Genomic DNA, 96942 nt, shown 5'->3' on the forward strand with positions numbered 1-96942 from the left:
AGGCGGCGGCAATGCGTGACGGCGTTTCGTCCGGCAGCCGGATGGCACGTTGCGCCGGAAGCAACCTCGTGGCGGCATAGGCGCCGACGGGTGCGCCGGCATAGGCAATGCGATCGCCTGGTTTCAGGGCGGCAACGTCAGGACCGACCGCTTCGACGACGCCTGCGCCTTCCACGCCCAGCACGGCTGGATAGGCGGGCAAGGGGTAGAGGCCCTTGCGGTGGTAAATGTCGAGGAAGTTCATACCGATCGCGTCGTGGCGTATCCGGATCTCATCCGTGCCCGGTTGCTGGGGCGCGCGTTGCGACACCCGTAGCTGATCGATGCCGCCCGGTGCCTGGAGTGTTACCACCGTGTCCATGTTCAAGCTCCATTTGCTGTTGGGATGATCATGGCCGATGGCGCTTTGATCGAAAATTCCCTATTGCTTGCCATCCAATGGGAAAAAACGATCAATGCTGGATTGGGAAAACCTTCGCCATTTTGCTGCGCTGGCGCGGAGCGGGACGCTGCTTGGCGCTGCCCGTTCGCTCGGCGTGGAGCATGCCACGGTCGCCCGCCGAATTGCGGGGCTGGAAGCCCAGATGGGCGTGAAGCTGATCGACCGGCGCGGGCGCCGCATCCTGTTGACGGCAGAGGGCGAGCGCGTCGCCGGTATGGCCGAGCGCATGGGGGAGGAGGCGCTTGCGATCGAGCGGGTCAGGCTCGCAGCCGGCGCGATGCTGGCCGGCGATATCAGGATCAGCGCACCACCTGCCTTTGCGGCAGCCCTGCTGGTGGAGCCGCTTGTCGCTCTCAGGCGGAAGCATCCCGATATCAACGTCGTCATCGTTGGCGAGACGCGCTACGCTTCGCTCGATCGGCGGGAGGCCGATATCGCTGTGCGCATGACTATGCCGGAGCAGGGCGACCTGACGGTGACGAAGCTCTGCGAAGTTGCGTTCGGCTTTTACGCCGCTCCTGCCTATCTGGCGACTGTGCCCGAGCCGGACTGGAGCTTCATAGCCTACGACGAAACGATGATGACTTCGCMGCAATACCAGCGGCTGCTTGCGGTCGCGAATGGACGACGCGTGTCAATGCGGGCGTCCACCCTGGAATTCCAGGTCGCAGCCGCACGCGCCGGCGGAGGCGTTGCAATATTGCCGAATTTCCTGATTTCTGGCGTCGATGACCTCGTCGAAGCTATCCCGCAGCCGGCGCCGCTGACACGTGAGGTCTGGCTGGTCGTTCACTCCGATATCAGGAACGTGCCGATTGTCCGCGCGGTTATGGAGGCTCTGAAGGCGTTCGAACGACAAAGCTAGAATGCTGGTCTTCCCGGATGGCTCGCATCTTGGGGTTGCCGGAATGGCCGGAAGATTGCGGGCCGCCACGCGCAATTCACGCAACGTATATTAGGTGATTGTGATAGATTGCGCTTTTGGTCGGGAAGGCTCCCTGACAGATCCACCCCGTATCGTTCGACGCGGAAGCGTCGGGCCTTTTTTGACTTGCTTCAGGGACACTGCCGTCGGTTGCCTGTCCCGAACGATCGCGAATGTGGTGCAAAGACGTAACCCAACAAGGAGCGCGACATGACGACTTTGTTCGTGAGACATGCAGTTTCCGATTACCCGGCCTGGCGGAAGATCTACGATGCCTTTTCGCCGGTCCAGAAGGCAAACGGTGTTTTGTCGGAGGCTGTCTATCAATCGACCGACGACCCCAACGACGTGACCGTGACGCACGAATTCGCCACGCTGGAAGCGGCCCAAGCCTTTACCAGGATTGAGGAGCTGCGAAAGGCCATGCAGAGCGGAGGCGTTGTCGGGGCACCGACGGTCTGGTTCACGCAGAAGGCGTGATCCTGCGACTGCGAACAGGCGCGGACATCAGTCAGGCAGCCCGGCCATCGAAGGCCCTGCGAGAACGCGGCCAGGTCTTCCGGTCGGTGGATCGCAAGCCAGTCTTTGAGGGTCGACAGGCGCAAGGACGGATCGAGTTCGCGCAGCCGCCGCATCGCTGCCCGAGCCTCGTCCATGCGCCCTGCGAGCACATGGCTTGCCGCCACGATGGCGACCGCAATCAGGACGCTCGGCAAATTCCCAACGGCTTTCTCTGCCCATATCACCGCTGTATCGAAGCGACCTGCGACTAACGCCGTCGTCGACGTGGCCAATGCAACCGTGTGGGAAGACAAGGCCGTCCTCGAGTTCTTCGAGACGTCCGGGCGTAACCTGCTGGCCGCGTAAGCTGCCGCCGGTGTCCGCCATCACGTTGCCCTCTCGGTGGTCGGCAAGGAACGGCTTCTCGAAAGCGGCTACTTGCGGGCAAAATTGGCTCAGGAGAAGCTCATCGTGGCATCCGGCATTCCGGACACCATCCTTCGTACCACTCAGTTCTTCGAATTTGTCGGCGGCATTGCGCAAGAGGCCACAAAAGGCGACGAAATTCGCCTGTCGCCCGCGCTTATACAGCCGGTGTGGTCCGATGACGTGGCTGCAGCGGTTGCCGAACTCGCTGTTGCCAAACCGATCAACGGAACGGTCGAAGGCGCCGGTCCCGAAGCACTACCGCTCGACGAGCTTGCCAGGCGCTTTGTACGGATCACCAAGGATCCGAGAAGCGTCGTTCCCGACGTTCATGCGCGCTATTTCGGCATTTCCCTGAACGATCGGTCGCTCACGCCCGGCAAGACCCCACCCCTAGGCACGGCACATTTCGAGGCCTGGCTCGACGAAACGACGGCAGCGCAGGTCAGCCGGCAAGCAACTCGACGGGGCAAGCGCTTCAGCGGGAGACGATCCCGCCAAGCGACGCAGCCAAGCTGATGGCGTTGCCCGGCGGCTATCGCCGGATGCGGCGCACGTCTGAAACGCGGCCACTGCGCCTGTCCAGTGCGATCTCAAACCGTTGGCTGCCGCGCCATGCGCGGTAGAGGAAAATACGTCCCCGGCAGTCGACGCGCCGGACGTCGCGGAAGCCGCGGTTGCGCAGCTGCCATTCGCCCTGGCGGCAGGTGATCGGCCTGCCATTGTTGAGGTTGGTTCCGATGTTGATGTTGATGGTGACGGCCTGTGCCGGTGCGGGAAGCGCCAGCGGCGTTGCGAGCAGGCAGAAGACAAGTCCAAGAGTTGTGAGGATGTTGTTGCGCAATGCTTACTCCATGAGGCCGATTGAAGCGTTGTGTGGAGACTGAGGGTTTTGAAGGCCGCAATCAGTGAGACCTTGAAACAGATCGTCGTCAAAATCGTCGAGCGGTGCAAGGCTCTCCTCATTGACCGGGTGACGGTGCCGATCGCGGATGCCTAGATGCTGCTCTTCGCTGCCACGCCCGCCACATAGGTTTCGGCGATGGCCCGGTCGTCGCCCATCGTCTGCAGCAGGAAGAGTTCTTCGGCAAGCGTCTTCACCACTTCCATCTTCAGCGCCATGGCGGGGGTCGCGGCGGCGTCCAGCACGACGATGTCGGCGTCGGTGCCGGCTTCCAGCGTGCCGATCCTGTCGGCCAGCGACAGTGATTGGGCATTACCCAGCGTCATGTGGTAGTAGCTTTCCAGCGGGTTCAGCCGCTCGCCGAGAAGCTGCTGGATCTTGTAGGCCTCGTCCATGGTACGCAGCATGGAATAGCTCGAGCCGCCGCCGATATCGGTGGCGACGCCTACTCGCACCGGCCTTTCGCGCCGCGCCAATGCCTTCAGCGGAAACAGGCCGGATCCAAGGAAGAGGTTCGATGTCGGGCAGTGTACGGCGACCGCGCCTGCCTCGCTCATCGCGTCCGCCTCACGCTCAGAGAGGTGGATGCAGTGCCCGAAGAGCGTCCTGTCGCCAAGCAGGCCGTAGCGGGCGTAGATATCGGTGTAATCGATCGCTTCCGGATAGAGCTCGCAGGTGTATCTGATCTCGTCGTGATTTTCCGAGAGGTGCGTCTGGATGTGCAGTTCGGGAAATTCACGGGCGAGCGCCTGCGTCGCTTCCATCTGCGCCGGCGTCGAGGTGATGGCGAAGCGCGGCGTAATGGCGACATGGTTGCGGCCCTTGCCGTGCCAGTCAGATATCACCTGCCGCGTTTCGTCGTAGCCCATCTGAGGCGTGTCGAGCAGGCCTTGCGGGGCGTTGCGGTCCATCATCACCTTGCCGCCGACCATGCGCATGTTGCGTCTCATCGCCTCGGCGAAGAAGGCGTCGGCGGAGGTCTTGTGGACGGAGCAATAGGCGACGGCCGTCGTCGTGCCATGGCGGACGAGCTCGTCGTAAAAATGCGTGGCGATCCTCTGCGCGTGCGCGGTTTCGACGAAGCGGCACTCCTCGGGGAAGGTGTAGGTATTCAGCCATTCCAGGAGGTTTGCGGCATAGGAGGCGATGACCTGCATCTGCGGGAAATGCAGGTGCATGTCGATGAATCCGGGCATGATGAGATGCGGGTGGTGGTCGATCGTTACTGCCTCGGCCGGTGCTTCGGCGCTGACCTGGTCATACGGGCCGGACGCGACGATCAGGCCGTTTGCGATGAGCAGCCCGCCATCGCTTTCATAGAGGTAGCTCTCGGTGTCCGTCAGGCTCTGCGGGGAGCGCAGGAAAGACAGCAGTCGGCCGCGGAGAAGGGTGTGTGTCATGGGCTCTGCCTTTTCTTGCGGTTGCATGCTGCAGTTCCTGCACCGGCTCGCTGCCGCGCGCTGCGTTGCTATGTTGAACCGACATGGGATCTCCAACTCGATCCCGATCTTCGGGTCGGCTTGATCTTCGGGTTGCCCTCAGGGCGCCGGTTGGGCGGCAATCGCCGCTGGCGTGTCGGCGCAGCCGTATAGGGTCTTGTCCTGAAATGCCAGGACCGCCTTGGATGCGTAGTGGCGATCGGACATTCCGTCGGAGCAGGCCCCTTTCGTCAGCGTCAGCGTGAGGGGAGCCGATCCGCCTGCGATCGTCCAGGTGGCCGTATCCTGCGCGATGACAGCTCCCGGGTTCGCATTCCTGACGTCGTCCTCCCCCAGACGGCTGAAGGTCAGGCTGTCCGCGCGGATCGTCACGGCCCAGAAGGGTTCCGTCCCGAGCGCATTGAGGTCGCCGGAAAACTCGCCTGCCGCCGCAGGAGCATCGGCCCCCACCGCATCGGCAATGCACGGGCCCGATATGGCCAGAGCAGATGCCAGGAGCGTGATACGGAGGGCTGACATGATCGGTGTTTGCCTTATTCCTGTTTGCCTTCGACGGCGCTTTCGAACCAGGCGACCAGCAACTTGCGTTCGTCCGGCGTGATGTCGGTCACATTGCCGGGCGGCATGGCGTGGCTGCGTCCTGCCTGTATATAGATCTCGCGCGCATGAGCGGCAATTTCCGCGTCGGTTTCGAGGACGACGTCCTTCGGCGGCCGCGCCAGCCCCTCATATACAGGCTCGGCTGCGTGGCACATGGAACAGCGCGTCGAGACGAGCTGCTTGACGGCGGGGAAATGTGCATCGCCGGCGAACTGCTGGAAGGCAGGAGCCACGGTTTCTGCCGCGGCATCCTTCTCCCCTGTCAGCACCTTCGGCACGGTCGAAAGCCACATGATCAGGATGAAGATGATGACGGTGGCGATCCACGTCCACGTCGGGCGACCCTTGCGGGCATGCGTGGTGTTGAACCAGTGGCGGATGGTGACGCCCATCAGGAAGACCAGTGCTGCAATCACCCAGTTGTAGGCGGTGCCGAAGGCCAGCGGATAATGGTTCGACAGCATGAAGAAGATGACGGGCAGCGTCAGGTAGTTGTTGTGGAGCGAGCGCTGCTTGGCAATCGCGCCGTACTTCGCATCCGGTGTGCGGCCGGCGATCAAATCGGCGACGACGATCTTCTGGTTGGGGATGATGATCATGAAGACGTTGGCCGACATGATCGTCGCCGTAAACGCGCCGAGATGCAGGAAGGCGGCGCGGCCGGTGAAGAGCTGGGTATAGCCCCATGCCATGAAGACGAGCACTGCATAGAGCACGATCATCAGGCCCCAGGTGTTCCGGCCGATCGGCGACTTGCAGAGCAGGTCGTAGACGATCCAGCCGACGGCGAGCGAGGCCAGCGAAATCAGGATGGCGACGGGAGCACTGACGTCGAGCACGTGGCGATCGATGAGGAAGAGGTCGGCGCCGCCGTAATAGACGATACAGAGCATCAGGAAGCCGGAAAGCCAGGTGAAATAGCTCTCGTACTTGAACCAGGTCAGATGCTCCGGCATCTGAGCCGGGGCCACCAGGTACTTCTGGATGTGGTAGAAGCCGCCGCCGTGGACCTGCCATTCCTCGCCATAGGCGCCCGGCGGAAGATGCGGGCGCTTCACCAGGCCGAGATCGAGCGCGATGAAATAGAACGACGAGCCGATCCAGGCGACCGCGGTGATGACGTGGAACCAACGGGCGGCAAAAGCCAGCCAATCCCACGCTATGGCGTATTCATACATTCAGGTCCCCTATTCTTCCTCCGATTCAGCACCATGCAAAAAGTTGGGCCCGGAGGAAAGGGGGAACGCCTCATTCGGCGCTCTTCCCCAGGCTGATATAGGTGCGACCGTCCTTCTGCGTTTTCGCAAACCTTGCCGCGTTGCCATCGACGCACGATGCCGGCATGAAGTGCTCGGGCAGTTCGCCGATAGGCGGCGGTTGCGTCTCCGAAGGCAACAAGAGATCAAGCGTCGCGGAACGCGTAAAGCGCAGCACCTCTATATCGGCGCTTCGCACGAGAACGAGTGCCCAGTCGCTTTCGTCGCCGACGTATGCGATGTCAGAGAGATGCGCATTGATCCTGTCGCGCACGGGAACGTTTTGGTACAACTTGTCCTGATAGGGTCCCAAGACGCACAGGCTGTCGAAGCGCTGTTCCAAGAGTGCATGAGCCGGCATCGTCTCTCCCACCTTAAGCCTCTTGAAGTCAACGGGGTTCGAATGAAAATAGCTTAGGGCCGTAGCGTTCGCCGATGCTGCGAACAGAATGGAAACGGCAAATAAGATAGCTCGCATGAACACTCCACATCGCGTTGCAGCGCACGATCACATCATAGCGATGTATATTAGCGGTTGCATTTCGTCCATGCATTTGCCGCTTCCATTTCCTATGCATGCTTCACTTTGAATTTTAGCAGTCCTTGAAATGTTAAGACTCGGTTACACTTTCGTTTGAGGCCGCCGGGTTGAGGTGGAGATCGCTTTGCTCACGACGGCGCATTCATCGACGGAGAAGATGCCGATGCGCAGCATTCTTGTGTTTTTGATGATTGCCTTTGCGACATGTGTCGAAGCACACGACGCTCCTTCCGGCTGGAGTTACGAACCCTTCTGTTGCAATGGCGACAACGAGACCGGTGATTGCCAGATGATCCCTTCCAAGAGCGTGGCGGTTACGCCGCGGGGCTACCGCGTGACGCTGCTGCCGGGCGATCATCGTCTCGTCACCCATGCCCATGTCTTTCTGCTGCCGATGACCAAGGCGATGAAATCAGGGGACGGCGACTACCACCTCTGCCTGTTTCCGAACGAGGACACGCCTCGTTGCTTCTATGCGCCGGAGATGGGGTATTAGGCAGACGGAGCTATGAGGCCTGATCCGGCGTGACGTTCATGTGCTCAACAATCCAGTTTCGGAAGGCCTTGATCTTCGGGACGTTGCGGCGGCTTTCGGGATAGGCGAGCCAGTAATCCACGCCATCGTTGCAGACGAGCGGAAAGGGCTGCAGAAGCCGTCCGGCGGCAAGATCGTCTCGGTAGAATTCCGGCGTCAGGATTGCGGCGCCTTGCCCGGCAATCGCGGCGCTCGCCTCGAAGGACTGCGCACCAAGCCGGCTGCGCGGGCGGCCGGCGAGGTCTGGATCAGACACGCCCGCGGCTTCGAACCATACCGCCCACCAGGGATCGCCGGCATCGATGATCCTGAGCTTCAGCAGGTCGGCAGGATCTTTGACCCCGCCGATGCTCTCTGCAAGCCCAGGGCTCAGCATCGGCGTGAAATCGACCTTCATCAACCGATGGGCGGCCAGACCCAACCAATCGCCCTTGCCGCTTCTGATCGCGACGTCCGCCGGCTCACGCGTGAAGTCGATCAACGTATCCGAGGTCATCAAGCGTACGGCGATGTTTGGATGCCGCAGTTGGAACGAGCCCAAATTCCGCGCCAGCCACTGCGAGGCGAATGTCGGTGTGGAGTGGATGATCAGCGTTTCCTCGACGGCTTCGCGCACCGATGCCATCGCATCGCTCAGCATGGCGAAGGCTTCCGTCACCTTCGGTGCCAGCCTTATGCCAGTGTCCGTCAGGCTGATCTGACGCGGGCGGCGCAGGAAAAGCGGTTCGCCGATATTCTCTTCCAGCAGCTTCACCTGATAGCTGACGGCGGTCTGGGTCATGCCGAGCTCCTCGCCGGCTTTTGTGAAACTGCCGAGCCGGGCGACTGCCTCGAATACGCGCAAGGCGTTGAGCGGGAACTGCTTCGACAGTTTCATGGATAAGTTCTCTTTATGCATGCAGACGGATGTTCGATTGGAATTGCAGCATTTTATTCCGCAGACTGCAAGCCAAGACAAAGATTATCGAGGGGATGTCATGGACTGCGCTGCTATTGAACAGGCTGAGAAGACAACAGCGACCAGGCCCTCTCTATGGCTTTGTGATCTCGCCAGGACCGTTGTACGTCGCATCATACGACGGGAGAGGCTGTATCTGGAAGGCATGCCGGATCGCGTCAAGCGTGACCTCGGCTTCATGGACGGCCGCGAGCCACGCTACGAGGCGGAGCCCTGGAGGTAGGCCCCAAGCGCGGTGAGGATTTCGGCGGCGGTCATGGCGGCGATCACCTCCGGCCGCTTGTCCCTGACCGCGGTGCCGCCGATCGGCAGCGTCAGCCGGTCGAGCCATGACTTCTCGCCGCCACCCTCGCGCGCAAGCCAGCTGGCGAATGTGGCGCGCTTGGTGGCTGAGCCGATCATGCCGGCGTAGGCGAGATCGGTGCGCGACAGGGCCTCGCGAGCGATCAGGAAATCCAGCGCATGGTCGTGGGTCAAGATCACCACCGCGGCGCCGGCGGGCATGTCCTTGACCAGCGCTTCCGGCATCGGCACCAGACGCGTCGCGGTATCGGCCGGCAGATTGGCAAGCTCGCCCTCACGGGTTTCGACGACGGTGACGGAAACGGGCAAGGGCGCAAGTGCCGCAGCCAGAGCCCTGCCGACATGGCCGGCGCCGAAGAGGTAGACCTCCGGCAGGTGTTCGGCTTCGCCGCTTCGTCTTCTCTCCAGTGCCGAAACGATCGCATCCGTGACGCGGCGGAAGCGCAGCTGCGTCCGCCCACCGCAGCACTGGCCGATCTCCGGGCCGAGCGGAATGTCCATCGTCTGCGTACCGCCGCTTCCATCGAGCAATTGTCGCGCATTGCGGATCGCCATGTACTCGAACTGCCCGCCGCCGATCGTGCCGCAGATGGCGTGGTCGCAGACCAGCATGAAGGTCCCGGCCTCCCGCGGCGTCGAACCTTGGGTGGCGGTGATCTCGACGATGATGGATAACGGGTTGGCGGCGAGGAATGCGCGGAAGTCAGTCATGGAAGCGTGCCGAGGTTGCTTGGTTTCGGCCGCACAGGCGGCGCGCCCTCATCTGCCTGCGGGCATCTTCTCCCCCGTGGGGAGAAGAGACTTGTGGCGAGCGCCGCATTCTCTTGTCTCCCTTTGAACGGAAAAAGAGGTAAGTTACGGATATCGGACGATCTTTCTTCGGGAGGAGAAAGCCGGGGGACGTGCCGCGGTCTCCCTCTTCTCCCCAACAGGAAGAAGATTGCCCGAAGGGTCGGATGAGGGGCCGTGGTTTGGCGGCACCATCAATGCTTTGCCCGTGAGGAACGATCGCAGGATAGAATCTCACGATCTCATCCCGCACGAACATCCGGAGCGGTTGAGGTCGCTTCACCCCGGCAGCCATCGCTCACACCTTCTTCATCCGCTCGACGGCCATAAGCACGCGCTCCGGTGTTGCAGGGGCGTCGAGTTGCGGGCAGACCTTGTAGTCGGCGACGCTGGCGACGGCCATGGAGAGGGCTTCCAGCACCGAGATCGCCAGCATGAGGGGCGGCTCGCCGACTGCCTTGGAGCGGCCGATGGTGGCCTCGGCATTGGTGGACCATTCGGCCAGCTGGACGTTGAAGATCTTCGGCCGGTCGGAGGCAAGCGGGATCTTGTAGGTGGACGGAGCATGCGTGCGCAGCCGCCCCTCGTCATCCCACCAGAGCTCTTCCGTCGTCAGCCACCCCATGCCCTGCACGAAGGCGCCCTCGACCTGGCCGATGTCGATGGCCGGGTTCAGGGAGCGGCCGACATCGTGGAGGATGTCGGTGCGGTCGATCAGGTATTCGCCGGTCAGCGTGTCGATGGAGACTTCGGTGCAGGAGGCGCCGTAGGAATAGTAGTAAAACGGCGTGCCGCGGCCGGCGGCGCGATCCCAGTGGATCTTCGGCGTCTTGTAGAAGCCGGCTGCCGAGAGCTGGACACGTGCAAAATAGGCCTGCTTGATGAAGTCGGGGAAGGGGATTTCCGTGTCGCCGACGCGCACACGGTTCGGCAGGAAGATCACGTTCGATGCGGGGACGCTCCATTTCTCGGCAGCAAATGCGACGAGCCGTTCCTTGATCTGGCGAGCGGCGTCGAAGGCTGCCATGCCGTTGAGGTCGGAGCCCGAGGATGCGGCTGTGGCCGACGTGTTCGGCACCTTGGCCGTCGTCGTCGCGGTGATCTTCACGCGCTCGATATCGACCTGGAAACTGTCGGCGAGAACCTGGGCGACCTTGGTGTAGAGGCCCTGGCCCATTTCGGTGCCGCCGTGGTTCAGGTGGATCGAGCCATCCTGATAGACGTGGACGAGAGCGCCTGCCTGGTTGAAGGCGGTCATGGTAAAGGAGATGCCGAATTTGACCGGCGTCAGCGCGATGCCCTTGCGGATATAGCGGCTGTCCCTGTTGAACGCCATGATCGCGTTGCGGCGTGCCTGGTAGTCCGACGACGCCTCAAGTTCCCCGACGATGCGCTCGAGGATGCTGTCCTCGACCTCCTGGTGATAGGGGGTCAACGTGCGGCCTGAGCCCGGCTCCCCATAGAAGTTCAGCTTGCGGACCTCGAGCGGATCCTTGCCGACGGCGTAGGCGATTTCCTCGATGAACCGCTCGGCGCCGAGCATCCCTTGCGGACCGCCGAAACCGCGGAAGGCGGTGTTCGATACGGTGTGGGTTTTCAGCGGCTTCGATGTGAGGTGCACATGCGGATAGAAATAGCTGGAATCGGCATGAAACAGCGCGCGGTCGGTGACCGGGCCGGAGAGATCGGAAGAAAAGCCGCAGCGGGCGGCGTAGGTCGCGTCAACTGCGTGGATCAGGCCTTCCTCGTCGAAGCCGAGTTCGTAGTCGACCAGGAAGTCGTGGCGCTTGCCGGTTGCCGTCATGTCCTCGTCGCGGTCGGGGCGGAACTTGACGGCGCGCTTCAGCCTCTTGGCGGCGATGGCGGCAAGTGCCGCAAACTGGTTGCCCTGCGTTTCCTTGCCGCCGAAGCCGCCGCCCATGCGGCGCACGTTCACGGTCACTGCGTTCGAGGGGATGTTGAGAACGTGGCCGACGATGTGCTGGATCTCGCTCGGGTGCTGGGTGGAAGACCAGACGGTCACGTCGTCATCCTCGCCGGGGATCGCCATGGCGATGTGGCCCTCGAGGTAGAAATGCTCCTGGCCGCCGATGCGCATCTGGCCTTTCAGCCGGCGCGGCGCATTGCCCATTTCCTCCTTCGCCTCGCCACGCTTCAGCGTCATCGGCGTGATGACGAGCGGGCTGCCGTTGGCAAGCGCGCCGTCGATGTCGCTCCAATGCGGCAGGTCGCGATACTCGATTTTCGCCTTGCGGGCCGCCCGACGGGCAATGTCGCGGGTTTCGGCGATGACGGCAAAGACCGGCTGGTTGTGGAATTCGACCTTGCCGACGGCGAGCAGCGGCTCGTCATGGCTGCCATTCGAGCTGACGTCGTTGACGCCCGGAACATCCTTGCCCGTAAAGACCCAGACGACGCCGGGTGTTGCCGCGACCTCCGACAGATCCATGCCTGTTATTTCGGCGTGTGCCCGGTCGGAGAGGCCGAGCGCACCGTGTAGCAGGCCCGCGGGTTCCGGCAGGTCGTCGATGTAGTCGGCCGTACCGGTGACGTGCTTATGAGCGGAATCGTGTCGGACAGATCCGTGCATCGGGCCTGAGATGACGACTTTCGGATCCGCGAAGGTGGATTTATCCATGGGATGGACCTCCGATCACTGCCGCACTGAGAGCCGCTCCCTTTGCCATTCCGGTGCTTGTCACGGGAATCCAGCCACGGCGCGCCTGCGCCGCGAGGGAGCAAGGCTTTCCCCACCAAGAGGCTTTCATGCCCAAAGACCTGGGCATGCTGGATTCCTGTGACGAGCACAGGAATGGGGGAGGTGTACGGGGCAGGCGACAGCTTGCACTGAGGGTCATGTCAGCCATCACGCCACCTCCTCGAAACGCTTCAGTTCCGCTGGTGTGCCCGAGGTTTCGAGGTAGAAGCGCATCAGCAGGTTCTTCGCCGTCAACCGGCGGTATTCAGCCGACGCGCGCCAGTCGCTGAGCGGCTGGTAGTCGGCCTCGAATGCGTCGCGGGCGGCTTCGATCGTCGCCTCGTTCCAGGGCCTGCCCATCAGCGCCGTCTCGACGGCGCGGGCGCGCTTCGGCGTCCCGGCCATGCCTCCGAAGGCGATGCGGATGTCATTGACATCGCCTTCGGTGTCCAGCGTCAGATAGAAGGCGCCGAGCACGGCGGTGATGTCTTCGTCACGGCGCTTGGTGATCTTGTAGACGGCGAATTGCGTGTCTTCGGCAGGGTAGGGCACGAAGACGCTCTCGACGAATTCGCCGGGGCGCCGGTCCTGCTTGCCGTAGTCGATGAAGAAGTCCTCGAGCCGTAGCATACGGGTGCCGGAAACGGAGCGTAGCTTGACGGTGGCGCCGAGCGCGATCAGCGGCGGCGGGCTGTCGCCGATCGGCGAGCCGTTGGCGACGTTGCCGCCGATCGTGCCCATGTTGCGGACCTGTTCGCCGCCGATCCGGTCGATCAGGCGGCCGAGCGTCGGCACCTTGCGGGCGATGGCGTCAAAGGCACGGCTGTAGGTGACGCCGGCGCCGATGGTGAGGCCGCCTTCGCCGGCGGTGATCGACTGCAATTCCGGCAAATGATTGATGAAGACGACCGGGTCCAGCGCGCGCATCTGCTTGGTGACCCAGAGGCCGACGTCGGTGGATCCGGCGACGATAGTGGCGTCCGGCTCCTCGGCGAGGACCCTTGCCAGCGCCTCTTCCGAGTTTGGCACGATCAGCCGGCCTTCGCCCGAGGCGATCGATATGGTGTCGCCACCCTTCATCGCCCAAAGGCGGGCAACAATGTCGGAGCGGGTCCGTTCCAGCGGATCGAAAATGGCGCTCGGGCGGGCGCGGCTCACCTGCTCGGCAGCCTTGACGATCGGCTCATAGCCGGTGCAACGACAGAGATTGCCTTGCAGCGCCTTTTCGATGTCGGCCCGGCTCGGCGTCTCGTTGGAGAGCCAGAGACCGTACAACGACATGACAAAGCCCGGCGTGCAGAAGCCGCATTGCGAACCGTGGCAATCGACAATGGCCTGCTGCACCGGATGCAACGTGCCGTCCCTGGCCGCCAGGTGTTCGATGGTCACGACATGGGTGGCGTTCAGCGAGCCCACGAAACGGATGCACGCGTTCACCGATTCATAGGCGAGCTTGCCGTCGATCAACCGACCGACGAGGACGGTGCAGGCGCCGCAGTCGCCTTCCGCGCATCCCTCCTTCGTGCCCGTCAGCCGGCGCTTCAACCGGAGAAAGTCGAGAAGCGTCTCGGTGGGTCGGACGTCTCGCAGCGAAATGTCCTCGCCATTCAGGATGAAGCGGATGCTGTCGTTCATGATGTTCCTTGTTTTTTATCGTTTTTTTGAAGGTTATGCCGCCGTCCAGCCACCGTCAATCGAGATGTGAGTGCCGGTGACCTGACGGGCGTCGTCGCCGGCGAGATAGAGAGCCAGTGCACCAATCTCTTCCGCCTTGACGAATTCGTGCGTCGGCTGGGCCTTGAGGATCACCTCGGTCTTGACCTGTTCCTCGGTCATGCCGCGCGCCCTGGCCGTATCCGGTATCTGTTTTTCGACCAACGGGGTCAGCACATAGCCCGGGCAGATGGCGTTTACCGTGACGCCGAATTCCGCAAGCTCCAAGGCTGCCGTCTTCGTTAGGCCTAATATACCATGTTTTGCCGCAACATAGGCCGATTTGAACGGCGAAGCCACAAGTCCATGGGCAGACGCGATGTTGATGATGCGGCCCTGCTTCTTCGCCTTCATCAGCGGTATGGCGGCCCGCATCGTATGAAACGAGCTGGACAGGTTGATGGCGATGATCTGGTCCCACTTGTCGATCGGGAAGTCCTCGATCTTCTCGACATGCTGGATGCCGGCATTGTTGACGAGCACATCGACCGAACCGAAAGTCCCGGCCGCCGTGCCGATCAGGTCGGCGATCTCGGCCGGCCTGCTCATGTCGGCAGGATGGTAGATCGCCTTTACTTTCGACGCTGATTCAAGACGCTCGATTATCGCCTTGATTTCCTCGGGTTTTCCGAAGCCGTTGATGACGACGTTGTCGCCCTTGCCGGCAAAGGCTGCGGCGATCGCAAGCCCGATGCCGCTGGTGGATCCGGTGACGACAACTGTTCTGGCCATGCTCTTCTCCCGATGCGCAATCTGCGGTGCACCCGCATCTGAGGTTATGCGCAAAGCGGCTGCACTGGCAATTGTGTTCCCGCGCAAATCTCTTGTGTCGAAACGAGCACGGGGCGCTTTCCTCGCCTGCGCCGCTGTCCTATTGATTTGATGCAATAATCACGATGCGGGGAGGACTGGTATGAGCGGATATGTTCTGGCGATCGATCAGGGAACGACGTCGACGCGGGCAATCGTGTTCGATGGCGAGATGAAGATCGCAGGTGCGGGACAGAAGGAGTTCACGCAGTTCTATCCGCGCTCCGGCTGGGTCGAGCATGATCCCGAGGAAATCTGGGATTCGGTCGTTTCCACGATCAAGATGGCGATCCGCGAGGCGAGGATCGAGGCAAAGGACATCGCGGCACTCGGCATCACCAACCAGCGCGAGACGGTAGTCGTCTGGGAGCGCGACAGCGGCAGGCCGATCCACAACGCCATCGTCTGGCAGGACCGCCGCACGGCGGGCTATTGCGACAAGCTGAAGAAGCAGGATCTCGAAAAGACGTTCACCAAGAAGACCGGACTGCTTCTCGATCCGTATTTCTCCGGAACCAAGCTTTCATGGATGCTCGCCAATGTGAAGGGTGCGAGGGCGCGCGCCGCCAAGGGCGAGCTTTGCTTCGGCACCATCGATACCTTCCTCATCTGGCGCCTGACGGGCGGCAAGAGCTTCGCGACCGATGCGACCAATGCATCGCGCACGCTGATGTACAACATTGCCGACAACAGGTGGGACAAGGACCTGCTGGACATTCTGCGTGTTCCCGCAGCGATGCTGCCGGAGGTGAAGGACTGCGCCGACGATTTCGGCGTCACCGATCCCAATATCCTCGGTGCCGCGATCCCGATTCTCGGCGTTGCCGGCGACCAGCATGCGGCGACGATCGGGCAGGCCTGCTTCGAGCCCGGGATGATGAAATCCACATACGGCACCGGCTGTTTTGCGCTGCTGAATACCGGCGGCGATATCGTCCGCTCCAGGAACCGGCTTCTGACGACCATCGCCTACCGGCTGAACGGCGAGACCACCTATGCGCTCGAAGGTTCGATCTTTATTGCCGGCGCCGCCGTGCAGTGGCTGCGCGACGGTCTGGGCATCATCGACAGCGCCTCGCGAACCGGGGAGCTCGCCGACCAGGCGGATCCGACGCAGGAGGTTTATCTGGTGCCCGCCTTCACCGGTCTGGGTGCACCGCACTGGGATGCGAACGCCCGCGGCGCGATCTTCGGACTGACGCGCAACAGCGGTCCGCGGGAGTTTGCCCGCGCGGCACTGGAGGCGGTCTGCTACCAGTCCCGCGACCTGCTCGATGCCATGCACAAGGACTGGAAGGGCGGCGTGGACAGCACGGTCCTGCGCGTCGACGGCGGCATGGTGGCTTCCGACTGGACGATGCAGCGGCTTGCCGACATTCTCGATGCGCCCGTCGACCGGCCGGTGATCCTGGAGACCACCGCTCTCGGCGCAGCGTGGCTCGCCGGCAGCAAGGCGGGTGTGTGGCCGGATCGCGCAGGCTTTGCCAAGAGCTGGAAGCGAAACCGCCGCTTCGAACCCGACATGGACGAGAAGACGCGTGCGGCGAAGCTCAAGGGCTGGCGGAGTGCGGTGAAGCGCACGCTTGCAGATGGATGATGCTGTGTTTGATGTTGAGTCTTGCGCCCCGATTTCCAAGGGCCCCAAGCAGAGGGGACTGCCATGGTTGCGATAACGGTCGAGTTGCGAAATGTGGAAGGCACGCAGGCGGCGATGGGATGGGCGGGCGCCCACACGATTGTCGTCGATCGGCCGGAGGGTAAGGCCGGCGGACAGGGGCTCGGTTTTAACGGTGCACAGCTTCTGGCGCTGGCGCTTGGCGGATGCTTCTGCAACGACCTGCGTTACGTGGCCGACGAGATGGGGATCGCGCTGGGAAAGATATCGGTCTCTGTGACCGTTGAGCTCGAAGGCAGTCCGCTGATCACCAAGTCGGCCATCATGCGAGTTGCCTGCGAGACGCAGGATGGTTCCAGTGCCGATGCCGTCGTCGGGCGGGCAAAAGCGGTCTCGATGGTCAGCAACTCGCTGCGACGCGGCGTTGCGGTTTCTGTCGAGCATGCAGTCTAGCTGCCCGCGCGCGGGGGCCTTGGCAGGGAACGGCGACTTTACCGAAGCAGCCAGGGGGTCGCGGTGCTCCAGAAGATCGCGTCGGCGCCGAGATAGTCGCCGGCAAAGGTGGTGAACTCGGCCCTGGTGAAGGGCTTTCCGGTTTTAGGGTTCTTGTAGGTCAAGGTCGGCTCCTGCACGGCGAGGCCGACGAAGGCGAGCTTGCCCTTGTATTTGTTGAAGAACGGGTAGGAATTCTTCATCTGGCCCTTGCGGTAGGGCACGATATCGGGGCCGCCGAGGCCGATGTCGTTGTTTGCGGCGAAATCGAAGAGCCTGCCCATATAGTTGTGGTCGTTGTCCCATTCGCAGGGCCAGAAGTTGACGTACTGGACGACCTTGCTCTTGCGGAAGGCCTTGCGGGCGAAGGCGAGGTTTTCCATTTCGCCCTGGAAATAGGCGTCGCAGCTATAGCCTACCGGCTCGTGCTTCGGATCGAGGTCGATTGCCGTTTCCGGCAGGTTGACACCATAGATATCTCCGTCGAATTTCTCGGCCAGCGCCTTCAGCAGGGCCTGATAGCGCTCTCTCACGGGCGGGTTCCATTGCTGCGCCACCCAGCCGGAGCCGACGGGCTTGTTTTCGCCGGGATTGTCGAACTGGGCAGTGAGGCCGCCGCCGTATTCCGGATCGGTCATGAGGTAGCCGGGCACGTACCTCGCCTCGGGCTCGAAGAAGCGGTCCTGGATCTGGATGAAGAGCTTCTTGTTCAGGCCCTTGACGATGGCAAGGTCGGCCTCAATGGCGGAAAAGTCGTACTGCCCCTTGCCGGTTTCGAGCTTGCGCCAGTTGTAGACGATCTGCACGCCGCCGATATCGGGGCGGCCGACAAAGGCGCCGGCCGCCTGGAGATCGCCCGAACTCGTGTAGATGAAATTCTCCGGAGCATTGCCGGCAATCGCGGTGCCGTGCATGCCAACCATCAGGGCGCAGGCGGCAATCAGGCGGGGTAGCGTCTTCATTTCTTGCCTCGACATTTGACACTGCGGTTTGGCGCCGACGGCGATCGGCCGCAGAGCAATCCGGGGCAAAGTGGGCGGCTTGATGGCGAGCCGGGTGGCCCGAAACTAGAACCTGGCAATTATCGCATGAACCGCGACGATCGCGAGAAAGGCAACAACGACAAGTGCTGCGGCCCTGGCGACGAGACGGTTGGCTCTTGCCAGAACCTGGGGCCTGACGTCACGCTTGGGATTGATTTTGTGCCGTCGCTTGTGGGTAGCAGGGGTTTGGGAGGATTTCTTGCCTTCAGCCATCGTCGCCTCTTTGGCAGCAGTTGCTGGATCCAATCTAGCATGAAAGCGGGGTGGTGCGCGCCACGGCCAGTTGATCCAAGTCGCCGGGGTCCCGCGTCGAACGCCGCAGTGCGAGGCCGCCTAATTTACTTCCATAAAAAATCGATCCCGTGTCGGATTGGCAAAACATGCTTCGTCATTAGGATAGTCCACACCGTCAATTCAAAAGGATGATGATCATGGCGAATACCGTACACTTGCACCGCGTTCTGGCAACCAGTCCAGACAAGGTCTACCGCGCTTTCCTCGAGCCGGATGCCCTCGCCAAGTGGCTCCCGCCCAACGGCTTTGCCTGCACAGTGCATGGCCTGGAAGCAAGGGTCGGCGGCAAGTTCAAAATGTCCTTCCGGAACTTTACAACGGGCAAAAGCCACGCGTTTGGCGGCGAATATACCGAGCTCGTCGCAGGCGAACGGCTGCGCTACACAGACAGGTTCGACGACCCCAACCTGCCCGGTGAAATGGAGGTCACCGTGACGTTGAAAAAGGTGTCGGTCGGGACCGAGGTTGATATAACGCAGGCAGGCGTACCCGACGTCATTCCCCTGGAGGCTTGCTATCTCGGCTGGCAGGAGTCGCTTCGAAACCTGGCAAGGCTCGTCGAGCCGAAGATTGAGGAATAGCGCAGCAGGATCGAGCAAAGGCTGTCTGGGCGCGACACCGTCGGCGAGATGCGAAGTCGGCAGCGAACAGCGCGCATGTCCTTCAGGTCGTTCGCAAATTTTTGCTGCGCCGTGTCCGTTGTCGCGCTACTCCTTCGTCATTCAGGAAGAGGAGTAGGACATGCTTTATGCGATTCTTTGCTATGCCAATGAAGAGACGGTGTTCTCCTGGACCAAGGAGGAGGAGGACGCCGTGATGGCGAAGCTTTACGCCGTCCAGGAGCCCATCGCCAAGGCGGGCAAGCTCGGGCCGGTTGGCCGGCTGATGCCGACGACGGCGGCGACGACCGTGCGCAAGGGCAGGGAGGAGCCTCTGGTTCTCGACGGTCCGTTTGCCGAAACGAAGGAAGCGCTTCTTGGCTTCTATGTCGTCGATTTCGATACGCTGGAGGAGGCAGTCGCCTTTTCGAAGGAGCTTTCCGGCGTCAATCCCGGTTCCACCTCCTACGAAATTCGGCCGTTCTACGTCTTCAGGCCTGGAGAAACTTCGACATGACAGACATTGCCTGGATCGACGTGACGCTTTCCTCGGCCCGGCCGAAGGCGCTTGGCGCGCTGCTCAGGTACTTCCGCGACCTCGACATCGCGGAAGAGGCCTTTCAGGAGGCCTGCCTGCGCGCCATCCGCACATGGCCCGAAAAGGGGCCGCCGCGCGATCCTACGGCATGGCTGATCTTCGTCGGCCGCAACAGTGGCATCGATGCGGTGCGCAAGCGGTCGAAGACCCAGGCGCTGCCCGACGAAGACTTGATCTCCGATACGGGAGACGCAGAAAGCGATATCGCCGAGCGGCTGGACGATTCCAACTATCGAGACGATATCCTGCGGCTGCTGTTCATCTGCTGCCATCCGGACCTGCCTGCCACGCAGCAGATCGCGCTGGCGCTGCGCATCGTCTCCGGCCTTTCTGTGCAGCAGATCGCCCGCGCCTTTCTCGTCGGCGACAGCGCCATGGAGCAGCGCATCACGCGCGCCAAGGCCCGCGTCGCCAAGGCGGGCGTACCGTTCGAGACGCCCGATGCAGCCGAGCGCGCGGAACGGCTCTCGATCGTCAGCACGATGATCTATCTCGTCTTCAACGAGGGCTACAGCCAGGCGGATCCGAAGCACGAGGCCTGTGCCTTCAGTGGCGAGGCGATCCGTCTTGGCCGTCTGCTGCTGCGGATCTTTCCCGGCGAGCCCGAGATCATGGGGCTGCTTGCGCTGATGCTGCTACAGATCTCCCGCCGCGAGGCTCGCTTCGACGGCGAGAACGACATCGTCCTGCTCGAAGATCAGGACCGTTCGCTGTGGAACCTGGAACTCATCAACGAGGCCCTGGCGCTGCTCGACAAGGCGATCCGCCATCGCCAGCCTGGCCCCTATCAGTTTCAGGCGGCGATCGCGGCTCTGCATTCGCGTGCCAAGCGCGCCGAAGACACCGACTGGGAGGAGATCGAACTCCTCTACCGCGCTCTTGAACGCCTCCAGCCGTCGCCTGTGATCACGCTCAACCGCGCCGTCGCGGTGTCGAAGCTGCGGGGACCGGAGGAGGCCTTGAAGCTCGTCGAAACGCTTGCCGAGAAGCTCGACGGCTATTTCTACTATCACGGCCTGCGCGGCGGCCTGCTGAAGCAGATCGGCCGCGCCCGCGAGGCGCACGAAGCCTTCGACCGCGCCATTGCCCTTGCCCATTCGGCGGCGGAGGCGGCCCATATCCGCGGGCAGATCGACAGCCTGCAGAACGTGCCGGCGCTGCCTGCGGTGAAATAAATCGCGGAAAAACCCTGCGCCCCTGTCGGAACGGCAAGCCGTCCGACGTCCTTGCAACAACCTGACGCAAAACGGGTTTCGCTCAACAGAAGGAATGCTGAAATGACCGCCGACGCCGAACATGAGCTGGTCCTCGTCCGCGAATTCGATGCGCCGCGCGAGAAGATCTACAAGGCCTGGACCGATCCTGCCCTGATGAAGGAGTGGTTCGTGCCGCGCCCCTGGAGCGTCGCCGAGGCCACGCTCGACGTTCGGCCCGGCGGCGCCAATGTGATCGTCATGCGCAGCCCGGAGGGCCAGGAGTTTCCCAACCGCGGCGTCTATCTCGAAATCGTCGAGAACGAGAAGATCGTCTTCACAGACGCCTTCACCAGCGCCTGGATACCATCCGAAAAGCCCTTCATGACGGGCATCATTCTTCTGGAAGATCTCGGCAACGGCCGGACGCGGTACACCGCCAGGGCTGTGCATTGGACGGCCGAAGACAAGAAGACGCATGAGGAGATGGGCTTCCACGAGGGGTGGGGCAAATGCGCCGATCAGCTCGGCGAACTCCTCGCCAGGATTTGAATTTCAAGGTTCGAAACAGGGGGATGGATCCATGTCTGCAGTTGTTGATTCAAGCGTAGGTCTGCCGCGCTGGCAGACCGTCACCGGGACCGTCATGAGCGGCCTGGTCGTGGCGTTCCTCGTCTTCGACGGGGCAATCAAGATGGTGCCGATCGCACCTGTCACCGAAACGCTGACGGCGCTCGGCTATTCCGGCGACCCCACGCTTGCGCGCGGCCTCGGTGTCGTCACGCTCGTCTGCGCGCTGCTCTACGCCACGCCCCGGACGTCCGTGCTCGGGGCGATCCTGCTCACCGGCCTGCTCGGTGGAGCGATGGCCACGCACCTGCGAGTGGGGAGCCCGGTTTTCTCGCACCTGCTGTTTGGCCTCTACATGGGCCTCATCGCCTGGGGCGGACTTTATCTCCGGTATGAGGCCGTTCGCAGAATGATTCCGTTCAAGCGCCGAAGTGATTGATTCTGGATTCAAAAATTGCAGCCCTATCGCCGCGCGGGACACGCGGCGATAGACACCACACGTTTGATTGGTGAACGCGGCGCTGGGCACGATGGACCTAAGCCATCAACATTCTCGAACAATTCCTTCTAGAATTTGTATTTGCTCGCGCTCTGCTCCATCCTTATCTGAGGGAAGAATTGAACGGGATGCGAGCCATGGAACTGGGCCTTTATACTTTCGCGGACGTGAACCCCGATCCGAGCCGGAGCAGGGGCGCGGAAGGGGCCGAGCGGCTGAGGCATCTGATTGAGGAGATCGAACTGGCCGATCAGGTCGGGCTCKATGTCTTTGGGCTCGGCGAGCATCACCGGCCGGACTATGCGGCATCGGCGCCGGCTGTGGCACTTGCCGCCGCGGCAGTGAAGACGACGAACATCCGGTTGACGAGCGCAGTCACAGTGCTCAGCTCCGACGATCCGGTGCGGGTGTTCCAGCAGTTTTCGACGCTCGATCTTCTCTCCAATGGCCGCGCCGAGATCATGGCCGGCCGTGGCTCCTTCATCGAGTCTTTCCCATTGTTCGGCTTCAATCTCGAAGATTACGACCAGCTGTTCGAAGAAAAACTCGATCTGCTGATGGCGCTGCGGGATGGCGAGATGGTGACATGGTCCGGTGAGATGCGCCCGCCAATCAACAGCCGCGGTGTCTATCCGCGGCCGCTGCAGGATCCACTGCCGATCTGGATCGCTGTTGGCGGCACGCCGCAGTCGGTGGCGCGCGCCGGGGCGCTGGGGCTGCCGGTGGCGCTGGCGATCATCGGCGGTGAGCCGCGACGATTTGCGCCGCTCTTCGATCTCTACCGCGAGGCTGCTCGCCGGGCAGGGCAGGATGCGGCGAAGCTCAAGACCAGCATCAACGTCCACGGCTTCATCGCCGATACGACCGATGCGGCGGCCGATCAGTTCTACGGCCCGCAGGCCGAGGTGATGAACCGCATCGGCCGCGAGCGCGGCTGGGGTCCGACGAGCCGCGAGCATTTCGATATCTCCCGCGGCCCGAACGGCGCGCTCTTCATCGGCGACCCGGAACTCGTCGCCGAGAAGATCATCGCCCACCATCGCCTGTTCAAGAACGATCGCTTCCTGCTGCAGATGGCAATCGGGCTGATGCCTCACGACCAGATCATGCGCGGCATCGAGCTTTACGGCACGAAAGTCGCGCCTATTGTCAGAAAGGCATTGACTGACAGCGACGAAGGGGCGAAAGCCACCGCCTAAAGAAAGAGCATGATGCCGTAAAGGATGAGTTGGATTTCAACCGACGTCGTGCTCTCATTTTGACCGAGAGCCGGCCGACCGGCCCCGCGGAGGCCGGGAACCGATTCATGATCATCGAAAACGAAGACGAACTTCTCAAGCTGAAGGAAATCGGCCGAATCTGCGCCAATGCCCTGCAGATCATGGCGGATGCCCTTGAGCCCGGCATCTCGACGCTGGAACTCGACCAGATCGGCCGCAAGGTGTTGGAAGAGGCAGGCGCGCGTTCCGCGCCCGAGTTCTGCTACCAGTTTCCGGGTGCAACCTGCATCAGCGTGAACGAGGAGATCGCCCACGGCATCCCCGGGCCCCGCGTCATTCGGCCGGGCGATCTCGTCAATATTGATGTGTCAGCTGAAAAGGACGGTTTCTTTTCCGATACCGGAGCATCATTCAGTGTGCCCCCATCCAAGGCGAAGATCGAGAAGCTTTGCCGCGACGGCAAGCGCGCTCTCTGGGTCGGCCTCAACCAGGTGAAATCCGGCGAGCCGCTGGCCAAGATTGGCCAGGCGGTCGGCGCCTTTGCCGCCAGCAACCGTTATACGCTGGTCGCAAACCTTGCGAGCCACGGTGTCGGACGGTCGCTGCACGAGGAACCAGGCGAGTTGTCGACTTGGCCGGATCCCTCCGAAAAGCGGATCATGACCGATGGTCTCGTGTTCACCGTCGAGCCGTTCCTGTCGCTCGGCGCCACCTGGGCCGAGGGCGGAGACGACGCCTGGACGCTCTATGCCGATCCGCAGGCGCCGACTGTTCAGTACGAGCATACCGTGGTCGCCACGCGAAACGGACCGTTGATCCTGACGCTGCCGGACGCCGCGGCGTAGCGATCTGCTGCCAACGCGCGGTACGCAAACGCCGCCTTGCTCGCTCCGGTGGCCAGCACAGGAGCGAGATTTGCTGTTGGCGCCGCCGTCAGGCGTAGACGCCTGCATCAGTCGCGTTGCTTTGCCTGTAGAATCTCTGCGGCTGCGCGTTCCAGGATGCCGGCGATGCGCTTGGCTTCCTCCTTCGACCAGGGATAGCGCAGGCGCAGCGCCGATTTCAGCAGCATGCGGGCGGCTGCGACCTCGCTCTTGTCTTCCGGAAAGGCTTCCTCCTCACGCTCGCCGCCGCGGCTCTCGGGGTCGAATATGCGGCGCACATGCGCCATCTTGGCGCCAATGCCTTCCAGCTTTCCAAGCGTCATCTGGATCATGGAATTGTTTTCCTCGACCAGTTTGCGGCCGCTCTCGGTGATGCGGTAGAGCTTCTTCGTTCCTTCGCTTTCGACATCGGCCAGGCCTGTCTCTTCCAAATACGTCAATGCGGGATAGATGACGCCCGGGCTCGGCACATAGAAGCCGCCCGAACGCTCTTCCAGCAGCTTGATCAATTCGTAGCCGTGGCGCGGCTGCTCGCAAAGCAGGGCCAGGATCACCAGCTGCAGGTCACCGGCCGCGAACTTCCGCCCCATGCGAAAACCGCCGCCGCCCATCATTCCACCTCTAAAACCTCTCATAGGTCACTCCTTAGATGTATCGTTCACTATGTCGTAAAACATATGTCGTAAGATAATATGATTCAAGAGGGGGTGGAGGTTTTTCGAAATTGATCGATCGATCAGAAAATCTTGATTGTCGCCGTCATTGTGCAGCGCGATAAGCAGAGGATGTTGGCACGCAATGAGACCTTCCCGACACATCTGTTGCGCACTGCCCTTGCCGGCGCGATCGCCATGGCCGCCGCCATGGGCTTCGGGCGGTTTTCCTACACGCCGATTCTGCCCGGCATGATGAGCGGCGTCCCGCTTTCTGCAGCCGATGCGGGCTTCATCGCCTCGGCGAACTTCGTCGGCTATCTCGTCGGTGCGGTCCTTGCCGCCTATGGCTGGGCAGCCGGGCGTGAACGCAAGGTGGCACTCCTGGCGCTGGCGGCAACGGCGCTGCTGCTGGCGGCCATGGCAATGACGAGTTCCGTCATGACCTTTGCCGCGATTCGCTTCCTTGCCGGCGTCGCCAGCGCGTTTGCGCTGGTCTTCACCTCGTCGATCGTCCTCGGCCATGGGGCGGCCGCGGGCAACGATCATGTGCAGGCGGCGCATTTTGGCGGCCCCGGCGCCGGAATTGCCCTGTCGTCCGTCATGGTGATGCTGATCGGGCTTGCCCATCATGGTAGCCCCGATGCCTGGCGGGCGAACTGGATCGGCGGCGCGATCTATTCGGCCGTCAGTCTCGTGGCGGTCTGGTTCCTCCTTCCATCCGGGCCGGCTGCCTCGGCGCGAACCGGCAAGGAGCCGGCGATCGTCTGGAACCGGCCGATCCAATTGTTGACGGCGTCCTACGGTCTTTTCGGCTTCGGCTACGTCATCACGGGCACCTTCCTGGTGACGATCGCGCGCATGGACGCGGCGGGGCAGACGGTGGAATTTCTCTGCTGGTTCATCGCGGGTCTCACGGCGTCGATCGCTCTTTTTGCGTGGAAGCCTCTCGTCCGTCTGCTTGGGCTGGGGAACGTCTATGTGGCAGCCTTGCTGGTCGAAACGGTGGGCGTGCTGGCAACCGTGCTCTTGCCGCGCTCCATAGCGCCGCTGTTCGGCGGCGCGCTGTTCGGCGCTACCTTCCTGGCAATCACCGCCTACGGGCTGCAGATCGGCCGCAAGCTTTCGCCCGCAAGCCCGCGCCGGACGCTTGCCATGATGACGGCGGCGTTCGGCGTCGGCCAGATCGTCGGCCCCATCGTCGCAGGCTGGATCGCGGAGCGGACAGGCAGCTTCACGACGCCGACCTACATGGCGGCGATGGCGCTCGTGGTGTGCGCGCTGCTGGTCCTGCCCATCGTCAAGAAGGTCTCTTAAGGCGTTACAATTGCGTAACAATGAGACGGAGCCATTGCCGCTTTCGGCGAACTGCCGTAGTTTTCGCCGCAATTGGTCTGTTAGAGACCGCGAAGATTCCCGTTCAGGAAAGCAACGTCTCCCGTGTTCGTATCGTATTTCCCCAAGCCCAAACTCTTCTTCATCTCCGCCGTGGCATGGGCGCTTCTTGCCGTTCTCGTCTGGTATTTCGGAGGCTCCAGCCTCGGTTCCGTCGTCGGCCTGGCGCCACTCACCGACGGGCAGGAGGCTCCGATCGGCGCCTCGGTCTTCTGGTCGACGCCGTTCCTGTGGTTCTACATCTACTATGCCATCGCCGTCGCGCTGTTTGCCGGCTTCTGGTTCAGCTACAGCCCGCACCGGTGGCAGATGTGGTCCGTGCTGGGCTCCGCACTGATCATCTTCAACACCTATTTTTCTGTTCAGGTCAGCGTCGCCATCAACGCGTGGTACGGGCCGTTCTACGATCTCATCCAGCAGGCATTGGCAAAGACCGCGCCAGTGACCGCAGAACAGCTCTATCTCGGAATGCTGGGCTTTGCCGGCATCGCCTTCATTGCGATCACCGTCGGCGTGCTCAACCTGTTCTTCGTCAGCCACTGGATCTTCCGCTGGCGAACGGCGATGAACGAATACTACATGGCGCATTGGCCGCAGCTTCGCCATATCGAAGGCGCCTCGCAGCGCGTTCAGGAAGACACGATGCGCTTCTCGTCGACGGTGGAGAGCCTGGGCGTCAGCCTCGTCAGCTCCGTCATGACGCTGATCGCGTTCCTGCCTGTGCTCTTCAAGATCGGCGCCAGCATCACCGAGCTGCCGCTGATCGGCGAAGTGCCGCATGCGCTCGTCTGGGCAGCGCTCTTCTGGTCGATCTTCGGCACGGTGTTTCTGGGTCTTGTCGGCATCAAGCTGCCGGGTTTGGAATTCCGCAACCAGCGCGTCGAAGCGTCGTACCGCAAGGAGCTCGTATACGGCGAAGACCATGCGGACCGCGCCACGCCGCCAACGGTCGCCGAACTCTTCGCCAATGTGCGCCGGAATTACTTCCGCCTCTATTTCAACTACATGTACTTCAACGTCGCCCGCATTTTCTACCTGCAGGCCGACAACCTCTTCAGCCTGATCGTTCTGGTGCCGTCGATCGTTGCCGGCAAGCTGACGCTCGGTTTGCTGACGCAGATCAACAACGTCTTCGACCAGGTCCGTGGCTCGTTCCAGTATCTCGTCAATTCGTGGACGACGATCGTCGAGTTGCTGTCGATCTACAAGCGCCTGCGGACGTTCGAATCGGCGATCGGCGGCGAGCCGCTGCCTGAGATCGACCAACGCTATCTCGAGCGCGAGGCCGGCATCGTCCACGCCGACGGCTAGGCGGGTTGCGACCTCATCCGGCTGCCGCCACCTTCTCCCCGAGGGGAGAAGGGATATGCCACGAGGGCCGAACTCGTTGTTGAGGTAAGCGACGTGGGTGCCACTATCGCCTTCTCCCCGTCGGGGAGAAGGTGCCCAAAGGGCGGACGAGGGGCCGCTTGCGCAGACCTACAAGGCTTCAAGAGCTCAGAGCCCCGAAGCGTCCTGCGCTTTGAGCTTACCGCGCGCCTTGATGACAGGGATCGCCTCGGAATAGCTGACGCAGGCGACGTCCTGGCGATGACAGACGTCGCTCACCAGCCTGTCGAGCGCCCGCCAATAGGCGCCACCGTTCATCTCCACGAAATGAAAGCCGAGCTGCAGCGGAATGCGGTTGCCGGAATACTGCTTGTCGAACGCCTCCTTGAAGGCAACGTAGGCGCGGTCTTCGAACTCCCGTGTGTCGGCCTTGTCCTCCTCGCCCTTGGAGTGACGGACGAAGAGATTGTAGTCCATGCCGATGACGGGCTTTTCGCGCGGGCCTTCCGGGATCAGCGGCAGGCCGAAGCGGATGATGCCGTTTTCTTCGATGGGCATGGCCGGACCCTTGGTCACGAGGCTTGCATCATAGCTGAAGCCTGCCTTCGTCTCCGCCGAGATCATGTCGGTACCTGCAGTGGCCGAAAGGTAGGGAGCGCGAAAGCCGTGGATGCCGTGGTCGACCAGATCCTGCCAGCCTTTCGGCTCCTCGAGATCGACGCCCTTCCAGGCGTTCTTCAGCGCCGCATGGAAGGTCGCGTATTCCGCGGACCAATCGGCCTCGCTCCACTGCCGGCCATCGAAGTGGCCGCAGGCGTGGCTGGAGATGTCGTGGCCTTCCAGATGGGCGTGCCAGATGTTGCCGAGGCGCTCGCGGATTTCATCGTCGCTCTGGGCAAAACCGACATTCGACTTGCCCTGCTTCTGGTGCGGCGCCTGGTAGGCCCTCTTGGCCGTCTGGTTCATCAGGAAGGTGCATGAGAGAAAGTAAGTGAAGTGCGCACCGTTCTTCGCCGCCATCTCGCGGCTCTTTTGCCACAATGCGTTGTCATGCGCGCCGTCGAACGAGATGATGACCAACTGCTTCGGTTGGTCGTTGGCACCCGCGGCCGCAGGGATCAGCAGGGAAACGGCAAGGGAGGCTTGGAAAAGGGAACGAAACATGGGCACCGCGACAATTTGTTTGCGGCTTTCCTGTTACAGAATTGCGGCGAAGCTGCGGTGGCGCTGGCGTTTTTCTGCGCCTGCCGCTAAGTCAGGTTACGCACAGGAGGCGCATTCATGACATTGCTTGTAGTCGGCATCGTACTTTTCCTCGGGCTTCATCTGGTGCGGGTCGTGGCACCCGGCTTTCGTCAATCCATGATCGCGAGCGTTGGGGAGAGAGGCTGGAAGGTCGGCTATTCGGTCGGCAGCATCCTGACGCTCGTGCTTTTGATCTATGGCTTCGGTCAGGCGCGGCAGGTGACGGGCATGCTTTACAATCCTCCCGTCTGGATGGCGCATATCACGATTACGCTGATGCTGATCGCGGTCATCTGTCTGGTCGCCTCGCTGTTGCCGGCGGGGCATATTGCGGTCAAGACAAAGCACCCGATGGTGCTGTCGGTGAAGATCTGGGCGCTCTCGCACCTGCTCGCCAATGGCGAAACCTCCTCGGTGCTGCTGTTCGGCGCTTTCCTTGCCTGGGGGGTCATCCTGCGGATTTCGCTGAAGCGGCGCCAGCGGGCAGGCGACATCACGCTGCGGCCCTTCGTCTCGGCCAAGTACGATCTTTATGCAGTCGTCATCGGCGTGGTCGCCTGGGCGCTGATCACCTTCAAGCTGCACGAGCTCCTGATCGGCGTTTCCCCGCTCGCCATGTAACGAATCTTTCACATCCCCCTTACAACTGCCGCAAAATGGGGTAGAAGGCCCAACAATGTGCGTGCAACCCGCATGATTAGGCATATCCGCGGCCGGAGATGAGAATGGCATTCAACGACGACAGCTTCATTCGTGAAGTCAATGAGGAACTGCGTTCCGATCAGATGAAGGGCGCGTGGCGCCGGTTCGGCCGCTACCTGATTACGATCGCCGTTCTGATCGTGCTCGGCACCGTCGGTTACAAGGTCTACGAATACTGGGACGACAACCAGTCTTCCGGCACCGGCGACCAGTTCATTGCCGCCATGAAGCTTGCCGACGCCAACAAGAACGACGAGGCGATTGCTGCGCTCGACAAGCTGGAAAAGGACGGCCATGGCGCCTATCCGATCCTGGCCCGCCTGCGCGCCGCCACGGTGCTTTCGCAGAAGGGTGATACGGCAGGCGCCGTTGCTGCCCTTGATGTGATCGGCAAGGACGCCGCCGCTCCGCCGGCCATTCGCGATGCCGCCAAGATCCGGGCCGGCTGGCTGCTGATCGAGACCGGCACCTACGAGCAGGTCTCGGCCCACGTCGAGGAATTGGCCGTTCCGACCAATGCATTCCGCCACTCCGCTCGCGAAGCGCTCGGTCTTGCCGCCTACAAGGCCGGCAACATGACCCAGGCGCGCCAGTGGTTCCAGGCGATCGCCGACGATGCGCAAAGCCCGCGCAATGTTGCCAATCGCGCCCAGATGATGCTTGATAACATTACCGCATCCGGCAAGGCGCCCGCCGCACAGGGCTGAGTTTAAGGAATTTCAATGAGCTTTACGGTTGCGATCGTTGGTCGCCCGAATGTCGGCAAGTCGACCCTTTTCAACCGCCTCGTTGGAAAGAAGCTGGCCCTTGTCGACGACACGCCCGGCGTCACCCGCGACCGCCGCCCCGGCGATGCGCGGCTCATGGGACTGAACTTCACCATCATCGATACCGCGGGTCTCGAAGAGGCGGACGAGGAAAGCCTGCTGGGCCGCATGCGTGCCCAGACGGAAGCGGCGATCGACGAGGCGGACCTGTCGCTGTTCGTCGTCGATGCCAAGTTTGGCCTGACCCCGGTCGACAAGGATCTGGCGGAGATGCTGCGTCGCCGCGGCAAGCCCGTCATCCTCGTTGCCAACAAGGCGGAAGCCAAAGGTTCCGACGGCGGTTTTTATGACGCTTATACGCTCGGCCTCGGGGAGCCGACGCCGATCTCGGCCGAACACGGGCAGGGGATGCTCGATCTGCGCGACGCCATCGTCGCGGCGATCGGTGAGGACCGCGCCTACCCGAAGGAAAAGGAAGACGTCGCCGTCACCAATGTCGACATTCCGGAGAACCTGGAAGAAGACGAGGATTTCGAGCCGACCTATGACGACACCAAGCCTTTGCGCGTGGCGATCATTGGTCGCCCCAATGCCGGCAAGTCGACACTCATCAACCGTTTCCTCGGTGAAGACCGTCTGCTGACCGGTCCGGAAGCCGGTATCACCCGCGACAGTATCTCGGTCGAATGGGACTGGCGCGGCCGCATCATCAAGATGTTCGATACCGCAGGCATGCGCCGCAAGGCGCGCGTGACGGAAAAGCTGGAAAAGCTGTCCGTCGCAGATGCTTTGCGCTCCATCCGCTTTGCCGAAACCGTGGTCATCGTGTTCGATTCGACCATTCCGTTCGAGAAGCAGGACCTTCAGTTGGTGGATCTTGTGATCCGCGAAGGCCGCGCCGCCGTTCTCGCCTTCAACAAGTGGGACATGATCGAGGATCAGCAGGCCGTGCTTGCCGACCTGCGCGAAAAGACCGAGCGCTTGTTGCCGCAGGCGCGCGGCATCCGCGCCGTGCCGATCTCGGGCCAGACCGGCCGCGGCCTCGACAAGCTGATGCAGGCGATCATCGACACGGACATGGTCTGGAACAAGCGCATCTCGACCGCCAAGCTCAACCGCTGGCTCGAGCAGCAGCAGGTACAGCATCCACCACCGGCCGTTTCCGGCCGCCGCCTCAAGCTCAAATACATGACGCAGGTGAAGGCTCGCCCGCCGGCGTTCATGATCTCCTGCACGCGCTCCGACGCGCTGCCTGAATCCTATACGCGCTACCTGATCAACAGCCTGCGCGTGGATTTCGACATGCCGAGCGTGCCGATCCGCATCCACTATCGCTCACCGGAAAATCCGTACGAGTCGAAGAAGCGGCGGACGTAGGTCGGCGATGAGACTGGCTCGGCCGCGTTCTGCGGCCGGACATCCGCCGTTGCCTCAGGCGACGGATGCAAGGGATTTGCCGTCCGCTCTCCGGCACGGGACGGGGGCATCAAGCACCAAAGTAATAGATCGGTTCACGGGTCAATTCCCCGCTACCGAGGTGGCCGTAGACGTCATTTCCGAGAATCCAGAACGAGATTTTTTGCGTTCTCAAGCAGAAAATGTAGTCCCCTGACACCCAATGCTCGGCTTTATTACCAGCGATGGGGTATAGATGGTCGCCGGCCTGATACATGACGGCCTTATGCGATTTGGAGTCGAATAAATAACGTTCTTCGGACATGTACCTTCCGATTCTATTGTTGTTACAATCTCATGACACTCACGGTTTGTCTAATTTTACTGCTTTAGGCTGTGGATTTATTCTGATCCGTTGGTCGCGGCCTGCGACTGCGGGCCTCTTGCAACCGGAGGCCTGCGCCTGGAAAATTGTCGGCGGATGTCGAATATGTGGACGATCAAACGTCTTAGGGTCGTAAGGGCCGAGGACGGCAGGTCCAGCGCCCGGGAGTGGATCGGATAACGTCGACACGGAGGTTGCKAGCTATGAGTAATTCCTATCGCTGGGTTATCGTCGGCGCGGGTGCGATGATGACCTGCGTTGCGCTTGGTGCGATGTTTTCGCTGGCCATTTTCCAGGGGCCGATCGCAGCGGACACCGGCTGGTCACATGTCGGCATAGCGAGTGCGATGACGCTCAACTTCATCGTCATGGGCATCGGCGGATTCATGTGGGGCGCAGCAAGCGACCGTTTCGGTCCGCGTGTCGTCGTGCTGATCGGATCGGCGTTGCTCGGCTTTGCACTGGTGCTGGCGAGCCGGGCGGGGACCCTCCTGCAATTTCAGCTGACATACGGCATTCTGGTCGGTCTCGCCGCCAGTACGTTCTTCGCTCCGATGATCGCCGCGACGACCGCATGGTTCGACACGAACCGCAGCCTTGCGGTCTCCCTTGTTTCAGCCGGCATGGGCGTTGCACCGATGACCATCTCGCCCATGGCCCGCTGGCTCATCTCGGCCTCCGACTGGCGCACGGCGATGCTCATAATCGGCGTTTCGGCCTGGGCCCTCCTGGTGCCGGCAGCGCTGCTGGTTCGCAAGCCACCAGCCGTGGTCACCGATGAAGGAGAGGCCGGCATCGCGACCAAGGGCGGGCGACCTGCGCTGTCGCAGGTGTTCCGTTCGCCGCAGTTTCTCGTCCTTGGCCTGACCTTCTTCGCCTGCTGTGCAGCCCATTCGGGGCCGATCTTCCATATGGTGAGTTACGCGACGATCTGCGGCGTCGCACCTATGGCTGCGGTCAGTATCTACAGCGTCGAGGGACTGGCAGGGCTTGGCGGGCGTCTCCTTTACGGCGGGCTCGCCGACAGGATCGGCGTAAAGCCGGTCATCGTCGCCGGCCTTTTGGTGCAAGCCATCGCGCTGGCGGCCTATCTGTTCGTCAGCCGTTTGGGCGAATTCTACCTTTTGGCCGTCATCTTCGGCAGCGCCTATGGCGGCGTCATGCCGCTTTATGCGGTTCTGGCACGCGAGTATTTCGGACCGCGCATCGTCGGCACGGTGTTTGGTGCGGCGACGATGCTCTCCAGTCTTGGCATGGCGTTCGGTCCGCTGGTCGGCGGCTGGATCTTCGACACCTTCGCCAACTATTCATGGCTTTTCATCGGCTCTGCGATGGTCGGCCTCGGCGCGGCAGCCGTTGCGCTTGCCTTTCCCGCTCTGCCACGGGAAAGAGCCGAACCGGCATTCGGTACGCTGGGATGATAGAGGTTCCCGCTGAGACTTCCTCCCTATCGCCCCTCATACCTGTGCTCGTCACAGGTATGAGGGGCGATAGGGTCTTTTCACGGCGCGGACGCGTCGTGGCTGGATTCCCGCCACAGGCGTTTCCTGACAGCAGCAGGTGGCAGTAGAGCGCCTCGAAGAAATCCGGGCCGCCCATATGGCCGTGCGGCTGACGCAGCAGCGACAGCAGCGGATGATCGGGCCGCTCGCGATCGCCTTCGGAGAGCAGCAGCGGCACCGAGGCGGTGGCCTCCGACACCAGCCTGACGCCGGATGCGCCACCGGATTGCGCATAAAACCTTCGCGCGACAGGCCGGCGTAGGAGCGCCCGGTCCAGTTCGCCTTGCCTTCCGCAGTCAGCGACATGAAGCCGGAAGCAGCCTTGCGTTCACGCACGAGATTGCGGCCGGCCGTGGCGCGCCACGGCAGCAGGGAGCGGAATTTCATGATTGAGAGCCTCGTGTTCGCGGGGCCGCAGCGGTTGCCCCGCATGTCCAGGGTTGCAGAAACGCAGGTTGCACCCTGCTAACAAGTTAGAGGGATGTTAAAGCCCGACTGCTATTTCTTGCACCAGCGCAGAGCCGGTAGCCCCGCCGGCGCGCTTCGAGTGGAGAAAAACCTTTGAAGACTGCCTATAACGCACTACGCGCACTGATTATCGTTGCCAATATTGCCGCGCCGATGGGCGGCTATTCCGCTGCCTATGCCGCGACACCGCCGGCGCATGGCCTGCCGGCGCCGCAGATTTCCAAGGCGCTCGATGCGCTGCTGCTGCCTGTGAACAAAGCGGTCATCAAACAGTTCAAACTCAAGAAGGGCGAGCGCGGCGTGCTCGTGCTCTCCGTCAAGAAGGGCGGCGTCGCCGACAAGCAGGGCATCAAGCCGGGCGACGTGCTTTCCGAAGTACACGGCCACAAGGTTCACAAGCCCGTCGACGTCGACATCGCCGTCAGCCGCGACCTGAAGGCCGGCAAATCCGATATCGCGTTCGCGGTGCTGCGCGATGGCGCGCCGGTCGCCGTTGCCGCGGTGATCACGCTCGAAGAGTACAACGAAGCGGTGTCGGTGACGGAGATCTCCAGCTGGGAAAGCGATACGACCGAAACGTCGTTCTCCTATTCCGAATACGTGTCTGAGGAAACACAGACGATCGAAAGCTCCTACGAGAGCGAGGAGACCACCGTCGAAGAGGCCACGACGCAGGAGGAATCTTCCAGCGACGAGGAAACCAGCGAGGACGAGAGCGACGACAGCTCCGATGATTCCGGTGACGACAGCTCCGATGATGGTGGCGACGACGACGGCGGCGACGAGTAACAGGACATGACTGGAGGCCGGGCAATGTCCGGCCTCCCAATTTCGATGACTACCCGCCGCGAAGATGGCCGCGGGCTAGATCAGGCTCAGAGTGCCGAGCCGACGATGTTTCATTTCCGCAAGCTCGGCCCGCAGCCATATGGCTCGCCGTTGCACGCTAGACCGATGACGCGGCGCCCGGGTCGCCGAGCCTCTTATTTCTCGGCAACGATTTGGCGGCAAACTGCCAGGCTTTCTTCCATTTTGGCGTAATGACGCCGTTGGCGGCACGGATGTTGTTGATGAACTGTTGGGTTGCCGCCTCCCAGGAGTACTGCATGGCAAGCGCACGCGCTTGTTCCCGCGAGCAGGAAAGGGCGCAAAGGCATGCAGACCGAAGGTCCTCGTCGAGCGCGCCCACATCGCTGTCGTCGCCGATAATGTCGAGCGGACCGGTGACGGGGTAAGCCGCGACCGGCACGCCGGACGCCAGCGCTTCGAGGATCGTATTGCCGAACGTGTCGGTCTGCGACGGGAAGACGAAGACATCGGCCTGCGCATAGATGCGGGCCAGCTCCTCCCCGAATTTCAGGCCGGTGAAGAGCACGCCGGGATAGCGCTTCTCGAGCTCGGCGCGGGCAGGGCCGTCGCCGACAACGACCTTGGAGCCGGGCAGATCGAGGTCGAGAAAGGCAGGCAGGTTCTTCTCCAGCGCAACGCGGCCGACCGTCATGAAGATCGGGCGCTTCAGGCCGAAGGGCTGATCCTCCGGTGCCTCGGGGTGAAACTGGTTGGCGTCGATGCCGCGGCTCCAAGGCACCAGGTTGCGAATGCCCTTTTCGGAGAGCTCCTGCGCGAGGCTGGGCGTTGCCACCATGCAGGCCGCGCCGGCATTGTGGAACCACCGCACGAAGGCATAGAGCCAGCTCTTGGGGATAGGCAGGCGGGCAGCGACGTATTCAGGGAAGCGCGTGTGATAACTGGTCGAGAACGGCATCCGGTTCTTCAGGCACCAGCGCCGCCCTGTCAGCCCGAGCGGGCCTTCCGTGGCGATGTGCACGTATGACGGCTTGTGCTTCCGTATCTCTCTTGCGATCCTGCGGTAGCTGGCGATCGAGAGCCGGATTTCCGGATAGGTCGGGCAGGGGATGCTTCTGAAGCCTTGCGGTGTCACCATCGCAACCTCGATCCCCATCTTCGCAAGCTCACGGTTGGTATTCTCGATCGAGCGAACGACGCCGTTGACCTGAGGGTGCCAGGCATCGCTGATGATGACCAGTCGCTCCGGCTTGTCCAATGGCGATACGGAGGCATTTTCGCCGTGAGGGATGTTCGACAGACGTTGCAGCATGACCCCGACCTTCATCCGCGCCGGTTACCGGATGACGGCGCATAGCCCCGGGCGGGCTCGGATGATCGATTCCCGCGACCTTATTTTGAGGGGCGTCGACGACGGAAATATTACAGTGCTGCCAAGTGCGCGGCCATGCCCCGTTCGTCGTGCAGGCGGTGTGCGCTTTCAGGGCCTACGCCTGTTCCAGCCCGAGTTTTTCCCTGGCCACCAGCGCGCCGTGTTCGCTGACCACGCGCGCAGCGATCCCTGCCGCAAAACGGGCTGCCGCGGGTGCATCCTTGGTTTCGAGATAGCGAGCCAGAAACGCGCCGTTGAAGCTGTCGCCGGCGCTCGTGGTGTCCACGACCTCGGCCACCTTCGCTGCAGGCACGACGCTTTCGATGCCGTCGAAATTCAAGGTCGCACCTTCGGCCCCGTTCTTGACGAGGACATGAGTGGCTCCAAGCGTCTTGTATCTGTGGATCGTCGCATCGATGGACACGTCGCCGAAATGGGCCACCTCGTCGTCAAAGCCCGGCATGACGAGCGTGGAGGCGCGGGCGCCTTCGCTGATTGTCGCGTGCATCTCGTCGTAGCTCGACCAGAGCCGCGGTCGAATGTTCGGGTCGAAAGCGACCAGCTTGCCGGCGGCCTTCGCGCGTCGAACTTCGGCAAGCAGCGTATTGGCGTCGTCGCGTGACAGGATCGCGAGCGTGATGCCGGAGAAATAGACCACGTCGCTGACCTCGATCGCCTGGCGCAGGAAATCGGGATCGGCGGCAAGCTGGCGGGCCGCCGAACTGTCGCGCCAGTAGCTGAACGAACGCTCGCCATCCTTGAGGCTGATCATGTAGAGGCCGGGCGCCTTGCCCTTGATGCGGCGGATCAGGTCGGTGCCGATGCCGGCGTCCTTGAAGAACGCTATCATTTCGTCGGACATGGCATCGTCGCCAAGCGCCGTGCAGTAGTCGACCGTCCATGCATGCGGGAGGCAGGCGCGGGCGTACCAGGCCGTGTTCAGCGTATCTCCGGCAAAGCCCTTTCTCAGCAAGCCGGCGCCGGCCTGCGATAGCTCCACCATGCACTCACCGATTGATAGAAAACGTGCGCTCAACGTCAGCCTCCCTGATTCACCTCGTTTCGCTGATACGCGCAGAGAGGGATCGTGACAAGCGCATAGACGCATGGTTTGCCCGTGGGGCTGACCCGGCGTAAAGTCCCGCCTTGCAAGATGCTGGTTTGGAGGCGGTTCGAATGAAGACGCTGGTGCACATCGCGCTTGTCTTGCTGGTGGTGCAACCGCTCATCGCCCTGCCATCCACCGCCGGGAAGGGTAGCGGGAGCAGCGATGACCCCCGCACCGACAGTGGCAACGCGGCAAAGTGCCGGACGCTTACGGGAAAATGGAGACAGGCAGGAGACAACTCTCACATGCGAAAAGTCATGAACAAACGCGACAAAGTGGAAAAGAAGATGGAGAAGATCGGCTGTCCGGTGCCGACTGCTTGAGGACGTGACGTTCCGCGCCGGCAAAGCGGCGTGACCGCGGTTGTCTTTTGTGCCGTTCGCCTTAGTCTGCACTCGAGTTGATTGGCGCGAGGAACGACGACAGATGGCATTGCAGGCGAGCGGGAATGCGGATTGGTGGCGTGGCGCGGTTGTCTATCAGGTTTATCCAAGGTCGTTTCAGGACACCAATGGCGACGGGCTTGGCGATCTGAAAGGGGTTACCCGGCGTCTTCCCTATATCGCATCCCTTGGCGTCGACGCGATCTGGCTGTCGCCTTTCTTCAAGTCGCCGATGGCCGATATGGGCTACGATGTGTCGGACTATTGCGAGGTCGACCCGATCTTCGGAACACTTGCCGACTTCGACGAGATGATGGCCGCCGCGCACGCGCTCGGCATCAAGGTCGTCATCGACCAGGTAATTTCGCACACGGCGGATGTCCATCCCTGGTTCGTGGAGAGCCGTTCGAGCCGGACCAATTCCAAGGCCGACTGGTATGTCTGGGCGGATCCGAAGCCGGATGGCACTGCACCGAACAACTGGCTTTCCATCTTCGGCGGGCCGGGCTGGGAGTGGGACGGCGTACGCCGGCAATACTACCAGCACAACTTCCTGACCTCGCAGCCGGACCTCAATTTCCACAGCAGGGAGGTTCAGGAGGCTCTGCTTGAAACCGTGAGGTTCTGGCTGGATCGCGGCGTCGACGGCTTTCGCCTCGACACCGTGAACTACTATTTCTGCGACAAGCTGCTGCGGAGCAATCCTCCGCACGAACCCGATACCAGCGATGCCGGGCTCGATGCGCCCGATTCCAATCCCTACGGCATGCAGAACCACCTCTACGACAAGACCCAGCCGGAGAACATTGGCTTCCTGCAGCGTTTTCGCGCGTTGCTGGACCGCTACGAGGGCCGCGCGACCGTCGGTGAAGTGGGCGACGGCGCGCGGTCGTTGAAGACGGTAGCGGCCTATACCAGCGGCGGTGACAAGCTGCACATGTGCTACACCTTCGATCTGCTCGGGCCTGATTTCACCGCGGCGCACATCCGCAACTGTGTCGACGCCTTCCAGAAGGCCGTGGTGGACGGGTGGGTGTGCTGGGCCTTCTCCAATCATGACGTCAATCGCCATGTCAGCCGCTTCGCCAAGACTGAGGCGGAGCGGCCGGTCATCGCGAAGCTGGCGATCTCCGTGCTCGCGGCGCTGCGCGGCTCGATCTGCCTTTATCAGGGCGAGGAACTGGGACTGCCGGAGGCCGAGCTTGCCTTCGAGGATCTGCGGGATCCCTATGGCATCCGCTTCTGGCCGGCCTTCAAGGGGCGCGATGGATGCCGCACCCCGATGCCGTGGGAGGCCGCAAAGGCGCATGCCGGTTTCACGACAGCCGAGAAGTCCTGGCTGCCTGTGCCTCACGAACAGGCTGCCCTTTCCGTGGACACGCAGGAGCCGGACGCAGCATCGGTGCTCAATCACTACCGCCAGACGCTCGCCTTCCGCAAAAGCCATCCGGAACTTGTCGACGGCGACATGGATTTCATCGGCACCAACCAGGATCTGCTGGCATTCACGCGGCGGAAGGGTGGGGAGACGCTGCTTTTCGTCTTCAACCTGACGCGGCAACCGATAAAGTTCCAGCTTCCGGCGGGCATGGTGCTCGGCGACAGGCTGCCAATGCCGGGTGGTGCAGCGGTCGCCGGGGCAGGAGCKGTGAAACTTGGGGCGCTGGATGCGTTTTGTGGGCGGGTGAAGGCTTAGAAGGGTGCAGGGCGGCTATTTAAGCAGTCTGTCGTCCGTGCATTGGAGCCGATCCATCATACGCTCTCCAGAACTCGGCGGTGGCATGGTGGTTCAAAGTGAGTGCTGCTGTCCGGCTCTAAGGTCAGCCAGGGCCTTGCCGGCAAAGCGATCAAGCTTTCCGTCAATGGCGTCTGTTTGGATCTGCTCGTCCCAACGCTCGGCCTGAACCGCTTCAAACCAGGTGGAGAAAGCCTCGAACTCCGTGGGGTCGAGTACGCTGACGGATTTTTCTGTTTGTTCAAGCCTTGTCATCGGCGGCGAAGCCAAGCGCCCGTGGTTCGTTCGCCAAGAACCCACTCATCCGATCAGCGCAAACTTGTCGACATCCACCATGCCCTTGTCCGAGATCTTCAGATGCGGAATGACCGGTAGCGGCAGGAATGCGACCTGCAGGAAGGGCTCCTCCAGGGTGGTCCCGAGCGCGTAGGCGGCCTGTCTGAGATAGTGGAGCGTGTCGCGGACGCTTTCATAGGGCTCGAGGCTCATCAGGCCGGCGACGGGGAGCGCGATCTCGCCGGTGACCTTGCCGTCTTCGACCACCACGAAGCCGCCCTTGATCTCGCCGAGCCTGTTTGCGGCGTGCGCCATGTCGTCCTCGCTGACGCCGACAACGCAGATGTTGTGGCTGTCATGGCCGACGGTGGAGGCGATGGCGCCCTTTTTCAGGCCGAAGCCCTGGACGAAGCCGTTGGCGTGGTTGCCGTTCTTGCCGTGGCGCTCGATGACGGCGACCTTGATGATGTCGTTGGCGAGGTCGACCGATGTCTGGTTGCCCTTGACGGGCAGCCGGTAGCGGCGGTGCTCGGTGATGATCTTGCCTGGCATGACGCCGATCACGGGCGTTTCGCCATCGGCCACCGGCACACCGAAATGGGCGGCGTTGACGGGCCGTGCCTTGACGCTGTCCAGGCCGACGGGCGCAACGGGCCTGCGGGTGGCAAAGAGCTCCGTGGTGACCTTGCGTCCGGCCGAGAAGACCATCTCGGCCTTGCAGGTCTCCAGGCTGTCGACGACGACGAGGTCGGCGCGCCAGCCCGGAGCGACGAGGCCGCGGTCGCTGAGGCGGAATGCGCGGGCCGCCGAGATCGTAGCGGCGCGGTAGACGGCAAGAGGCGCGACGCCCTGTCCGATCGCCGTGCGGATCATGTAGTCGAGATGCCCCTGCTCGGCGATGTCGAGCGGATTGCGGTCGTCGGTGCAAAGCGCGATGAAAGGCGACAGGCGTTCGGTGATGATGGGGATCAGGGCGGCGAGGTCCTTGGAGACGGAACCCTCGCGCACGAGGATGTGCATGCCCTTGCGGATCTTCTCCAATGCCTCTTCAGCGGTGGTGCATTCGTGCTCGGTGCGGATGCCGGCCGAGAGGTAGCCGTTGAGGTCGTTGCCCGACAGCAGCGGTGCATGGCCGTCGATGTGATCTCCCTGGAAGGCCGCGAGCTTGGCCATGCAGATCGGATCCTTGTGGATCACGCCCGGGAAATTCATGAACTCGGCCAGGCCGATGACCTTGGGGTGATCGCGGAACGGCAGCAGCTTTTCGATCGGCAGGTCGGCGCCCGAGGTCTCGAGATGGGTGGCGGGTACGCAGGAGGAGAGTTGGACACGGATGTCCATGATCGTCTCCAGCGCCGAATCCAGGAAGAACTCGATGCCCTCGGTGCCGAGCACGTTGGCGATCTCGTGGGGATCGCATATGACAGTCGTCACGCCGTAGGGCAGGACGCAGCGGTCGAATTCGTGCGGCGTCACCAGCGAGGATTCGATGTGCAGATGCGTGTCGATGAAGCCGGGGACGACGATGCGGCCGGAGATGTCGATCTCGGTCTCGGTCTCGCCTTCATAGTCGCCGCAGGTGCCGACGATGCGGTCGCCGCAGATGGCGATATCCGATTGCACCAGTTCGCCTGTCACAAGATCGAAGAACCGCCCGCCCTTCAGAACGATATCGGCCGGCTCGCGGCCGGTTCCCTGGTCGATAAGGCGTTCGAGTTTGGCGGTCATGGGCGTCCTCGTTCTGATTGCGTCGAACTATAGCCCATATGTCGGGCAAAGCGAGGTCGCCGGGATTTGTCGAGTGCTCGCTCCACATACGAAACCGGGCGCCCGATGAAGGCGCCCGGTGAATGCTGTCGAAAAGGCCAGGCTCATTCAGCCGGAACGATCTTGCCGGCTTCCCACTTGTAGAGGGCAAAGCTCTGCGAGGTCAGGTCGCCGGTCTCGCCATAGGTCAGCTTGCCGATCGCGGTCGCAACAGGCTCGCCGCTCTTCAGCGCGGTGGCGACGGCCTCTGCATCTTCGGCGCTGCCGGCCTTCTCGATACCGGCCTTGAGCACTTCGACTGCGGCATAGGCGTTGAGCGTGAAGGCTTCGGCCGGGATGCCCTTGGCCTTCAGCGCGTCGGCTGCTGTCTTGGAGTCCGGGCTCTTGGTTGCGTCCATGGCGTTGGTGAAGACCGTGCCGGCGGCCGCATCCGTGCCGATGTTCCAGAACTCGCTGTTGGACAGGCCATCGCCGCCGATGATCGTGGCGTTGACGGACAGGTCATGCAGCTGGCGGGCAAGAAGGCCGCCTTCCGGGTGGTAGCCGCCGAAGTAGACGACATCAACCTTCTCGGCCTTGAGACGGGTGGTCAACGCGCTGAAGTCCTTGTCGCCCGGGCTGAGCGCGTCGTCGAGAACTTCCTTGATGCCCCCGGCGTTGAGCGTCGCCTTGAAGCTGTCGGCCAGACCCTTGCCGTAGGCGCCCTTGTCGTTGATGATCGCGACGCGCTTGTCCTTGAAGTTCTTCAGGACGTAGTTGGCGGCGACTTCGGCCTGCTGGTCGTCGCGGCCGCAGGTGCGCAGGACGTTTGTGAGGCCACGCTTCGTCAGATCCGGGGCGGTTGCCGTAGGAGTAACCATCAGCACGCCATTTTCGGCCAGTACGTCGGAAGCCGGAATTGCAACGCCCGACGTGACCGGACCGACGACGAAGCGGATGCCGTCGCCGACGATCTGGTTTGCCGCAGAAACGCCCTGCTTGGGCTCGCCTGCGTCGTCAGCGTATTTCAGAATGACCTTTTCGCCGAGGATGCCGCCGCTCTTGTTGATTTCGTCAACCGCGGTCTGGGCGCCGTTCTTCACCTGGTCGCCATAGGCGGCGACGGGGCCGGTCAGCGGCGCGATCAATCCGATAGTGATGTCTGCATGGGCAATCGGCGCAAAGGCGAGGGAGGCGAGGATGGTCACGCCCGACAATGTCTTGAGGTTCATTTCTCTATCTCCTTGGATGGGTTTGAAACCCGCGACTTTTCGGCCACGGCGGCTACCCAAGTCGTACAACAACCCTCGAGGGGATGCGCCAAGAGACGACGGATCGCGCGCGGCGAATGCGCCCGCCTGCCATATTTGGCTTCGATGGGCACATGGCAAGTTTCTTAGGAATTTACCGCCGATTACGCAAGAAGATAAAGAAATAGGGCTCGCTTTTGCCTGAAATGACAAAAAACGAGCCCCGGAAGGTGTCGTTTAGATGTTGTTTTGCAGAATTTCGCGCAGTTTGCCGAAAAGCTCGTCGATGTGGTGCTTCTCAATGATCAGCGGCGGCGAGAGTGCGATGATGTCGCCTGTCGTGCGGATCAGCAATCCCTTTTCGTATGCCTTCAGGAAGGCGGTGAAGGCGCGCTTCGTCGGCTCGCCGGCGATCGGATCGAGCTCGATCGCGCCGATCAGGCCGGTGTTCCTGATATCGATGACGTTCGGGCAATCCTTTAGCGAGTGCAGTGCCTCCGCCCAGTAGTCCGAAAGCTCGTTGGCGCGGGTGAGAAGGCCCTCTTCCTTGTAGACGTCGAGCGTCGCCAAAGCCGCGGCCGAGGCGATCGGGTTGCCGGAGTAGGTGTAGCCGTGCATGAACTCGATCATGTGTTCCGGGCCTTCCATGAAGGCATCATGGATCTCGGAGGTGACGAAGACCGCGCCCATCGGGATGACACCGTTGGTCAGGCCCTTGGCTGTCGTGATCATGTCCGGCTTGACGTCGTAGTACTGGGCAGCGAAAGGCGCGCCGAGGCGGCCGAAGCCGGTGATGACTTCGTCGAAGATCAGCAGGATGCCATGCTTGGTGCAGATCTCGCGCAGCTTCTGCAGATAGCCCTTTGGCGGGATCAGGACGCCCGTGGAGCCCGAAACCGGCTCGACGATGACGGCGGCAATGGTGGAGGCGTCATGCAGCGTGACGATGCGCTCCAGCTCGGACGCGAGGTCGCCGCCATGTTCTGGCTGGCCATTGGTGAAGCTGTTCTTGCCGGGCTGATGGGTGTGCGGCATGTGATCGACCCCGGTCAAGAGCGTGCCGAACATCTTGCGGTTGGAGACGATGCCGCCGACGGAGATGCCACCGAAGTTGACGCCGTGATAGCCGCGCTCGCGACCGATCAGGCGGAAGCGCGAGCCGTTGCCCTTCACCCGATGATAGGCGAGGGCCACCTTCAGCGCGGTTTCCACCGATTCTGAACCGGAGTTGGTGTAGAGAACGTGGTTCATGCCTTCCGGCGCGAGATCGACCAGACGGTTTGCCAGTTCGAAGGCCTTGGGGTGGCCGAGCTGGAAGGCGGGCGCGTAATCGAGTTCGCCAGCCTGCGCGCTGATCGCTTCGGTGATCTTCGTACGGCAATGGCCGGCATTGACGCACCAAAGGCCGGCGGTGCCGTCCAACACCTGGCGGCCGTCATGGGTCGTGTAATACATGTCCTTGGCGCCGACGAAGAGCCTGGGCTCCTTCTTGAACTGACGGTTCGCGGTGAAGGGCATCCAAAAGGCGCGAAGGTCGTTTGGCGTGGCATTGAGGCGGTTGGACATGCTGTTCTCCATGGCCGTTTCGGAGGCCGTTCCCGGTATTGGCTAGCGAAGCACCGTTATTTTTACTGCCCGGTCAAATTATCAGCGCATCCGGGGGCGTCAAGCCGCGGACCGATGACTTTGCGTACCGGCGGCAAAAGTACGCACCACAACAAAAAGACCCGGCAAACAGAGATTTGCCGGTCCCGAAATATGACGACAGATTGAAAACAGGTGCCTCTCTTTGGGAGAGACTTGCAATCCGACCGCCCCGTCAGCGGTGTTCTTTTCAGGCTGCGGATTTGGCGCGGACCGGCTCGGCGTAGATTTGGGTCAGCGTTTCGAGGATACGGATAACCTGATCGGACGTGCTCGAGTAGTAGATCGTCTGCGCATCACGGCGCGTCTTGACGAGCTTCTGCGCTCGGAGCTTCGAAAGATGCTGCGACAACGCCGATTGGCTAAGGCCGACCTCGGTCGCCAAAGCGCCGACCGGAATTTCGCCCTTTACCAGATTGCAGAGAATAAGAAGCCTTTTGGGATTTGCCATTGCCGATAATAAAGCTGCCGCAACGTTTGCGTTTGCGGTCAAATCAATTGTATCCATAATCGTCTTCCCGATGTGAAACTGTTTTCAAAAACGTATGCGTCTGCCTCAAATTGACAGACGCCGAAAACTATCAACACCGTCTCAAGATTGTATATAGCTAAATTTGAGGTATTGCGTATTTTATGTTAGATATATGTGAATAAAGTTCTTCGACCGACTGCGCAACGGTTTCAAGTTCGTAGCGCAACAGGACTTCACCTGAAATAAGGTCAAAACCACCACAATCCAATCCGTAAATGCCCCAATTTTCACGGGCTGCGCCCTTCAGCGTGAGAGCTGCTTGTCTTGCAAGAGCGGGGTGCATAGCCAGCAGATCGCGCAGTATCTCCACGTCTCGGGTCGCCAGTGTCTCGTTGGCACTCGAGCGAATTATCAGGTCGGCACCCTCCAGAACATAGGCCCGGCCGAACCCGCCGTTCATGCTCGCCGATTGAGGCACAAGCCGGAAGAAACGGAAATCCGGGAAGTCGATATAGAGTTTTGCCTTGGCGTGGCGGTTTAGAAAGCGGTTCCGTATTCGTGCGTGGACCGTGCCATCGCGCTCCACCGGTTCGGCGAGGCACTGCGTCGTCAGCCGCGCATAGGCCAGCGGGTCGCCTTTGCCGGGTTCGCCGGTCAGCAACGATGCCCGGGGGTCGCCGTCCAGCGCGCGGGTGTGCGCCGACAGGCCGGATACGAGAATGACGGGAACGCCATCGATGTCGGTGCCGAGGAGAACGCGGCTCGCGAACGGAAACCCGGTCTCGGGGTCGAGAACGGCAATGGCGCCATAGCGGGCGGCGCGGAGAAGGGTGCGAGCAAGCTTGCGCGCCTCTCCGTCCGTTTCCCTGAGAACGGAAGCTTGATCTTTCATATCCGCTTTCTGGCGGAAGTGGAGGATCGGATCAAGCCTGTTCTTTTCGCCTGTGTTGCGTCAGGCCGGCGACGATATCCTGAGCCGAGATGGTGCCGATGACTGCGCCGTTTTCGACAACGCCGATGCTGCCTGGCTGACGCGCCAGCGCATCCAGAATGTCGATCAGCGGCGTCTGGGCGCGTGCCGTTCCGCTGACGCTGCCGGACACAGCATTGCCGAGACCCGGCTGCATCACATCCTGCGCCGTCAGCATGCTGATCGGATTCATATGCTGGACGAAGTCGGCAACGTACTGATCCGCAGGGTTCTTGACGATATCCTGAGGCGTTCCGCATTGGATGATGCGCCCGCCTTCCATGATGGCGATGCGATTGCCGATGCGAAAGGCCTCGTCGAGATCGTGGCTCACGAAGAGGATCGTCTTCTTCAATCGCCGCTGGAACTCGAGAAGCTCGTCCTGCAAGCGCGTGCGGATCAGCGGATCGAGAGCCGAAAACGGCTCGTCCATCAAGAGGATCGGCGCACCCGTCGCGAAGGCGCGGGCGAGCCCAACGCGCTGCTGCATGCCGCCCGACAGCTCGTTGACCTTGCGGTCGGCCCATTTCGTCAGGTTGACCAGCTCGAGCTGTTCGCCGACCCGTTTCTTGCGCTCGGATTCGGCCATGCCGGCGAGTTCGAGCCCGAAGCCGACATTGTCGGCGACGGTGCGCCAGGGGAGCAGCGCAAACTGCTGGAACACCATCGAGACCGTGTGCATGCGCAGGTCGCGCAGACCCTTGGCACTGGTCTTGTACGGATTGACGGGGCCGGTGGCGGTCGACACCGAAACCGTGCCGCGTACCACGGGTGCAAGCCCGTTGACGGCGCGTAGCAGTGTCGATTTGCCGGAGCCGGAGAGGCCCATGAGGACCAGGATTTCACCTTCCTCGATGGAAAGCGAAGCGTCGGCGACGCCAAGCACCAGGCCGGTCGCAGCGCCGATTTCGTCACGTGTCTTGCCCTGATCTGCGAGCGCAAGGGCATTCTCCGGTTTATCGCCGAAGACGATGCTGACATTGTCGAAGCGAACCGCGGTCATGTGCCGTCTCCTTCACCCGCCGCGCGGAACATTCGGTCGAGAATAATCGCCAGGATGACGATGCAGAGACCTGCCTCGAAGCCCTTGGCGATGTTGACGGTATTGAGGGCGCGCACCACCGGCACGCCGAGGCCCTCGGCGCCGACGAGGGCTGCGATGACCACCATGGAGAGCGACAGCATGATCGTTTGCGTCAGGCCCGCCATGATCTGCGGCATGGCGAAGGGCAGCTCGACCTTGCGCAGCACCTGCATCGGTGTGGCGCCGAAGGACTCGGCAGCCTCGACCAGGGAAGGGGGCGTCGAGATGATGCCGAGACGGGTGAGGCGGATGGGAGCAGGGATCGCGAAGATGACGGTTGCGATCAGGCCGGGCACCATGCCGAGACCGAAAAGAATAAGGGCTGGAATCAGATAGACGAATGTCGGAATGGTCTGCATCAAGTCGAGAATGGGACGCAGCAGGGAATTGACCCAGGGGCGGCGAGCGGCCGCGATGCCGAGCGGAATCCCGACGATCATGCTGACGAAGGTAGACGCGAGCACCAGCGCCAGTGTTGCGGTCGTCTCTTTCCAATAGCCCTGGTTCATGATGAACAGCAGCCCAAGACAGGTGAAGACCGCGACGACCACCGAGCGGCGCAGCCAATAAGCAATGGCGCTGATCCCGAGGACGACGATCAGCGGGTGTGGCTTCTGCAGTATGAACAGCAGACCGTCGATGACGTGCGAGAGAACGAAGGCAAGCTGGTTGAAGAACCAATCGGCGTTGGAAGTCAGCCAATCCACGAAGGCTTTCGCCCAGGGGCCGATGGGAATTTTAGCGTCGGTGATCCAGTTCAAGGGCTCGCCTATCCAGAAAGAACAACAACAATAGCGATGATAGCGGAAGCGGGGCGGCGCACGCCACCCCGTTCGTCGCTATCAGAGGCCGAGGCTTTTCTTGACGACCGGAAGGCCGTCGCCGCTGCCATCGCGCGTTTTTACCCCGGCGAGCCATGGCTCGATGGCCGACGGGTTGGCCTTCAGCCACTCTGTCGCGGCCTTCTCAGGGTCCTCGCCATCGTTCAGGATCTTGCCCATGATCTGGTTTTCCATCTCGAGCGAGAAAACCATGTTCTTCAGCAGGGCGCCGACGTTCGGGCAGTCGTTGAGATAGCCTGCGCGGATGTTGGTGAACACCTTGGCGCCACCAAAGTCCGGCCCGAAGACATCATCGCCGCCCGTCAGGTAGGTGAGCTTGAAGTTCTCGTTCATCGGATGCGGTTCCCAGCCGAGGAAAACGACAGCCTTGCCTTCCTTTTCGGAGCGGGCGACCTGGGCCAGCATGCCCTGTTCGGAGGATTCGACGACTTCCATCCCCTTCAGGCCGAAGGTGTCCTTGTCGATCATGTCCATGACGAGGCGGTTGCCGTCATTGCCCGGTTCGATGCCGTAGATCTTGCCGTCAAGGTCGTCCTTGTGGGCGGCAATATCCTTGAAATCCTTGATGCCGAGTTCCGCGCCCTTGGCGTTGGTCGCCAATGTGTATTTTGCGCCGACGAGGTTCGGCCCGAACGATTCAACCGACTTGTCGTCGAGGAACGGGCGTACGTCCTTTTCCTGCGTCGGCATCCAGTTGCCGAGGAAGACGTCCATGTCCTTGTTCTTCAGCGACTGGTAGGTGACCGGTACGGAAAGAACCTTGATGTCGGGGGTGTAGCCGAGGCCCTTGAGGACGACTGCTGCGGTTGCGGTGGTGGAGGTGATGTCAGTCCAGCCCACGTCCGAGAAATGGACGGTGGAGCAGCTGTCCGGATCTGCTGCGACTGCTGCGGTTGCGACAGCGAGAGCGGCAACTGCGGTGGCGGTGATCAGTTTGAATGCGCTTGTCGTTTTCATCTACAGACTCCCAGTCTTTCGTTCCCAAGCCAATCACCAATAGCTGAGTTTTACAAGCGACCACAGTGCGTTTGCGCCGCTTCGCCGTATCCGATTGCGACGTGCTGCATATTTCCTGGATTGCTGGGATTTCAGGGACTTCGATGATTTTCGTGCTTAAATTTCCTGTGGCTAACAAAATGCGGGGCTTTTCTTCGCGGTTTCGAGCTTTCAAGAACGAAAACACGGAGAAAACGATGGCAAAGCTCTATTTCAACTACTCAACCATGAATGCCGGCAAGTCGACGATGCTGCTGCAGGCCGCCTACAATTACGAAGAGCGGGGCATGCGCGCCGTTCTCCTGATCGCCGCATTCGACGAAAGGGCCGGCAAGGGCGTCATCGGGTCGCGCATCGGGCTTCAGGCCAACGCCGTCGCGTTCGAACCCGAAGCAGATCTGTTTGCTCTGATCGATGGCCTCAGCCGTGAAGGCGAGCCGATTGCCTGCATCTTTGTCGACGAGGCGCATTTCATGACGCGCGCGCATGTCTGGCAGCTTGCACGCGTTGTCGATCGTCTGAACATTCCTGCCATGGTCTACGGTCTCAGGACCGATTTCCTGGGCAAGCTGTTTCCTGCTTCCGAGGAACTCATGGCGATATCCGACGAGATGCGTGAGGTCCGGACCATCTGCCATTGCGGCCGCAAGGCGACGATGGTGGTGCGTCTCGACGCGAAGGGAAACGTGGCGCGGGAGGGAGCGCAGATCGAGGTCGGTGGCAATGAAAAGTATGTCTCGCTGTGCCGCCGCCACTGGGATGACGCCATGAATGGTGAATGGATTGCCGAGGCAGTTTGACCTGCCGCTGTTTTCTTTGTGCGAGCGAAGGGCTAGTTTCAAGCCAATCGATTCCTGGGGTCGTCTGGTGCGCAAGCCTTTCTCGTTCGACACGACATACCAATCCGCTTGCGGGCTCGCGGAGGTGCTGCCAGGGGCGGCTGCCGCCTGCACCGACTTCATCGATGAATTCGCGCGTCGGTCGGCGGAGGTGGATGACGAGCGCTTCCTGACTGAAAACCAACTGTTCCAGGCCTTTGTTGCCGACGGCACCAGGTTTACGGATCTGCTTGCCGAGCTCGTTTCCGGTCTCGACGTGCTGACGGTAAAGGTTTCCGCCGATCTTGACAGCTTTCGCGGTCTTACAGCGACCGAGCGGCTTATTGGACGTTTCTCGCGCCAGCGCATGTGGCGCCGCCACGGCGCACGCGTGCGGGCCGCACCCGTGGTCGAGCGGCTGCGCGATCTCATGTACAAATCGGATGCCGTTGCCGGGTTGATCGCACACTATCGCGCCGCTGCGATATCCGCGCACAAGGTGGCGGAGAGAGGACTGGTCGACATCGTGGGACGCCGCCGGCGGCTTGTCGACGAGATCGACATCGCCCGTCTCCGCATCAAGGAGCTCAATGCGAAGGCGCTGACGACGCAGGGCCGGATCGGCCTCTATGGCAGCAAGGTCGAATGGGACGGGATGGAGCAGGCGCGCCAGACATTGAAGGCGGAGGCTGAGCGCATTTCCGCTCAGGAACATGAGATGCGCGACGAAAGCCAGCGTCGTGAACGGTTCATCGGCATCTTCCAGCTCCTGGTGGATGCGCTGAACAGCCACGTCGGACGCTGCAATGCCCTCATGCGCAAGCTGACGATCGACACCGAGGAGCGGCTGCTGATCTACGAAGCGCAGGTGGATACCGATATTCCGGGATCGAAGGTCCAGATCTCGACGGAGCTGTTTCCGAATATTGCCGACGCCATCACGCTCTTCGAGCGCAACATGCTGTTGCCCCAGGAGCTGGAACAGCGCAAGCGCACCGCTGACGCTGCCTTCGACAAGAAATTTTCGGCCTTCGCGCACAAGGGCGAAGGCGAGCCGGGCGCGCCGCTCATCGACACCACGAAAATATCATCGCGGTTCCGCTTTCGCCTGCCGCGGCCGTAGCGTTCGCCGAAGAAACAATAATATCAGCGTCATGTTGTGATTTCGCGGACAAACACATATGTCAGTGCGATGGAACCCTTGCTGCATAGGAGTGGACGATGCTCGACGGGATCGCCGGTTTTTTCAGGTGGCTCGGCCGGACAATCGGTCGCTGGGCGCGGGTTTTCACGGCGTGGGCTCTCTGGCCGTTCCTCGCTGCACATGGCTGGTACGCGCGGCGCACATGGATGATCCGCCTGCCGATCATGGGCCTTGCAGCGCTGGTCGTCGTTCTCTACGGCTATTTCGTCTGGCAGACTCAATCCTGGTCCGGTTTCAATCCTTCCTTCGTCGATGAGTACCGTCTATCCGAGCGTACCGTCCCGGCTGGAACGGAGATCCCCGCTGTCGCCGGTGCCGCCGCCTCGACTGCCAAGACCTGCCAGCGGTCGGCGATCGTCGACGTCGCGGCTGATCTTACAGATTTCAACGTCAACCAGAATGCGTGGATCTCTTCCATGCTGCTTTATCGGCTTGGATTTTTCGGGATCGACTGGGACCATACGCCGTTTCTCGACAACAAGGCTTCCTTCCAGCGCGGCGTTAACCAGGCCGTTCGACGGACGGCGGTGGAGCTCGTCGATTCGCTGGGCCGGGTGCGTGGCACATCGGGGATCAACAACGACCTTCAAAACGCCCGCGGAAACCTGCAGTTCGACGAATACAGCTGGTATTTCGGGCTTAATCCGTTCGGCCCGAAGACGCCGACGCCGAGCTATTACCGGTCGGCGATCGAAAGCCTGCGAAAGTTCAATGCGGATCTCGCCAGCTGCGACGCCGTGTTCGACGGCCGCGCAGACAACCTGATCCAGTTCATCGATCGGATCGCGAACGATCTCGGCAGCACCTCCGATGTTTTGGCGGAGCGTTCCGCGAACCATTCGCGCGGCTGGTTCGATACACGCGCCGACGACCGCTTCTGGTTCGCCTACGGCCAGCTGTATGCCTACTACGCCATCCTGAGTGCTGCCCAATCGGATTTTTCGCGGGTCGTCGCGGAGCGCAATCTAGGGGCGATTTTCGGGGCTACCATCAAGCAGTTTCAGGCAGCACTGCAGATCCAGCCGGCGATCATCTCCAACGGCCGCGAGGACGGCTGGATCATGCCGAGCCATCTTGCAACGATGGGCTTCTATATATTGAGGGTGCGTTCGAACCTGGTCGAAATCCGCTCAGTGCTCGACCGCTAGCCTGGATCAGTTGATCAGCTTCAGGCGGATCGCCTTGGCGACCAGCTGCGTGCGGTTGACGCAATCGAGCTTCTTCATCGCACTGGTCATGTAGGCGTTCACCGTGTGATCGGACAGCGACAGGATCTGGCCGATCTCGATGGAGGTCTTGCCCTGTGCAGTCCAACGCAGCACTTCCCGCTCGCGGACTGAAAGCGTGGGATGGCCGATTGCATTGGAGGATCTTAGCCGATTGTGGGCGTCCAGCACATGCAGCATCACCATGGTGAGCTCGTTGACCTCCATTTGGCCAGGCAGCGCGCGCTTGCCTGCCAACCTGAACAGCAGTCGATTGCCATCCGTGGCGCGGGCTGGAATGGCGATGCCGATCTCCATGTCGAAGGCGTGTTTGAGGTTCCGCAGCTCTGGTGGAAGGACGCAGGCCGCGTCCGACAGGTTCCAAAGCCTAGGCACGACGGACTCCGGCATCTCTTTCGAGAATACGGGCAGCTGCATGAAGCGGGCACGATCGAACTGGTTGACATAGGATGGAGGAAGCGAGGTCTCGATCAGCAACGGCTTGAGCATGACACTATCGGGCGATGGCGCGTCCATCAGCGTGACATACCTGAAGCCGAATGCATCGGACACGCGATTGAGGACTTTCGCAAACGCTGCCCGGGTTTTGACCGCGGCAATCTCTGCGGTCAAAAGCGATTGCCTTTCCGAGGTAGTTACGTAAGACATCAACGAGTCCCTGTCCGCCTGCATTTCGGATCATAAGATATGCGTCGTGCCATATTGGCTAGCCGGAATTGACGTCTTTGACAGTGATTAAATTGCGTTGTCGTGATTTTAACCACCGGTCGCTTCTACTGGTTGTTTTTTAGTGACACTAAAATCAACCGACGCGTGCGAGTGTTTCAATTCACGCGCAGGTCGCGAACGCACAAGACAACAGCAAGGGCTTCAGAGAGGCTATTTAGCGGTGCGCAACGTATCACCGGCAGCCAGTCCAGCCGAATCGGTTCCCGCTAGATCTTGTCACCGCCCTTGGCTTTCTTCATCAACTGCTCGAGAAAGCCGAGCATCACGGCGGAGACGACGAATGCGATATGCATGACCGTCAGCCACATGATCTGGCCATCCCTGTACTGGTTCACGTTGAGGAACACCTGCAGCAGATGGATGGACGAGATTGCGACGATCGAGGATGCGACCTTGATCTTGAGGCTGCCGGCGTCGAGCTTGCCGATGAAGGAAACGTCGTCTTCGCTCTCGTCGAAGCGGCTGACGAAATTCTCGTAACCTGAAATCATGACCATCACGATCAGGCTTGCAACCAGCGCCGCGTCGATCAGGCCAAGCATGGCAAGAATCATTTCTCCCTCGTCGAGCAGGAACACATTGCCCGCGACCTTCATGAACTTGAAGCCGAAGGAAACGGCATAGACGGCCAGCGCCAGGGCCAGGCCGATGTAAAAGACGACGAGAATCCAGCGGCTGGAAAGGATGATGCGCTCGATGACGAGTTCGAGTGATTTCATGTGCTGCCCTCGCAAATGCAGAATCGATGGCCGGTGATAAACGTCACCGAGGTCTTTCGGCAACCGCGGCGCCCTTCAAGTTTCGGTATATTTCGCTATTCGGTTGAAATAGATCTGGTGCCGGTAGACGCGCAGGCGATAGGGGCAGGACATGGCAGAACACAAATCCGACATCGAGATCGCGCGCGCGGCGAAAAAGAAACCGGTCTTCGAGATCGGTGAGGCGCTCGGCATTCCGGCCACGCATCTCGCACCCTATGGCCACGACAAGGCAAAGATCAGTGCCGCGTTCATCGCCGAGCAGGCGGCAAGGCCGGACGGCAAGCTGATACTGGTGACCGCGATCAATCCGACGCCGGCAGGCGAGGGGAAAACGACGACGACGGTCGGCCTCGGCGACGGGCTGAACCGCATCGGCAAGAAGGCCGTCGTCTGCATCCGCGAGGCGTCGCTTGGACCCTGTTTCGGCGTCAAGGGCGGTGCGGCCGGCGGCGGCTATGCGCAGGTCATCCCGATGGAAGACATCAACCTGCATTTTACCGGCGATTTCCATGCCATCACGTCCGCGCATAACCTGCTCGCGGCGATGATCGACAACCATATCTACTGGGGCAACGAGCAGGACATCGATCTGCGTCGCGTCACATGGCGGCGGGTCATGGACATGAACGACCGGGCGCTACGTCAAATGGTCTCTTCGCTCGGCGGTGTCGCCAACGGCTTCCCGCGCGAGAACGGTTTCGACATCACCGTCGCGTCGGAGGTGATGGCAATCCTCTGCTTGGCGAGCGACCTCAAGGATCTGGAGACGCGGCTCGGCAACATCATCGTCGGCTACCGGCGCGACAGGACGCCTGTCTATGCCAGCGACCTGAAGGCCGACGGGGCGATGGCCGTGCTGCTCAAGGATGCGATGCAGCCGAACCTCGTGCAGACGCTCGAGAACAACCCGGCCCTGGTTCATGGTGGCCCATTCGCCAACATCGCGCACGGCTGCAACTCGGTGATCGCGACGAAGGCGGCGCTGAAGCTCGGCGACTACGTGGTGACGGAGGCAGGTTTCGGGGCGGATCTCGGGGCAGAGAAGTTCTTCGATATCAAATGCCGCAAGGCCGGGCTGAAGCCGGCTGCGGCGGTCATCGTCGCGACGGTGCGCGCACTGAAGATGAACGGCGGCGTGGGGAAGGAAGAGCTTGGGACGGAGAACGTTGCTGCCTTGAAAAAGGGATGCTCCAATCTCGGCCGGCATGTTGCCAATGTTCGCAAGTTCGGTGTTCCAGTGGTCGTCGCCATCAACCACTTCGTGTCGGATAGCGAGGCGGAGATCGCCGCCGTAAAAGAATACGTCTCGCGCCTGGGGGCGGAAGCGATCCTTTGCCGTCACTGGGCCGAGGGCTCGGCAGGGATAGAGGAGCTGGCCTACAAGGTCGTCGAGCTGGCGGAATCGGGACAGGCGAAGTTCGAGCCGCTCTATCCCGACGAGGTTTCGCTGTTCGAGAAGATCGAGATCATCGCATCCAAGATCTACCATGCAGGTGAGGTGACGGCTGACAAGGCGGTGCGCGACCAGCTCCACACCTGGGAGGAGCAAGGCTATGGCCATCTGCCCGTCTGCATGGCGAAGACGCAGTATTCTTTCTCGACGGACCCAAACCTGCGCGGTGCGCCAGAGGGGCATGTCGTGTCTGTTCGCGAGGTCCGCCTGTCGGCCGGCGCAGGCTTTGTCGTTGCCATTACAGGCGAGATCATGACGATGCCCGGCCTGCCCAAGTCGCCTTCGGCCGAACGGATCTACCTGAATGATCAGGGGTATATCGAGGGGTTGTTCTGATCGCGGGTTAGGCGGCGCGGTCCTTCGGTGACGAGATCAGGGACAACCGGATCGCGAAGCGCCGGGTCCGCAGTGAAACACTGATTGGAGATGGGATCATGCCGTTTTCAATGCGTTCCAGACGCTATGTCGTCGTCGCAGCGATGCTTTTGCTGGTCTTGTCAGATGCTTCCGTCGCCGACGAGCCGGTCCTTGCGGTGCAGAGCATGGCGGATTTCATCAAGAGCAATCCGGACTGTATGGAATTCAGCGACCAGTGCTCGATCTGCGCCTTGGTCGACGGGAAACCCGCTTGCTCCACCCCAAAGATCGCCTGCATCAAGAAGGCCTATGTCTGCACGCGACGCCGGGATCCGTGACCAGGCAAGTCGAACTCACACAGCGAAAACGCCTGTTCCTGCAGCCGGAGCAAGCGTTTCTTGATGCGGCTTCGCGATATTTCGTCAATGGCAATAGCGGTACCCGCCCTTGCGCTCGATCACGTCGAGATGGAAGTGGGTTTCGTGCGCGGCATCGCTTTCCGGATCGAGCACGGTCGTGAAATAGAGGCAACCTGCCGCACTGACGGTGCGCTGGAAGGCACCGATCAGGGTTGGATCTTCCCGACGCGGCTCGACGGCAATGTCCTTTCCCTTCTCGAAACTGAAGCTTGCGATATCGATCGCATTGCCACGGGCATGCTCTGAAACCTTGCCGGTCTCGGCGCCGTTTCGCAGCCGGCAGATGTAGGACGAGGCTTGGTTGATGGTGGTTATCCTGCCCTGTTCCGCTGCGGCGACGGCTGCGGCAGGGATGACGCTCTCCTTCATCCAGCGTGCCAGCGCCAGCGCCACCGGGCATCGGAAAACGCCGTCGGGCTTCAACTTGACCCCTGGCAGCGCTTCTGAAACCTTGATCGGTTTGTCGATGCCGCAACCGTTGCCACCGTCGATACGGGAAATATCCTCGAAGACCACGCCGAGGCTTCGAAGCTCGACCTCGCATTCGGAGTGCTCGTCATCGCTTTCGGAAGCGATCGTCAGGTGCTGCTCTTCCAGCGTCTGTTGTGACGGAAGTTTCGGTCCCTGCTTTTCCGGCTCCGCGGTAGCCTTGTCGGCTGGCGCCGCGGGGGAGGCCGGGCTGGCTTCCCCGGAATCCGGCTTCGGGGCAACTTCGATTTCGGCCGGTTTTTCCTGCTGTGCGCCGGGCTTGGCTTGAGGGGTCGGCCCCGTTGCCGGCAATTGGGCACCGGTCAGTACGGTGAGGCATATAAACGCCGTTGCGATTGCGAGTGTTTTCTTCACGCGTCCATCCGTCATGTCGTTTCAGCGCAAGGGAAACGTACAGCGGCGGATTTCGTTGCAATTTCGCAACGTTGTCGACTCCGATGAAAACATGATTAGATAAATCAAGATATGGGCCAGTCCATATATTGACAATTATACTCATGTTTTTTATGCGGCAGAAAGTAGGCGGAGCAATTCCGTCGCAAGCCTAGCCAGCCCATCGAAAGCGCACACGCGTAACGACCAGCCAGCCCGGTAAACTTTACTCAAGGGGTTGGTTATGGTTATCCAGTATTGGCGCTCGATGCTCTTGGTCGGCGCGGCGTCCATCTTCGTACTTCCGGTTTCACAGGCCTTCGCGCAAAGTGCGCCGGCTGCCACCGCCGCTGCCGTTGACGAAAACGGCACTCCGCTGCAGAAGATCGTCGTGAAGGGCAACCGCCGCACGACGACGGCGCCGGCAGGCAGCATTGCAGATACGCCGCTTGCAACGGAGATCGACAAGAAAGAGCTCGAGCAGAAGCAGATCACCAACTTCGAGGATATCGGCCGCAGTATCGATCCCGGCGTCAATTTCTCTCGAGCCGACGCAGGCGTCAATTTGCGCGGACTTTCCGGTCCCCGCATCCTTACCGTCATCGACGGCATTCCGATCCCGTATCTCTCGAACAACGCGCGTGTCCAAAGCACTTTCGCGAGAAGCAATGCCAACGGCAACGGCAGCGACTTGTTTGACTTCTCCTCGCTCTCGGCGCTGGACGTGGTGGCCGGCTCGGACTCGAGCCGGGGAGGTTCCGGCATGCTGGGCGGCGCGATCGTCGTGCGGACGCTCGAACCGGAAGACATCATTCCGGTAGGCCGCGATTGGGGGCTGATCGTCAAGTCGACTTACGACAGCGAAGACGAAAGCATCGCGGGCTCCGTTGCCGCTGCCAAGAAAATCGATCAAACCTCGATCCTGCTGCAGGGCACCTACCGCACGGGACATGAAGTCGACAATCAAGGGACCAACGACAGCTTCGGCCGGTCCCGTACCGAGCCCAATCCGCTCGACTTCGATCAAAGCAACCTGATGTTCAAGATCCGCCAGGAACTCGAAGGCGGTCACCGCATCGGGCTGACGGCTGAAAGCTTCCGCCGCGATGCGGATATCGACCTCCGGAGCGACCAGGGCCTTGCTTCGCCTCTCTTTAGGATCGGAGACTACAATGGCACCGAAGACCGGGATCGCAAGCGCGTCTCGTTTGACTACGACTACGAGGCCGTATCGTCGGATTCATTCTTCACGACGGCGCGTGCGATACTCTATTGGCAGGAACTGGAACGGTCCTCGGGCACGAGCGGCCGGACGGCGGCCGGCGTCCGTTACGGTCGCGACAATTCGATTACAAACAAGACGTGGGGCGGCACAGGCAGCGCGACCAAGGATTTCGAGTACGGCGGCTACGATCACTCGGTGAGCTTCGGCCTGGAAACCGCGGTCACGGATTGGAGCCAGTATAGTTGGGCGCTTTGCACAACAACCTGCCCGGCGCTCAACAACCAGGCCGAAGTTCCCGACGTGAGAAGCTATAGCGTCGGCGCGACGATCGAGGACCGCATCTCCTTTGGCAACGGGTTCGAGTTGACCCCGGGTGCGCGCTTCGACTGGTACCGATACGAGCCGTCGGCGACCGGCGGTTTCGCCAGCAACCCGGCGCTCGGGGTGTTCGGTCCGCTTGAGGACAAGGACGGCGCCCGCGTTTCGCCCAAGCTGCTTGCCACCTACGATATCACCCCGGATGTCGAACTCTTTGCACAATGGTCGATGTCCTATCGCGCGCCAACTGTCGATGAACTCTATAGCCGCTTCTACAATGCCGGTGCAGGTTATGCGCAGCTTGGCAACCCGGATCTCAAGCCCGAAACCGGCAACGGGTTCGAAATTGGTACTAACTTCAACCACGACGACATTACTGGACGCGTCGCGCTCTTCCACAACCGGTACAAGAACTTCATCGAAACGGAGACCAATATCGTTGGGGGTCTCATGGAGTTCAACTACGCCAACGTTGAGAGCGTGACCATTTCGGGCGTCGAAGCTAGTGCGATGAAGACATTCGACAACGGCTTCAACGTTCATGCTGCGCTGGCCTATGCGTATGGAAAGAACGAAGACGACAATACGCGACTGCGATCTGTAGCCCCGTTCAAGGCAATCGTCGGCGCCGGATACAGCCAGGAGAGTTATGGTATCGACCTGTCCATGACAGCTTCGGCGGCAATGCCCGACGATGGTGTCAAAAACACGTTCGATGCACCTGGCTATGGCGTAGTCGATCTTACGGGATGGTGGACGCCGGAGAGCCTGAAGGGCCTGAGGGTGCAGGCTGGTGTCTACAACATCTTCGACCAGAAGTACTTCAATGCGCTCGCACTTCGGGATCTCAACCCCAATGCTCCAGCGAGCAATCAGCCCATTGACTACTACTCGGAACCGGGCAGGACGTTCAAAGTTTCGCTCACGAAGATCTTCTGATCACTCTGATCGATCGAGTGGCAAAGGGCGGCATTCGTGCCGCCCTTTTCATTCCCGGATTAGCCTCTTGCGCAATCCTTGAACTCACGCTAACAATTCCGCCCATGAACATGTCCTTGAACATCGCAATCTGGTGGTGGGCTCGCTGAAGCGGCCTCGACCAATCGTGTCCAAAGACGACGAGTGAGCCGCCCGGAAAAACGCCAGGCGGCTTTTTTGTTTTCAAGGCCGTCTGTCATCCAGGCCGATAACGGAGTGAAACAATGGTAACGATCCTTCGGGATGACGGAGCGGAGATTTACGAGACCAAGGGCGGCATCACCGTCACGCGGCAGCGCCGGGCTATCCCCTATGGCGATGCGGTCTCCTCCTATATCGACAAGCTCGACGAGCGCCGCGGCGCGGTGTTTTCGTCGAACTACGAGTATCCGGGCCGCTATACCCGCTGGGATACCGCCGTCGTCGACCCACCGCTCGGGATTTCGTGCAACGGCCGGCAGGTGTGGATCGAAGCCTACAACGAACGCGGCGAGGTGATCCTCGGCTTCGTCACCGAACGGCTGAAGACGATCTCCGATCTGGTGCTCGGCGCCTCTACGGCGCGGCGGCTCGATCTCACCGTCAAGACGCCGGATCGCGCCTTCACCGAGGAAGAGCGCTCGAAGATCCCGACCGTGTTTACGGTGCTGCGCGCCGTTACCGATCTCTTCTACTCCCAGGCGGACGCAAGTCTCGGCCTCTACGGCGCGTTCGGCTACGACCTTGCCTTCCAGTTCGATGCGATCAACCTGAAGCTCGTGCGCCCGTCCGATCAGCGCGACATGGTTCTTTACCTGCCTGACGAAATCCTTGTCGTCGACAACTATTCGGCCAAGGCGTGGATCGACCGCTACGATTTCGAAAAGGGCGGCCACTCGACCGAGGGCAAGGCCGGCGACGTTGCGGTCGAGCCGTTCCAGCGCACCGATGCCATCCCGCCTAAAAGCGATCATCGCCCCGGCGAATATGCCGAGCTCGTGGTCAAGGCGAAGGAAAGCTTCCGCAAGGGCGATCTCTTCGAGGTGGTGCCCGGCCAGAAGTTCATGGAGCGCTGCGACAGCAAGCCTTCGGATATTTCCAAGCGGCTGAAGGCGATCAATCCGTCGCCCTATTCGTTTTTCATCAATCTCGGAAACCAGGAATATCTGGTCGGGGCGTCGCCTGAGATGTTCGTGCGCGTGTCGGGCCGTCGCATCGAGACCTGCCCGATTTCGGGCACGATCAAGCGCGGCGAGGATCCGATCGCCGACAGCGAACAGATCCTTAAGCTGTTGAACTCCAAGAAGGACGAGTCAGAGCTGACGATGTGCTCGGATGTCGACCGTAACGACAAAAGCCGCGTGTGCGAGCCGGGTTCGGTCAAGGTCATCGGCCGCCGCCAGATCGAGATGTATTCGCGTCTCATCCACACGGTCGACCACATCGAAGGCCGCCTGCGCGACGACATGGACGCCTTCGATGGCTTCCTGTCCCACGCGTGGGCCGTCACGGTAACGGGTGCGCCAAAACTCTGGGCCATGCGGTTCATAGAAAGTCATGAGAAGAGCCCGCGCGCATGGTATGGCGGCGCGATCGGCATGGTCGGCTTCAATGGCGATATGAACACGGGTCTGACGCTGCGCACCGTGCGGATCAAGGACGGGATTGCGGAAGTCAGGGCAGGGGCGACCTTGCTCAACGATTCCATTCCCGATGAGGAAGAAGCCGAAACCGAACTGAAGGCGTCTGCCATGCTTTCCGCCATCCGTGATGCAAAGGCCGGCAACTCCGGCAAGATCCAGCGCGACGTCGCTGCCGTCGGCAAGGGCGTCAACATTTTGTTGGTCGACCACGAAGACAGCTTCGTCCATACGCTCGCCAACTATTTCCGCCAGACGGGAGCGACGGTCTCGACCGTGCGCTCGCCGGTGCCGGAGGAGATCTTCGACCGGCTGGACCCGGATCTCGTCGTGCTGTCGCCGGGGCCCGGCAATCCCAAGGATTTCGACTGCAAGTCGACGATCAAGAAGGCAAGGGCGCGCAATCTGCCGATCTTCGGCGTCTGCCTCGGTCTGCAGGCGATTGCGGAAGCCTATGGCGGCGAGCTCAGGCATCTGGCGCTGCCGATGCACGGCAAGCCGTCGCGCATCCGCGTGCTGGAGCCTGGTCTCGTGTTCTCCGGCCTCGGCAAGGAAGTGACCGTCGGTCGCTACCACTCGATCTTTGCCGATCCTTCGACGCTGCCGCGCGAATTCATCATCACGGCGGAGAGCGAGGATGGCACGATCATGGGCATCGAGCATGCCAAGGAGCCGATCGCTGCGGTCCAGTTCCACCCGGAATCGATCATGACGCTCGGCGGCGATGCCGGCATGCGGATGATCGAGAACGTCGTGGCGCATCTGGCACGCAAGGCGAAGACGAAGGCGGCCTGAGGCCGTTGCGGCTTCGACAGAAGGATTGCGCGGCGCGGCCACTTCCTCGGCCTCGCCGCGAAAAGCGCTCATCGCGTATTTTTTCGCTCACGACTGCCGCACAATGATCCCGTCCGTCTTTGCTGCCGACGATTCCCTTGGTCGTCCATCGTGAACTCGATGCCATCCGAAAAGCGGACGAACCATTTTTGGGCCGACGCGTCCTTTGCCTTGCATCTGCTTGACAGGTTCCGGTGCCGACACGCAAGGCTGCCCGTCGTTGCGTCAACCGATGAGGCGTGCGGCGGATCGACGGCGCTGGCGTCGATCCCTTCAAGGAAGGCTATGAGATGAAAATGCGCTTGCGGACGATTGCCTTGGCTTTGGCCATGTCCACGACATGGTCGTTTGTCGCCTATGGCGATGACTACACGGCTTACAGCAAGACGGCCGAGAGCGTGACCGGCGATATATCCTTCGACGATTTCAGCATCACCTTCGCCAACGGCGAGAGCCTTGCATTTTCCGATCTCCTTGGCGATCACTTCATCGTCGACGGCAAGCGCGTGCCTGCGTCGCTCTATCGCGTAGAAGAGCCGGGGGATCCGGTGCTCCTCAACGGCAACGCGCTCTGCGGGGCGGGAGACGTGAGCTACGTGGCGTCTTGGTCGGCGGGCGACGGTCTCTCTGCGGTTGCCGTCTTTACGGGCAGCCAACCTCCTCGCAGTTCCGACGAGATGTGCGCTTCCTACATCTTCGAGGATTGAGGCGACGCGGTTGCCGCGCAAGGACGCCCGCTGCAGAGTCTTGTTGACTTCCTGAAGCAAATCAGAACGTTCGGAACCGATCAATCTGGAAAGGCGACCCTGCTCGTTATGGAGACATCGCTCTATCTGCCGGTCAAAGCTTTCCTTGAAGCGGCCGGTTATGTCGTCAAAGGCGAGATCGGCGGGTGCGATCTCGTCGGGCTCAGCGATTCGGAGCCGCCTGTCGTGGTCGTCTGCGAACTCAAGCTTTCCTTCAACCTCGAACTCATTCTCCAGGCCGTTGACCGTGCAGCGGCGAGCGACGAGGTCTGGGTTGCGGCCCGCGTGTCGGCCAAGGGGCGCGGGCGGGAGGCCGACAAGCGCTATCGCGACCTGTGCCGCCGGCTCGGGATCGGCATGCTCGGCGTCTCAGCTGCCGGTGAGGTCAGCGTCATCGTCAGTTCCGTCTCGCCGATGCCGCGCACCAATCCCAAGCGCCGGTCGCGTCTCGTGAAGGAACACCAGCGCCGCCGCGGGGATCCCGCCGTCGGTGGCGGCTCGCGGGCGCCGATCATGACGGCCTATCGGCAGCAGGCGCTTGCCTGCGCCACGGCGCTGCAGCAGGGACTGGTGCGGCCACGGGACATGAAGACCTTGGCGCCGGACGCCGGGAAGATCCTGCTCAGCAATGTCTACGGATGGTTCGAGCGCAGGGAAAAGGGCGTCTACGCCCTGACGGCGGCAGGGCAGGCGGCGCTTTTGCGCTGGCCGCAGCATTTGATCGCCAACCCGGCCGGTGCCGGCCCCGCTGCACCGGATGTCGCCGAAAGCCTGCCTTCAGGCATCGAATAAACGCGACAATCAACCAGCCATGCTGGCTCTACCCTTTGACAAATCGCGCTTTGTTGCCCATATGGCCCTCATTGGCCGCCTGCGCGATTTTCGCGTGGGCGGTTTTGCGTTTGAATGGCATGGTTTCTGCAATTCGTTCGCATCCGCACTGAAGACTGGCGCACTGAAGGCTGGCGCACTGAGACTGGCGCGCACTGAGACTGGCAGAGGGATCGATATGGACAATCAGGGCAATCTCACGGTTCGGCGGCTGGCGCTTTGGGGCATTCCGATGTCGCTCGGCGTCATGGGCCTGAAGTTGGTCGCGTGGTGGGTGACGGGGTCGGTGGCGCTGCTGTCTGACGGGCTGGAATCGACGGTCAACGTCGTCGCCGCTTTCATCGCCTTTTTCGTCATCCGCTATGCGCAGAAGCCGGCCGACCACGATCATCCCTTCGGGCATCACAAGGCGGAGTATCTGTCGGCGGTCAGCGAAGGCGTGCTCATCGTCGTTGCGGCACTTCTGATCGTCAACGAGGCGGTTGCACATCTGTCCGATCCGCGGATGCTGAATGCACCGGCGCTCGGTCTTGCCATAAATTTTGCTGCGGGCGTCATCAATGCAATCTGGGCGCAGCTGCTGATCCGGACGGGGCGCAAGTACCGCTCGCCCGCTCTCACTGCCGATGGCCAGCACATCATGTCGGATGTCGTGACCTCGGTCGGCGTTCTCATCGGCCTTTTGCTGGCGCTGGCGACCGGCTACGCGATCTTCGATCCTATCTTGGCCATCCTCGTTGCCGTCAACATCCTCTATCAGGGCTGGAAGGTTATTTCGCATTCGATTGGCGGCCTCATGGACCAGGCTGTTGAGACGCATGAGGAGGACGCGATCAAGCAGGCAATCGCGACGCATGGGACAGGCTCGCTCGGCGTGCACGACCTGAAGACGCGGCGTGCCGGCGCGGTCACTTTCATCGATTTCCATCTTGTGGTGCCGGCCGCAATGTCTGTAAGGCAGGCGCACGATATATGCGACCGCCTTGAAGATGCCATCCGTGCCGTGCATCCGGGCTCGAGCATTGCCATTCACGTGGAGCCGGAGGGCGAAAAGGCCCATGGCATCCGCGTCAAAGTCATCAAGGAGGCTTGAATGCCCAATACAGACGTTTCGAACCTTTMCATGCTGGGCAACCAGACCGATACCCCAAAATCGCCTGAGGACGCGGTGCTGGAAAAGGTGCCCTCGAACCATGCCGGCACCGACTATGTCGTGCGCTTCACGGCGCCGGAGTTCACCTCTCTCTGCCCGATGACGGGTCAGCCCGATTTCGCTCACATCGTCATCGATTACATTCCGAACGAATGGCTGGTGGAATCGAAGGCGCTGAAGCTCTTCCTGCACGCATTCCGCAATCACGGAGCCTTCCATGAGGACTGCTCGATCTATATCGCAAAGCGGCTGGTGGAACTGCTCGATCCCAAGTGGTTGCGGATCGGTGCCTACTGGTACCCGCGCGGCGGCATTCCGATCGACGTCTTCTGGCAGACCGGCAAGCCGCCCGAAGGCGTGTGGCTGCCGGATCAGGGCGTTGCGACCTATCGCGGCCGAGGCTGAGGCCCCGGCTTAGTCGTTCGGATCGAGCGAAAAGCTGGCCGGGTCCATCTCGATGTTGCGCTTTTGGCCCGCGAGCAATCCCTTGACGAGATTTTTTGCCTTGATGGTTTCGAGGCAAAGCCGCATGACGTTCTTGCGCAGCTTGCTTTGGGGCTTGAACGCCGCGTCGGTGGATGTTCGCAGGAATGCCGATTTGTCCGCGTGATCGCCCACAAATCGCAGCTGAACCACGGGCGCCGGCTCGATCTGGTAGGCCTTCAGCCATGATCGATGCCAGAAGTAGGCGTCGACCAGCGCATAGTTCTCCGTATCCTCAAGCATCCTGGCGGCGGCGCGCGGACCGATGACATAGCCGGCGAGGCCGAGGCGGTTCTGAAAAATGCGCGTTGCCCTGTAGCCGCTGCCGCGGTCGACCCAGGAGGACGACTTCGCGAGGATGTGCGGCAGAGGCACGAATTCGAGATCGTAGGCGCAATTCCAGTCATCGGTGCGGTCGCCGATGGCTCTCATTGCATCGGCAATGTCGCCGGAAAGCACGGCGTCGTCTTCGAGTATCAGGGTCTTCTCACCTCGGTCGACAACGGATTTCCACGCCATTCTGTGGGAGGTGAAACAGGCCACATCCTGGCGAAGGGTCGGGCTTGGCCAGCTGTTGGCCGCCTTCTGGCAGTCATCATCTGAAAGGTCACAGGCTTCGAAGGCCGCCAGGAACTCGTAGTCCAGCCCCAGTTTCTGCATCTGCTGCGATTGAAACCGCCTTCTTTTATCCTCGGCTTGTCGACTGATGATGAGGATCTTCACTGATGCCTTGCCCAATAAAAATGAAATATGACGTTGTGGAACCTTATCCGTGCCGTCGGTGCTTATCAATCGATGCCCGTCGTCGTGCAACAGTCCGCAGCTCAAGGCCGTGACGAGGTCTGCAGGTGGGGAGGGGTCGGCGGACCGTGCCGCCGATCACCTGACATTGCTCTTGGCGGCGAACGATGACCCGGGCCGGGCCGTCAGACGTCGAACGAGTCGTCGCCGCCGGAATCCGACTGGTCATCATTGTCATCATCGTCGTCGTAACTTGCCTCCTGCAGATCGGCGTCGTCTTTGGCATCGTCGTTTTTGGTGTCGGCGCTCGCTGCCTGTGGCTTCTCCTTGTCGTCTCCGAAATAGTTGTTGACGACGGTCTCCTCGACCGGGCCGCCGCCGAGTGGATTGGCACCCGACGCGGGCGCGCCTAGGCCGAGCGACGACATGTGACCGCCGAAGATTCCGCTCAGCGAATTGGCGAGCAGCATGCCGCCGGCAACGCCTGCGGCGGTGCCGAGCGCACCTTGCAGGAAGCTGCCGCCTGCCGAAGGGGCCGACGGCTGCGGGTTCCAGGGACCGGCCGGCTGCTGCGACATCGAGCGGGGGGCGGTATCAGAACTCCTGTCCTGCTGGGCATTTAGTCGGGGCGCATTTCCCCATGGCCCCGAGGGTGGGACCGGCTGTTGCGTCTGGCCGCTGCCGAAGATCGAACTCAGGAAACCACCGCCCTGCTCGGCCTGCCGATGCTCGCTTTCACCTGCTTCCAGCTGCTGGATGCGCGCTTCCAATTCCTTGATGTGGGCGCCGGCCGCCTCCAGCCCTTTTTCCTGCACGATGACGGCCTGCGCGAGATAATAGGCCGCGTAGGGCTGTTCGCGGGTGCCCTGATCGATCAGCGCTTCGGCATCGCGGTCGCGCGGCGTTGCCGCGGCCGTGCGAACGCGGTCGAACAGGGAGGTCAACAATTGGCGTTCTTCGGGTGACATGACCTGTCTCCTTGATTGCGTGCGGGTGTTTTCCGTGACAATGACGTAGGAACGGATTTGGGCTTTTCAAAGCCCGACCAAGCTACATTTCAGCAAGCCGGTGATACCCTAACCATATCTTCACCCGTTCCGTGGCTTGTCTTTTTCCCGCATTGTTTTACGCATTGAGTCGCACTATGTGCGGGGAACCCGAATTTACGTGAGAGAGGTTCGAATGAACGACGAAGACCAGGACGACAAGACGAAGGAACTGCCGCTCGGCAAGGAAACGGAGGCGAACCTTTTCAAGTCGCGTTCCATCTTCATCTATGGACCGATCAACCAGGAACTGGCGCAGAAGGTCTGCTCGCAGCTCGTGGCGCTTTCCGCAGCCAGCGACGACGACATTCGCATCTACGTCAATTCGCCCGGCGGTCACGTCGAGTCTGGCGATTCGATCCATGACATGATCAAGTTCATCAAGCCGAAGGTCTGGATGATCGGTACCGGCTGGGTCGCTTCGGCCGGCGCGCTGATCTTTGTCTCGGCTCCGAAGGAACGGCGCCTTTGCCTGCCGAACACGCGCTTCCTTCTGCACCAGCCGTCCGGCGGCACGCGCGGCATGGCATCCGACATCGAGATCCAGGCTCGCGAAATCATCAAGATGAACGAGCGCCTGAACAAGATCATGGCTGAAGCTACCGGCCAGACCTACGAGAAGATCGCAGCCGATACCGACCGCGACTACTGGCTTTCGGCAGAAGAAGCGAAGGCCTACGGTCTCGTTTCGCGAGTCATCACCTCGCAGAGCGACATCTGATCGCATGAATTGAAAGCGCCCTTGCTCGCCGAATAGGCGGCGAGGGCGCTTTTTTGTTTGGGGAATAGAGGCGGTTTTCGTCGTGCACGGCGCGTAAAAGCAGTGTCAGGCTCGACGGAATGGCGTCTGTCTGCACTTGCGCGACTCTCTGGGATGCGGCTCCATGCGGCACGTCTTCCGCAAGAGTCCGGTCATGCTCAAAGATTTCTCCGTTCAAAGCCTGTTCATGGGCATTCTCACGGCCTTCGTCGGCTTTGCCAGTTCGTTCGCCGTCGTGCTGCACGGCCTGCAGGCCGTGGGCGCCAGCGAGACGCAGGCTGCCTCGGGGCTGATGGCCCTGTCGATTTCGATGGGCCTTTGCGCGATCGTTCTCAGCATTGCGACGCGATTGCCGGTCAGTATCGCCTGGTCGACACCAGGGGCAGCGCTGCTTGCCAGCACGGGTCTGGTCGAAGGCGGCTTCAATGCCGCCGTCGGGGCTTTTCTCATCTGCGCCGTCCTGATCGTGATCGCCGGCCTGTTTCGCCCGCTCGGCCGGGCAGTTGCCTCCATTCCCGCCCCGCTTGCCAATGCCATGCTATCAGGCGTGCTGATCGGCCTTTGCTTCGCGCCGGTTAAGGCGATCGGGTTCAATCCGGTGCTCGGGCTGCCGATCGCGCTTGCCTGGATCGTCGCCGGTGCCTTCAAGCGGCTGTGGGCTGTGCCCGCAGCACTTGCCGCCTTCGTGCTGGTGCTTGCCTTCGGCGTCGATATTCCGGACGGCGCGCTGGCGTCGCTTGAGGGGTCTCTGCTGCCGACGGTCGAATTCGTCGCCCCGGCTTTCAATCTCCCTGCCTTCATCTCGATCGCGCTGCCGCTGTTCATCGTGACCATGGCGTCGCAGAATATTCCGGGTATCGCCGTGCTGAAGGTCAACGGCTATGAGCCGAAGCCGGGGCCGCTCTTTGCCGTGACGGGACTGTTCTCGCTGCTCTCGGCGCCGTTCGGCGGACACGCGGTCAATCTGGCGGCGATCACGGCTGCCATGTGCGCCGGGCACGATGCGCACCCCGATCCGGCCCGGCGCTATTGGGCGGCGCTGATCTCGGGCGTCGGCTATATCATTCTCGGCCTGCTGGCCGGCGCGGTGACGGCGTTTGTCGCACTCGCCCCGCCGATCCTGATCCAGGCGGTGGCCGGTCTGGCGCTGGTCGGTGCTTTCTCCAGTTCCGCCATGTCGGCTTTCCAGGTGCCCGCAACGCGCGAGGCTTCGGCGATTACGTTTCTCGTCACAGCCTCCGGCGTTTCCTTTGGGGGGATTTCGGGCGCGTTCTGGGGACTGCTGGCCGGCGGGCTGATGATGGCGCTGTCGCGCTTCGTGCAATTGACAAAGAAATAATCAGGGGGTTGCCAGTTTTTTGTCCTGCGGCTATAAGCGCGACCATGAAGAACACGGGCATCATGATTTCTGAGCAGATTGCACGCGGGCGCATCGCCCTGCGCGACAATACGCGCGCCCTGACATCGCTTCTTCTCCTCGGCCTTACGCGCGGTTGCCGGGTCCGTTGAGGAGCGCCCGGCGGCCGAAAGCCCGCCCGGCCATAGCTCCTCGCGCCAATCCCCAAAATTGATCAACCGGATGCTTTTGCTCCGGATTCGTCATCGCCAAGCGGTACGCCATGAGCTATTACGCGGCTGGCCACATGACGGGAAGAGGAAGAGAAGACATGGACACGAAGACCCGCTCCCAGACCAAGGGCATGCCCGATGCAGCGATGAAGTACCGCCCCTATCCGCAGGTGAACATACCCGACCGCACATGGCCGACGAAGACGATCACCAAGGCGCCGATCTGGTGTTCGGTGGATCTGCGCGACGGCAACCAGGCTCTGGTCGACCCGATGGGCCACGACCGCAAGGCCCGTATGTTCCATATGTTGCTGGAGATGGGCTTCAAGGAAATCGAGATCGGTTTCCCGTCCGCCTCGCAGACCGATTTCGACTTCGCGCGCTGGTGCGTCGAGGAGGGCAACGTGCCCGACGACGTTTCGCTGCAGGTTCTCGTCCAGTGCCGGCCCGAGCTGATCACCCGCACCTTCGAGTCGCTGCAGGGTGCCAACCGCCCGATCGTCCATTTCTACAATTCGACCAGCGAATTGCAGCGTCGCGTCGTGTTCGCCAAGGATGTCCAGGGGATCAAGCAGATAGCAGTCGATGCGGCGAAGATGATCAGCGACATGGCTGCCAAGGCCGGCGGTGGCTATCGCTTCGAATATTCGCCGGAGAGCTTCACCGGCACCGAGCTCGATGTAGCGCTGGAAATCTGCAATGCCGTCATCGACGTCATGAAGCCGACGGCTGACAACAAGCTGATCATCAACCTGCCGTCCACCGTCGAGATGGCGACGCCGAACGTCTATGCCGACCAGATCGAGTGGATGTGCCGCAACCTCGACAACCGCGAGAACCTGATCGTCTCGCTGCATCCGCACAATGACCGCGGCACCGGCATCGCCGCCGCGGAACTGGCGTTGCTCGCCGGCGCCGACCGCGTCGAAGGCACGCTGTTCGGCAATGGCGAGCGCACGGGCAATGTCGACGTCGTGACGATGGCGCTGAACATGTTCACCCAGGGTGTGGATCCCGAAATCGATTGCTCCGACATCGTGCGCATGAAGGAAGTCTTCGAATACTCGAACCAGATGGTGATCGGCGAACGCCATCCCTATGTCGGAGAACTGGTCTACACCGCCTTCTCTGGTTCGCACCAGGATGCGATCAACAAGGGCATGAAGGCGATCAAGGTCGCCAATCATCCCGTCTGGGAAGTGCCGTACCTGCCGATCGATCCACAGGACGTCGGTCGCTCCTACGAGGCGATCATCCGCATCAACTCGCAGTCGGGCAAAGGCGGCATCGCCTATATCCTGCAGCAGGATTACGGTCTCAATCTGCCGCGCAACCTGCAGGTCGAGTTCCGCGAGGAGATCCAGCGCATCACTGACGAAGAGGGCAAGGAATTGCCGTCGAGGCGCATCTACGACCGCTTCATCGAGCGTTACGTGACGCAGCCGGAGGGGCGGATCAAGTTCGTCGACCACCACACCTACGCCGATCCCGAGCGCAAGGGTGTTCGCGTCGTCGCCGCCGAGATCACCGACAACGGCGAGACGAAGCGTATCGAGGGCCGGGGCAACGGACCGATCGACGGCTTCATCGATGCGCTGTCGCATTATCTCGGCGTCGAGATGTCGGTTCAGGACTATTCGGAGCATTCGTTGCAGCACGGCTCGAACGCAGCCGCCATTTCCTACGTCGAGACTTCCTACCCGGGCGGCAAGCTCTTCGGCGCCGGTATCAGCACCAACATCGTTGGAGCGTCCCTGGAAGCGATTGTATCGGCGGCCAACCGCGTGCTCGATATGAAGGCCGGCAAGGCCTGATCCTCAAATAGAGAATGGCAGGTGCCCTCCGGGCACCTGCCGCCATTGCCTCTCGGTTCAGATGGCGGTGGCGATCTGCATGGCAAGCTGGCTGAGCGAAGCCTCAGACGAGGGGCCGACCAGAACGTAGGAAGTGCCGGCATTGTGCCAGGTGACCAGGCCGATCTCGTCCCGGATGGCTTCCTTGAAGTCTTCCGTATCGGTCGGCTGATTGTCCTTGCGGAAGGCGATCGTGGCGATGTCGCCATCAGCGCTAGTGTAGATCAGCTGGCCTGCCGGTCGGTCGTCGGCCAGAACGACGCGAGCACCTTGAAAGGTCCAGCCGTCAGTGCCGAGATCCGGCACCCGGAATGCGACGCCCACGGCGGTCGTCAACCAGTTCGAGATCTCCTCCGCCTGGGAGGCCGGCACCTCGACGAGGTGGCGCGGCTGGCGCGCCATCAGGCGCTGGTAGGCGAGGATGTCATCGAGCCATTCGTTCTGCTCCGATGGCGCGGCTGCCTCGGTCGTCTGCGCGGCCGGGGCACCAGCACGGTTATTTGCGGCAAAATAGCCAATGCCGCATCCTGCGACGAAGAGGATGATCGCCGCCGCCAGTGCCTGCGGCCCCGTGGGCGCGAGCTTCAGCGACGGACGCGACAGGCGCGGCGAAAGCGGGGCTTTGGGTGGCTGCACGCTCTTGATCGAACGAACGAGCGCCAGCGGCACAGGCTCCTTGAGAATGTCGTCGAGGCGACGCTTGCCGAAATCGGCGCCGTGGCGCAGCCTGTCGTAGAGCCGCCGGGCGCTGTCGTCGGTCTGCAGTCGCTGCTCCAGCTCCAGCTTCTGTTCCACCGTCGCTTCTCCATCGAGGAGAGCGGTCAATTGAGCATCGAGCGGCAGTTTCTTGAAATCGAGCAAATTCAGTACCTATGGGAATGATCGTCGGCAAGGCTGGCGAAGTGTGCCTTTGCGAGTGCCAGTTGCGAGGCTATGATTGTTGCGGCAACGCCCATGATATCGGCCGCCTGCTGATAGGTGTGCCCCTCGACGGCGACGAGCAGGAATGCGCTTGCAATACCTTCCGGCATTTCGGCAATCATCTGGTGGATTGCGTCGGAGTCGAGCGCCGATGTGCGGTCGCGGACGGCATTGCGGATATCGGTTACGTTCGTTCGTGGCGTGGCGTGTGGCTTGCGCTTTCGGCTGTCTTCGGTCCATTGCTGGCGCAGCAGCGTGTACACCCTGCTTTCGAGCCGGCCTTCTCCCTGCCACTGATTGCTTTTGCCGATGGCACGCTGACACGCTGCCTGCACGAGTTCGTCGGCGCCGGCCGCGTCGCCTGCAAGGGTCATCGCGAACCGGCGCAACCGGGGCAAAAGACCCACAAGGTCACGTCTGATATCGATGGTCGTCACGGGTTGACGCATAGTCTTTCCAAATTGGGTGCACGGGCATTCGGGCAATCGCCGGATGAAATCGATTTATATCGTCTCTGTGTCCTTTATGAAACAAATCCCCGATGCTGCGCAAGCACAAGGCGACTTATCCCACGGGTTCTCAATGCTTTTCTTCCTCCGCCGGTTCGACGCAGCTCAATAGGTCCGATAGCCATTCAGCGACTGAAGAAGCGATCGGTAGGCCCAGGTGTTCTCGCCACCGCGATCACGGATTTCAACCAGCTGGACGCGTGCCGCCTGTACGTCACCCTGTTCCACCAAAGCTTGTCCCATGTATGACCGGGCAAGAATATAATTTTGATCGACCAGCAGGGCCTTGCGGTAATACGACATTCCCAGTTCCATCCGGCCCGCCTTGCGGTTTGCATAGCCGAGATAGTTGAGGATGCGGGGATCGTTCTGGTTTTCGGCAAGACGAAGTACTGCGATCGCATTCTCGTATTGTCCGGCGTAGGCGAATTCTCGCGCCGCCTTGTAGAGATCGTCGTCGTTGAAGCTGCTCTTCTTCGCAACGACGCATTCCTTCTTTGTCTTGTCCCAGATCTTGCCGCCGGCACACTTGGTTGTGGTTTCGGTCTTGGGTGGCGGCTTGGTTTGGTCCGTCTCTTCGCCTGCGGCGAAGGCTGGGGCTGAAAAGGCGAAGGCGAGGCAGCCGGCCAGGGCGATGCTGCGGAAGCGATAAGCGGAATACATGCCGTAACTCCGTAAGTGAGCGCTGAAGCGCGAATTGTACGCTGAGATTCTGAAATACCAAGAGGGTGTGCACAGGATGTTGCTGCCGCTGCGGCTATCTTCCGACTGTGAATCAAGTGATTGCCAAAATGATTCCGCAGGCGGCGCTAAGCCCTGAAAATATCGACACTTTCCTGGCGGACGTCGGTGCCGTCGGCGTTCAGGCTGAAGCGCTCTGCCTTCAGATTCCAGGCTCCGGGAGAACCGTCGATGCTGAAGAGGTTGTAGGCCGCCGCCGGCTTCATCCCACCTGGACCCTGCGAGCCGGAGGCTATGCCGACAACCGGTACCGGCGCGGTCTGGCCACGCAGCCAGTGGATCGTGTTGAGATGCGTATGGCCGTGAAGCACGAGTTCGGCGCCGCCAGTCGAAATCACCGCACCGAAACGGCGGATGCCGATCATCCTCTTGTGGAAGGACGTCGCGCCGCGGATCGGCGGATGGTGGATCATCACCACGCGAAAGAGGCCTGCCTCGCCGGCAGCTCTCAATATGTTGACCGTTTCGCGGGCTTGTCTGCTGCTGAAAAAACCACTGGCTGCAAACGGAGGTGTGGCGACGGCGGTCGAGCAGCCGACGATGGCGACTTTGCCCCGGACGCGCAGATACGGAAAAATGTGCCGACCTTCTTCCCACTCCGGCGGTGCAAGATCGCCGCGCACGTAGTCGTACCAGGCGCGCATCGACTTTTCGTAGGCGCCTGGAACATAGGCGTCATGGTTGCCGGGAACGACCGAGTTGTCGGCCGGGTCGCCGAGCTCCCTTAGCCATGCAGCCGCGGCCCGAATTTCGATGCCGCTGGCGAGGTTCACGAGGTCACCGGTAACTGCCAGATGGTCGACCTGCCTGGCGCGTATATCGTCCAGGAGAAGATCGAGCGTGCCGCCGAAAAGGTGCTTGCGCCGATTGCGATGCCAGTTCACAAAGCCTGTGATGCGTTTGGAAAAGAGTTCGCGGACGGAAAGGCGGGGCAGGGGCCCGAGGTGGACGTCTGAGATGTGCGCAAGCTTGAACATGGCTTCACACATAGCCCAGGATGATAGCAATTCAAACACATCTGCTTGAATGGATTGATGGAATTGGAAGAAGCGTGAAACATATCCGCCCTTGGCAGTCGCGATTGCTCATGCGCGTCGTCCACATGTACTTTGCCGTAGCGCGCGGCATGACGATGGGCGTTCGGGCCGCCTGCTTCGATGCAGAAGGCCGTCTCTTTCTGGTGCGGCACAGCTACGTGCCTGGCTGGCATATGCCTGGCGGTGGGCTCGAGCGCAGCGAGGTTGCCGAGGAAGCGCTGGTCAAGGAGCTGCGCGAGGAAGGCAATCTGAAGATCGTCGGCCGCCCGCAGCTTTTTCAAGTGTATTTCAACACGTCGGCCAGCAGCCGTGACCACGTGCTGTTTTACCGGACAACAGTCGAACAAACGGCTCCCCGCCCGCCTGACCGTGAAATCATCGAATGCGGCTTCTTTGCGCTAGACAATCTGCCGCAGGGGACGACCGACGCAACATACCGCCGGCTCGCGGAGTTGGCTGGCGAGCGCGAGCCCGCGTCCGTCTGGTAGGGGGCTTGCTCAGGCGACGGCCCGCGCCCCGCGGCCATGCGCTCGGTCCAGGTCGAGCGCCGGTCCGCTCGGTACGATGCCGGTGGGGTTGATGGTCTTGTGGCTGCGGTAATAGTGGTCCTTGATATGACGGAAGTTCACCGTCTCCCGGATGCCGGGCGTCTGGTAGAGATCGCGCAGATAGGCGGCGAGGTTCGGATAGTCGTCGATCCGGCGGATATTGCACTTGAAGTGACCGACATAGACGGCGTCGAAACGCACCAGGGTCGTGAACAGGCGCCAGTCGGCCTCGGTCAGCCGATCGCCGAAGAGGTAGCGGCCCTTGCCGAGGCGCTCTTCCAGCATGTCGAGTGTCTCGAACAGCTTGACCACGTTCTCCGCGTAGGCGTCCTGGGTCGTTGCGAAGCCGGCCTTGTAGACGCCGTTGTTGACCGTGTCGTAGACGATGGCGTTCAGCTCATCGATCGACGGACGCAGGTCGTGCGGGTAGAGGTCGGTCGTCGAACCCGTGAGATGGTCGAAAGCGCTATTGAACATCCGGATGATTTCGGAGGATTCGTTGTTGACGATCGTGCCGGTCTTCGTGTCCCAGAGAACGGGAACCGTGACGCGTCCGGAGTAGTGAGGATCCGCTTTGACGTAGATGTCGGAGAGCGCGTTTGAACCGAAAAGCCGGTCGCCGGTAGCGCCGTCACCGACCTTGAACTCCCAGCCTTTCGCGAGCATCAGCGGGTCGACCACAGACACGGAAATCAAGTCATCGAGCTTCTTCAGCCTGCGGAAGATCAGCGTCCGGTGCGCCCACGGGCAGGCCAGCGAGACATAGAGGTGATAGCGTCCGGCTTCCGCCTTGAAACCGCCCGTACCGGTGGGGCCGGCACTGCCGTCTGCGGTGATCCAGTTGCGAAACTGCGAAGCAGCGCGCTTGAAATGACCCTTTGTTTCCTTGGTGTCGTACCAGACGTCATGCCAGACGCCGTCAACCAGCATTCCCATTGTTCTGTCCTTCATTTCTTTCGTTGCCGCCGAAGATATCGCAGACTGCCGAACTTTGCAGGGCGCCAAAAATTGAACACAGCGTCACGTCACGTCATTTCGCGCGTTTTTCCATTGGACGGGCGAAATTTTTCCTGCTATCGGCCTTTTCACATTCTGGAACCCGATTGATGTTTGCACCAAGAAATCCGCGACGACGCTGATGCTCCCGAACGCCTCAAGGCGTGCTCGAGATCCATTGTTTTCGTCTATCCGGTTTCTGTCTCATCATGCACAAGCACGATCTGGTTTACCTCACTGAGGATGCGTCGCACGACGCCGCTATCGAACATATCAACGAAGAAGCGTTCGGCCCCGGCCGGCATACACGCGCCGCTGCCCGCATCCGCGAGCAGGGACCGCACGATCTTTCGCTATCCTTCATCTGCACCGACGATGGCGAGACGATCGCTTCGGTGCGGATGACGCCCGTCATCGCGGGCTCGCTTGTGGGACACCTGCTCGGACCGCTGGCCGTGCGGCCGTCGCACAAGAGCCGGGGCATCGGCCGCGAACTCGTCAGGATTGCAATCGAGGCGGCGAAGCGGCGGGGCTCGGAAGGTGTCGTTCTGGTCGGCGACCCGCCCTATTATGGTCGGCTTGGCTTCGAAAAGGTTGCCTACAACGCGCTGGCGTTTCCCGGCCCGGTCGATCCCGCGCGTGTTCTGGTGGTTCCGCTCGCCAGAGATGCGCATGCGCGGCTCAAGGGAACGATAGCCTGGCGCAAGTAGGCCGCAGTTGTCATCGATCCCCATTGCCTTGAGGGGCCCTTTGCTCGATCTTTCATGGGCTTGAGGGGAGTGGTCATCAATCGCATTTCAATCGAAGAGGCACTGGACCGCGCTGGAACGGGTCGGTTCCAGCGTAGGCTTCTTGCGATCTTTGGGCTCGTCTGGACAGCTTTGCGCTGCTCGGCACATGGGGCGCTCCCTATGCATACACGCCCGAACTCTATCCGACCGCCCTGCAGGCAACCGGGATGGGAACGGCTGGTGCGATGGCGCGGCTGGGCGGTCTCCTCGCGCCGTCGCTGATGGCGCTTGTCGTTGCGGAGGGGCTTGCGGTGGCGATCGGGCTCTTTGCCGGCCTGCTGGTTCTGGCGGCGCTTGCGGCAATGGCGATGAATGCCGAGACGCGACAGGTGGCACTTGGCTGAACCTTAGAGCTCGTCTGAGCCTTGGAACTGAACGAGCGCCTTTCGCAGGAAAGTCCGCGTGCTGCCTTTCGGGAAATCGGGCAACTCACCGAAAACTTCGTATCCGTGCCGCTGGTAGGTACGCAGTGCCTGCGGGTTGAACGTGTCGATCCAGGCGCTGTGGCAACCCCGCCCTGCGGCTTCTTCCTCCGCCTTGGAGAGGATCTTGCCTGCCAGTCCCTTGCCGCGTTCGCCATCGGGAATGTACAGCAGCTGGGTGAACAGCCAGCCCCATGCCGTGTAGCCCGAGAGGCCACCGGTCACCTTGCCGTCCGTGTCTTTGATGAGAACGGCGAGCGCCAGGCGGTCGGATGGACCGACATGGCTCGTGTTGAAGGCGCTCAGCCCGTCGCCGATCGCGGCGAGGTCGTCGGTCGAGGGAGAACCGGTCAGCTCGAGCATCGCCACAGCGTCAGCGTCCCTCACGCCACCACATGGCACCGAAGGCCAGCAGCAGAATGCCGACACCGGCAAAACCCGCAAACAGCGGCAGGGTGTTGATGCCCTTGAGCACGGTCTCGCTGGTCAGGTGCATCTGCATTCGCTCGCTGTCGGCAACCCGGATCTGGCCGCGCACCGGCAGGATCGGCGGGATGGTGATCGCGCCGCCGGCATCCGACACGCGGGTGACCAGACCCTTGGTCTTGTCGGTGATCGGTTTCAGGGCGTCGGTCGTCGAGATCATTGCCTTGAACTCGGGCGCGTCGACAGCGCCGACATGCACAAGCGTCGTCATCTCGCCGTTGCGGATCTCGAACAGGCCGATTTCGTCCATCTTCTTCTCGGCCTTGAAGAGGCCGGGCTCGGACTGCGTCAACTGCAGGGATTCGGTACGGCCGGAGGGATAGCGGACTGTGGCACTGCCGGGGTTGTCGCCGATCGTCTGGCGGGTGATCTCCAGGGTGCGGCCGGAGGCGCGGGCGGTCAGTGCCTCTTCTTCCAGCGCCGGCTCCTTCATCAGCCAGTGGGCGATGCGGCGATAGAGGGAGACATGCGGGCCGCCGCCTTCGAAGCCGCGTGCCCAGAGCCAGCCCTGGTCGGAAAGCAGCATGGCGACACGGCCCTGTCCGGCGCGATTCAGCACCAAAAGCGGATGATTGTCGGCGCCGACCATCACGGTCTGGCCCTGCGGTGGCTCGACATCGACGCTGCGGAACCAGCGGCCCCAGTGCGGCGGCTCGTCGGCCGAGCCGTCGAGACCGCGCGTGACCGGATGCTTGCGGCCGTCTTCGGAAAGGCGGGGGTAGAAGGCCTTTTCGATCATCTGCCCGGTCGGTGCGGCCGGCAGGACGGAAGAGAGCGGTGTCAGCGCGATTGAATCCTGACCCGCATGTTCCGGGCCTGCGGCGATCAGCAGGGCGCCGCCGTTTTCGACGTATTGCGAGATGTAGTCATAATAGAGAATCGGCAGGACGCCGCGGTGCTGGTAGCGATCGAAGATGATCAGGTCGAAATCCTTGATCTTGTCGACGAACAGCTCGCGTGTCGGGAAGGCGATCAGGGAGAGCTCGTTGATCGGCGTGCCGTCCTGTTTTTCCGGCGGGCGCAGAATGGTAAAGTGGACGAGATCGACGGCTGCGTCCGACTTCAACAGGTTGCGCCAGGCGCGCTCGCCGGCATGCGGTTCGCCGGAGACGAGGAGAACACGCAGGTTCTCGCGGATGCCATCGATGACGTGAACGGCGCGATTGTTCGCTTCCGTGACCTCGCCGGGCAAGCCCGCGACCGAGAACTCAAGAACATTGCTGCCGCCGCGCTCCACCTTGAAGGAGAAGGGCGTATCCCGGCCGGGTGTGGCCTTGAGCGTGGCGATCTCGTCGCCGTTCAGCTTGACGGTGACGTTTGCGGTGCCGCCCGGGCTCGGGCCGTCGTCGAAAACGCGCAGAACGAGTTGCTGCTCCTCGTTGACGATGCCGAAACGCGGCGCCTTGATGACCTCGATGCGACGGTCGAATTCGTTGGCCTTGCCGGTGATCAGGCCGTGAACCGGGGCGTCGAAGCCGAGCGCCTGATTGACGCCTGGCACATCGTGCACCTCTCCGTCCGTCAGCATGATCGCGCCGCCGATGCGGGCGGGCGGGACGTCGGCCACTGCCGCCGACAGCGCGTTGAAGAGGCGTGTCGAGGGAGCGTCGGAATCTCCCGGCTCCGTGGCGTCGACATAACGCGGCTCGATATCGGGGAAGCGCGCGAGGCGTTCCTTCAATTGCGCCAGCGCGTCCTCCGTCATCTTGATGCGTTCCGGCGTCTGCTGGCTCTGGCTGCGGTCGACGATGACGGGAACGACAGTCGAGAGTTGTTCGCGGTCTTCCTGGAGCAGCAGCGGATTGGCCAAGGCTGCCAACAGCGCCAGAGCGGCAATGCTTCGGATCCATGCACCGCGTACACCGCGCCAGATGGCAAAGGCCGCGATTACCGCAGCGAGAACGGTCAGGGTCGCCAGGACCGGCCATGGGACGAAGGGCGAAAAATCAACTGTCATGTCACTGCCCCAGCCTTTCCAGGAGGGCGGGGATGTGAACCTGGTCTGTCTTGTAGTTGCCGGTGAGCATGTACATCATGATGTTGACGCCGCTGCGGTAGGCGTATTCGCGTTGCATCTCATCGGGCGGAACCGTCGGCAGCAGCGGTGTGCCGTTTTCGTCCACGGCCCAGGCACCGGCGAAATCGTTGCCTGTGATCAGGATCGGCGAGACGCCGTCGGCGGTGGCGGCGGACTTGGCGTTGGCAGCGCGGTTGTCCTGCCGCGCCTCGATCCAGAGCGGGCTTCCCGCATAGCGGCCGGGGAAGCTGGAGAGCAGATAGAAGGATTTTGTCAGGACGTGATCCGAGGGTACGGGTTCAAGCGGCGGAATATCGAGATTGGCAAGGATCTGCTGCAGCCGTTCGCCGTTGGCACTGCCCGCGCCGCCGCCGGTGTCGAACGCGCTGAACTGGTCGCGGGTGTCGAAGAGAACCGTACCGCCCGAGCGCATATAGGCATCGACCCTGTTGATGGCTGCAGCCGAAGGCATCGGTGCCGTGGCGGACACCGGCCAGTAGATGATCGGGTAGAAGGCGAGCTCGTCCTTCGTCAGATCCAGCCCGACGGGTGGCGCAGGCTCAAGTGTCGTGCGGAAGGTCAGGAACTCCGTGAGACCTTCCAGACCCCGCTCCGATATGCGGTCGACCTCTTGCTCGCCGGTCACTACGTAGGCGAGGTGGGTGTTGTCGAGCCTCTGGAAGATTTGGCCGTCGCCGGGCTTGGCGTCGTCCGCCCTGGACTGGCCCGGCTGCAGGAAGAATGCGGCGCTGACGGCCACGGCGATCAGGGCCGCAGTGCGGGCGGCATGCCGCATGCGGGAGAAAGCACCACTCATCACCATCACGATCAGGCTGTCTGCAATGAGCAACAGGAAGGCGATCAGGAAAAGCGCCGGCTTGGCAGACCATGTCTCGCCGCCGATCAATCCTTCACGGACGACGGCGATACCCGATGCGTCGAGCGGCTTCAGTTCGGCGTTCTTCGGCAGCACGTTCAAGGCGGTGAATCCTTCGTCGGAGCCATATAGGCCCGGCGGATTTTCGAAGCCGGCAAGCGGCGTGACCTTGGCATTCGGGATCAATGGCCGCGCGGAGCCGGTTTCGGTCGTCAATGCACCCTTTGCCGTCAGCAGGCGGAAGGGAGGGAGCGCTTCGGCCGTCGTTGCACCGCCGGAACCGGAGGTGACGCCGACGGAACGCGAGAGTTGCACGAGGCGCCGCAGCATCTCGACGAAATTGCCCGATATCGGCAGATCTGACCATGTGGCCTCGGCACTGACATGGAAGAGCACGATCCGGCCCGCATTGATCGGCTTCATGGTCACCAGCGGCGTCCCGTCGGCAAGGCTTGCCCAGGTTCTCTCGGCAAGGTCCGGGGTCGGCTCGGCGAGAACCTGACGTTTGATCGTGACATCGGTCGGCTTCGGCATTCCGGCAAACGGGCCGAAATTGGGGAATTCGGCAAGCGGTTGCGGTTCGGCCCAGGAGAGAGCGCCGCCGAGGGCGCGCTCGCCTTGGCGAAGGGTCACCGGAACCAGCGGATCGTCGGCAGGCGCGGCGGCGAGGCGCGGCCCGGCGAAGCGCAGCAGCGTACCGCCATTGGCGATCCAGCGCTGCAGCGGCTCGTAGGTTTCCTGCGGCAGGCGGCCGATATCGGCCATGACGATGACAGAGGGGTTCTGCGACAGGAGTTCGGGAATCGCGGTCGCAAGATCGGGCGTGTTCGGCTCGATCAGGTCAGCATAGGGCTGCAAGGCACGCTGGATGTAATAGAGCGGCGAAAGCAGAGGCTGGGAAGCATCGCCGGCTTCGCCCGAGAGAAGAACGACGCGGCGACGCTTGAAACCGTCGTCGAGCAAGTGGACGGCCCCAGCCGTCGGGTGGTTGTCGATGCTGATGCGTGCGAAATCGTTGCGCATTTCAAAGGGCGCTGCGATCGCGCCGGTGGCGACGGCCTGGCCCGGCTGGAAATCGACGGTGCCTGAAGCGATCGCGCGGCCCTGTGCATCCTGTGCCGTCAGCGGCAGAGATGCTGCAGCCGAGCCGTCAAGCCTAGTCAATCTCACTGTCATTGCGTCGGCGGCATTGTTTGCTGTGGTAATCGCAACCGTTCCGGTCGCATCACCGGCGATCAGCCGTAGCTGCGCCGGTTGGAGATCCGACAGCTGGCGGGCGATGGTGTCATTGTCCCTCGATGCCGCGCCATCCGTCAGGAAGGCGAGCGTACCGGGGTGGACGCCGTTCAGGGCAGCGCGTAACGCGTCGAAGGCACGCTGCCGGTCCGGCACCAGCGGCTTCGGTTCGGCGGCGCGCAGCTTCTCGCGCGCCACGGCGGCGGTGCCGGGCACTGCATCGTTTGTCGGGTCGGCGGTGAAGGCGATGGCCACCGGCACGCCCGCGGATTCGGCGTCGTCGATCAAGGCGTCGGCGGTCTGGACGCGGCGACCCCAATCCGGCGCGGTTGCCCAGCTGTTATCGACGAACAGAACCAGAGGACCACCTGAGGCAAGCGAAGCGGTGCGCGGATTGAAGACAGGATCGGCAATTGCAAGGATCACAGCGGCGGCAAGCAGCATCCGCAACAGCGTCAGCCACCAGGGGCTCTGCGCCGGCGTTTCCTCACGCTTCAGCACGATGGCAAGGATCTTCAGCGGCGGGAAGATTTCGGTCTTCGGGCGCGGCGGGGTCAGCCGCAGCAGCCACCAGATGACCGGCAGCGCGACGAGCGCGCCGAGGATGGCGGGATAGGCAAATGCGAAGGGCAGAGCGTTCATGGCTGCCCCCCGTGCGTGGCCTTGCCGGGCATCCCGGACAGATGCATGTGCACGGCAACGAGCGCCTCGGAGGCGAGATGATCGGTGCGATGGCTTACGAAGGTCCAGCCGAGATGGCGCAGCGCCTGGCCGAGATCGTCGCGCCGGGCGAGGTAGGCTCTGTTATAGGCGTCGCGGACGTTTTCGGCGCGACCGGAGGTCAGCTTGGCGCCTGTCTCCGGGTCGGTGAATTCGGTGCGGCCGGTATAGGGGAAAAGCTCTTCGGCCGGATCGGCCACCTCGATCACATGACCGCGCAGGCCACGCCGGGCGAGCGGCCCGAGGCGTGCCATAATTGACTGCGCATCGTCGAGAAAGTCGCCGATCAGCACCAGATCGCTCCAGCCGCGGATCATCGAGGTTTCCGGCAGGCCGCCGGTCAGCGGGCCATGCATCAGGGCAGCGGCAAGGCGTTCGGCCGCATTGCGGGCGGAGATCGGCTCCATGACGCCGGGGCATCCGACGCGTTCGCCGGAACGCGCCAGGATTTCCGCAAGCGCAAGCATGATCACCAGCGCACGGCTCTCCTTCGACGCATTGCCGAAGGTCGATTTGTACATCATCGACGGCGACATGTCGGCCCAGAGCCAGATGGTGTGGGCGGCTTCCCATTCGCGGTCGCGGATATAGGTATGATCATCGCGGGCGGAGCGGCGCCAGTCGATGCGCGACAGGCTTTCTCCATCGGTATAGGGGCGGAACTGCCAGAAGTTCTCGCCGATGCCGCGCTTGCGGCGGCCGTGCCAGCCAGCAATCACCGTGTTGGCGATACGCTTGGCCTCCACCAGGCAATCCGGCACCAGACTGGCGCGCTGCCGCGCACGCGCAAGCGCGTCGCTGCCTGGGGTCGGGTTGACGATCTGTCCGATAGATGCCACGCGTGAGGCTTCCTTATCCCTTGGCTTGCTTGACCAGTCCGGCGATGACGTCGCGGACCGACATTCCCTCGGCGCGTGCCGCGAAGGTCAATGCCATGCGGTGCTGCAGGATCGGCTCGGCAAGGGCGTGGACATCGTCCAGCGACGGTGCCAGGCGGCCTTCGTAGAGAGCACGGGCGCGGGCGCACAGCATCATCGCCTGGCCGGCGCGCGGGCCAGGGCCCCAGGCGACGTTCTTGTCGGTTGACGCGTTGCCCTGGCCGGGGCGGGCAGAACGGACGAGTGCGAGGATGCCGTCGACCACCCTGTCGCTGACCGGCATCTGCCGGATCAGTGTCTGGATTTCGATCAGGCGCTCGGCATTCAGGACCGCCTGCGGCCTGGTTTCGCTCAATCCCGTGGTTTCCAGCAGGATTTGCCGTTCTGCGGCAAGTTCGGGATAGTGAACGTCGACCTGCAGCAGGAAGCGGTCGAGTTGGGCTTCCGGAAGCGGATAGGTGCCTTCCTGCTCCAAGGGGTTCTGGGTGGCCAAAACATGGAACGGGCTCGGCAGATCGTAGCGCTGGCCGGCGACGGTTATGTGGTACTCCTGCATCGCCTGCAGCAGTGCCGACTGCGTGCGCGGGGACGCGCGGTTGATCTCGTCGGCCATCAGCAATTGCGCGAAGACCGGACCCTTGACGAAACGGAAGGAGCGGCGGCCGCTCTCGTCCTGGTCCATCACCTCGGAGCCGAGAATATCCGACGGCATCAAGTCCGGCGTGAACTGGATGCGGTTTGCGCCCAGCCCAAGCACTTCGCCGAGCGTGGTGACGAGCTTGGTCTTGGCAAGGCCTGGCACACCGACAAGCAGCGCGTGGCCACCGGAGAGAACGGCGAGAAGCGTGTTCTCGACCACGCTTTCCTGACCGAAGATGACCTTGGACACCTCGCCGCGAACGGCGGCGATATCGGCAAGTGCCTTTTCGGCTGCGGCGACGATCGCCTTTTCGTCTAGGGGGGCTTCGGTCTTGATCATACCCATCAGGCATCTCCAGCGGCTGATATCATTCGTCGCGAATCGGCGGACTTACACGTGTGCCTCATACCCGATAGAGTTATGAAGATGTTGCGGGCTGACAAGTTCGTTTCAAATGACTATCTCGTGACGTTACTGCGTTAAGGGCAAACCGGGACGGAAGAATGGCAGCCGAGGATATCAGGTCGACAGCGGATGCGGCAGATCTGGCCGCGCTTATTTCTCGTGCCGCCGGCGACAGCGGCGACAGGAAACGGGGTCCTGCGCCCGTCTACAAATGGAATCCACCCTTCTGCGGCGACATCGATATGGAAATCCGCGCCGATGGCACCTGGTTCTACATGGGAACGCCGATCGGCCGGGCGCCGCTTGTGCGGTTGTTTTCGACGGTGTTGCGCAAGGATGAGGACGGGAAGACATACCTTATAACTCCTGTGGAAAAAGTAGGGATCAGGGTCGTCGATGCGCCGTTCCTGGCTGTCGAGATGAATGCTATTGAGCGCGACGGCGAACCGTTGCTGACCTTTCGTACCAATGTCGGCGATGTGGTGGAGGCGAGCGAGGAACATCCGCTGCGCTTCGTCGTCCACGGCGACAACAATGAGCTGAAGCCCTATCTGCATGTGCGCGGGCGGCTGGAGGCGCTCGTCTCACGGGCCGTGATGTACGAACTCGTGGAACGGGGCGAGATTCTCGGGGTGGACGGCGTCGAGATGTTCTGCGTGCGCTCGGGCGGCCGGATCTTTCCCGTCATGCCTGGCGACGAACTGGATGCGTTGTCGCGATGAGCCACGTGCCGACCGATCACCGATCGCTGTATTCGGCGGCCGAGTTCCGCCGCCGGGCGTTGCATCAGGCCGGCGGACCGGTCGATCTTTCCTGGCGGGATCACGGCGATCACATCCTCAATCCGGAGATCGTCGCGCAGGTGGAAACCTTCAAGCTGCGGGATGCTGCGGTTCTGGTGCCTGTGGTCGATGACGGCGACGAGGCCCACGTGATCTTCACGCAGCGCACCGCGACGCTGCGCAGGCATTCAGGCCAGATCGCCTTTCCGGGCGGCAAGATCGATGCGGACGACGGTTCACCCGAACAGGCGGCGATCCGGGAGACCGAAGAAGAGATCGGGCTCGATGGTTCGTTTGTCGAGACCGTCGGGCGGCTGCCGAACTACCTGGCGTCAACCGGCTTTCGCATCACACCGGTTCTGGCGGTGGTGCGGCGCGGCTTCGAGCTGAAACCAAATCCTGACGAGGTTGACGACGTCTTCGAGGTGCCGCTGTCTTTCCTGATGAACCCATCCAACCACACCCGCGACAGACGCATGGTGGATGGGCTCGATCGGCATTTTTATCGGATGCCCTATGAAACATGGATGATATGGGGCATCACCGCGGGCATTGTCCGCACCCTCTACGAAAGGCTTTATGCATGACCAACCTTGCTCAGGAAGCATGGTTCAAGGATCCGGCGCTGGAGCGCGTGTTTGCGCTGCTCAATGCCGATGGCGGCGAGGGGCGTGTGGTCGGAGGCGCGGTGCGCAACAGCCTGATGGGGTTGCCGGTCAGCGACATCGATGTGGCCACGACCCTGACGCCCGAGACGGTCGTGGAGCGCGCAAGGGCCTCCGGCATCAAGGCGGTGCCCACGGGTATCGATCATGGCACGGTGACGCTCGTGGTCGACGGCAAGCCGTTCGAGGTCACGACACTGAGGGCCGATATCGAAACGGACGGGCGCCGCGCCAAGGTGGCATTCAGCACCGACTGGCGGACCGATGCGGAGCGGCGCGACCTGACCATCAATGCGCTCTATGCGGATCAGCGGGGGGATGTCGTCGATCTGGTCGGTGGGCTTGCCGATGTCGAGAAGCGCAACATCCGGTTCATCGGGGATGCCGCGATGCGGATTGCCGAGGACTACCTGCGCATTCTGCGCTTCTTCCGGTTTTTTGCCTATTACGGTTCGGGACGCCCTGATGCCGACGGGTTGCGGGCATCGGCTGCTGCGCGGTCAAAGCTGCATACGCTCTCGGCGGAGAGAGTGTGGTCGGAGCTTCGCAAGCTGTTGACAGCCGAGGACCCGGGCCGGGCGCTCCTCTGGATGCGACAGGCGGGTGTGCTCACCGAGGTCCTGCCGGAGACTGAAAAGTGGGGCATCGACGCGATCCCGGCGCTGCTTGCGACCGAGAGGGCGCTCGGCTGGAAGCCGGATCCGCTTCTTCGGCTTGCCGCGATCGTGCCGCCGGATGTCACGCGCCTTGAGAAAATGGCAGCAAGGTTGAAGCTGGCGAACGCCGAGGCTGGCTTCCTGAAAGCCTGGGCAACGGCAGCGCCGGTCAACGACGAGATGTCGTCGGCCGCTTTCGACCGGCTGCTCTATCGCAATGGAACCGACGGAATCGCGGCAAGGCTCAAGCTTGCGCTGGCCGTAGCACGCGGCAAGGCGGAGAGCGATTTGAACGAAATGTCCCGTTCCGCGCGGCTCGGCAAGCTTCTCGATCATGCCGAGGCATGGAAAAAGCCGTCGTTCCCCTTGAGCGGCGGCGATGTGATGGCCGCTGGCGTTGCGGCCGGCAGACGCATCGGCGAAATCCTGTCGGACCTGGAAAACCAATGGATCGAAGAGAATTTTTCTGCCGACCGGGCGGCGCTGCTCGCCCGGCTCGCCGAACTGGTGAAATAAATCAGGCTGCCGTGGCTTCGTTGCGGATACGGGCCTTGATGTTGTCCACCATATTTTCGCGGATGACGGTTTCCCCGTGCGTGTTCTTCATGTGCTCAACCGCGCGACGGACGACTTCTGCATCGTCGTTTGCCCGGGTATGCCAATTGCATCCGGGCACAAGCGTTCCACATTCGAAAAGTCTCATTCGTTCCTCCTGCCTTGAATTCTACGGCTCCATGACGCTTTCGCGTCATGGGTGAATGTTCGAGGTGGTGAGAAGGTTCCGGCCGGTGCCGCACCGGCCGGTTTGGTCGCGGTATCAATCGGGCATTGCCCAGGCAAGATAGCAGTCGGTATTGGCCCTTTTGTCCTGGCCCTTTGCCAGCCGCGCCAGCTCGTCCGGAGACCTGCCTCCGGCCAGCTGCAGCTTTACTTGTTCGACAAAGCAGGAAACGGGCAGGTCGGAGCCGCTTTTCGCTCTCAGCTCCTCGGCAAGCCGCAACAGGAACTCCGGGGCATCGATTTGGCGGGTTGGTTGCTGAACGCCAGCCGATGCCGGTGATCCAGTCTGTATCGTCATGACAATCCTCCTCCGATTGCTACGCACGTACATTTCCAAACTTAGTATCCGAACCGCTGTATTGAAAGCCTCTCACGGTGTTTTTATCGATCACTTCTCCGGTGTCACGGCCAGCGGACCATCGGAGGGAGGGACGAGAGGATGGACTCGACATTTCCCCCTGTTTTCAGGCCGAAGATCGTCCCACGATCGTAGAGAAGGTTGAACTCAACATACCGTCCACGGCGAATCAATTGTTCGTCACGATCCTGCTCTGTCCACTGCTTATTGAAGTTGGCGCGGACAATCCGTGGATAAACCATGGCGAATGCCCGACCGACGTCGCGGGTGAAGGCGAAATCGGCGTCCCAGCCGCCAGCCTCTTCACTGGAATGGAGCCAGTCGTAGAAGATGCCGCCGATGCCGCGGTGCTCGTTGCGGTGCTTGAGGAAAAAATAGTCGTCGCACCATTGCTTGTAGGCAGCATAGTCGGCGATGTCAGCGTGACTGCGGCAGGCGATTTCCATCGCCTTGTGGAACAGCCGGCTGTCCTCGTCTTCCTGGGTCCGGCGTCGGTCGAGAACCGGCGTCAAATCCGCGCCGCCGCCGAACCAGCGGCTGGAGGTGACGACCATCCGCGTGTTCATGTGCACGGCCGGCACGTTGGGATTGACGGGATGCGCGATCAGCGAGATGCCGGAGGCCCAGAAGCGCGGATCGTCCTTGGCGCCCGGCATCTGGGCGCGCAGGTCGGGCGCAAACTCGCCGTAGACCGTCGAGGTGTGGACGCCGACCTTCTCAAACACCCGGCCCTCCATCATCGACATGCAACCGCCGCCACCGGCACCGTTTTCCCGCTGCCAGTCCTTGGCGACGAAACGTCCCGGCTGCCGGTCTGCGAGCGGGCCGGCCAGCTCGTCTTCCAGAGCTTCGAAGGAGGCGCAAATCGTGTCGCGAAGCCCTTCAAACCATGTGCGGGCGGTCGTCTTCTTTTCCTCGATGTCCTCAGGCAGCCCGATCGGGAGTTCCGGTCTTTCCATTTATGTCGTCTCCGGTGAGCAGCGTCATCCGGCGCGACTCGTCATCTTGTCAATATCGACCCCTGATAGCAGGTGGACTGGGCTCTCGCCAGCGCCGGGGCGTGCCTGAGGCTACCTCAGATTCGACTCGCAAAATGCGACTTTCGATACTACCTTTTCCGTTAGAGGTAGGTTTTATGACAAAGATCCCAGGACCTCCGTCCTTTGACGGCTTGAAGCGAAGGATTGCCACGCATCGGGCCGAGGGCACGCCGCGCAAGAACGATCGGTTCGTTCGGCAGACCTATTGCCTCGCTCTGCTCGACGCCCGCGCCAAGGCACGAGAGTGGTTCGACGAGTACCCGAAGGCTGCGTATTGGACCGAGGTGGAGAGCTGGCGCCAGCTCGACGGCGACCAGATCGAGTTTACGATGCGGCGGCTGCCTTCCGCCGACTGATCCTTATTCGGCGGGTTTGCGCAACCGGCTTTCTATCAAGAGCCCGCTTTCATCCAGGATAGGATGTGCCACGGAGACGATGTGAGCGTTGATGCGCTTCAGGTCGCGCAGCATGTCAAGATGCAGGGAGCTTGTCTGCAGGCTGTCGGCGCGGCCGTCGCGCAGGCGCTCGAGATGTCGTTCAGACGACTGCTTCTCCATCCGCCGGACCTCGACCTTCACCTCCATGAGCTGCCTGGCGAGGTTGAAGTCGCGGGTGACGAGGATCGTCTGGGCGATGCGAAGGTTGTCGATCGTCAGGTGAAAGAGCTTCGTCAGTTCCGCGTAGCCGTCTTCGGAGAACTTGAGGCCGAGCGACACCTTCTTGGTAACCTGTGGCAGCAGGCCCTTCTCGATGATATCGCCGATGTGCTCAAGGTTGATCGCATAGTCGATGACGACGATCGAGCGCCGGCCGTCCTCTTCGCTGAGGCCGCTGCGTCCGAGCTTGGAGAGATAGATCTTCACCTCCTGCTGCAGGTTGTCGACGCGCTTTTCCAGCGAGGGGATTTCCTTGAGCTTTGCAAGCTCGTTTCTCTCGAAGGCATCGGACGTGCGCAGCAGCATCCGCTCGATCAGATCGCCGACGCCAAGCACTTCGCGGGTGGCGCTGGCCAGTGCCACTACGGGCGTCGAAAGCTCCTGCGCGTCGAGGTATTTCGGTCCATCGTCCGCCTTTGCCTCCTCGGGCACGAGCTTCAGCATCAGCTGCGACAGTGCTCGGGAAAACGGCCAGGCAAGGGCGGCAAGGATGAGATTGAAGCCGAGATGGGCGTCGACCGGCAGCTTGGCCGGGGAAAGCGGAAGCATTTCCAGAAGCTCGGCGCCATAGCCTGCAAGCGGCAGTGCGATCAGGCAGCCTATGGCCCGGACGATCAGGTTGCCAAGCGTGACGCGTTTTGCCGATGCGGGCCCGGACAGCGAGGCGACGACAGGCGGAATGGCGCCGCCGAGATTGGCACCGAGGACAAGCACGATGACCAGTCCCGCCGACAGGATCCCGGTGGAGGCAAGCGACAGGATCAGCACGACGGCAGCGAGGCTGGACGATGAAATGAAGGCAATGCCGGCTGCAAAGGCAAGCGCCACCGGCCAAGCGCCATCGAGCAGGCCGATGAAGGCGGCAAGGGCCGGCGACTGGCGCATCGGCTCGGTCGCGCTGCTGAGAAGATGCAGGGACAGCAGCATCAATCCGATGCCGATCATCGCCGTGCCACCGCCCTGGCGGCCGGTCGAACCGCTGCGATAGAGTACGATCCCGGTCAGGATGACGAGCGGCGACAGCCATTCAATTCCGGTCGCGACGATCCAGGCGGTGACTGCTGTGCCGACGTTGGCCCCAAGGAGCACGATCTGCGCCATGCGAGGCTTTACCAGCTCGCGCTCGACAAAAGACGAGACCATCAGCGCGGTAGCGGTCGAACTCTGCAGCGCAACAGTGGCGACGAAACCTGACAGAAAAGAGCGAAGGCCGCTGCGCGTGCCCGATGCTAGGCCGGTTCTAAGCCTCGCGCCGAAGGCTCGCGACACGCCATCCTTGACCTGAGCCAAACCGAACAGCAGCAGGGCTACGGCACCGAAGAGGTTGATCATGACGATTGTTGATTCCATGCGGCCTTGTCTTTTTCTATCTATTGGCGTCTGCCGACGCGTAATTTCGAATCTTTCTTGACGTCAAATCATTGAAATCGTGGTGATCAACCGGATTTTTTGATTGCTCGGCTAATAACTATACGCCGGTCTGGCGATTTCACAACGCCGTTCGCGACATATTCTGGGGTTGAACCGGCATTTACATGGAAGCGGCGGATATCAGGCCCATACCGTCTGCCGCATGGCCTCTCCCGTTATCATCGCCGCGGAGACAGCGAGGTTTATCGACCGCTGCCCCTCGACCATCGGTACGAGAATCCTTGCATCGGCCTTGTCGTGAACATGGTCGGGCACGCCGGCGCTTTCGCGCCCGAACAGCAGGATGTCGTCGAGGCGGAATGCGAAGTCGGTATAACGCCCGGACGACTTCGTTGAGGCGAGAACAAGCCTGCGCCCGGTGGTCTGCCGCCACGCTTCGAAATACTCCCAATTGACATGACGGGTCAGGGCTGCAGCGGCGATGTAGTCCATGCCTGCGCGCTTGAGGCTGCGGTCCGAAATGTCGAATCCGGCCGGCTCGATGATGTCGACGGCGCAACCCAGGCAGGCGGCAAGACGCAGGATCGTTCCGGTGTTGCCGGGGATGTCCGGTTGAAAGAGTGCTACTCTGAGGTCTGCCATGATCGATCCTACCTGGTCTACTCTAGCTGGAAACTCGTATTGCAACTGTGATTTTGGCGCAACATGCTCGTTTTTGAACCAAAAACGCCGATTTTTCGGCATTTCAGGGCTAGAATTTCGCGCTGTTTCGCGTTATCGGTGTGCATCTTCAATCGCCAACAGGGAGCGCCAAGATGGAAATATTTCGACGCATGTGCCTCCCGTCCGCGGATCCGCGACTGGCGACCCGGCACTCCTAGTGCCTTTTCTTTCTTGATTTCCCATTTCTGATTCCTTGCGCGGCTGTTGTGGCCTCGTCCCTTGAACGTCCGGTTCCCATATGAGCTTCAGCGCGTCTATTGCGCGGGGCAGGAGCCGGAACGCTGAAGTTTCGGAGCATTTTCATGTTTGGCTGGTTTGAACAGCGACTTAATCCCTTTCCGAGCGAGGAACCGACGGTTCCTCCGAAGGGGCTCTATGCCTTCTGCTGGCACTACACGAAGCCGGCAGCACCCTGGCTCGGCATGATGGCCCTGCTGACCATGCTGATCGCGATTGGCGAAGTGGCGCTCTTCCAGTTCCTCGGCAATGTCGTCGACTGGCTGACCCATGCGGACCCGGCGACGTTCCTTGAAAACGAGGGCCACAAGCTTTTCTGGATGGGTGCCCTGATCCTGATCGGTCTCCCGTTGGCGGCTGTGCTGGACTCGATCATCATGCATCAGGTGCTGCTCGGAAACTATCCGATGATCGCGCGCTGGCAGATGCATCGCTTCCTGATGCGTCACAGCATGACGTTCTTTGCCAACGAGTTCGCCGGGCGCGTTGCGACGAAGGTGATGCAGACGTCGCTTGCGGTACGCGAGACCGTCATGAAGATCCTCGACGTCTTCGTCTACGTCGTCACGTACTTCCTGACGATGATCATCGTCATCGCGGCGGCGGACTGGCGGCTGATGATCCCGATCCTCGCATGGCTCGGCATCTATGTCGGTATCGTCTCCTACTTCGTGCCGCGGCTTCGCAAGATCGCGGCCGCGCAGGCGGATGCGCGTTCGATGATGACGGGCCGCGTCGTTGACAGCTATACCAACATCGCGACGGTGAAGCTGTTTTCGCATGCGGGCAGGGAAGAGACCTATGCCAAGGAAGGCATGAACGAGTTTCTGCAGACCGTGCATCAGCAGATGCGCAAGGTCACGATGTTCCACGCGGCCGTCTATATCAACAACTGCGTTGCGCTGTTTGTGATCTCCGGCCTGTCTATCTGGTTCTGGCTGAACGGCGGCATCTCGGTCGGCGCCATCGCGATTGCGATCGGCCTGGCGATGCGCGTCAACGGCATGTCGCAGTGGATCATGTGGGAAGTCTCGGCGCTCTTCGAGAACATTGGTACGGTCTACGACGGCATGGAGATGATGACGAAGGGCCATGACATCGTCGACCGGCCCGGTGCGCCACAGCTTGCCGCCAAGAAGGGTGCAATCCACTACGATCGCATCGGCTTCCACTACGGCAAGGCCAAGGGCATCATCGACAACCTTTCGCTCGACATCAAGGCGGGCGAAAAGGTCGGTCTCGTCGGTCGCTCCGGTGCGGGCAAGACGACGCTGATGAACCTGCTCCTGCGCTTTTACGATCTGGAGAACGGTCGCATCACCATCGACGGCCAGGACATTTCGCACGTGTCGCAGGAAAGCCTGCGCGAGCTGATCGGCGTGGTGACGCAGGATACTTCGCTGCTGCATCGCTCGATCCGCGACAACATCGCCTATGGCCGCCCGGATGCGACCGATGCCGAGGTGATCGAAGCCGCGAAACGGGCGAATGCCTGGGACTTCATCGAAGGCCTGGTCGACATGCAGGGGCGCAAGGCTCTGGACGCACAGGTCGGCGAACGTGGCGTCAAACTGTCCGGGGGCCAGCGTCAGCGTGTCGCGATTGCCCGTGTCTTCTTGAAGGATGCGCCGATCCTGGTGCTGGACGAAGCGACCTCGGCGCTCGATTCCGAAGTCGAGGCGGCGATCCAGGAGAACCTGTTCGCGCTGATGGAAGGCAAGACGGTGATCGCGATCGCCCACCGTCTGTCGACGCTGACGGAGATGGACCGCCTGATCGTGCTCGACAAGGGCCGGATCATCGAGGCGGGTTCGCACGCCGATCTCGTCCGGCAGGGCGGCATCTACGCCGACCTGTGGAACCGGCAATCGGGCGGCTTCCTGGCCGATCATTCGGAAGATGCAGAAGAAGCGGCCGAATAGCGCAAGACATCCAAAACGCAAAACGCCCTCCCTGGGATATCGGGAGGGCGTTTTCTTGATGCTCCGGCTCAGTCAGTGCCGATCGGCGGAAAGACTATCTGCCCAGTCGATGACGCGGTGGCCTTCGACCGCCATGCTGTTGGCGAACGCAAGGGCGCGCAACGCCACGAGGCGCCGATCTTCTTCGCGATCGATCCACGCGGCAATGGCGTCGGCTATGACGTCGTCGTAGGGCACTTCAAGCTGTTCGATCATCGCGTCAAGCCTATCCGCCAGCGAGAGCGGAATACTCGCCACGAGCGTCCTTGTTTGCATTGCGGCCGTCTCCCGTAAAAAGCTATGATACTCCGAGATTGTGGCGAGTTGTGCTTCATTCAACGGCGATGCCGCTGATGTTACCGATTGTTACGCAAATATGAGGCTTTTCCGACGGGCGCATTCCTTTCCCGTTCCGGCATACATGCCTATATCGCAAATATGCTCCTGAATCGAATCTTTAGTGCCTTCGAAAACTGGATCGATCCCTTCCGACCGCGCGGCAATATTCAGCCGCCGCGTTCGACGCTCGGATTCATTTCCTTCTATATTGGCCAGGCAAAGGCGCCGTTTATCGCCATGCTGGTGCTTGGTGGCATGTCGGCGGCGATCGAAGCTGCGCTCTTCTGGTTCGTCGGGCGTGTGGTGGACATTCTCGCGACGATCTCCCCAGCCGATGGGTGGAACGGTCTCATGGCGGGCCACGGGGCCGAACTCGCCGTCATGCTCATCCTGATCGGCATCGTCCGGTTCGTCGTCGCGCTGCTGATTGCGCTCGTCGATCAGCAGGTCATCACGCCGGGCTTCTACAATCTGGCGCGCTGGCAATCCTATCTTCATGTCTCCCGGCAATCACTGTCCTTCTTCCAGAGCGATTTTTCCGGACGCATCGTGACCAAGGTGTGGTCAGCAGGGCAGGCGACAGGCGATCTGGTGACGTCGCTGATGGAAAGCGTGTGGTTCGTCGGGATCTATGCGGCGACCACGTTGGTGCTGGTCGCGCGGCTTGATCTTTCGCTTGCGATCGTCGTTCTGTGCTGGCTCTTCGCCTTCGGGTTTCTTGCGCGCTATTTCGTCCCGCGCATCCGGTATCATTCCCGCGAGACGGCGGAAGCCGCCTCGATGCTGAACGGCCGCATGGTTGATGCCTACAGCAACATCCAGACGCTGAAACTGTTCGCGAGAGACGAAGAAACCGACCGATACATGCGGCAAGGCTTCGATTTCTACCAGGAAACCGTCCTGCGCTTCACGCGCTTCATCACCGGTGTTCGCGCGTCCATGGCGCTTCTCTCCGGCCTGATGATCGTGATGATGGCAGGGCTCAGCATGCACCTGTGGCTGCAAGGTCTCGTCAGCTCCGGCGCCGTGGCTTTCTCGCTGGCACTGGTGCTGCGCCTGAACTTCCTTCTCGGACGGCTGATGACGCAGTTCAACGGCATCATGCGCAACCTCGGCACGATCCAGAACGCGGCCGAACTCATTTCTCAGCCGCTGGGGCTGGTCGACCGGCCGAATGCGCCGGATCTCACGATTGTCCGACCGGGCATTCGCTTCGAAAATGTCTCGTTCCACTACGGCCGGGGCAACGGCGTGATCGACGATTTCTCGCTGACCATCGAACCCGGCGAGAAGGTCGGCATCGTCGGTCGTTCAGGGGCGGGGAAATCGACGCTCGTGAATCTTTTGCTGCGCCTTTACGATCTCGAGGGCGGGCGTATTCTCGTCGACGGCCAGGATCTTGCCGCCGTCAAGCAGGAAACGCTACGCATGCAAATCGGCGTCGTGAGCCAGGATACGTCCCTGCTTCACCGCTCGGTGCGCGACAACATTCTGTTCGGGCGTCCCGACGCCGGTGAGGGAAGGCTCGTCGAGGCCGCTCGTCGTGCCGAGGCACTCGACTTCATCGAACGGCTCCAGGACCAGCAGGGACGCAAGGGTTTCGACGCACATGTCGGCGAACGTGGCGTCAAGCTCTCCGGCGGTCAGCGCCAGCGTATCGCCATTGCCCGGGTCATGCTCAAGGATGCGCCGATCCTCGTGCTCGACGAAGCGACTTCGGCGCTGGATTCGGAGGTCGAAGAGGTCATCCAGTCAAACCTCAACCGGATCATGGACGGAAAGACTGTCCTTGCGATCGCACATCGGCTTTCGACGATCGCGTCTCTCGACCGCCTGATCGTCGTGGACGCAGGCAAGATCATCGAGGACGGCACGCACGAGGCGCTGCTTCAAAAGGGTGGTCTCTATGCGGAGCTGTGGGCGCGGCAGTCAGGCGGCTTTCTTGCCGTCGACTTCGATGAGGCCGTCCCCCGGTCAGCGATCAAGGGCAATCTCGGCCACGAGGCCAAAGTGGTTTGAGCCAATGCTGTCTTCCATCCGCTCTACCGAGGTCAGCCGAAGGGGCGCGCGGGCAAGCACGTGATCGATGGCAATGCCGAAGCGACCGGCCTTGATCGGCCAGGTGGCCGGTTCGGGAAAGACGGTGTTGAGGCCGGCAGCGCCCACGAAACGCTGAATGTGCGGATCGATGATTGCCGAGTTGAAATCTCCCGCCAGGACGAGCGGCCCCTTGATGGCGGCGACTGCGCCACGCAAATCAACGAGCTCGTTCACCTGAAAATCGTCGAAGTAGGGTTTGGCAAGATGGACCGAGACGAAGGTAATCCTGGTGCCGTCGACATCGATGGCAGACTTCACGAGGCGGTTCGGCCAGAGGTCGCCGATGCTGCTGACCGACGTCTCGGCGAATGGCCGCTTTGAGAGCACCAAGGTATCGCAGCCGTCCGTGCCGACGCCGCAGCCGATTTGGTAAGGATATGCCTGCGTCAGGCGGGGCATTTCCGGGACCAGCGGCTCGGCCTCGAGGATATTGACGACGTCGGCACCGGAGGCGATCACGGCGTCGGCAATATGCGATCCGTTCTCAAAGTTGAAGTTCTCGATATTGAAGGATACCAGCCGGAAGGTTGGGTGCGTGGCGGCAGTTGCCGGAGCGGCTTCAAAGGCTTTCAGCATGAAAATGCCGTGCCCGAACAAGAATACGGCACTGCCGATCAGGACATAGGCAAACCAATGGCGTTTGAGCAGCAACAGCAGGAGCGCTCCCAGCAGCGCCACAAGCGCGAAATGGACCTGAAAGCTGTAGACGAAGGCAAGGAGCCATGTGTGCGTCACGTAGCGCAGCGATATCGCCGCGAGCAGCAGCGAAACGAGGACACTCCCCACACAGAATAAAGTGTCTTTCATCGCCGGGTGCCGAGAGTGGAATAATAATATTCCGGCGACGTAGCATGAGCCCGGATTTGGTGCAACGCAACAATGTTGCAAGCATGTGATTGTCTTAAAAAATCAACTTAAAATTCCCGCGACATTGTGCCCACATGGCCTTGCCAAGGCTGGACATAATTTGCGATCAAGCTTAGAACGCGCCGGATTGGTGGGGAATCTATGTTCGAACTGTGTCACGACAGATTCTTCGCCTTGAGGGGATGGGCGGAGTTCCGCGAAAATTGCGCAGAGGATTGTAAGCCGTGAGCGAACACGAAACGACAGGCGAGGTCTCGAGCGAGCCCACTCGCCGTGATTTCCTTTATCTCACCACAGGTATGGCGGGCGCGGTGGGCGCCGTTGCGGTCGCATGGCCGTTTATCGATCAGATGCGCCCCGATGCCTCGACACTGGCACTGGCTTCAATCGAAGTGGATGTGGCGAGCCTCGAGCCCGGCATGTCGCTGACCGTCAAGTGGCGCGGCAAGCCGATCTTCATCCGCAACCGTACGCCCGAAGAAGTGCAGGCCGCCGCCGACACTCCGCTGACCGATCTCAAGGATCCGGTCGCGCGCAACGCCAATCTCGCGCCCGATGCCCAGGCAACCGGCATCGACCGCTCGGGCGGTAAGGACAAGGAAAACTGGATCGTCATGATCGGCACCTGCACGCATCTCGGCTGCGTACCGCTCGGCCAGGCCGGCGAATATAACGGTTGGTTCTGTCCCTGCCATGGTTCTGTTTATGATACGGCCGGCCGCATCCGTAAGGGTCCGGCGCCGCAGAACCTGGCGATCCCGACCTTTTCGTTTTTGTCCGACACTAAAATCAAGATCGGTTGAGGGGAGACTGATACATGAGTGGC

Annotated in this window: 93 protein-coding genes and 4 pseudogenes (1 of these 97 cut by a window edge); 46 read left to right on the forward strand and 51 right to left on the reverse strand. The window is 61.6% G+C overall.

The window, feature by feature from the left end; all coding sequences use genetic code 11:
• Nucleotides 1-361: the beginning of a quinone oxidoreductase family protein gene (locus tag AC1DMK_RS18185; protein WP_477860868.1), read on the reverse strand. Its footprint begins 608 nt before the window's first position; the window shows 361 of its 969 coding nt (coding positions 1-361); its start codon is at nucleotides 359-361; its stop codon lies beyond the left edge, outside the window.
• Between the two features lie 94 nt (nucleotides 362-455).
• Here AC1DMK_RS18185 and AC1DMK_RS18190 point away from each other — a divergent pair, with 94 nt between their 5' ends.
• Together AC1DMK_RS18190 and AC1DMK_RS18195 are read left to right on the forward strand one after the other, a co-directional pair.
• Nucleotides 456-1307 (forward strand): LysR family transcriptional regulator, encoded by an 852-nt coding sequence (locus AC1DMK_RS18190; protein ID WP_477860870.1) that lies wholly within the window; start codon nucleotides 456-458, stop codon nucleotides 1305-1307.
• A 270-nt stretch (nucleotides 1308-1577) separates the two neighbouring features.
• Nucleotides 1578-1847: an antibiotic biosynthesis monooxygenase gene (locus tag AC1DMK_RS18195; protein ID WP_037058789.1), complete on the forward strand. Its 270-nt coding sequence runs from the start codon at nucleotides 1578-1580 to the stop codon at nucleotides 1845-1847.
• 27 nt (nucleotides 1848-1874) lie between these two features.
• Here the strand turns inward: AC1DMK_RS18195 and AC1DMK_RS18200 are convergent.
• Nucleotides 1875-2137, reverse strand: a pseudogene (locus AC1DMK_RS18200) (CadC-family transcriptional regulator); the annotation flags it as partial.
• Between AC1DMK_RS18200 and AC1DMK_RS18205 the strand changes: the two are divergent.
• Nucleotides 2022-2732 (forward strand): annotated as a pseudogene (locus AC1DMK_RS18205) (SDR family oxidoreductase); the annotation flags it as partial. The pseudogenes AC1DMK_RS18200 and AC1DMK_RS18205 sit on opposite strands and share 116 nt — an antisense overlap.
• Before the next feature lie 97 nt (nucleotides 2733-2829).
• Here the strand turns inward: AC1DMK_RS18205 and AC1DMK_RS18210 are convergent.
• The 5 genes from AC1DMK_RS18210 to AC1DMK_RS18230 all read right to left on the reverse strand — a co-directional run bounded on the left by AC1DMK_RS18210 (nucleotide 2830) and on the right by AC1DMK_RS18230 (nucleotide 6854).
• On the reverse strand, nucleotides 2830-3138 hold the full coding sequence (locus tag AC1DMK_RS18210; RefSeq protein WP_477860872.1) for a hypothetical protein: 309 nt from the start codon (nucleotides 3136-3138) through the stop codon (nucleotides 2830-2832).
• Between the two features lie 152 nt (nucleotides 3139-3290).
• The gene (guaD, locus tag AC1DMK_RS18215; protein WP_477860874.1) at nucleotides 3291-4598 is read right to left on the reverse strand and encodes a guanine deaminase; all 1308 of its coding nucleotides are present in this window, start codon (nucleotides 4596-4598) and stop codon (nucleotides 3291-3293) included.
• A 138-nt stretch (nucleotides 4599-4736) separates the two neighbouring features.
• Nucleotides 4737-5156 carry a COG3650 family protein gene (locus AC1DMK_RS18220; RefSeq protein WP_477860876.1) on the reverse strand — a complete coding sequence of 140 codons (420 nt, stop codon included), beginning with the start codon at nucleotides 5154-5156 and terminating at the stop codon, nucleotides 4737-4739.
• 14 nt (nucleotides 5157-5170) lie between these two features.
• Nucleotides 5171-6415, reverse strand: a complete 1245-nt coding sequence (puuD, locus tag AC1DMK_RS18225; RefSeq protein WP_477860878.1) for a urate hydroxylase PuuD — start codon at nucleotides 6413-6415, stop codon at nucleotides 5171-5173.
• 70 nt (nucleotides 6416-6485) lie between these two features.
• On the reverse strand, nucleotides 6486-6854 hold the full coding sequence (locus tag AC1DMK_RS18230; protein WP_477860880.1) for a hypothetical protein: 369 nt from the start codon (nucleotides 6852-6854) through the stop codon (nucleotides 6486-6488).
• Nucleotides 6855-7197: 343 nt separating this feature from the next.
• Here AC1DMK_RS18230 and AC1DMK_RS18235 point away from each other — a divergent pair, with 343 nt between their 5' ends.
• On the forward strand, nucleotides 7198-7530 hold the full coding sequence (locus AC1DMK_RS18235; RefSeq protein WP_037058921.1) for a hypothetical protein: 333 nt from the start codon (nucleotides 7198-7200) through the stop codon (nucleotides 7528-7530).
• A gap of 10 nt (nucleotides 7531-7540) precedes the next feature.
• On the opposite strand, the gene AC1DMK_RS18240 is transcribed toward AC1DMK_RS18235, so the two are convergent.
• The 5 genes from AC1DMK_RS18240 to AC1DMK_RS18260 all read right to left on the reverse strand — a co-directional run bounded on the left by AC1DMK_RS18240 (nucleotide 7541) and on the right by AC1DMK_RS18260 (nucleotide 14762).
• On the reverse strand, nucleotides 7541-8467 hold the full coding sequence (locus AC1DMK_RS18240; RefSeq protein ID WP_477860882.1) for a LysR substrate-binding domain-containing protein: 927 nt from the start codon (nucleotides 8465-8467) through the stop codon (nucleotides 7541-7543).
• Nucleotides 8468-8725: 258 nt separating this feature from the next.
• Entirely contained in the window at nucleotides 8726-9541 is an 816-nt protein-coding gene (xdhC, locus tag AC1DMK_RS18245; protein WP_037058779.1) for a xanthine dehydrogenase accessory protein XdhC, read from the reverse strand.
• Between the two features lie 376 nt (nucleotides 9542-9917).
• Complete coding sequence (gene xdhB, locus AC1DMK_RS18250; RefSeq protein WP_037058777.1) at nucleotides 9918-12257, reverse strand: xanthine dehydrogenase molybdopterin binding subunit; 2340 nt, start codon at nucleotides 12255-12257, stop codon at nucleotides 9918-9920.
• A 228-nt stretch (nucleotides 12258-12485) separates the two neighbouring features.
• A complete protein-coding gene (gene xdhA, locus AC1DMK_RS18255; protein WP_477860884.1) occupies nucleotides 12486-13952 on the reverse strand; it encodes a xanthine dehydrogenase small subunit in 1467 nt (488 codons plus the stop codon).
• 33 nt (nucleotides 13953-13985) lie between these two features.
• Entirely contained in the window at nucleotides 13986-14762 is a 777-nt protein-coding gene (locus AC1DMK_RS18260) for a 3-hydroxybutyrate dehydrogenase (protein ID WP_477860886.1), read from the reverse strand.
• A 181-nt stretch (nucleotides 14763-14943) separates the two neighbouring features.
• Here AC1DMK_RS18260 and glpK point away from each other — a divergent pair, with 181 nt between their 5' ends.
• Together glpK and AC1DMK_RS18270 are read left to right on the forward strand one after the other, a co-directional pair.
• Entirely contained in the window at nucleotides 14944-16437 is a 1494-nt protein-coding gene (gene glpK, locus AC1DMK_RS18265) for a glycerol kinase GlpK (RefSeq protein WP_477860888.1), read from the forward strand.
• Nucleotides 16438-16500: 63 nt separating this feature from the next.
• On the forward strand, nucleotides 16501-16908 hold the full coding sequence (locus AC1DMK_RS18270; protein ID WP_477860890.1) for an OsmC family protein: 408 nt from the start codon (nucleotides 16501-16503) through the stop codon (nucleotides 16906-16908).
• A 38-nt stretch (nucleotides 16909-16946) separates the two neighbouring features.
• Here the strand turns inward: AC1DMK_RS18270 and AC1DMK_RS18275 are convergent, their stop codons facing one another.
• Both AC1DMK_RS18275 and AC1DMK_RS18280 read right to left on the reverse strand, forming a co-directional pair.
• Nucleotides 16947-17909 carry a hypothetical protein gene (locus tag AC1DMK_RS18275; RefSeq protein WP_477860891.1) on the reverse strand — a complete coding sequence of 321 codons (963 nt, stop codon included), beginning with the start codon at nucleotides 17907-17909 and terminating at the stop codon, nucleotides 16947-16949.
• A 105-nt stretch (nucleotides 17910-18014) separates the two neighbouring features.
• Entirely contained in the window at nucleotides 18015-18203 is a 189-nt protein-coding gene (locus tag AC1DMK_RS18280; RefSeq protein ID WP_477860893.1) for a hypothetical protein, read from the reverse strand.
• Between the two features lie 218 nt (nucleotides 18204-18421).
• Between AC1DMK_RS18280 and AC1DMK_RS18285 the strand changes: the two genes are divergently transcribed.
• From AC1DMK_RS18285 to map, 7 genes are all read left to right on the forward strand, one after another.
• The gene (locus AC1DMK_RS18285; protein ID WP_037058919.1) at nucleotides 18422-18865 is read left to right on the forward strand and encodes an SRPBCC family protein; all 444 of its coding nucleotides are present in this window, start codon (nucleotides 18422-18424) and stop codon (nucleotides 18863-18865) included.
• A gap of 160 nt (nucleotides 18866-19025) precedes the next feature.
• Complete coding sequence (locus AC1DMK_RS18290; protein WP_477860894.1) at nucleotides 19026-19400, forward strand: YciI family protein; 375 nt, start codon at nucleotides 19026-19028, stop codon at nucleotides 19398-19400.
• Complete coding sequence (locus tag AC1DMK_RS18295; RefSeq protein ID WP_477860896.1) at nucleotides 19397-20656, forward strand: RNA polymerase sigma factor; 1260 nt, start codon at nucleotides 19397-19399, stop codon at nucleotides 20654-20656. The genes AC1DMK_RS18290 and AC1DMK_RS18295 overlap by 4 nt, the downstream gene beginning before the upstream one ends.
• 102 nt (nucleotides 20657-20758) lie before the next feature.
• Complete coding sequence (locus tag AC1DMK_RS18300; protein WP_477860898.1) at nucleotides 20759-21226, forward strand: SRPBCC family protein; 468 nt, start codon at nucleotides 20759-20761, stop codon at nucleotides 21224-21226.
• Nucleotides 21227-21257: 31 nt separating this feature from the next.
• A complete protein-coding gene (locus AC1DMK_RS18305) occupies nucleotides 21258-21683 on the forward strand; it encodes a DoxX family protein (RefSeq protein ID WP_037058761.1) in 426 nt (141 codons plus the stop codon).
• 197 nt (nucleotides 21684-21880) lie between these two features.
• Complete coding sequence (locus tag AC1DMK_RS18310) at nucleotides 21881-22942, forward strand: LLM class flavin-dependent oxidoreductase (RefSeq protein WP_477860900.1); 1062 nt, start codon at nucleotides 21881-21883, stop codon at nucleotides 22940-22942.
• Nucleotides 22943-23049: 107 nt separating this feature from the next.
• Nucleotides 23050-23808 carry a type I methionyl aminopeptidase gene (map, locus tag AC1DMK_RS18315; protein WP_037058756.1) on the forward strand — a complete coding sequence of 253 codons (759 nt, stop codon included), beginning with the start codon at nucleotides 23050-23052 and terminating at the stop codon, nucleotides 23806-23808.
• A 107-nt stretch (nucleotides 23809-23915) separates the two neighbouring features.
• Here the strand turns inward: map and AC1DMK_RS18320 are convergent, their stop codons facing one another.
• A complete protein-coding gene (locus AC1DMK_RS18320) occupies nucleotides 23916-24482 on the reverse strand; it encodes a PadR family transcriptional regulator (RefSeq protein ID WP_037058755.1) in 567 nt (188 codons plus the stop codon).
• Nucleotides 24483-24632: 150 nt separating this feature from the next.
• Here AC1DMK_RS18320 and AC1DMK_RS18325 point away from each other — a divergent pair, with 150 nt between their 5' ends.
• Both AC1DMK_RS18325 and bacA read left to right on the forward strand, forming a co-directional pair.
• Nucleotides 24633-25817: a YbfB/YjiJ family MFS transporter gene (locus tag AC1DMK_RS18325; protein WP_477860903.1), complete on the forward strand. Its 1185-nt coding sequence runs from the start codon at nucleotides 24633-24635 to the stop codon at nucleotides 25815-25817.
• A 123-nt stretch (nucleotides 25818-25940) separates the two neighbouring features.
• On the forward strand, nucleotides 25941-27206 hold the full coding sequence (bacA, locus tag AC1DMK_RS18330; RefSeq protein ID WP_477860904.1) for a bacteroid development protein BacA: 1266 nt from the start codon (nucleotides 25941-25943) through the stop codon (nucleotides 27204-27206).
• Between the two features lie 186 nt (nucleotides 27207-27392).
• On the opposite strand, the gene AC1DMK_RS18335 is transcribed toward bacA, so the two are convergent.
• Entirely contained in the window at nucleotides 27393-28388 is a 996-nt protein-coding gene (locus AC1DMK_RS18335) for a polysaccharide deacetylase family protein (protein WP_477860906.1), read from the reverse strand.
• 117 nt (nucleotides 28389-28505) lie between these two features.
• Here AC1DMK_RS18335 and AC1DMK_RS18340 point away from each other — a divergent pair, with 117 nt between their 5' ends.
• The 3 genes from AC1DMK_RS18340 (at nucleotide 28506) to der (ending at nucleotide 31315) form a co-directional block, all read left to right on the forward strand.
• Nucleotides 28506-29090, forward strand: coding sequence for an NnrU family protein (locus AC1DMK_RS18340; protein WP_477860908.1), 585 nt, complete (start codon nucleotides 28506-28508; stop codon nucleotides 29088-29090).
• Between the two features lie 104 nt (nucleotides 29091-29194).
• The gene (locus AC1DMK_RS18345; protein WP_477860910.1) at nucleotides 29195-29878 is read left to right on the forward strand and encodes a tetratricopeptide repeat protein; all 684 of its coding nucleotides are present in this window, start codon (nucleotides 29195-29197) and stop codon (nucleotides 29876-29878) included.
• A 15-nt stretch (nucleotides 29879-29893) separates the two neighbouring features.
• The gene (gene der, locus AC1DMK_RS18350; protein ID WP_037058750.1) at nucleotides 29894-31315 is read left to right on the forward strand and encodes a ribosome biogenesis GTPase Der; all 1422 of its coding nucleotides are present in this window, start codon (nucleotides 29894-29896) and stop codon (nucleotides 31313-31315) included.
• Between the two features lie 109 nt (nucleotides 31316-31424).
• Here the strand turns inward: der and AC1DMK_RS18355 are convergent, their stop codons facing one another.
• Complete coding sequence (locus AC1DMK_RS18355) at nucleotides 31425-31658, reverse strand: hypothetical protein (protein WP_477860912.1); 234 nt, start codon at nucleotides 31656-31658, stop codon at nucleotides 31425-31427.
• A gap of 263 nt (nucleotides 31659-31921) precedes the next feature.
• Between AC1DMK_RS18355 and AC1DMK_RS18360 the strand changes: the two genes are divergently transcribed.
• Nucleotides 31922-33139 (forward strand): MFS transporter, encoded by a 1218-nt coding sequence (locus AC1DMK_RS18360; protein WP_477860914.1) that lies wholly within the window; start codon nucleotides 31922-31924, stop codon nucleotides 33137-33139.
• A 118-nt stretch (nucleotides 33140-33257) separates the two neighbouring features.
• On the opposite strand, the pseudogene AC1DMK_RS18365 reads toward AC1DMK_RS18360, so the two are convergent.
• Nucleotides 33258-33607 (reverse strand): annotated as a pseudogene (locus AC1DMK_RS18365) (phage portal protein); the annotation flags it as partial.
• Nucleotides 33608-33781: 174 nt separating this feature from the next.
• Here AC1DMK_RS18365 and AC1DMK_RS18370 point away from each other — a divergent pair.
• The gene (locus AC1DMK_RS18370) at nucleotides 33782-34477 is read left to right on the forward strand and encodes a PDZ domain-containing protein (protein ID WP_477860916.1); all 696 of its coding nucleotides are present in this window, start codon (nucleotides 33782-33784) and stop codon (nucleotides 34475-34477) included.
• Nucleotides 34478-34634: 157 nt separating this feature from the next.
• On the opposite strand, the gene AC1DMK_RS18375 is transcribed toward AC1DMK_RS18370, so the two are convergent.
• The gene (locus AC1DMK_RS18375) at nucleotides 34635-35807 is read right to left on the reverse strand and encodes a glycosyltransferase family 4 protein (RefSeq protein WP_477860991.1); all 1173 of its coding nucleotides are present in this window, start codon (nucleotides 35805-35807) and stop codon (nucleotides 34635-34637) included.
• 175 nt (nucleotides 35808-35982) lie between these two features.
• Nucleotides 35983-36903, reverse strand: a complete 921-nt coding sequence (locus AC1DMK_RS18380) for a sugar kinase (protein WP_477860918.1) — start codon at nucleotides 36901-36903, stop codon at nucleotides 35983-35985.
• A gap of 140 nt (nucleotides 36904-37043) precedes the next feature.
• Here AC1DMK_RS18380 and AC1DMK_RS18385 point away from each other — a divergent pair, with 140 nt between their 5' ends.
• Both AC1DMK_RS18385 and bglA read left to right on the forward strand, forming a co-directional pair.
• On the forward strand, nucleotides 37044-37298 hold the full coding sequence (locus AC1DMK_RS18385) for a hypothetical protein (RefSeq protein WP_477860920.1): 255 nt from the start codon (nucleotides 37044-37046) through the stop codon (nucleotides 37296-37298).
• Between the two features lie 103 nt (nucleotides 37299-37401).
• A complete protein-coding gene (bglA, locus tag AC1DMK_RS18390) occupies nucleotides 37402-39054 on the forward strand; it encodes a beta-galactosidase BglA (protein WP_477860922.1) in 1653 nt (550 codons plus the stop codon).
• A 93-nt stretch (nucleotides 39055-39147) separates the two neighbouring features.
• Here the strand turns inward: bglA and AC1DMK_RS18395 are convergent, their stop codons facing one another.
• From AC1DMK_RS18395 to AC1DMK_RS18435, 9 genes are all read right to left on the reverse strand, one after another.
• Entirely contained in the window at nucleotides 39148-39363 is a 216-nt protein-coding gene (locus tag AC1DMK_RS18395) for a hypothetical protein (protein ID WP_477860924.1), read from the reverse strand.
• 30 nt (nucleotides 39364-39393) lie between these two features.
• Entirely contained in the window at nucleotides 39394-41097 is a 1704-nt protein-coding gene (gene ade, locus AC1DMK_RS18400) for an adenine deaminase (RefSeq protein WP_477860925.1), read from the reverse strand.
• Nucleotides 41098-41240: 143 nt separating this feature from the next.
• Complete coding sequence (locus AC1DMK_RS18405; protein WP_037058729.1) at nucleotides 41241-42347, reverse strand: branched-chain amino acid ABC transporter substrate-binding protein; 1107 nt, start codon at nucleotides 42345-42347, stop codon at nucleotides 41241-41243.
• A gap of 255 nt (nucleotides 42348-42602) precedes the next feature.
• The gene (gene aptA, locus AC1DMK_RS18410) at nucleotides 42603-43931 is read right to left on the reverse strand and encodes an omega-aminotransferase AptA (protein WP_037058728.1); all 1329 of its coding nucleotides are present in this window, start codon (nucleotides 43929-43931) and stop codon (nucleotides 42603-42605) included.
• Nucleotides 43932-44199: 268 nt separating this feature from the next.
• Nucleotides 44200-44517, reverse strand: a complete 318-nt coding sequence (locus AC1DMK_RS18415; RefSeq protein WP_037058726.1) for an ArsR/SmtB family transcription factor — start codon at nucleotides 44515-44517, stop codon at nucleotides 44200-44202.
• A 100-nt stretch (nucleotides 44518-44617) separates the two neighbouring features.
• Entirely contained in the window at nucleotides 44618-45373 is a 756-nt protein-coding gene (locus tag AC1DMK_RS18420; protein WP_037058724.1) for a pyridoxamine 5'-phosphate oxidase family protein, read from the reverse strand.
• 31 nt (nucleotides 45374-45404) lie between these two features.
• The gene (gene choV, locus AC1DMK_RS18425) at nucleotides 45405-46454 is read right to left on the reverse strand and encodes a choline ABC transporter ATP-binding protein (RefSeq protein WP_037058723.1); all 1050 of its coding nucleotides are present in this window, start codon (nucleotides 46452-46454) and stop codon (nucleotides 45405-45407) included.
• Nucleotides 46451-47296: a choline ABC transporter permease subunit gene (gene choW, locus AC1DMK_RS18430; protein ID WP_037058721.1), complete on the reverse strand. Its 846-nt coding sequence runs from the start codon at nucleotides 47294-47296 to the stop codon at nucleotides 46451-46453. Before choW ends, choV begins: the two co-directional genes overlap by 4 nt.
• A gap of 81 nt (nucleotides 47297-47377) precedes the next feature.
• On the reverse strand, nucleotides 47378-48334 hold the full coding sequence (locus AC1DMK_RS18435; protein ID WP_037058720.1) for a choline ABC transporter substrate-binding protein: 957 nt from the start codon (nucleotides 48332-48334) through the stop codon (nucleotides 47378-47380).
• A 236-nt stretch (nucleotides 48335-48570) separates the two neighbouring features.
• Between AC1DMK_RS18435 and AC1DMK_RS18440 the strand changes: the two genes are divergently transcribed.
• The 3 genes from AC1DMK_RS18440 (at nucleotide 48571) to AC1DMK_RS18450 (ending at nucleotide 51543) form a co-directional block, all read left to right on the forward strand.
• The gene (locus AC1DMK_RS18440; RefSeq protein WP_037058719.1) at nucleotides 48571-49173 is read left to right on the forward strand and encodes a thymidine kinase; all 603 of its coding nucleotides are present in this window, start codon (nucleotides 48571-48573) and stop codon (nucleotides 49171-49173) included.
• A 67-nt stretch (nucleotides 49174-49240) separates the two neighbouring features.
• Nucleotides 49241-50314: a hypothetical protein gene (locus AC1DMK_RS18445; RefSeq protein ID WP_037058917.1), complete on the forward strand. Its 1074-nt coding sequence runs from the start codon at nucleotides 49241-49243 to the stop codon at nucleotides 50312-50314.
• A 98-nt stretch (nucleotides 50315-50412) separates the two neighbouring features.
• Entirely contained in the window at nucleotides 50413-51543 is a 1131-nt protein-coding gene (locus tag AC1DMK_RS18450) for a DUF2333 family protein (RefSeq protein ID WP_477860931.1), read from the forward strand.
• A gap of 6 nt (nucleotides 51544-51549) precedes the next feature.
• Here AC1DMK_RS18450 and AC1DMK_RS18455 read toward each other — a convergent pair whose 3' ends face one another.
• Complete coding sequence (locus AC1DMK_RS18455; protein WP_477860934.1) at nucleotides 51550-52269, reverse strand: LuxR C-terminal-related transcriptional regulator; 720 nt, start codon at nucleotides 52267-52269, stop codon at nucleotides 51550-51552.
• A 287-nt stretch (nucleotides 52270-52556) separates the two neighbouring features.
• Complete coding sequence (locus AC1DMK_RS18460; RefSeq protein ID WP_037058716.1) at nucleotides 52557-53069, reverse strand: TIGR00645 family protein; 513 nt, start codon at nucleotides 53067-53069, stop codon at nucleotides 52557-52559.
• 151 nt (nucleotides 53070-53220) lie between these two features.
• Between AC1DMK_RS18460 and AC1DMK_RS18465 the strand changes: the two genes are divergently transcribed.
• Both AC1DMK_RS18465 and AC1DMK_RS18470 read left to right on the forward strand, forming a co-directional pair.
• A complete protein-coding gene (locus tag AC1DMK_RS18465) occupies nucleotides 53221-54900 on the forward strand; it encodes a formate--tetrahydrofolate ligase (RefSeq protein ID WP_477860937.1) in 1680 nt (559 codons plus the stop codon).
• Nucleotides 54901-54998: 98 nt separating this feature from the next.
• Entirely contained in the window at nucleotides 54999-55259 is a 261-nt protein-coding gene (locus tag AC1DMK_RS18470; protein ID WP_477860939.1) for a hypothetical protein, read from the forward strand.
• 84 nt (nucleotides 55260-55343) lie between these two features.
• Here AC1DMK_RS18470 and AC1DMK_RS18475 read toward each other — a convergent pair whose 3' ends face one another.
• Nucleotides 55344-56183: an extensin-like domain-containing protein gene (locus AC1DMK_RS18475; RefSeq protein WP_477860940.1), complete on the reverse strand. Its 840-nt coding sequence runs from the start codon at nucleotides 56181-56183 to the stop codon at nucleotides 55344-55346.
• Between the two features lie 262 nt (nucleotides 56184-56445).
• On the opposite strand from AC1DMK_RS18475, the gene AC1DMK_RS18480 reads away from it, so the two are divergent.
• The 6 genes from AC1DMK_RS18480 to queF all read left to right on the forward strand — a co-directional run bounded on the left by AC1DMK_RS18480 (nucleotide 56446) and on the right by queF (nucleotide 64310).
• A complete protein-coding gene (locus AC1DMK_RS18480) occupies nucleotides 56446-58683 on the forward strand; it encodes a TonB-dependent hemoglobin/transferrin/lactoferrin family receptor (protein WP_477860942.1) in 2238 nt (745 codons plus the stop codon).
• A 263-nt stretch (nucleotides 58684-58946) separates the two neighbouring features.
• On the forward strand, nucleotides 58947-61136 hold the full coding sequence (locus AC1DMK_RS18485; protein WP_477860943.1) for an anthranilate synthase: 2190 nt from the start codon (nucleotides 58947-58949) through the stop codon (nucleotides 61134-61136).
• 278 nt (nucleotides 61137-61414) lie between these two features.
• Nucleotides 61415-61882: a hypothetical protein gene (locus AC1DMK_RS18490; protein WP_477860945.1), complete on the forward strand. Its 468-nt coding sequence runs from the start codon at nucleotides 61415-61417 to the stop codon at nucleotides 61880-61882.
• A 108-nt stretch (nucleotides 61883-61990) separates the two neighbouring features.
• Nucleotides 61991-62713, forward strand: a complete 723-nt coding sequence (locus tag AC1DMK_RS18495) for a DUF2161 domain-containing phosphodiesterase (RefSeq protein WP_477860946.1) — start codon at nucleotides 61991-61993, stop codon at nucleotides 62711-62713.
• A gap of 217 nt (nucleotides 62714-62930) precedes the next feature.
• Entirely contained in the window at nucleotides 62931-63845 is a 915-nt protein-coding gene (gene emfA, locus AC1DMK_RS18500; RefSeq protein ID WP_037058911.1) for a CDF family cation efflux transporter EmfA, read from the forward strand.
• Nucleotides 63846-64310, forward strand: a complete 465-nt coding sequence (queF, locus tag AC1DMK_RS18505; RefSeq protein ID WP_477860948.1) for a preQ(1) synthase — start codon at nucleotides 63846-63848, stop codon at nucleotides 64308-64310. It begins immediately after the preceding gene.
• A 9-nt stretch (nucleotides 64311-64319) separates the two neighbouring features.
• Here the strand turns inward: queF and AC1DMK_RS18510 are convergent, their stop codons facing one another.
• Nucleotides 64320-65111, reverse strand: coding sequence for a glycosyltransferase family 25 protein (locus AC1DMK_RS18510; RefSeq protein ID WP_477860950.1), 792 nt, complete (start codon nucleotides 65109-65111; stop codon nucleotides 64320-64322).
• A 203-nt stretch (nucleotides 65112-65314) separates the two neighbouring features.
• Nucleotides 65315-66097 carry a DUF2076 domain-containing protein gene (locus AC1DMK_RS18515; protein WP_037058703.1) on the reverse strand — a complete coding sequence of 261 codons (783 nt, stop codon included), beginning with the start codon at nucleotides 66095-66097 and terminating at the stop codon, nucleotides 65315-65317.
• A gap of 214 nt (nucleotides 66098-66311) precedes the next feature.
• On the opposite strand from AC1DMK_RS18515, the gene AC1DMK_RS18520 reads away from it, so the two are divergent.
• The 3 genes from AC1DMK_RS18520 (at nucleotide 66312) to leuA (ending at nucleotide 70318) form a co-directional block, all read left to right on the forward strand.
• Nucleotides 66312-66896: an ATP-dependent Clp protease proteolytic subunit gene (locus AC1DMK_RS18520; RefSeq protein WP_477860952.1), complete on the forward strand. Its 585-nt coding sequence runs from the start codon at nucleotides 66312-66314 to the stop codon at nucleotides 66894-66896.
• Between the two features lie 193 nt (nucleotides 66897-67089).
• Nucleotides 67090-68274, forward strand: coding sequence for a benzoate/H(+) symporter BenE family transporter (locus AC1DMK_RS18525; RefSeq protein WP_037058908.1), 1185 nt, complete (start codon nucleotides 67090-67092; stop codon nucleotides 68272-68274).
• A gap of 328 nt (nucleotides 68275-68602) precedes the next feature.
• The gene (gene leuA / locus AC1DMK_RS18530; protein WP_037058694.1) at nucleotides 68603-70318 is read left to right on the forward strand and encodes a 2-isopropylmalate synthase; all 1716 of its coding nucleotides are present in this window, start codon (nucleotides 68603-68605) and stop codon (nucleotides 70316-70318) included.
• A 57-nt stretch (nucleotides 70319-70375) separates the two neighbouring features.
• Here the strand turns inward: leuA and AC1DMK_RS18535 are convergent, their stop codons facing one another.
• The 4 genes from AC1DMK_RS18535 to AC1DMK_RS18550 form a co-directional block, all read right to left on the reverse strand.
• Nucleotides 70376-71218, reverse strand: coding sequence for an anti-sigma factor family protein (locus tag AC1DMK_RS18535; protein WP_477860954.1), 843 nt, complete (start codon nucleotides 71216-71218; stop codon nucleotides 70376-70378).
• A gap of 2 nt (nucleotides 71219-71220) precedes the next feature.
• A complete protein-coding gene (locus AC1DMK_RS18540) occupies nucleotides 71221-71727 on the reverse strand; it encodes a sigma factor-like helix-turn-helix DNA-binding protein (RefSeq protein WP_037058690.1) in 507 nt (168 codons plus the stop codon).
• A gap of 165 nt (nucleotides 71728-71892) precedes the next feature.
• A complete protein-coding gene (locus AC1DMK_RS18545; protein WP_477860956.1) occupies nucleotides 71893-72450 on the reverse strand; it encodes a tetratricopeptide repeat protein in 558 nt (185 codons plus the stop codon).
• A gap of 146 nt (nucleotides 72451-72596) precedes the next feature.
• Entirely contained in the window at nucleotides 72597-73505 is a 909-nt protein-coding gene (locus AC1DMK_RS18550; protein ID WP_477860958.1) for a metallophosphoesterase family protein, read from the reverse strand.
• 110 nt (nucleotides 73506-73615) lie between these two features.
• Here AC1DMK_RS18550 and AC1DMK_RS18555 point away from each other — a divergent pair, with 110 nt between their 5' ends.
• Complete coding sequence (locus AC1DMK_RS18555; RefSeq protein ID WP_051973890.1) at nucleotides 73616-74053, forward strand: NUDIX domain-containing protein; 438 nt, start codon at nucleotides 73616-73618, stop codon at nucleotides 74051-74053.
• 9 nt (nucleotides 74054-74062) lie between these two features.
• On the opposite strand, the gene AC1DMK_RS18560 is transcribed toward AC1DMK_RS18555, so the two are convergent.
• Nucleotides 74063-75049 (reverse strand): glutathione S-transferase family protein, encoded by a 987-nt coding sequence (locus AC1DMK_RS18560; protein ID WP_037058685.1) that lies wholly within the window; start codon nucleotides 75047-75049, stop codon nucleotides 74063-74065.
• Nucleotides 75050-75318: 269 nt separating this feature from the next.
• On the opposite strand from AC1DMK_RS18560, the gene AC1DMK_RS18565 reads away from it, so the two are divergent.
• Together AC1DMK_RS18565 and AC1DMK_RS18570 are read left to right on the forward strand one after the other, a co-directional pair.
• Nucleotides 75319-75819 (forward strand): GNAT family N-acetyltransferase, encoded by a 501-nt coding sequence (locus tag AC1DMK_RS18565; protein ID WP_477860961.1) that lies wholly within the window; start codon nucleotides 75319-75321, stop codon nucleotides 75817-75819.
• 167 nt (nucleotides 75820-75986) lie between these two features.
• A pseudogene (locus tag AC1DMK_RS18570) lies at nucleotides 75987-76244 on the forward strand (MFS transporter); the annotation flags it as partial.
• A gap of 3 nt (nucleotides 76245-76247) precedes the next feature.
• On the opposite strand, the gene AC1DMK_RS18575 reads toward AC1DMK_RS18570, so the two are convergent.
• The 5 genes from AC1DMK_RS18575 to AC1DMK_RS18595 are packed head-to-tail and all read right to left on the reverse strand — an operon-like array spanning nucleotide 76248 to nucleotide 83521.
• A complete protein-coding gene (locus AC1DMK_RS18575; RefSeq protein ID WP_477860963.1) occupies nucleotides 76248-76691 on the reverse strand; it encodes an N-acetyltransferase family protein in 444 nt (147 codons plus the stop codon).
• Between the two features lie 4 nt (nucleotides 76692-76695).
• On the reverse strand, nucleotides 76696-78765 hold the full coding sequence (locus tag AC1DMK_RS18580) for a hypothetical protein (RefSeq protein WP_477860965.1): 2070 nt from the start codon (nucleotides 78763-78765) through the stop codon (nucleotides 76696-76698).
• 1 nt (nucleotide 78766) lies between these two features.
• Entirely contained in the window at nucleotides 78767-81580 is a 2814-nt protein-coding gene (locus AC1DMK_RS18585; RefSeq protein ID WP_477860966.1) for a DUF4159 domain-containing protein, read from the reverse strand.
• Nucleotides 81577-82497 (reverse strand): DUF58 domain-containing protein, encoded by a 921-nt coding sequence (locus AC1DMK_RS18590; protein ID WP_477860968.1) that lies wholly within the window; start codon nucleotides 82495-82497, stop codon nucleotides 81577-81579. Before AC1DMK_RS18590 ends, AC1DMK_RS18585 begins: the two co-directional genes overlap by 4 nt.
• A gap of 13 nt (nucleotides 82498-82510) precedes the next feature.
• On the reverse strand, nucleotides 82511-83521 hold the full coding sequence (locus AC1DMK_RS18595) for an AAA family ATPase (protein ID WP_477860970.1): 1011 nt from the start codon (nucleotides 83519-83521) through the stop codon (nucleotides 82511-82513).
• A 158-nt stretch (nucleotides 83522-83679) separates the two neighbouring features.
• Between AC1DMK_RS18595 and AC1DMK_RS18600 the strand changes: the two genes are divergently transcribed.
• From AC1DMK_RS18600 to AC1DMK_RS18610, 3 genes are read left to right on the forward strand one after another with little or no spacing between them, the layout of a single operon-like run.
• Nucleotides 83680-84303: a DUF1285 domain-containing protein gene (locus AC1DMK_RS18600; RefSeq protein ID WP_477860972.1), complete on the forward strand. Its 624-nt coding sequence runs from the start codon at nucleotides 83680-83682 to the stop codon at nucleotides 84301-84303.
• Nucleotides 84300-84950 carry a CoA pyrophosphatase gene (locus tag AC1DMK_RS18605; RefSeq protein WP_037058673.1) on the forward strand — a complete coding sequence of 217 codons (651 nt, stop codon included), beginning with the start codon at nucleotides 84300-84302 and terminating at the stop codon, nucleotides 84948-84950. Before AC1DMK_RS18600 ends, AC1DMK_RS18605 begins: the two co-directional genes overlap by 4 nt.
• Nucleotides 84947-86200, forward strand: coding sequence for a CCA tRNA nucleotidyltransferase (locus tag AC1DMK_RS18610; RefSeq protein WP_477860974.1), 1254 nt, complete (start codon nucleotides 84947-84949; stop codon nucleotides 86198-86200). The genes AC1DMK_RS18605 and AC1DMK_RS18610 overlap by 4 nt, the downstream gene beginning before the upstream one ends.
• Nucleotide 86201: 1 nt before the next feature.
• On the opposite strand, the gene AC1DMK_RS18615 is transcribed toward AC1DMK_RS18610, so the two are convergent.
• From AC1DMK_RS18615 to hemF, 3 genes are all read right to left on the reverse strand, one after another.
• The gene (locus AC1DMK_RS18615; RefSeq protein WP_037058671.1) at nucleotides 86202-86387 is read right to left on the reverse strand and encodes a DUF1059 domain-containing protein; all 186 of its coding nucleotides are present in this window, start codon (nucleotides 86385-86387) and stop codon (nucleotides 86202-86204) included.
• Between the two features lie 114 nt (nucleotides 86388-86501).
• Nucleotides 86502-86762: a hypothetical protein gene (locus AC1DMK_RS18620; RefSeq protein WP_037058669.1), complete on the reverse strand. Its 261-nt coding sequence runs from the start codon at nucleotides 86760-86762 to the stop codon at nucleotides 86502-86504.
• Between the two features lie 104 nt (nucleotides 86763-86866).
• Nucleotides 86867-87781, reverse strand: coding sequence for an oxygen-dependent coproporphyrinogen oxidase (gene hemF, locus AC1DMK_RS18625; RefSeq protein ID WP_037058668.1), 915 nt, complete (start codon nucleotides 87779-87781; stop codon nucleotides 86867-86869).
• Nucleotides 87782-87957: 176 nt separating this feature from the next.
• Here hemF and AC1DMK_RS18630 point away from each other — a divergent pair, with 176 nt between their 5' ends.
• Nucleotides 87958-88218, forward strand: coding sequence for a hypothetical protein (locus tag AC1DMK_RS18630; RefSeq protein WP_037058665.1), 261 nt, complete (start codon nucleotides 87958-87960; stop codon nucleotides 88216-88218).
• A 3-nt stretch (nucleotides 88219-88221) separates the two neighbouring features.
• Here the strand turns inward: AC1DMK_RS18630 and AC1DMK_RS18635 are convergent, their stop codons facing one another.
• Nucleotides 88222-89868: a Na/Pi cotransporter family protein gene (locus AC1DMK_RS18635; RefSeq protein ID WP_477860978.1), complete on the reverse strand. Its 1647-nt coding sequence runs from the start codon at nucleotides 89866-89868 to the stop codon at nucleotides 88222-88224.
• Between the two features lie 201 nt (nucleotides 89869-90069).
• Nucleotides 90070-90531 (reverse strand): tRNA (cytidine(34)-2'-O)-methyltransferase, encoded by a 462-nt coding sequence (locus tag AC1DMK_RS18640; protein WP_477860980.1) that lies wholly within the window; start codon nucleotides 90529-90531, stop codon nucleotides 90070-90072.
• A 383-nt stretch (nucleotides 90532-90914) separates the two neighbouring features.
• Here AC1DMK_RS18640 and AC1DMK_RS18645 point away from each other — a divergent pair, with 383 nt between their 5' ends.
• Nucleotides 90915-92771 (forward strand): ABC transporter ATP-binding protein, encoded by a 1857-nt coding sequence (locus tag AC1DMK_RS18645; RefSeq protein ID WP_477860982.1) that lies wholly within the window; start codon nucleotides 90915-90917, stop codon nucleotides 92769-92771.
• Nucleotides 92772-92843: 72 nt separating this feature from the next.
• Here the strand turns inward: AC1DMK_RS18645 and AC1DMK_RS18650 are convergent, their stop codons facing one another.
• Entirely contained in the window at nucleotides 92844-93086 is a 243-nt protein-coding gene (locus AC1DMK_RS18650; RefSeq protein WP_477860984.1) for a hypothetical protein, read from the reverse strand.
• 162 nt (nucleotides 93087-93248) lie between these two features.
• Here AC1DMK_RS18650 and AC1DMK_RS18655 point away from each other — a divergent pair, with 162 nt between their 5' ends.
• Complete coding sequence (locus tag AC1DMK_RS18655; protein ID WP_477860986.1) at nucleotides 93249-95168, forward strand: ABC transporter ATP-binding protein; 1920 nt, start codon at nucleotides 93249-93251, stop codon at nucleotides 95166-95168.
• On the opposite strand, the gene AC1DMK_RS18660 is transcribed toward AC1DMK_RS18655, so the two are convergent.
• A complete protein-coding gene (locus AC1DMK_RS18660) occupies nucleotides 95124-96056 on the reverse strand; it encodes an endonuclease/exonuclease/phosphatase family protein (RefSeq protein WP_477860988.1) in 933 nt (310 codons plus the stop codon). The genes AC1DMK_RS18655 and AC1DMK_RS18660 overlap by 45 nt on opposite strands.
• 284 nt (nucleotides 96057-96340) lie before the next feature.
• Here AC1DMK_RS18660 and petA point away from each other — a divergent pair, with 284 nt between their 5' ends.
• Complete coding sequence (gene petA, locus AC1DMK_RS18665) at nucleotides 96341-96919, forward strand: ubiquinol-cytochrome c reductase iron-sulfur subunit (RefSeq protein ID WP_037058657.1); 579 nt, start codon at nucleotides 96341-96343, stop codon at nucleotides 96917-96919.
• The last annotated feature ends 23 nt before the right edge of the window (nucleotides 96920-96942 follow it).

Source organism: Rhizobium sp. 05L419 (assembly GCF_056397845.1).

Excerpts from the sequence above, each read along its gene's own strand:
- AC1DMK_RS18195 (WP_037058789.1), top strand. The coding sequence starts at position 1,578 with ATGACGACTTTGTTCGTGAGACATGCAGTTTCCGATTACCCGGCCTGG.
- guaD (WP_477860874.1), bottom strand. The coding sequence starts at position 4,598 with ATGACACACACCCTTCTCCGCGGCCGACTGCTGTCTTTCCTGCGCTCC.
- AC1DMK_RS18220 (WP_477860876.1), bottom strand. The coding sequence starts at position 5,156 with ATGTCAGCCCTCCGTATCACGCTCCTGGCATCTGCTCTGGCCATATCG.
- puuD (WP_477860878.1), bottom strand. The coding sequence starts at position 6,415 with ATGTATGAATACGCCATAGCGTGGGATTGGCTGGCTTTTGCCGCCCGT.
- AC1DMK_RS18230 (WP_477860880.1), bottom strand. The coding sequence starts at position 6,854 with ATGCCGGCTCATGCACTCTTGGAACAGCGCTTCGACAGCCTGTGCGTC.
- AC1DMK_RS18235 (WP_037058921.1), top strand. The coding sequence starts at position 7,198 with ATGCGCAGCATTCTTGTGTTTTTGATGATTGCCTTTGCGACATGTGTC.
- AC1DMK_RS18240 (WP_477860882.1), bottom strand. The coding sequence starts at position 8,467 with ATGCATAAAGAGAACTTATCCATGAAACTGTCGAAGCAGTTCCCGCTC.
- xdhC (WP_037058779.1), bottom strand. The coding sequence starts at position 9,541 with ATGACTGACTTCCGCGCATTCCTCGCCGCCAACCCGTTATCCATCATC.
- xdhB (WP_037058777.1), bottom strand. The coding sequence starts at position 12,257 with ATGGATAAATCCACCTTCGCGGATCCGAAAGTCGTCATCTCAGGCCCG.
- xdhA (WP_477860884.1), bottom strand. The coding sequence starts at position 13,952 with ATGAACGACAGCATCCGCTTCATCCTGAATGGCGAGGACATTTCGCTG.
- AC1DMK_RS18260 (WP_477860886.1), bottom strand. The coding sequence starts at position 14,762 with ATGGCCAGAACAGTTGTCGTCACCGGATCCACCAGCGGCATCGGGCTT.
- glpK (WP_477860888.1), top strand. The coding sequence starts at position 14,944 with ATGAGCGGATATGTTCTGGCGATCGATCAGGGAACGACGTCGACGCGG.
- AC1DMK_RS18270 (WP_477860890.1), top strand. The coding sequence starts at position 16,501 with ATGGTTGCGATAACGGTCGAGTTGCGAAATGTGGAAGGCACGCAGGCG.
- AC1DMK_RS18275 (WP_477860891.1), bottom strand. The coding sequence starts at position 17,909 with ATGAAGACGCTACCCCGCCTGATTGCCGCCTGCGCCCTGATGGTTGGC.
- AC1DMK_RS18280 (WP_477860893.1), bottom strand. The coding sequence starts at position 18,203 with ATGGCTGAAGGCAAGAAATCCTCCCAAACCCCTGCTACCCACAAGCGA.
- AC1DMK_RS18285 (WP_037058919.1), top strand. The coding sequence starts at position 18,422 with ATGGCGAATACCGTACACTTGCACCGCGTTCTGGCAACCAGTCCAGAC.
- AC1DMK_RS18290 (WP_477860894.1), top strand. The coding sequence starts at position 19,026 with ATGCTTTATGCGATTCTTTGCTATGCCAATGAAGAGACGGTGTTCTCC.
- AC1DMK_RS18295 (WP_477860896.1), top strand. The coding sequence starts at position 19,397 with ATGACAGACATTGCCTGGATCGACGTGACGCTTTCCTCGGCCCGGCCG.
- AC1DMK_RS18300 (WP_477860898.1), top strand. The coding sequence starts at position 20,759 with ATGACCGCCGACGCCGAACATGAGCTGGTCCTCGTCCGCGAATTCGAT.
- AC1DMK_RS18305 (WP_037058761.1), top strand. The coding sequence starts at position 21,258 with ATGTCTGCAGTTGTTGATTCAAGCGTAGGTCTGCCGCGCTGGCAGACC.
- map (WP_037058756.1), top strand. The coding sequence starts at position 23,050 with ATGATCATCGAAAACGAAGACGAACTTCTCAAGCTGAAGGAAATCGGC.
- AC1DMK_RS18320 (WP_037058755.1), bottom strand. The coding sequence starts at position 24,482 with ATGAGAGGTTTTAGAGGTGGAATGATGGGCGGCGGCGGTTTTCGCATG.
- AC1DMK_RS18325 (WP_477860903.1), top strand. The coding sequence starts at position 24,633 with ATGTTGGCACGCAATGAGACCTTCCCGACACATCTGTTGCGCACTGCC.
- AC1DMK_RS18335 (WP_477860906.1), bottom strand. The coding sequence starts at position 28,388 with ATGTTTCGTTCCCTTTTCCAAGCCTCCCTTGCCGTTTCCCTGCTGATC.
- AC1DMK_RS18340 (WP_477860908.1), top strand. The coding sequence starts at position 28,506 with ATGACATTGCTTGTAGTCGGCATCGTACTTTTCCTCGGGCTTCATCTG.
- AC1DMK_RS18345 (WP_477860910.1), top strand. The coding sequence starts at position 29,195 with ATGGCATTCAACGACGACAGCTTCATTCGTGAAGTCAATGAGGAACTG.
- der (WP_037058750.1), top strand. The coding sequence starts at position 29,894 with ATGAGCTTTACGGTTGCGATCGTTGGTCGCCCGAATGTCGGCAAGTCG.
- AC1DMK_RS18355 (WP_477860912.1), bottom strand. The coding sequence starts at position 31,658 with ATGTCCGAAGAACGTTATTTATTCGACTCCAAATCGCATAAGGCCGTC.
- AC1DMK_RS18360 (WP_477860914.1), top strand. The coding sequence starts at position 31,922 with ATGAGTAATTCCTATCGCTGGGTTATCGTCGGCGCGGGTGCGATGATG.
- AC1DMK_RS18375 (WP_477860991.1), bottom strand. The coding sequence starts at position 35,807 with ATGCTGCAACGTCTGTCGAACATCCCTCACGGCGAAAATGCCTCCGTA.
- AC1DMK_RS18385 (WP_477860920.1), top strand. The coding sequence starts at position 37,044 with ATGAAGACGCTGGTGCACATCGCGCTTGTCTTGCTGGTGGTGCAACCG.
- ade (WP_477860925.1), bottom strand. The coding sequence starts at position 41,097 with ATGACCGCCAAACTCGAACGCCTTATCGACCAGGGAACCGGCCGCGAG.
- AC1DMK_RS18405 (WP_037058729.1), bottom strand. The coding sequence starts at position 42,347 with ATGAACCTCAAGACATTGTCGGGCGTGACCATCCTCGCCTCCCTCGCC.
- aptA (WP_037058728.1), bottom strand. The coding sequence starts at position 43,931 with ATGTCCAACCGCCTCAATGCCACGCCAAACGACCTTCGCGCCTTTTGG.
- AC1DMK_RS18415 (WP_037058726.1), bottom strand. The coding sequence starts at position 44,517 with ATGGATACAATTGATTTGACCGCAAACGCAAACGTTGCGGCAGCTTTA.
- AC1DMK_RS18420 (WP_037058724.1), bottom strand. The coding sequence starts at position 45,373 with ATGAAAGATCAAGCTTCCGTTCTCAGGGAAACGGACGGAGAGGCGCGC.
- choV (WP_037058723.1), bottom strand. The coding sequence starts at position 46,454 with ATGACCGCGGTTCGCTTCGACAATGTCAGCATCGTCTTCGGCGATAAA.
- AC1DMK_RS18435 (WP_037058720.1), bottom strand. The coding sequence starts at position 48,334 with ATGAAAACGACAAGCGCATTCAAACTGATCACCGCCACCGCAGTTGCC.
- AC1DMK_RS18440 (WP_037058719.1), top strand. The coding sequence starts at position 48,571 with ATGGCAAAGCTCTATTTCAACTACTCAACCATGAATGCCGGCAAGTCG.
- AC1DMK_RS18450 (WP_477860931.1), top strand. The coding sequence starts at position 50,413 with ATGCTCGACGGGATCGCCGGTTTTTTCAGGTGGCTCGGCCGGACAATC.
- AC1DMK_RS18455 (WP_477860934.1), bottom strand. The coding sequence starts at position 52,269 with ATGTCTTACGTAACTACCTCGGAAAGGCAATCGCTTTTGACCGCAGAG.
- AC1DMK_RS18460 (WP_037058716.1), bottom strand. The coding sequence starts at position 53,069 with ATGAAATCACTCGAACTCGTCATCGAGCGCATCATCCTTTCCAGCCGC.
- AC1DMK_RS18465 (WP_477860937.1), top strand. The coding sequence starts at position 53,221 with ATGGCAGAACACAAATCCGACATCGAGATCGCGCGCGCGGCGAAAAAG.
- AC1DMK_RS18470 (WP_477860939.1), top strand. The coding sequence starts at position 54,999 with ATGCCGTTTTCAATGCGTTCCAGACGCTATGTCGTCGTCGCAGCGATG.
- AC1DMK_RS18480 (WP_477860942.1), top strand. The coding sequence starts at position 56,446 with ATGGTTATCCAGTATTGGCGCTCGATGCTCTTGGTCGGCGCGGCGTCC.
- AC1DMK_RS18485 (WP_477860943.1), top strand. The coding sequence starts at position 58,947 with ATGGTAACGATCCTTCGGGATGACGGAGCGGAGATTTACGAGACCAAG.
- AC1DMK_RS18495 (WP_477860946.1), top strand. The coding sequence starts at position 61,991 with ATGGAGACATCGCTCTATCTGCCGGTCAAAGCTTTCCTTGAAGCGGCC.
- emfA (WP_037058911.1), top strand. The coding sequence starts at position 62,931 with ATGGACAATCAGGGCAATCTCACGGTTCGGCGGCTGGCGCTTTGGGGC.
- AC1DMK_RS18515 (WP_037058703.1), bottom strand. The coding sequence starts at position 66,097 with ATGTCACCCGAAGAACGCCAATTGTTGACCTCCCTGTTCGACCGCGTT.
- AC1DMK_RS18520 (WP_477860952.1), top strand. The coding sequence starts at position 66,312 with ATGAACGACGAAGACCAGGACGACAAGACGAAGGAACTGCCGCTCGGC.
- AC1DMK_RS18525 (WP_037058908.1), top strand. The coding sequence starts at position 67,090 with ATGCTCAAAGATTTCTCCGTTCAAAGCCTGTTCATGGGCATTCTCACG.
- leuA (WP_037058694.1), top strand. The coding sequence starts at position 68,603 with ATGGACACGAAGACCCGCTCCCAGACCAAGGGCATGCCCGATGCAGCG.
- AC1DMK_RS18540 (WP_037058690.1), bottom strand. The coding sequence starts at position 71,727 with ATGCGTCAACCCGTGACGACCATCGATATCAGACGTGACCTTGTGGGT.
- AC1DMK_RS18545 (WP_477860956.1), bottom strand. The coding sequence starts at position 72,450 with ATGTATTCCGCTTATCGCTTCCGCAGCATCGCCCTGGCCGGCTGCCTC.
- AC1DMK_RS18550 (WP_477860958.1), bottom strand. The coding sequence starts at position 73,505 with ATGTTCAAGCTTGCGCACATCTCAGACGTCCACCTCGGGCCCCTGCCC.
- AC1DMK_RS18555 (WP_051973890.1), top strand. The coding sequence starts at position 73,616 with ATGCGCGTCGTCCACATGTACTTTGCCGTAGCGCGCGGCATGACGATG.
- AC1DMK_RS18560 (WP_037058685.1), bottom strand. The coding sequence starts at position 75,049 with ATGGGAATGCTGGTTGACGGCGTCTGGCATGACGTCTGGTACGACACC.
- AC1DMK_RS18565 (WP_477860961.1), top strand. The coding sequence starts at position 75,319 with ATGCACAAGCACGATCTGGTTTACCTCACTGAGGATGCGTCGCACGAC.
- AC1DMK_RS18580 (WP_477860965.1), bottom strand. The coding sequence starts at position 78,765 with ATGACAGTTGATTTTTCGCCCTTCGTCCCATGGCCGGTCCTGGCGACC.
- AC1DMK_RS18585 (WP_477860966.1), bottom strand. The coding sequence starts at position 81,580 with ATGAACGCTCTGCCCTTCGCATTTGCCTATCCCGCCATCCTCGGCGCG.
- AC1DMK_RS18595 (WP_477860970.1), bottom strand. The coding sequence starts at position 83,521 with ATGGGTATGATCAAGACCGAAGCCCCCCTAGACGAAAAGGCGATCGTC.
- AC1DMK_RS18600 (WP_477860972.1), top strand. The coding sequence starts at position 83,680 with ATGGCAGCCGAGGATATCAGGTCGACAGCGGATGCGGCAGATCTGGCC.
- AC1DMK_RS18605 (WP_037058673.1), top strand. The coding sequence starts at position 84,300 with ATGAGCCACGTGCCGACCGATCACCGATCGCTGTATTCGGCGGCCGAG.
- AC1DMK_RS18610 (WP_477860974.1), top strand. The coding sequence starts at position 84,947 with ATGACCAACCTTGCTCAGGAAGCATGGTTCAAGGATCCGGCGCTGGAG.
- AC1DMK_RS18615 (WP_037058671.1), bottom strand. The coding sequence starts at position 86,387 with ATGAGACTTTTCGAATGTGGAACGCTTGTGCCCGGATGCAATTGGCAT.
- AC1DMK_RS18620 (WP_037058669.1), bottom strand. The coding sequence starts at position 86,762 with ATGACGATACAGACTGGATCACCGGCATCGGCTGGCGTTCAGCAACCA.
- hemF (WP_037058668.1), bottom strand. The coding sequence starts at position 87,781 with ATGGAAAGACCGGAACTCCCGATCGGGCTGCCTGAGGACATCGAGGAA.
- AC1DMK_RS18630 (WP_037058665.1), top strand. The coding sequence starts at position 87,958 with ATGACAAAGATCCCAGGACCTCCGTCCTTTGACGGCTTGAAGCGAAGG.
- AC1DMK_RS18635 (WP_477860978.1), bottom strand. The coding sequence starts at position 89,868 with ATGGAATCAACAATCGTCATGATCAACCTCTTCGGTGCCGTAGCCCTG.
- AC1DMK_RS18640 (WP_477860980.1), bottom strand. The coding sequence starts at position 90,531 with ATGGCAGACCTCAGAGTAGCACTCTTTCAACCGGACATCCCCGGCAAC.
- AC1DMK_RS18645 (WP_477860982.1), top strand. The coding sequence starts at position 90,915 with ATGTTTGGCTGGTTTGAACAGCGACTTAATCCCTTTCCGAGCGAGGAA.
- AC1DMK_RS18650 (WP_477860984.1), bottom strand. The coding sequence starts at position 93,086 with ATGCAAACAAGGACGCTCGTGGCGAGTATTCCGCTCTCGCTGGCGGAT.
- AC1DMK_RS18655 (WP_477860986.1), top strand. The coding sequence starts at position 93,249 with ATGCTCCTGAATCGAATCTTTAGTGCCTTCGAAAACTGGATCGATCCC.
- AC1DMK_RS18660 (WP_477860988.1), bottom strand. The coding sequence starts at position 96,056 with ATGAAAGACACTTTATTCTGTGTGGGGAGTGTCCTCGTTTCGCTGCTG.